Source organism: Acidovorax sp. SUPP3434 (genome assembly GCF_030159015.1).
Lineage (GTDB): Bacteria > Pseudomonadota > Gammaproteobacteria > Burkholderiales > Burkholderiaceae_C > Paracidovorax.
This window is the reverse complement of record NZ_BQXL01000014.1, coordinates 1-111,084: the sequence shown is the minus strand read 5'-3', so window position 1 is coordinate 111,084 and position 111,084 is coordinate 1. Positions and strand designations below refer to the sequence as shown.

General features: G+C 66.4%; 110 protein-coding genes and 1 pseudogene (1 of these 111 only partly in view). 54 read left to right on the top strand and 57 right to left on the bottom strand.

Going from position 1 to position 111,084, the window contains the following annotated elements; genetic code table 11:
* From AVKW3434_RS19140 to AVKW3434_RS19130, 3 genes are all read left to right on the top strand, one after another.
* Positions 1–1,265 carry the 3' portion of a sensor domain-containing diguanylate cyclase gene (locus tag AVKW3434_RS19140; RefSeq protein WP_284407085.1) on the top strand. The gene continues 841 nt to the left of window position 1, outside the view, so the window shows 1,265 of its 2,106 coding nt (coding positions 842–2,106); the start codon falls outside the window, past its left edge; its stop codon occupies positions 1,263–1,265.
* Between the two features lie 177 nt (positions 1,266–1,442).
* Positions 1,443–1,757, top strand: a complete 315-nt coding sequence (locus tag AVKW3434_RS19135) for a DUF2946 family protein (RefSeq protein ID WP_284407090.1) — start codon at positions 1,443–1,445, stop codon at positions 1,755–1,757.
* 110 nt (positions 1,758–1,867) lie between these two features.
* Complete coding sequence (locus AVKW3434_RS19130; protein WP_284407084.1) at positions 1,868–4,006, top strand: TonB-dependent siderophore receptor; 2,139 nt, start codon at positions 1,868–1,870, stop codon at positions 4,004–4,006.
* On the opposite strand, the gene xdhB is transcribed toward AVKW3434_RS19130, so the two are convergent.
* Both xdhB and xdhA read right to left on the bottom strand, forming a co-directional pair.
* Positions 3,994–6,438, bottom strand: a complete 2,445-nt coding sequence (xdhB, locus tag AVKW3434_RS19125) for a xanthine dehydrogenase molybdopterin binding subunit (RefSeq protein ID WP_284407083.1) — start codon at positions 6,436–6,438, stop codon at positions 3,994–3,996. The two genes, AVKW3434_RS19130 and xdhB, sit on opposite strands and share 13 nt — an antisense overlap.
* On the bottom strand, positions 6,435–7,970 hold the full coding sequence (gene xdhA, locus AVKW3434_RS19120) for a xanthine dehydrogenase small subunit (RefSeq protein ID WP_284407082.1): 1,536 nt from the start codon (positions 7,968–7,970) through the stop codon (positions 6,435–6,437). The genes xdhB and xdhA overlap by 4 nt, the downstream gene beginning before the upstream one ends.
* Positions 7,971–8,207: 237 nt before the next feature.
* Between xdhA and AVKW3434_RS19115 the strand changes: the two genes are divergently transcribed.
* The 9 genes from AVKW3434_RS19115 to AVKW3434_RS19075 all read left to right on the top strand — a co-directional run bounded on the left by AVKW3434_RS19115 (position 8,208) and on the right by AVKW3434_RS19075 (position 19,699).
* The gene (locus tag AVKW3434_RS19115; RefSeq protein WP_284407081.1) at positions 8,208–8,846 is read left to right on the top strand and encodes a flavin reductase family protein; all 639 of its coding nucleotides are present in this window, start codon (positions 8,208–8,210) and stop codon (positions 8,844–8,846) included.
* A 159-nt stretch (positions 8,847–9,005) separates the two neighbouring features.
* The gene (locus AVKW3434_RS19110; RefSeq protein ID WP_284407080.1) at positions 9,006–9,938 is read left to right on the top strand and encodes a LysR family transcriptional regulator; all 933 of its coding nucleotides are present in this window, start codon (positions 9,006–9,008) and stop codon (positions 9,936–9,938) included.
* Positions 9,939–10,017: 79 nt separating this feature from the next.
* Positions 10,018–11,619, top strand: a complete 1,602-nt coding sequence (locus AVKW3434_RS19105; protein WP_284407079.1) for an ABC transporter ATP-binding protein — start codon at positions 10,018–10,020, stop codon at positions 11,617–11,619.
* Positions 11,606–12,679: an ABC transporter permease gene (locus tag AVKW3434_RS19100; RefSeq protein WP_284407077.1), complete on the top strand. Its 1,074-nt coding sequence runs from the start codon at positions 11,606–11,608 to the stop codon at positions 12,677–12,679. The genes AVKW3434_RS19105 and AVKW3434_RS19100 overlap by 14 nt, the downstream gene beginning before the upstream one ends.
* Entirely contained in the window at positions 12,680–13,600 is a 921-nt protein-coding gene (locus tag AVKW3434_RS19095; RefSeq protein WP_284396176.1) for an ABC transporter permease, read from the top strand.
* 89 nt (positions 13,601–13,689) lie between these two features.
* The gene (locus AVKW3434_RS19090; protein ID WP_284407076.1) at positions 13,690–14,856 is read left to right on the top strand and encodes a BMP family ABC transporter substrate-binding protein; all 1,167 of its coding nucleotides are present in this window, start codon (positions 13,690–13,692) and stop codon (positions 14,854–14,856) included.
* Between the two features lie 155 nt (positions 14,857–15,011).
* Complete coding sequence (locus tag AVKW3434_RS19085; protein WP_284407075.1) at positions 15,012–16,067, top strand: adenosine deaminase; 1,056 nt, start codon at positions 15,012–15,014, stop codon at positions 16,065–16,067.
* Positions 16,068–16,174: 107 nt separating this feature from the next.
* Positions 16,175–18,637, top strand: coding sequence for a penicillin acylase family protein (locus AVKW3434_RS19080; RefSeq protein WP_284407074.1), 2,463 nt, complete (start codon positions 16,175–16,177; stop codon positions 18,635–18,637).
* Positions 18,638–18,697: 60 nt separating this feature from the next.
* Positions 18,698–19,699: a 2-hydroxyacid dehydrogenase gene (locus tag AVKW3434_RS19075; RefSeq protein WP_284396164.1), complete on the top strand. Its 1,002-nt coding sequence runs from the start codon at positions 18,698–18,700 to the stop codon at positions 19,697–19,699.
* A gap of 40 nt (positions 19,700–19,739) precedes the next feature.
* On the opposite strand, the gene kynA is transcribed toward AVKW3434_RS19075, so the two are convergent.
* Genes kynA through kynB form a run of 3 tightly spaced genes read right to left on the bottom strand, consistent with a single transcriptional unit; the run spans position 19,740 to position 22,626 of the window.
* Positions 19,740–20,627, bottom strand: a complete 888-nt coding sequence (kynA, locus tag AVKW3434_RS19070) for a tryptophan 2,3-dioxygenase (protein WP_284407073.1) — start codon at positions 20,625–20,627, stop codon at positions 19,740–19,742.
* 3 nt (positions 20,628–20,630) lie between these two features.
* A complete protein-coding gene (gene kynU, locus AVKW3434_RS19065; RefSeq protein WP_284407072.1) occupies positions 20,631–21,938 on the bottom strand; it encodes a kynureninase in 1,308 nt (435 codons plus the stop codon).
* Between the two features lie 46 nt (positions 21,939–21,984).
* Entirely contained in the window at positions 21,985–22,626 is a 642-nt protein-coding gene (kynB, locus tag AVKW3434_RS19060; RefSeq protein WP_284407071.1) for an arylformamidase, read from the bottom strand.
* A 104-nt stretch (positions 22,627–22,730) separates the two neighbouring features.
* Between kynB and AVKW3434_RS19055 the strand changes: the two genes are divergently transcribed.
* Positions 22,731–23,207, top strand: coding sequence for an Lrp/AsnC family transcriptional regulator (locus AVKW3434_RS19055; protein WP_272551503.1), 477 nt, complete (start codon positions 22,731–22,733; stop codon positions 23,205–23,207).
* Positions 23,208–23,248: 41 nt separating this feature from the next.
* Here the strand turns inward: AVKW3434_RS19055 and AVKW3434_RS19050 are convergent, their stop codons facing one another.
* Complete coding sequence (locus AVKW3434_RS19050) at positions 23,249–23,572, bottom strand: YkgJ family cysteine cluster protein (RefSeq protein WP_284407070.1); 324 nt, start codon at positions 23,570–23,572, stop codon at positions 23,249–23,251.
* A 152-nt stretch (positions 23,573–23,724) separates the two neighbouring features.
* Between AVKW3434_RS19050 and AVKW3434_RS19045 the strand changes: the two genes are divergently transcribed.
* The 3 genes from AVKW3434_RS19045 to AVKW3434_RS19035 are packed head-to-tail and all read left to right on the top strand — an operon-like array spanning position 23,725 to position 26,166.
* Positions 23,725–24,039 (top strand): FeoA family protein, encoded by a 315-nt coding sequence (locus AVKW3434_RS19045; RefSeq protein ID WP_284407069.1) that lies wholly within the window; start codon positions 23,725–23,727, stop codon positions 24,037–24,039.
* Complete coding sequence (gene feoB, locus AVKW3434_RS19040) at positions 24,036–25,922, top strand: ferrous iron transporter B (protein ID WP_284407068.1); 1,887 nt, start codon at positions 24,036–24,038, stop codon at positions 25,920–25,922. Before AVKW3434_RS19045 ends, feoB begins: the two co-directional genes overlap by 4 nt.
* A 4-nt stretch (positions 25,923–25,926) precedes the next feature.
* Positions 25,927–26,166: a hypothetical protein gene (locus tag AVKW3434_RS19035; RefSeq protein WP_284407067.1), complete on the top strand. Its 240-nt coding sequence runs from the start codon at positions 25,927–25,929 to the stop codon at positions 26,164–26,166.
* A 30-nt stretch (positions 26,167–26,196) separates the two neighbouring features.
* Here the strand turns inward: AVKW3434_RS19035 and AVKW3434_RS19030 are convergent, their stop codons facing one another.
* The 5 genes from AVKW3434_RS19030 to AVKW3434_RS19010 form a co-directional block, all read right to left on the bottom strand.
* The gene (locus AVKW3434_RS19030; protein ID WP_284407066.1) at positions 26,197–26,622 is read right to left on the bottom strand and encodes a DUF4087 domain-containing protein; all 426 of its coding nucleotides are present in this window, start codon (positions 26,620–26,622) and stop codon (positions 26,197–26,199) included.
* 90 nt (positions 26,623–26,712) lie between these two features.
* On the bottom strand, positions 26,713–27,174 hold the full coding sequence (locus AVKW3434_RS19025) for a hypothetical protein (protein ID WP_284407065.1): 462 nt from the start codon (positions 27,172–27,174) through the stop codon (positions 26,713–26,715).
* An 81-nt stretch (positions 27,175–27,255) separates the two neighbouring features.
* Complete coding sequence (locus tag AVKW3434_RS19020; RefSeq protein WP_284407064.1) at positions 27,256–27,927, bottom strand: HD domain-containing protein; 672 nt, start codon at positions 27,925–27,927, stop codon at positions 27,256–27,258.
* Positions 27,928–27,970: 43 nt separating this feature from the next.
* Entirely contained in the window at positions 27,971–28,894 is a 924-nt protein-coding gene (gene argF / locus AVKW3434_RS19015) for an ornithine carbamoyltransferase (protein WP_272567832.1), read from the bottom strand.
* A 10-nt stretch (positions 28,895–28,904) separates the two neighbouring features.
* On the bottom strand, positions 28,905–30,101 hold the full coding sequence (locus AVKW3434_RS19010; RefSeq protein ID WP_284407063.1) for an aspartate aminotransferase family protein: 1,197 nt from the start codon (positions 30,099–30,101) through the stop codon (positions 28,905–28,907).
* A 254-nt stretch (positions 30,102–30,355) separates the two neighbouring features.
* On the opposite strand from AVKW3434_RS19010, the gene AVKW3434_RS19005 reads away from it, so the two are divergent.
* On the top strand, positions 30,356–30,688 hold the full coding sequence (locus AVKW3434_RS19005) for a DUF3579 domain-containing protein (RefSeq protein ID WP_272567835.1): 333 nt from the start codon (positions 30,356–30,358) through the stop codon (positions 30,686–30,688).
* 252 nt (positions 30,689–30,940) lie between these two features.
* Here the strand turns inward: AVKW3434_RS19005 and mqo are convergent, their stop codons facing one another.
* Entirely contained in the window at positions 30,941–32,650 is a 1,710-nt protein-coding gene (gene mqo, locus AVKW3434_RS19000) for a malate dehydrogenase (quinone) (RefSeq protein ID WP_284407062.1), read from the bottom strand.
* 306 nt (positions 32,651–32,956) lie between these two features.
* On the bottom strand, positions 32,957–33,256 hold the full coding sequence (rpsT, locus tag AVKW3434_RS18995) for a 30S ribosomal protein S20 (protein WP_272551520.1): 300 nt from the start codon (positions 33,254–33,256) through the stop codon (positions 32,957–32,959).
* A gap of 180 nt (positions 33,257–33,436) precedes the next feature.
* On the opposite strand from rpsT, the gene murJ reads away from it, so the two are divergent.
* A complete protein-coding gene (gene murJ, locus AVKW3434_RS18990) occupies positions 33,437–35,002 on the top strand; it encodes a murein biosynthesis integral membrane protein MurJ (protein ID WP_284407061.1) in 1,566 nt (521 codons plus the stop codon).
* A gap of 73 nt (positions 35,003–35,075) precedes the next feature.
* Positions 35,076–35,930, top strand: coding sequence for a SirB1 family protein (locus AVKW3434_RS18985; protein WP_284396124.1), 855 nt, complete (start codon positions 35,076–35,078; stop codon positions 35,928–35,930).
* A gap of 46 nt (positions 35,931–35,976) precedes the next feature.
* Here AVKW3434_RS18985 and queF read toward each other — a convergent pair whose 3' ends face one another.
* The 4 genes from queF to AVKW3434_RS18965 form a co-directional block, all read right to left on the bottom strand.
* Complete coding sequence (queF, locus tag AVKW3434_RS18980) at positions 35,977–36,822, bottom strand: NADPH-dependent 7-cyano-7-deazaguanine reductase QueF (protein ID WP_284407060.1); 846 nt, start codon at positions 36,820–36,822, stop codon at positions 35,977–35,979.
* A 73-nt stretch (positions 36,823–36,895) separates the two neighbouring features.
* Positions 36,896–37,792, bottom strand: coding sequence for a 2OG-Fe(II) oxygenase (locus tag AVKW3434_RS18975; protein WP_284396119.1), 897 nt, complete (start codon positions 37,790–37,792; stop codon positions 36,896–36,898).
* An 86-nt stretch (positions 37,793–37,878) separates the two neighbouring features.
* Positions 37,879–38,655 (bottom strand): peroxide stress protein YaaA, encoded by a 777-nt coding sequence (gene yaaA, locus AVKW3434_RS18970; protein WP_284407059.1) that lies wholly within the window; start codon positions 38,653–38,655, stop codon positions 37,879–37,881.
* Positions 38,656–38,768: 113 nt separating this feature from the next.
* Positions 38,769–42,020, bottom strand: coding sequence for an Rne/Rng family ribonuclease (locus AVKW3434_RS18965; RefSeq protein ID WP_284407058.1), 3,252 nt, complete (start codon positions 42,018–42,020; stop codon positions 38,769–38,771).
* 579 nt (positions 42,021–42,599) lie between these two features.
* On the opposite strand from AVKW3434_RS18965, the gene AVKW3434_RS18960 reads away from it, so the two are divergent.
* Genes AVKW3434_RS18960 through AVKW3434_RS18945 form a run of 4 tightly spaced genes read left to right on the top strand, consistent with a single transcriptional unit; the run spans position 42,600 to position 45,744 of the window.
* Entirely contained in the window at positions 42,600–43,613 is a 1,014-nt protein-coding gene (locus AVKW3434_RS18960) for an RluA family pseudouridine synthase (protein WP_284396109.1), read from the top strand.
* 5 nt (positions 43,614–43,618) lie between these two features.
* Positions 43,619–44,287: an HAD family hydrolase gene (locus tag AVKW3434_RS18955; RefSeq protein ID WP_284407057.1), complete on the top strand. Its 669-nt coding sequence runs from the start codon at positions 43,619–43,621 to the stop codon at positions 44,285–44,287.
* 41 nt (positions 44,288–44,328) lie between these two features.
* Positions 44,329–44,703, top strand: a complete 375-nt coding sequence (locus AVKW3434_RS18950) for a Rieske (2Fe-2S) protein (RefSeq protein WP_284407056.1) — start codon at positions 44,329–44,331, stop codon at positions 44,701–44,703.
* A 3-nt stretch (positions 44,704–44,706) separates the two neighbouring features.
* The gene (locus AVKW3434_RS18945) at positions 44,707–45,744 is read left to right on the top strand and encodes a S49 family peptidase (protein ID WP_284407055.1); all 1,038 of its coding nucleotides are present in this window, start codon (positions 44,707–44,709) and stop codon (positions 45,742–45,744) included.
* Positions 45,745–45,840: 96 nt separating this feature from the next.
* Here AVKW3434_RS18945 and AVKW3434_RS18940 read toward each other — a convergent pair whose 3' ends face one another.
* On the bottom strand, positions 45,841–46,620 hold the full coding sequence (locus tag AVKW3434_RS18940) for an SAM-dependent methyltransferase (protein ID WP_284407054.1): 780 nt from the start codon (positions 46,618–46,620) through the stop codon (positions 45,841–45,843).
* The gene (locus AVKW3434_RS18935) at positions 46,617–47,216 is read right to left on the bottom strand and encodes a Maf family nucleotide pyrophosphatase (protein ID WP_272567857.1); all 600 of its coding nucleotides are present in this window, start codon (positions 47,214–47,216) and stop codon (positions 46,617–46,619) included. The genes AVKW3434_RS18940 and AVKW3434_RS18935 overlap by 4 nt, the downstream gene beginning before the upstream one ends.
* 25 nt (positions 47,217–47,241) lie before the next feature.
* Between AVKW3434_RS18935 and AVKW3434_RS18930 the strand changes: the two genes are divergently transcribed.
* The 23 genes from AVKW3434_RS18930 to AVKW3434_RS18820 all read left to right on the top strand — a co-directional run bounded on the left by AVKW3434_RS18930 (position 47,242) and on the right by AVKW3434_RS18820 (position 69,226).
* A complete protein-coding gene (locus AVKW3434_RS18930) occupies positions 47,242–47,793 on the top strand; it encodes a YceD family protein (RefSeq protein ID WP_284407053.1) in 552 nt (183 codons plus the stop codon).
* 98 nt (positions 47,794–47,891) lie between these two features.
* Positions 47,892–48,074: a 50S ribosomal protein L32 gene (rpmF, locus tag AVKW3434_RS18925; RefSeq protein WP_092744121.1), complete on the top strand. Its 183-nt coding sequence runs from the start codon at positions 47,892–47,894 to the stop codon at positions 48,072–48,074.
* A gap of 108 nt (positions 48,075–48,182) precedes the next feature.
* On the top strand, positions 48,183–49,235 hold the full coding sequence (gene plsX, locus AVKW3434_RS18920; RefSeq protein WP_272567862.1) for a phosphate acyltransferase PlsX: 1,053 nt from the start codon (positions 48,183–48,185) through the stop codon (positions 49,233–49,235).
* On the top strand, positions 49,235–50,212 hold the full coding sequence (locus AVKW3434_RS18915) for a beta-ketoacyl-ACP synthase III (protein ID WP_272567863.1): 978 nt from the start codon (positions 49,235–49,237) through the stop codon (positions 50,210–50,212). Before plsX ends, AVKW3434_RS18915 begins: the two co-directional genes overlap by 1 nt.
* Positions 50,213–50,262: 50 nt before the next feature.
* Entirely contained in the window at positions 50,263–51,222 is a 960-nt protein-coding gene (gene fabD / locus AVKW3434_RS18910; protein WP_284407052.1) for an ACP S-malonyltransferase, read from the top strand.
* Positions 51,219–51,971 (top strand): 3-oxoacyl-ACP reductase FabG, encoded by a 753-nt coding sequence (gene fabG, locus AVKW3434_RS18905; RefSeq protein ID WP_284407051.1) that lies wholly within the window; start codon positions 51,219–51,221, stop codon positions 51,969–51,971. Before fabD ends, fabG begins: the two co-directional genes overlap by 4 nt.
* 103 nt (positions 51,972–52,074) lie before the next feature.
* Positions 52,075–52,314, top strand: coding sequence for an acyl carrier protein (gene acpP, locus AVKW3434_RS18900; protein ID WP_003058049.1), 240 nt, complete (start codon positions 52,075–52,077; stop codon positions 52,312–52,314).
* A gap of 40 nt (positions 52,315–52,354) precedes the next feature.
* Positions 52,355–53,599 (top strand): beta-ketoacyl-ACP synthase II, encoded by a 1,245-nt coding sequence (gene fabF, locus AVKW3434_RS18895; protein WP_272567867.1) that lies wholly within the window; start codon positions 52,355–52,357, stop codon positions 53,597–53,599.
* A 60-nt stretch (positions 53,600–53,659) separates the two neighbouring features.
* Positions 53,660–54,151: a hypothetical protein gene (locus AVKW3434_RS18890; RefSeq protein ID WP_284407050.1), complete on the top strand. Its 492-nt coding sequence runs from the start codon at positions 53,660–53,662 to the stop codon at positions 54,149–54,151.
* Positions 54,152–54,161: 10 nt separating this feature from the next.
* On the top strand, positions 54,162–54,788 hold the full coding sequence (rpoE, locus tag AVKW3434_RS18885; protein ID WP_272567871.1) for an RNA polymerase sigma factor RpoE: 627 nt from the start codon (positions 54,162–54,164) through the stop codon (positions 54,786–54,788).
* Positions 54,789–54,841: 53 nt separating this feature from the next.
* Positions 54,842–55,468, top strand: coding sequence for a sigma-E factor negative regulatory protein (locus AVKW3434_RS18880; protein WP_284407049.1), 627 nt, complete (start codon positions 54,842–54,844; stop codon positions 55,466–55,468).
* A gap of 103 nt (positions 55,469–55,571) precedes the next feature.
* On the top strand, positions 55,572–56,588 hold the full coding sequence (locus AVKW3434_RS18875; RefSeq protein WP_284407048.1) for a MucB/RseB C-terminal domain-containing protein: 1,017 nt from the start codon (positions 55,572–55,574) through the stop codon (positions 56,586–56,588).
* Between the two features lie 141 nt (positions 56,589–56,729).
* Positions 56,730–58,214, top strand: coding sequence for a DegQ family serine endoprotease (locus tag AVKW3434_RS18870; RefSeq protein ID WP_502869126.1), 1,485 nt, complete (start codon positions 56,730–56,732; stop codon positions 58,212–58,214).
* A 451-nt stretch (positions 58,215–58,665) separates the two neighbouring features.
* Complete coding sequence (gene lepA, locus AVKW3434_RS18865; RefSeq protein WP_272567874.1) at positions 58,666–60,474, top strand: translation elongation factor 4; 1,809 nt, start codon at positions 58,666–58,668, stop codon at positions 60,472–60,474.
* 1 nt (position 60,475) lies between these two features.
* Positions 60,476–61,450, top strand: a complete 975-nt coding sequence (gene lepB, locus AVKW3434_RS18860; protein ID WP_284395954.1) for a signal peptidase I — start codon at positions 60,476–60,478, stop codon at positions 61,448–61,450.
* Positions 61,451–61,503: 53 nt separating this feature from the next.
* Positions 61,504–61,869, top strand: a complete 366-nt coding sequence (locus AVKW3434_RS18855; protein ID WP_284395952.1) for a DUF4845 domain-containing protein — start codon at positions 61,504–61,506, stop codon at positions 61,867–61,869.
* Between the two features lie 3 nt (positions 61,870–61,872).
* Entirely contained in the window at positions 61,873–62,556 is a 684-nt protein-coding gene (gene rnc, locus AVKW3434_RS18850) for a ribonuclease III (protein ID WP_284407047.1), read from the top strand.
* Positions 62,553–63,569, top strand: coding sequence for a GTPase Era (era, locus tag AVKW3434_RS18845; RefSeq protein ID WP_284407046.1), 1,017 nt, complete (start codon positions 62,553–62,555; stop codon positions 63,567–63,569). The genes rnc and era overlap by 4 nt, the downstream gene beginning before the upstream one ends.
* A gap of 146 nt (positions 63,570–63,715) precedes the next feature.
* A complete protein-coding gene (gene recO, locus AVKW3434_RS18840) occupies positions 63,716–64,495 on the top strand; it encodes a DNA repair protein RecO (RefSeq protein WP_272567883.1) in 780 nt (259 codons plus the stop codon).
* Positions 64,492–65,271: a pyridoxine 5'-phosphate synthase gene (locus AVKW3434_RS18835; RefSeq protein WP_284407045.1), complete on the top strand. Its 780-nt coding sequence runs from the start codon at positions 64,492–64,494 to the stop codon at positions 65,269–65,271. Before recO ends, AVKW3434_RS18835 begins: the two co-directional genes overlap by 4 nt.
* A gap of 57 nt (positions 65,272–65,328) precedes the next feature.
* The gene (gene acpS / locus AVKW3434_RS18830) at positions 65,329–65,721 is read left to right on the top strand and encodes a holo-ACP synthase (protein WP_284407044.1); all 393 of its coding nucleotides are present in this window, start codon (positions 65,329–65,331) and stop codon (positions 65,719–65,721) included.
* Between the two features lie 60 nt (positions 65,722–65,781).
* On the top strand, positions 65,782–66,945 hold the full coding sequence (nagZ, locus tag AVKW3434_RS18825) for a beta-N-acetylhexosaminidase (protein ID WP_284407043.1): 1,164 nt from the start codon (positions 65,782–65,784) through the stop codon (positions 66,943–66,945).
* 433 nt (positions 66,946–67,378) lie between these two features.
* Complete coding sequence (locus tag AVKW3434_RS18820) at positions 67,379–69,226, top strand: DUF3300 domain-containing protein (protein ID WP_284407042.1); 1,848 nt, start codon at positions 67,379–67,381, stop codon at positions 69,224–69,226.
* A 75-nt stretch (positions 69,227–69,301) separates the two neighbouring features.
* On the opposite strand, the gene AVKW3434_RS18815 is transcribed toward AVKW3434_RS18820, so the two are convergent.
* The 6 genes from AVKW3434_RS18815 to AVKW3434_RS18790 all read right to left on the bottom strand — a co-directional run bounded on the left by AVKW3434_RS18815 (position 69,302) and on the right by AVKW3434_RS18790 (position 75,828).
* The gene (locus AVKW3434_RS18815; RefSeq protein ID WP_284407041.1) at positions 69,302–69,931 is read right to left on the bottom strand and encodes a mechanosensitive ion channel family protein; all 630 of its coding nucleotides are present in this window, start codon (positions 69,929–69,931) and stop codon (positions 69,302–69,304) included.
* Positions 69,932–69,963: 32 nt separating this feature from the next.
* The gene (locus tag AVKW3434_RS18810) at positions 69,964–70,944 is read right to left on the bottom strand and encodes a GGDEF domain-containing response regulator (protein ID WP_272569624.1); all 981 of its coding nucleotides are present in this window, start codon (positions 70,942–70,944) and stop codon (positions 69,964–69,966) included.
* 121 nt (positions 70,945–71,065) lie between these two features.
* Complete coding sequence (gene lysS, locus AVKW3434_RS18805; protein WP_284407040.1) at positions 71,066–72,622, bottom strand: lysine--tRNA ligase; 1,557 nt, start codon at positions 72,620–72,622, stop codon at positions 71,066–71,068.
* Positions 72,623–72,671: 49 nt separating this feature from the next.
* Positions 72,672–73,874: a hypothetical protein gene (locus AVKW3434_RS18800; RefSeq protein ID WP_284407039.1), complete on the bottom strand. Its 1,203-nt coding sequence runs from the start codon at positions 73,872–73,874 to the stop codon at positions 72,672–72,674.
* Positions 73,871–74,791, bottom strand: coding sequence for a glycosyltransferase family protein (locus AVKW3434_RS18795; protein ID WP_284407038.1), 921 nt, complete (start codon positions 74,789–74,791; stop codon positions 73,871–73,873). Before AVKW3434_RS18795 ends, AVKW3434_RS18800 begins: the two co-directional genes overlap by 4 nt.
* The gene (locus AVKW3434_RS18790; RefSeq protein WP_284407037.1) at positions 74,785–75,828 is read right to left on the bottom strand and encodes a glycosyltransferase; all 1,044 of its coding nucleotides are present in this window, start codon (positions 75,826–75,828) and stop codon (positions 74,785–74,787) included. The genes AVKW3434_RS18795 and AVKW3434_RS18790 overlap by 7 nt, the downstream gene beginning before the upstream one ends.
* On the opposite strand from AVKW3434_RS18790, the gene AVKW3434_RS18785 reads away from it, so the two are divergent.
* The gene (locus tag AVKW3434_RS18785) at positions 75,827–76,543 is read left to right on the top strand and encodes a class I SAM-dependent methyltransferase (protein ID WP_284395929.1); all 717 of its coding nucleotides are present in this window, start codon (positions 75,827–75,829) and stop codon (positions 76,541–76,543) included. The two genes, AVKW3434_RS18790 and AVKW3434_RS18785, sit on opposite strands and share 2 nt — an antisense overlap.
* 13 nt (positions 76,544–76,556) lie before the next feature.
* Here AVKW3434_RS18785 and AVKW3434_RS18780 read toward each other — a convergent pair whose 3' ends face one another.
* The 3 genes from AVKW3434_RS18780 to AVKW3434_RS18770 are packed head-to-tail and all read right to left on the bottom strand — an operon-like array spanning position 76,557 to position 79,717.
* Positions 76,557–77,882, bottom strand: coding sequence for a sugar transferase (locus AVKW3434_RS18780; RefSeq protein ID WP_284407036.1), 1,326 nt, complete (start codon positions 77,880–77,882; stop codon positions 76,557–76,559).
* A 7-nt stretch (positions 77,883–77,889) separates the two neighbouring features.
* The gene (locus AVKW3434_RS18775) at positions 77,890–79,008 is read right to left on the bottom strand and encodes a glycosyltransferase family 4 protein (RefSeq protein WP_284407035.1); all 1,119 of its coding nucleotides are present in this window, start codon (positions 79,006–79,008) and stop codon (positions 77,890–77,892) included.
* 40 nt (positions 79,009–79,048) lie between these two features.
* Positions 79,049–79,717, bottom strand: a complete 669-nt coding sequence (locus tag AVKW3434_RS18770; RefSeq protein WP_284407034.1) for an LON peptidase substrate-binding domain-containing protein — start codon at positions 79,715–79,717, stop codon at positions 79,049–79,051.
* A gap of 81 nt (positions 79,718–79,798) precedes the next feature.
* On the opposite strand from AVKW3434_RS18770, the gene AVKW3434_RS18765 reads away from it, so the two are divergent.
* Positions 79,799–80,347, top strand: coding sequence for a YggT family protein (locus tag AVKW3434_RS18765; protein WP_284407033.1), 549 nt, complete (start codon positions 79,799–79,801; stop codon positions 80,345–80,347).
* Positions 80,348–80,449: 102 nt separating this feature from the next.
* Here AVKW3434_RS18765 and accD read toward each other — a convergent pair whose 3' ends face one another.
* The 8 genes from accD to AVKW3434_RS18725 form a co-directional block, all read right to left on the bottom strand.
* The gene (gene accD / locus AVKW3434_RS18760; protein WP_272567902.1) at positions 80,450–81,322 is read right to left on the bottom strand and encodes an acetyl-CoA carboxylase, carboxyltransferase subunit beta; all 873 of its coding nucleotides are present in this window, start codon (positions 81,320–81,322) and stop codon (positions 80,450–80,452) included.
* 64 nt (positions 81,323–81,386) lie between these two features.
* Entirely contained in the window at positions 81,387–82,208 is an 822-nt protein-coding gene (gene trpA / locus AVKW3434_RS18755; protein ID WP_284407032.1) for a tryptophan synthase subunit alpha, read from the bottom strand.
* On the bottom strand, positions 82,205–83,473 hold the full coding sequence (gene trpB / locus AVKW3434_RS18750) for a tryptophan synthase subunit beta (RefSeq protein WP_284395912.1): 1,269 nt from the start codon (positions 83,471–83,473) through the stop codon (positions 82,205–82,207). Before trpB ends, trpA begins: the two co-directional genes overlap by 4 nt.
* Positions 83,473–84,222, bottom strand: a complete 750-nt coding sequence (locus AVKW3434_RS18745) for a phosphoribosylanthranilate isomerase (protein WP_284407031.1) — start codon at positions 84,220–84,222, stop codon at positions 83,473–83,475. Before AVKW3434_RS18745 ends, trpB begins: the two co-directional genes overlap by 1 nt.
* Complete coding sequence (truA, locus tag AVKW3434_RS18740; protein WP_284395908.1) at positions 84,219–85,058, bottom strand: tRNA pseudouridine(38-40) synthase TruA; 840 nt, start codon at positions 85,056–85,058, stop codon at positions 84,219–84,221. Before truA ends, AVKW3434_RS18745 begins: the two co-directional genes overlap by 4 nt.
* 49 nt (positions 85,059–85,107) lie before the next feature.
* Complete coding sequence (locus AVKW3434_RS18735; protein WP_284407030.1) at positions 85,108–87,807, bottom strand: motility hub landmark protein FimV; 2,700 nt, start codon at positions 87,805–87,807, stop codon at positions 85,108–85,110.
* 263 nt (positions 87,808–88,070) lie between these two features.
* Complete coding sequence (gene asd, locus AVKW3434_RS18730) at positions 88,071–89,201, bottom strand: aspartate-semialdehyde dehydrogenase (protein ID WP_284395903.1); 1,131 nt, start codon at positions 89,199–89,201, stop codon at positions 88,071–88,073.
* 95 nt (positions 89,202–89,296) lie between these two features.
* Positions 89,297–89,497 carry a hypothetical protein gene (locus AVKW3434_RS18725; protein ID WP_284407029.1) on the bottom strand — a complete coding sequence of 67 codons (201 nt, stop codon included), beginning with the start codon at positions 89,495–89,497 and terminating at the stop codon, positions 89,297–89,299.
* A 19-nt stretch (positions 89,498–89,516) separates the two neighbouring features.
* Between AVKW3434_RS18725 and AVKW3434_RS18720 the strand changes: the two genes are divergently transcribed.
* The gene (locus AVKW3434_RS18720) at positions 89,517–90,302 is read left to right on the top strand and encodes a hypothetical protein (protein ID WP_284407028.1); all 786 of its coding nucleotides are present in this window, start codon (positions 89,517–89,519) and stop codon (positions 90,300–90,302) included.
* A 101-nt stretch (positions 90,303–90,403) separates the two neighbouring features.
* On the opposite strand, the gene leuB is transcribed toward AVKW3434_RS18720, so the two are convergent.
* The 9 genes from leuB to grpE all read right to left on the bottom strand — a co-directional run bounded on the left by leuB (position 90,404) and on the right by grpE (position 99,288).
* Entirely contained in the window at positions 90,404–91,474 is a 1,071-nt protein-coding gene (gene leuB / locus AVKW3434_RS18715) for a 3-isopropylmalate dehydrogenase (protein WP_284407027.1), read from the bottom strand.
* Between the two features lie 91 nt (positions 91,475–91,565).
* Complete coding sequence (gene leuD / locus AVKW3434_RS18710) at positions 91,566–92,231, bottom strand: 3-isopropylmalate dehydratase small subunit (RefSeq protein WP_284407026.1); 666 nt, start codon at positions 92,229–92,231, stop codon at positions 91,566–91,568.
* 38 nt (positions 92,232–92,269) lie between these two features.
* Positions 92,270–92,674: a hypothetical protein gene (locus AVKW3434_RS18705; protein WP_284407025.1), complete on the bottom strand. Its 405-nt coding sequence runs from the start codon at positions 92,672–92,674 to the stop codon at positions 92,270–92,272.
* Positions 92,675–92,715: 41 nt separating this feature from the next.
* A complete protein-coding gene (locus tag AVKW3434_RS18700) occupies positions 92,716–92,814 on the bottom strand; it encodes an entericidin A/B family lipoprotein (RefSeq protein WP_372588273.1) in 99 nt (32 codons plus the stop codon).
* A 67-nt stretch (positions 92,815–92,881) separates the two neighbouring features.
* Positions 92,882–94,303 (bottom strand): 3-isopropylmalate dehydratase large subunit, encoded by a 1,422-nt coding sequence (gene leuC / locus AVKW3434_RS18695; protein WP_284407024.1) that lies wholly within the window; start codon positions 94,301–94,303, stop codon positions 92,882–92,884.
* Between the two features lie 39 nt (positions 94,304–94,342).
* On the bottom strand, positions 94,343–95,278 hold the full coding sequence (locus AVKW3434_RS18690) for a LysR family transcriptional regulator (RefSeq protein ID WP_284407023.1): 936 nt from the start codon (positions 95,276–95,278) through the stop codon (positions 94,343–94,345).
* A 155-nt stretch (positions 95,279–95,433) separates the two neighbouring features.
* Positions 95,434–96,579, bottom strand: coding sequence for a molecular chaperone DnaJ (dnaJ, locus tag AVKW3434_RS18685; protein ID WP_272567922.1), 1,146 nt, complete (start codon positions 96,577–96,579; stop codon positions 95,434–95,436).
* A gap of 88 nt (positions 96,580–96,667) precedes the next feature.
* Complete coding sequence (dnaK, locus tag AVKW3434_RS18680) at positions 96,668–98,623, bottom strand: molecular chaperone DnaK (protein ID WP_284407022.1); 1,956 nt, start codon at positions 98,621–98,623, stop codon at positions 96,668–96,670.
* A gap of 104 nt (positions 98,624–98,727) precedes the next feature.
* Complete coding sequence (grpE, locus tag AVKW3434_RS18675; protein WP_272567926.1) at positions 98,728–99,288, bottom strand: nucleotide exchange factor GrpE; 561 nt, start codon at positions 99,286–99,288, stop codon at positions 98,728–98,730.
* Between the two features lie 218 nt (positions 99,289–99,506).
* Between grpE and rpsF the strand changes: the two genes are divergently transcribed.
* From rpsF to dnaB, 5 genes are all read left to right on the top strand, one after another.
* Positions 99,507–99,884: a 30S ribosomal protein S6 gene (rpsF, locus tag AVKW3434_RS18670; RefSeq protein ID WP_272551597.1), complete on the top strand. Its 378-nt coding sequence runs from the start codon at positions 99,507–99,509 to the stop codon at positions 99,882–99,884.
* Positions 99,885–99,900: 16 nt separating this feature from the next.
* The gene (gene priB, locus AVKW3434_RS18665; protein WP_272551598.1) at positions 99,901–100,191 is read left to right on the top strand and encodes a primosomal replication protein N; all 291 of its coding nucleotides are present in this window, start codon (positions 99,901–99,903) and stop codon (positions 100,189–100,191) included.
* 18 nt (positions 100,192–100,209) lie between these two features.
* Positions 100,210–100,491 carry a 30S ribosomal protein S18 gene (gene rpsR, locus AVKW3434_RS18660; RefSeq protein WP_011794373.1) on the top strand — a complete coding sequence of 94 codons (282 nt, stop codon included), beginning with the start codon at positions 100,210–100,212 and terminating at the stop codon, positions 100,489–100,491.
* 12 nt (positions 100,492–100,503) lie between these two features.
* Positions 100,504–100,956, top strand: a complete 453-nt coding sequence (gene rplI / locus AVKW3434_RS18655; protein WP_272551600.1) for a 50S ribosomal protein L9 — start codon at positions 100,504–100,506, stop codon at positions 100,954–100,956.
* A 185-nt stretch (positions 100,957–101,141) separates the two neighbouring features.
* Positions 101,142–102,554 carry a replicative DNA helicase gene (dnaB, locus tag AVKW3434_RS18650; RefSeq protein WP_284395760.1) on the top strand — a complete coding sequence of 471 codons (1,413 nt, stop codon included), beginning with the start codon at positions 101,142–101,144 and terminating at the stop codon, positions 102,552–102,554.
* A gap of 94 nt (positions 102,555–102,648) precedes the next feature.
* On the opposite strand, the gene AVKW3434_RS18645 is transcribed toward dnaB, so the two are convergent.
* The 12 genes and pseudogenes from AVKW3434_RS18645 to AVKW3434_RS18590 all read right to left on the bottom strand — a co-directional run.
* Positions 102,649–103,017 (bottom strand): hypothetical protein, encoded by a 369-nt coding sequence (locus AVKW3434_RS18645; protein ID WP_284407020.1) that lies wholly within the window; start codon positions 103,015–103,017, stop codon positions 102,649–102,651.
* 16 nt (positions 103,018–103,033) lie between these two features.
* Positions 103,034–104,845: a PhoH family protein gene (locus AVKW3434_RS18640; protein ID WP_284407019.1), complete on the bottom strand. Its 1,812-nt coding sequence runs from the start codon at positions 104,843–104,845 to the stop codon at positions 103,034–103,036.
* Positions 104,846–104,999: 154 nt separating this feature from the next.
* Positions 105,000–105,485 carry a peroxiredoxin gene (locus AVKW3434_RS18635; RefSeq protein WP_272551605.1) on the bottom strand — a complete coding sequence of 162 codons (486 nt, stop codon included), beginning with the start codon at positions 105,483–105,485 and terminating at the stop codon, positions 105,000–105,002.
* A gap of 161 nt (positions 105,486–105,646) precedes the next feature.
* Positions 105,647–106,018, bottom strand: coding sequence for an Mth938-like domain-containing protein (locus tag AVKW3434_RS18630; RefSeq protein WP_284395750.1), 372 nt, complete (start codon positions 106,016–106,018; stop codon positions 105,647–105,649).
* 89 nt (positions 106,019–106,107) lie between these two features.
* The gene (locus AVKW3434_RS18625) at positions 106,108–106,743 is read right to left on the bottom strand and encodes a recombinase family protein (protein ID WP_284407088.1); all 636 of its coding nucleotides are present in this window, start codon (positions 106,741–106,743) and stop codon (positions 106,108–106,110) included.
* Positions 106,744–106,998: 255 nt separating this feature from the next.
* Complete coding sequence (locus tag AVKW3434_RS18620; protein ID WP_502869122.1) at positions 106,999–107,964, bottom strand: zonular occludens toxin domain-containing protein; 966 nt, start codon at positions 107,962–107,964, stop codon at positions 106,999–107,001.
* A 56-nt stretch (positions 107,965–108,020) separates the two neighbouring features.
* Entirely contained in the window at positions 108,021–108,320 is a 300-nt protein-coding gene (locus AVKW3434_RS18615; protein ID WP_272564868.1) for a DUF2523 domain-containing protein, read from the bottom strand.
* A gap of 2 nt (positions 108,321–108,322) precedes the next feature.
* Positions 108,323–109,615: a virulence factor TspB C-terminal domain-related protein gene (locus AVKW3434_RS18610; RefSeq protein WP_284407017.1), complete on the bottom strand. Its 1,293-nt coding sequence runs from the start codon at positions 109,613–109,615 to the stop codon at positions 108,323–108,325.
* Positions 109,616–109,726: 111 nt separating this feature from the next.
* Positions 109,727–110,068: a hypothetical protein gene (locus AVKW3434_RS18605; protein WP_284407016.1), complete on the bottom strand. Its 342-nt coding sequence runs from the start codon at positions 110,066–110,068 to the stop codon at positions 109,727–109,729.
* On the bottom strand, positions 110,068–110,190 hold the full coding sequence (locus AVKW3434_RS18600; RefSeq protein ID WP_284407015.1) for a hypothetical protein: 123 nt from the start codon (positions 110,188–110,190) through the stop codon (positions 110,068–110,070). The genes AVKW3434_RS18605 and AVKW3434_RS18600 overlap by 1 nt, the downstream gene beginning before the upstream one ends.
* Positions 110,190–110,423 (bottom strand): major capsid protein, encoded by a 234-nt coding sequence (locus tag AVKW3434_RS18595; protein WP_284407014.1) that lies wholly within the window; start codon positions 110,421–110,423, stop codon positions 110,190–110,192. Before AVKW3434_RS18595 ends, AVKW3434_RS18600 begins: the two co-directional genes overlap by 1 nt.
* A gap of 479 nt (positions 110,424–110,902) precedes the next feature.
* Positions 110,903–111,084, bottom strand: a pseudogene (locus tag AVKW3434_RS18590) (hypothetical protein); the annotation flags it as partial.

Genomic DNA, 111,084 nt, shown 5'->3' with positions numbered 1-111,084 from the left:
TGGCCGGCATGCCCATGACGCAGTGGACCGTGGCGCGCGTGAACGATGCGCAGGCCCTGCTCGTGCCGCTGGAGGGCGCGCAGCGCCGGGCCGCCTGGCTGGCGGCCGCCCTGATCGGCGCGGCCGCATTGCTGGCCGTGGCCTGCATGGCCTGGCTGGCGCAACCCCTGGCCCGGCTGTGCCACCGCGCCGCGCACCTGGGCGCCCGCGCGCCCGGCGCCTATGAAGACATGCCCTGGCCGCAGGGCGCCGGCGAGGTGGACGGGCTGGTGGCGGCCTGCCGCGGCCTGCTCGACGAGCGCACCAGCACGCAGTCGCAGATGGGGCTGCTGCGGGGGCAGTTGCAGTCCATCCTGGACCACGCACCCACCGGCATCATCATCACGCGCGGTGAGAACCTGCAGGTCGTGAGCCTGCAGGCCGGCCGCATGCTGGGCTACGAGCCGGCGCAACTGCAGGGGCGGCTGGCCCGCGCGCTCTACGTGAGCGATGCCGAGTACGAGCACCTCAAGCGGCGTGTGCGGGCGGAGTTCTCGGCACACGGAACCTTCGATGGCGACGTGTGCTTCCTGCGCCAGGACGGCAGCGCGGTGTGGGCCCGCGTGCTGGGTCGCTCGGTGCGGGACGCCCTGGGCGATGCGGGCACGGTCTGGATGCTGGAGGACCTCACCGCCGCGCGCGAGGCCCGCCGCCGCGAGAACTGGGCGGGCGGGCTCGACGCCCTCACGCAGCTGGCCAACCGCGACGCATTCAGCCAGCGCCTGCATGCGCTGCTGGCCGACCGCGCGGCCCGCCCCGATACGGTGCAGGCGCACCCGGGCGGGGAGGCGGGCGAGGGCGTGGTGCTGTTCCTGGACCTGGACCATTTCACCGTGGTCAACGCCATCGCCGGGCACGACGCAGGCGACGACGTGCTGCGCCACGTGGGCCGCCTCATCGAGACCCAGGTGCGGTCGGTGGGCTGGGCGGCTCGGCTGGGTGGCGACGAGTTCGCCGTGGTGCTGCCCGGCTGCCCGCTGGGACGCGGGCTGGCCATCGCCGAGCAGCTGTGCGCCGCCGTGCGGGCGTGGGAGCCCTCATACCAGGGCCGCAGCTACACGCTGGGCGTGAGCATCGGCCTCGTGCCGCTGGACAGCGGCGTGTACGACGTGACCGCGGTGCTCCATGCGGCCGACATGGCGTGCTATGAGGCCAAGCGCGCGGGCCGCGACCGGGTCGAGGTGCGCTCGGTGCGGGGTGGGCGCGCGCAGGTGCGCGCGGCGTGAAGGCGGGATGTGCCGCAGCGGCCACCGCGCCCTGCCGCCGCCCCATCGCCGGATGCTTCGCTCTTGCCCCGTCGGTTTGCCGATAATCGCCCCGTGCCCCAACCCCATCGCCCGCTGCGCAACCCCCTTGCTGTCCACGGCGGGCTGGCGTGTTGGCAAGCCCGCGTGCGCTGGGTCATGGCGTGGTTCGTGCTGTCGCTGGGCGTGGCGGTGGCCTCGCCCATCGTGCACCCCCAGGTGGTCGAGTGGGTCTGCACCGGCGTCGGAACGGTGAAGGCCGTCGTGCATGCCGATGAGGGCGCGCAGCCTGCGGGCCTGGCGCACTGGGACTGCCCGCTGTGCCTGCTGGCCGCGCCCCCGGCGCAGCCGCCGGCGGTCGCCCTGCCGGTCGTGCTGCCGCTGTCGCGCGCGGTGCAATCCATTGCGGCCGCGCGCATCGCCGCGGCCACCGCGGCGCCGCTTCCGGCCCGCGGGCCGCCGCCGCTTTCCTGATCCGCCCTCCGATTTCGCAGCGCGGGCCGGCCACCACGGCAGGCCACGCGATGCGATGTTTTTCGCACCGATCAGCGGCGCCCGATGGGGCGCCACAGAGAGCTTTTTTTATGCACCCAACCATTGCACGGCCCGTCGCGCTGGGGATGGCCCTGGCCTGGCTGTCCCTGGCCGCCACCGCCCAGACGCCCACCCCTGCGGACCCGGCGGCCGAACGCAGCCCGGCGCTGCCTGCCGTCACCGTCACGGCGCCGGCCACACCGGCGGCGCAGCGCAGTTCCCGCCTCGCCACCGGCACGGCGGGATCGTCGCTGGACACGCCGTTTTCCGTCACCACCGTGCCTGGCGAGCTGGTCCGCCAGCAAGGCGGCACCACCTTGCAGGACGCGCTGCGCAACGTGCCCGGCGCGCAGGCCGACTCGGGCTTCAACGGGTCGCACACGCAGTTCTTCATCCTGCGCGGCGCGGTGACCGACAGCGGCACCGGCTCCAACCGCGTGCTGCGCGACGGCGTGCGGCTGTCCAACTACCCCTACACCCCGGCGTTCGTGGAAAGCGTCGACGTGCTGCGGGGACCCGGCGCGGCCCTCGGCGTGCGCAGCGAACCGGGCGGCACCGTCAACCTCGTGACGCGCCAGCCGCAGCTGGCGAACTTCGGCAGCGCCTCGCTCGGCGCGGGGGCGCACGGCGCGCTGGAGGCATCCATCGACCTGAACCGCGTGTTGTCGGCCGAGAACGAACTGGCCGCCCGCGTGACGGCCACGCGGTCCCAGGCCAGCCAATGGCGGCATGTGGAAGACCGCCTCGACGGCATCAAGCTGGGCCTGGCCCAAAGCGATGGCAACCGCTACCACCTGCGTGCCAACGTGGAGGCCACCAACCAGACCTACCAGCCGGACTACGGACTTCCCGCCCTGGGCGGCCGGCCGGTCGCCGTGCCACGGGACCGGCAGCTTGGCGAGCCCTTCGGCGACTCGACCACCAACAACCGCATCTACGACCTGCACGGCGATGTCGCGCTGTCGGCCCACACGCGCTGGTCGGCCGATTTCACGCACCTGGAGGCGCATTCGACCTCCATCAAGAACCTGCTGAACGGCTCGCCGCTGGCGGGCCAGCCCGCCGGCACCTATGCCCGGGTCTCGGCCTGGGAGCCGGGCACCGAGCGCCGCATCGACTCGTTCTCGACCGCGCTTTCCAGCACGCAGGGCACCGGCGCGGTGACGCACCAGCTGTACTTCGGGGCGGACTACTACAAGGAGGTGCTGAACCAGCCCGCGCTGTCGGTGCCGGCCTCGACCAGCCCGGCCATCAACGTGTTCGACCCGGTGTATGGCCGGGTGACCGCGCCCCCGGCCGGGACGGTGCTGGCGCAGAGCCTGACGACGCAGGATCTCGAATCCGTGTCGGCGTCCGCCCAGGACCAGATCGACTTCGGCGCCTGGTCGGTGGTGGCGGGCCTGCGCTTCACGCGCCAGCGCTTCCTGTACGGCACGGCCGGCGTGCTGCCCGTGGAGGAGTCGCGCTGGAACCCGAAGCTGGCGGTGCTGCGCCGGCTGTCGGAGACCGACACGGTCTATGCCAACGTGTCCACCGGCACCTCGCCCAACCAGGTGGCTTCGTCGTCGAACCAGTCCCTGCCCTCGCGCCGTTCGGCGCAGGTCGAAGCCGGCTGGAAATCGCTGTGGCGGGGCGGCGCGGTCGTCAGCGACCTGGCGGTGTACCGCCTCGATCAGAAGAACATGATCGCGTCCGACCTGAGCACGCCGCTGAACAACTTCGACTTCACCACGGCCGGCAGCGCGCGGTCGCAGGGCATCGAGGCGTCGCTGTCCGGCCAGGTGACGGACCGGGTGACCGTGGCCGCCACCTATGCCTTCACCCATGCGAAGTACCTGCAGAACCCCGTGTACGGCGGCATGTCCGTGCCCAACGTGGCCCGGCATGCGGCCACGCTTTGGGCGCAGTACGCCTGGAATGCGCAGTGGAAGACGGGCGCGGGCCTGTACCTGCAAAGCCGGCGCTTCGCCGACGAGGCCAACACCACGGTGCTGCCGGGCTACGCGCGCTTCGACCTGAGCCAGACCTGGACGGCGAAGCTGGCCAACGGCCAGAGCGTCGAGGTCCAGGCGACGGTGCGCAACCTGTTCGACCAGCACTACTTCGTGTCGAGCCACCTGCACGTGAGCCGCTGGATCACGCCGGGGCAGGGGCGCAACGCGTTCGTCTCGGCCACCTACCGCTTCTGAGCGCCCGCCGGCCCGTCCATCCCGCCCAGCGCCCGGAGCACGTTCTCGGCCGTGGCGGGCGCGGTCAGCGTGACCGGCTGCCGGGCCGCCTCAGCCGGGCGCGCTGCGGCAATCGCGTTGCGCAGGGCCTCGTACACGCTGATGGCCAGCATGAACGGCGGCTCGCCCACGGCCTTGCTGCCGCCCACGTTGTCCTCCCGGTTGGCCTCGTGCCACAGCGCCACGGTGAAGCGCTCGGGGATGTCGCCCGTGGCCGGGATCTTGTAGGTGCTGGGCGCGTGGGTGGTGAGCCGGCCCTGGTCGTTCCACACCAGCTGCTCGGTCGTGAGCCAGCCCATGCCCTGCACGAAGCCGCCCTCGATCTGGCCGATGTCGATGGCCGGGTTGATGCTGCGGCCCACGTCGTGCAGGATGTCCACGGCCAGCACGCGGCTCTCTCCGGTGAGCGTGTCGATGGCCACCTCGGTGCAGGCCGCGCCGTAGGCGAAGTAGTAGAACGGCCGGCCGGTGAGCGTGGCCTTGTCGTAGTGGATCTTGGGCGTGCGGTAAAAGCCGTCGCTCCACAGCTGGATGCGGTTGGCATAGGCCTCCTTCACCACGTCGCCCCAGTTGCGCACGGCGTGGGGCGTGATGACCTGCCCGCCGGCGAATTGCACCTCGCCGGCGCCGCAGTGGTCCAGGCCGCACACGAAGGCGGCGAGGTTGTCGCGCACGTGGCGCGCGGCGAACTGGGCAGCGCGGCCGTTCAGGTCGGTGCCGCTCGATGCGGCCGTGGCACTGGCGTTGGGCACCTTGCTGGTATCGCTGGCGGTCACCAGCACGCGCGCCAGCGGCACGCCCAGCTCGTCGGCCACGATCTGCGCCACCTTGGTGTGCAGGCCCTGACCCATCTCGGTGCCGCCGTGGTTCACCTGCACGCTGCCGTCGGTGTACACGTGCACCAGCGCGCCGGCCTGGTTGAACAGCGTGGCGGTGAAGCTGATGCCGAACTTCACCGGCGTGATCGCCAGCCCGCGCTTGAGCACGGGGCTCGCGGAATTCCAGGCCAAAATGGCCTCATGCCGGCGTTTATATTGGCTGGATTGCTCTAATTTTGGTAGCAGATCGTGGAGGATGTTGTCCTCCACCGGCATCTGGTAGTGGGTGACGTTGCGGTCGGTGGTGCCGTACAGATTGCGCATGCGCACCGCGAGCCCATCGCACCCCAGGGCCCGCGCGATGTCGCCCAGGATGGCCTCGATGGCGATCACGCCCTGCGGCCCGCCGAAGCCGCGAAAGGCCGTGTGGCTCTGCGTATTCGTCTTGCAGCGGTACGAGGCGATTTCGACGTTTTCCAGGAAGTACGCGTTGTCGCTGTGGAACACGGCGCGGTCGGCCACGGGGCCCGACAGGTCGGCCGAGAAGCCGCAGTTGGCCGCCATGCGCAGCCGCAGGCCCGTGATGCGGCCCGTGCCGTCGAAGCCCACGTCGTATTCATAGGCGAACGGGTGGCGCTTGCCCGTCACCATGAAGTCCTCGTCCCGGTCCAGCCGCAGCTTGACCGGGCGGCCGAATTGGTTTGCTGCCACCGCCGCCCACACGGCCAGGTGGCCGGCCTGTGTTTCCTTGCCGCCGAAGCCCCCGCCCAGGCGCCGGCATTCCACGCGCACCGCGTGGTTCTCCAGGCCCAGGGCGTGCGCCACCCAATGCTGCACCTCGCCCGGGTGCTGGGTGCTGGAGTGGATCCACCACTGCCGCTGCTCCAGCGGCAGCGCGTAGGCGATCTGGCCCTCCAGGTAGAAATGCTCCTGCCCGCCGACCTCGAAGCGGCCCTGCAGCCGGTGCGCCGCGCGGCCCAGGCCCGCGTCGGCGTCGCCGCGGCGCACGAAGACGGGCGGCAGCACGTAGCTTTCGGCGGCCAGCGCCTCGTGCACGGTCAGCACCGCGGGCAGGGGGGTGATGTCCGGCACCACGGCGCGCGCGGCGCGGCGGGCCTGCATGACCGAATCGGCCACCACCAGGCCGATCACCTGGCCCACGTGCTGCACGGTGTCGATGGCGAACACGGGCTCGTCGTGCGCGAAGGCGGCCAGCAGCTTGTCGCCCGGCACGTCGGCGCTGAGCATCACGCCGTGCACGCCGGGCAGGGCCAGCGCCGCGCGGGTGTCCACCCCGTTCAGGCGCCCGTGCGCCACGGGCGAGAGGATGGGCGCGGCATACAGCGTGCCCTTCACCTCGGGCAGGTCGTCGATGTAATGGGCGCTGCCCGCCACCTGGGCGCGCGCGCTTTCGTGTGGGTGCGATCGGCCCATGGCGCGGGCCGGCGCGGGCGCGCCCTCGGGCGGGCGGGCCTGAGGCGTTTGCGGGCCGGCGGCCCCAGCCGCGTTGGCGGCGATGGCCACGGGGTCGTCTTCGGCGTCGCGGCTCAAAGGGGCGTCGTCGTGCCGTTTCATGCGAGGGCCTCCGGGCGCAGTTGCTCCAGCAAGACGGGAATGGGCAGGGGAACGGCCTGCGGCCCCTGGCGCTCCAGCCAGAAGCGGCGGAGCAGCCCCGCGAGGACGGCACGGCGGTATTCGCCGCTCGCCCGCATGTCGGAAATGGGCTGGAACTCGGCCTGCAGGGCGGCCGCGGCGCGCTCCACTGTCTCCATTGTCCAGGGCTGGCCGGCAAGTGCGGCCTCGGTCTGCCGGGCCCGCGCGGGCGTGGCGGCGACCCCGCCCGCGCCGATGCGGGCGCGCCGCACCCGGCCGTCGGCGATGTCGAGGTTCAGCACCAGGCACACGGCGGAAATGTCGTCGTCGAAGCGCTTGGACACCTTGTAGGCCGCCAGCGATTCGCCCGGCGCGGGCAGCGGCACCTCGACGCGCACGAGCAGCTCGTCCGGCGCCATCACGTTCTGGCGATAGCCGGTGTACAGGTCTTCCAGCGCCAGCGTGCGTTCGCCGCGCAGGCTGGCCAGCACCACGCTGGCGCCCAGCGCGATCAGCAGGGGCATGGAGTCGCCGATCGGCGAGCCGTTGGCCACGTTGCCGCCCAGCGTGCCGGAGTTGCGCACGGGCAGTCCGGCGAAGCGCGCGGCGAAGCGGTGCAGCACGGGCCAGCGGGCCTGCAGCGCATCGAACGCGTCGGCCAGCGGCACGGCCGCGCCGATGGACAGCCGCCCGCCCTGCGTGCCGATGCGGCGCAGCTCCTGCGCCCGCGTGACGTCGAGCATCTGCGCGAACTGGCGGTGCTGCTTGGTGATCCACAGGCCCACGTCGGTGGCGCCGGCCACCACCTGAGCGGTGGGGTGCGCGGCGCGCGCGGCCAGCAGTTCGGCCAGCGTGTCCGGGGCCAGGTAGGCGTCGTTGGGCGCGGATGCCGGTTTGGCCAGGGTGGCCAGCTGCGGCAGCAGTTGCGCTTCGTCCACCTGCATGCGGGGCAGGGCGGCCATCCGCTCGGCCGCGTCCAGGATGGGGCGGTAGCCGGTGCAGCGGCACAGGTTGCCCGACAGGTCGTGCACGGCCTGTTCGCGCGTGACCGCGCGGCCCTGGCACACGCGGTTCTGGTACATGCCGAACAGGCTCATCACGAAGCCCGGCGTGCAGAAGCCGCACTGCGAACCGTGGCACTGCACCATGGCTTCCTGGGCGGGGTGCAGGCCCGGCGCGCTGGAGGGGGCGCCGCTGGAGGACGCGGCGGCGGGCGGCGCGGGCTGGACCAGCGGGTCCTGGTCCAGGTCTTCCACCGTCCACAGCGCCATGCCGTCGATGGAGTGGGCCAAGCGGATGCAGCTGTTCACGGCCCGGTAGCGCACGCGGCCGTCCACGGCCTCGCCCAGCACCACGGTGCAGGCGCCGCAGTCGCCCTCGCCGCAGCCTTCCTTGGTGCCGGTGTGGCCCAGGTCTTCGCGCAGCACCTCCAGCAGGGTGCGGTCGGGGGGGACATGGGCCAGCGTCACGGGCTGGCCCCGGCGGATGAATCGCAGCGGGCGGGAGGTGGTCATGCGTTGTGCGGTGCAGGGTTCGGTCGTTGGGGCCAGTGTGCGCGCCATGTCGGGACAGGGTAGGGGCCCGGGGGTGGCGGCGCATATGGGCGAGCGTATAACGGCCATGCGCCGGGCGCCATGCCCGGAACGCCGGCCGTTGCTTTGGCCCCGCTTGCTGCCTTCGCCTGGCACGGATGCTGCGTCCCTTCGTGGCGCCACGCCAAGGTGGCAGGCCGCAGACCCCAAGGACACCGGATGGACATCGATTTCTCGCAACTCGGCGCCTACGAGCGCTACAAGCTGATGGCCAGCCTGATCGTGCCGCGCCCGATCGCGCTCATCACCACCCTCGGGGAGGACGGCACGGTGAACGCCGCGCCGTTCAGCATGTTCAACATGCTGGGCGAGGACCCGCCGGTGCTGATGGTGAGCATCAACCGGCTGCAGGGTGGCCACCTCAAGGACACGGCCGCCAACATCCTGCGCACCGGCGAATTCGTGGTGCACATCGCCGACGAGGCCATGGCCCAGCGCATGCATGCCTGCGGCGACGCGCTGCCGCCGCACGAGAGCGAACTGGTGCATGCCGGCCTCACGCCGGTGCCGTCGCGCAGCGTGGCCCCGCCGCGCATCGCCGAGGCCCCCGTGGCGTTCGAATGCGTGCTGCACGAAACCATGGAAACGGCCAGCCGCTACGTCTTCATCGGCCGCGTGCAGTGGCTGGGCGCGCGCGAGGGCCTGGTGGACACCGAGCGCTGGCGCGTGCGGCTGCAGGACTACCAGCCGGTGGGGCGGTTCGGCGCGAGCTTCTATGTGACGACCGGCGACCGCTTCTCGCTCGACCCGGCGCCGCAGCCGGGCGCCGCGCGTTCGACGGCCATCGACGAGATCTGACCACCCGCGCCGCCGCCTCGGTAGTTGCCTGGCTCGCGGTCTCGCGGCCTCGGCGCTACAGTGCGATGTCCCCTTGCCTTCTTCACTGCGCCCTCGCTCGCCACCGGCAGGCCCGGCGTGCCATACGCGTTGGCGTATGGCTGGAATGCCCCCACCCTTATGAGAGACCAAGCCCTTTTCGACAAGATAGACCTCCATCTCATAAGGGTCTTGCACACCGTGTTGACTGAACGCAGCGTATCGCGGGCCGCCGTGCGGCTGGGCATGCACCAGCCGGCCGTGTCGGCGGCGCTGCGCCGCCTGCGCGACCTGGCGGGCGATCCGCTGCTGGTGCGCTCGGGCGCGGCCATGCTGCCCACCGATGCCGCGCTGCGCATGGTGGAGCCGGCGGGCGCCATCCTGCGGTCGGCCGAGGCGCTGTTCTCCGATGCGCGCGGGTTCGACGCGCGCACCGCCACACGCACCTTCCGCATCGCCGCGAGCGACTACCTGGACCCGCTCTTCCTGCCGCGCCTGGTGGCCCGCCTCAAGGCCGAGGCTCCGCTGTGCCCGGTCGAGGTGCTGCCGCTGTCGGCGGACGCGCACTACCACGCGCACCTGGCGCAGGGCGAGGTGGACGTGGTCATCGGCAACTGGCCCCAGCCACCCGACGACCTGCACATGGGGCGGCTTTTCGGCGACGAGGTGGTCTGCCTCGTGAGCCCCGCGCACCCCGCGGTGCGCCGCGGCTGGGACACGGACGAGTGGCTGGCCGCCGAGCACATCGCCCCCACTCCCACGCACCCCGGCGCGCGCGGCGTGATCGACGCGCACCTCGACTCCCTGGGCCTGCAGCGCCGCGTGACCGCGCGCTGCGCCCATTTCAGCCTGATCCCGGAGATGGTCGCCGCCAGCCTGCTGGTGCTCACCACGGGGCGGCAGTTCTGCGAACGCTTCACCGACCGCCTGCCGCTCACCGTGCTGCCGTGCCCGGTGCCCTTCCCGCGCCTGATGTACTACCAGCTGTGGCATGCCCGCACCCACCATTCGGCCGCCGCCATGTGGCTGCGCGACAGCGTGCGCACCGTGGCAGCATCGCTACGAAAAGCATAGCGGCCAACGCATGAAGGACGTGCGCAGCATTCCGGTTTCGTGCCCAACCCCCTTTGAAAATCAAGAGACAATCGCCCGCATGAATTCCTCCCACACCTCCCCCGCCGCCGCGGCGCCGGTGCCGCGCCTGCAGCTGGCGGGCATCACGAAGCGCTATCCGGCCGTGGTGGCCAACAGCGGCGTGTCCCTCACGGTGCAGCCCGGCGAGATCCACGCCGTGCTGGGCGAGAACGGCGCAGGCAAGTCCACGCTGATGAAGATCATCTACGGCGCGGTCAAGCCCGACGAGGGCACCCTGCACTTCAACGGCCAGCCGGTGGCGGTGCGCAATCCGCAGGAGGCGAGAGCGCTGGGCATCGCCATGGTGTTCCAGCATTTCAGCCTGTTCGACACCCTCACCGTGGCCGAGAACGTGTGGCTGGGCCTGGACAAGCGGCTGCAGCTGGTCGAGGTCACGCGCCGCATCGCCGCCACCGCGGCCGAGTACGGGCTGGACATCGACCCGCTGCGCCCCGTGCACACCCTGAGCGTGGGCGAGATGCAGCGTGTGGAGATCATCCGGGCGCTGCTCACCCAGCCGCAGCTGCTGATCCTGGACGAGCCCACGTCGGTGCTCACGCCCCAGGCGGTCGAAAAGCTCTTCGTGGTGCTGCGCCAGCTCGCCAGCCAGGGCTGCAGCATCCTCTACATCAGCCACAAGCTGCACGAGATCCGCGCGCTGTGCACCGCCTGCACGGTGCTGCGCGGCGGCAAGGTGACGGGCGTGTGCAACCCGGCCGAAGAGTCGAACGCCTCGCTGTCGCGCCTGATGATCGGTGCCGAGCCGCCGGCGCTCACCCACCGCCCCGCGCACCTGGGCGAGACGGTGCTGCGCGTGCAGGGCCTGTCGCTGCCGCGCATGGACCCGTTCGGCGTCGATCTCATCGACCTCGGCTTCGAGGTGCGGGCGGGCGAGGTGCTGGGCATCGCCGGCGTCTCCGGCAACGGCCAGAAGGAATTGCTCTATGCCTTGTCGGGCGAGGACACGCGCGCCCAGCCCGCGATGGTGCAGGTGGCCGGCCAGGCCGCCGGGCGCATGAACCCGCGCCGCCGCCGCGCGCTGGGCCTGCATTTCGTGCCCGAGGAGCGGCTGGGCCGCGGGGCCGTGCCCACCATGGGCCTGGCGCACAACCTGCTGCTCACGCGCAGCAACTGCGTGGGGCCGGGCGGCTGGATCCGCACCGGCGCGCTGCAGGCGCATGCCCGCGCCATCATCGAACGCTTCCACGTGAAGGCGGGCGGGCCCCATGCGGCCGCGCGGTCGCTGTCGGGCGGCAACCTGCAGAAGTTCATCGTGGGCCGCGAGATCGATGCCAACCCGCGCCTGCTCATCGTCTCGCAGCCGACCTGGGGCGTGGACGTGGGCGCGGCCGCGCAGATCCGCGGCGAGATCCTGGCGCTGCGCGATGCCGGCTGCGCCGTGCTGGTGCTCAGCGAGGAGCTGGACGAGCTGTTCGAAATCTGCGACCGCCTGCACGTGGTGGCCAAGGGGCGTCTGTCGCCCTCGGTGCCGCGCGCCGAGGCCACGGTGGAGCGCATCGGCGAATGGATGAGCGGGCTCTGGCATGCCGACGTGCAGTCGCACCTCGCCCGGGCCGAAGCGGCGCGCGCGCAAACGGAGGCGGCCCATGCTCAAGCTTGAAGCCCGACCCCAGGCCTCGCGCTGGTGGACCTACGGCTCGCCGGTGCTGGCGCTGGCCGTCACCGTGCTGATCGGGCTGGCGCTGTTCGCGGCGCTGGGCAAGGACCCGGTGCGCGGGCTGCAGGTGTTCTTCTGGGAGCCCGTCAAGAACCAGTACGCCATCGGCGAGCTGATGGTCAAGGCCACGCCGCTGCTGCTGATCGCGCTGGGCTTGGCGGTGTGCTTTCGCTCCAACGTGTGGAACATCGGCGCCGAGGGGCAGTTTGTGATCGGCGCCGTCGCGGCCGGCGGCATCGCGCTGCTGGCCGACCAGACCACGGGCCCGTGGATCGTGCCCGCCATCCTGCTGGCCGGCGTGCTGGGCGGCATGGCCTGGGCCGGCATCACGGCGCTGCTGCGCGACCGGTTCAACGCCAACGAGATCCTCGTGAGCCTGATGCTGGTCTACGTGGCCACGCTGGTGCTGGGCTACCTGGTCTACGGGCCGTGGAAGGACCCCATGGGCTACAACTTCCCGCAGACCAAGACCTTCGAGCGCGTGACGCAGATCCCGCGGCTCATGCAGGGCTCGCGCGTGTCCATCGGCCTGCTGCTGGCGCTGGCCGGCGCCGCGGCGCTGTGGGTGTTCCTGTTCCGCACGCGGGCGGGCTTTGCGCAGCAGGTGGGCGGCCTGGCCCCGGCGGCGGCGCGCTACGCGGGCTTTTCCTCGCGCCGCGCGCTGTGGACGGCGCTGCTCATCTCGGGCGGCGCGGCGGGCCTGGCGGGCGCGCTGGAGGTGGCGGGGCCCATCGGCCAGCTCACGCCCTACGTGCCGGCGGGCTACGGCTTCGCGGCCATCATCGTGGCGTTCGTGGGGCGGCTGCACCCGGTGGGCATGGTGTTCTCGGCGGTGCTGATGAGCATGTTCTACATCGGCGGCGAGCTGGCGCAGTCGCGCCTGGGCCTGCCCAAGTCGCTCACGGGCGTGTTCCAGGGCCTGCTGCTGTTCACGCTGCTGGCGTGCGACACGCTCATCGCCTACCGCGTGCGGTGGGTTGGGTCCCAGGGGAGGGCCGCTTAAATGGAATCGTACGCACTGCTTCTAGGCGCCACGCTGAGCGCGGGCACCGTGCTGGCCATCGCCGCCCTGGGCCTGCTCATCAACGAGAAGGCCGGCATCGTCAACCTGGGGGCCGAGGGCATGATGCTCTGCGCGGCCATCGCGGGCTTCGCCACTGTGGTGCACACGGGCAACACCTGGCTGGGCTTCGCGGCCGGCATGGCGGCGGGGGCGTTCCTGGCGGCCATCTTCGGCGTGCTGGTGATCTGGCTCAACACCAACCAGTACGCCACGGGCCTGGCGCTGAGCCTGTTCGGGGTGGGCTTTTCCGCCTTCGCGGGCATCCGCTACGTGCAGGCCAAGCTGCCGGAGCTGCCCAAGTACGCCGTGCCCGGGCTGGGCGACCTGCCCATCGTCGGGCCTGCGCTGTTCCGCCAGCACCCCCTCGTGTACCTCACCATGGCGCTGGTGGCAGGGCTGGTGTGGTTCCTGTACCGCTCGCGCGCCGGCCTGGTGCTGCGCTCGGTGGGCGAGTCGCCCGAGTCGGCCCATGCGCTGGGCTACCCGGTGCGGCGCATCCGCCTGGCGGCCGTGGTGGCCGGGGGGGCGCTTTGCGGGCTGTCGGGCGCGTACATCTCCACGGTCTATACGCCGCTGTGGGTGGAGGGCATGGTGGCCGGCCGCGGCTGGATCGCGCTGGCCCTCACCACCTTCGCCACCTGGCGGCCGGCACGGGTGTTGCTTGGTGCCTACCTGTTCGGCGGCGTGACCATGCTGCAGTTCCACCTGCAGGCCACGGGCGTGCAGGTGGCCAGCCAGCTGCTGAGCATGCTGCCCTACGTGGCCACCATCGTGGTGCTGGCGCTGATCTCGCGCAACCCGGCCTGGATCCGCGTGAACATGCCGGCCTCGCTCGGCAAGCCGTTCCATCCCGGGTCGTGACCCGCACGGCCCGCGCGGTGCTGCACGGGCCCCCGATAATTTATTTTTTCGTTGCCTTTCCCCTTACTTTTTTCCTCGAAGGAACCGACATGACCGATCTGCACAAACGCTCGCTGCTCAAGGTGGCCGCGCTTTCCGCCGTGGCCGCCGCCGCCCTGGCCGGCTGCGGCAAGAAAGACGAGCCCGCGCCAGCGCCGGCCGCCGCTCCGGCGCCCGCTGCGTCCGCGCCCGCCGCGAAGGCCGAGCCTTTGAAGATCGCGTTCGCCTACGTGGGCCCGGTGGGCGACGGCGGCTGGTCCTTCGCGCACGACAACGGCCGCAAGGCGATCGAGAAGGAGTTCGGCGACAAGGTGCAGACCAGCTTCGTGGAGAGCGTGCCCGAGTCGGCCGACGCCGAGCGCGTGCTGCGCGACATGGCCTCGCAGGGCAACAAGCTGATCTTCGGCACCACGTTCGGGTACATGGAGTCGATCCAGAAGATCGCCCCCGACTTCAAGGACGTGAAGTTCGAGCACGCCACCGGCTACAAGACGGCCGAGAACGTGCGCACCTATGACAGCCGCACCTATGAGGGCGCCTACATGGCCGGCGTGATCGCCGGCGCCATGACGCAGACCAACACGCTGGGCGTCGTGGGCTCGGTGCCGATCCCCGAGGTGATCCGCAACATCAACAGCTTCACGCTGGGCGCGCAGTCGGTCAATCCCAAGATCAAGACCAAGGTGGTGTGGGTGAACGAATGGTTCAGCCCCCCGAAGGAAACCGAGGCCGCCACGTCGCTCATCAACGGTGGCGCCGACGTGCTGTTCCAGAACACCGACTCGCCCGCCGTGCTCAAGACCGCGCAGGAAAAAGGCAAGCGCGCCTTTGGCTGGGATTCCGACATGACCGCATACGGTCCGAAGGCCCACCTGGCCTCGGCCGTGATCAACTGGGGCCCTTACTACATCAAGGCCACCAAGGATGCGCTGGGCGGCACCTGGACGACCGGCCAGAGCTGGTGGGGCGTGAAGGAAGGCGCGATCAATCTCGTCTCCATCGCCGAGGACGTGCCCGCCGACACCAAGGCCAAGGTCGAGCAGGTGAAGGCCGGCCTCAAGGATGGCAGCTTCTCGATCTGGAAGGGCCCGATCGCCGACAACACCGGCAAGGAAGTGCTGGCGAAGGACGCGGTGGCCGACGACAAGTTCCTGGGCGGCGTGAACTTCTACGTGAAGGGCGTCGAAGGCACCGTGCCCGGCGGCGACAAGAAGTAAGCGATCCCGCAGCGAATCCAGGCCGGCGCGCGTACCGGCCTGGCGCGGCCTGCCTGGCCCGGGGCAGGCGCCGATGGCGGCGGGCCGCGGACAAGGCATCATTGGCCTACCGCCGCCCCGATCGGGCGCGCGGCATCCCTTTTTGGAGTCCGCCGATGTTCAAGGTCCCCCCCATTCCCGCCCAGCGCCTGCCCGCGCTGCTGCGCAGCATGCCCAAGGCGGAGCTGCACATCCACATCGAAGGCTCGCTTGAACCCGAGCTGATCTTCGCCCTGGCGCAGCGCAACGGCGTGCCACTGCCGTACGCGAGCGTGCAGGCCCTGCGCGATGCCTACGCGTTCACCGACCTGCAGAGCTTTCTCGACATCTACTACGCCGGCGCCAGCGTGCTGCTGAAAGAGCAGGACTTCTACGACATGGCCTGGGCGTACCTGCAGCGCGCCGCGGCCGACAACGTGGTGCATGCCGAAATCTTCTTCGATCCGCAGACGCACACGGCGCGCGGCGTGCCGATGGAGACCGTGATCCACGGCCTGCACCGGGCCTGCACCGATGCGCGCCAGACGCTGGGAATTTCGTCCGCTCTCATCCTGTGTTTCCTGCGCCACCTGAGCGAGGAAGACGCCCTGGCCACGCTGGAGGCGGCGCTGCCGCTGCGCGCGCATTTCATCGGCGTGGGGCTGGACAGCAGCGAAGTCGGGCACCCGCCGGAGAAGTTCGCGCGCGTGTTCGCGCGCTGCGCCGAACTGGGTCTGCGGCGCGTGGCGCATGCAGGCGAGGAGGGACCGCCGGCGTACATCTGGAGCGCGCTCGACGTGCTGAAGGCCGAGCGCATCGACCACGGCGTGCAGGCCGTGCACGATCCGGCGCTGATGCAGCGGCTGGCGCAGGAGCGCATCGCGCTCACGGTGTGCCCGCTGTCCAACCAGAAGCTGTGCGTGTTCCCCGACCTGGCCGACCACAACCTGCGCCAATTGCTCGATGCCGGGCTGGCGGCCACGGTGAACTCGGACGACCCAGCGTACTTCGGCGGCTACATCAACGACAACTTCACGCAGCTGTTCGCGGCCGATCCGCAGCTCACGGCGCGCCACGCCTACCAGCTGGCCTTCAACAGCTTCGAGGCGAGCTTCGTGCCCGAGGCCGACAAGCACGACTGGGAGCACCGGCTGAAGGTGTGCTTTCAGCAAAGCGTCGAGCAGGACTACTGACGCCCCTGTCGCCGGCAGGGGATGCGTACAGCACTGTACGCACTGCGCTTATCCTTGGGGCCCGTTCGCCGCATCCAAAAGGCGGCTCATCCCAAGGAGACAAGGCCATGAGAGAGAGATTTTGGCGCGGCAGCCTGCCGCTTTCCGTGTTGGCGCTGTCGGCGCTGGCTGCCTGTGGCGGGGGCGGCGGCGAAGGCGGCGACAACGGCCGCTACAGCGCGGAGATCCGGCGCACGGCCATGGGCGTGCCGCATATCAAGGCCTCCAACTGGGGCAATGCGGGCTTCGGATACGGCTATGCGCAGGCGCAGGACAACCTGTGCACCATGGCCGATTCGTTCGTGACCTACCGCGGCGAGCGCTCGCGCTACTTCGGGGGCGATGCGCTGCTGGTGTACGAAAGCACCATCGACCGTCCGCGCAATCTCGACTCCGATTTCTTCCACCGCCACGTGATCTCCAGCGACGTGGTGGACGCCATGGTGGCGGCCCAGCCCGACAACCTGCGCAAGATGGTGGCCGGCTTTGCCGCCGGCTACAACCGCTACCTGCGCGAGGCCCAGTCCGGCGGCACCGCCCATGCGGCCTGCCGCACGGCGGCATGGGTGCAGCCCGTCACCGCGCGGGACATCTGGCGGCGAATGTATGCGGCCAATCTGGCCGGGGGCTATAGCAACTTCGTGGCGCCGCTGGCGAATGCCACGCTGCCCAGTGCGGCCGCCAGCACGACGGCCGGGACCGCCATGCCCGCGTCGCCATCCCCCCAGAAGGTGGCGCAGTTCGATCCCGCACGCACGCAGCCGCCCCGGCTGCAGGTGGGCGGAACCGCGGGCATCGGCAGCAACATGTACGGCTTCGGCACCGCCGCCACCGGCGGGTCGAGCGGCCTGCTCTTCGGCAACCCGCACTGGTACTGGAAGGGGCCGGACCGGTTCTACCAGGCCCACCTGACCATTCCCGGCGAGCTGAACGTGAGCGGCGCGTCGTTCCTGGGCGTGCCGGTGGTGCTGATCGGCTTCAACGACAACGTGGCCTGGAGCCACACCGTCTCCACCGCGCGGCGTTTCGGCGTCTTCCAGCTGCAGCTGGCCGATGGCGACCGCACGACCTACGTGCGCGATGGCAAGGCGGTGAAGATGGCGGCCACCCCCATCACCGTGCAGGTGCGCGGCGCCTCCGGCGCGCTCACCGATGTCACGCGCACCCTCTACAAGACCGAGTACGGGCCCGTGGTGAACCTGGGCGGCCTCAACCCGGCGCTGGCCTGGAGCCAGACCACGGCCTTCGCCATGCGCGACGTCAACGGCGAGAACTTCCGCACTTTCCGCAACTGGATGCGCTGGAACCAGGCGGCCTCGCTGGACGAGTTCATCGCCATCCAGAAGCAGGAATCGGCCATTCCCTGGGTCAACACCGTGGCCGTGGGGCGCGGCAACCCGCGCGCCTGGTATGCCGACATCGGCGCCGTGCCCAACGTGTCGACCGAGCAGGTGGCCACCTGCACCACCGGCTTCGGCAAGGCGATGGCGGCGGCCCTGCCCAACGTGCCGTTCTTCGACGGCTCGCGCAGCGCCTGCGACTGGCAGACCGACAGCGACTCGGCGCAAAAGGGCACCATCGGCGCCTCGCGCATGCCCAGCCTGCTGCGCGACGATTACGTGGGCAACATGAACGACAGCTACTGGCTGGCCAACGCCAAGGCGCCGCTCACGGGCTTTCCGGCGATCTTCGGCCCGGCCGGAACGCAGGCGCAGAGCCTGCGCACGCGCATGGGCCACACCATGGCGCTGGAGCGCCTGGCCGGAACCGATGCCTACGCCGGCCAGCAGGCCACCAGCGCCATCGTGCGGCAGATGGTGCTCGACAGCCGGGTGTTCAGCGCCGAGCGCTTCAAGGAGCAGGCCCTCTCCCTGGTCTGCGTGGCGCCCCAGATCACGGTCGCGGCCGAGGGCCGGACGGTGGACGTGGCCGCCGCCTGCGCCACGCTGCGCGCCTGGAACAACACCGGCAACGCCACGGCGCGGGGCTCGCATGTGTGGGACGAGTTCTGGAACCGCGTGAAGGTGCCGGCCGCTCAGCTCTATGCCGTGCCGTTCAGCGCCGCCGACCCGCTGAACACGCCGCGCGAGCTGCGCGCCAGCGCTGCCGATGCGCTGCGGCAGGCCTTCGGTGCCGCCGTGCTGAGCGTGCAGCGCAGCGGCTTCGCGCTGGATGCGCCGCGCGGCGACGTGCTGTTCGCCACGCGCGGCGGCAGCAAGATCGCGCTTTACGGCGGCTGCGGCGATCCGGGCTACTTCACCATCAACTGCTCGGAAAACCCGATCGAGCAGGGCGGCTACAGCATGGACGGGCAGCCGCACGGCAACAGCTACATGCAGGTGGTGGGTTTTCCGGCCGGCGGGGTGGAGGCGCACACGTTCCTCACCTATTCGCTGTCGGACGATCCGGCCTCCAGCCGCAACGGCGACTACACCCGGGCCTACGGGGCCAAGCAGTGGCTGCGCCTGCCGTTCTCGGAATCGGAGATCACGTCGAGCGCGGGCTACAGCACCGTCACCGTGAGGGAATGATCGGCCGCGCGCGCCGGGGGTGACGCAACCCGGTGGCGCGCCCCGGTCGATTGGCGCAAAATGGGGCGGCAGCGCTTGATCCGCCTGCCCGTTCAGCTATCAATATGGAAGCATCCTGTCGTGTCCAGTCCTCGCATTCCCCTGCTTGTTCTCAACCACCTGTCCCCGCAGAGCCAGGCCCAGATTGCGGCCCTTTACGACCTGCACTACGCCCCCACGGCGGCGGACCGCACCGCGGCCATCGTCACCCAGGGCGGGCGTTTCCGGGCGGTGCTCACCATCGGCTCGCTGGGCCTGAGCGCCCAGGAGATCGAGGCCATGCCGGCGCTGGAACTCATCTGCGTGCTGGGTGCCGGCTATGAGAACGTGGACCTGGCCGCTGCCCGCGCGCGCGGCATCGTGGTGGCCTCGGGCGCCGGAACCAACGACGACTGCGTAGCCGACCACGCCTTCGGCCTGCTGATCGGCGCGGTGCGCGGCCTGCGCCCGCTCGACCGCCTGTGCCGCGAAGGCGTGTGGCGCGACGCCATCGGCCTGCCGCCCAACGTGTCGGGCAAGCGCCTGGGCATCTTCGGCCTGGGCACCATCGGCCAGAAGATCGCGCGCCGCGCCTCGGGCTTCGACATGGCCGTGGGTTACCACAACCGCAAGCCGCGCGACGGCGTGGCCTACGAGTACTTCGGCAGCCTGCTGGAACTGGCGAAATGGTGCGACGTGCTGGTGTGCGCCACGCCGGGCGGCGCGGCCACGCGCCATGCCGTCAATGCCGAGGTGCTGCAGGCGCTGGGCCCGCTGGGCTACCTGGTGAACATCGCCCGGGGCAGCGTGGTGGACACCGAGGCGCTGGCCTCGGCCCTGCGCGTGGGCGGCATCGCCGGCGCGGGGCTCGATGTCTACGAAAGCGAGCCGCACCCGCCCGAGGCGCTGATCGGGCTGGACAACGTGCTGCTCACGCCGCACGTGGCAGGCTGGTCGCCCGAGGCCGTGCAGGCCAGTGTGAACCAGTTCCTGGCCAACGCCGGCGGGCACTTCGCGGGCACCGGGGTCGTGGCGCCGGTGTGAGCCGCGGGGGCGGCCCTTCGGGGCCTGCCACCGCTTGGTTTCAAAGGTCGGTGCGCAGCTTCCAGATCTCGGGGAACAGCACCACGTCCAGCATCTTGCGCAGGTAGCTCACGCCGCCCGTGCCGCCGGTGCCGCGCTTGAAGCCGATCACGCGCTCCACCGTGGTCACGTGGCGAAAGCGCCAGAGCCGGAAGGCGTCTTCCAGGTCGGTCAGTTCTTCGCCCAGCTGGTACAGGTCCCAATGCTGCCGCGGGTTGCGGTACACCACCAGCCAGGCCTGCTCCACGGCATCGCTTTCCTCGTAGGGCTGGGTCCAGTCGCGGGCCGTGTGGCTGTCCGGCACCGGAATGCCGCGGCGCGCCAGCAGGCGCAGGGCCTCGTCGTAGAGCGAGGGCGCCTCGTAGGCGGCCTGCACCTGGGCCAGCAGGTCGGCCCGGTGCTCGTGCGGGCGGAGCATGGCGCGGTTCTTGTTGCCCAGCGCGAATTCGATGCTGCGGTACTGGTAGCTCTGGAACCCGCTGGAGCTGCCCAGGTAGGGCCGCATGGCGCTGTACTCGGGCGGCGTCATGGTGGCCAGCACGTCCCATGCGTGCACCAGCTGCTCCATGATCTTGGACACGCGCGCCAGCATCTTGAAGGCCGGCTGCAGCTCGTCCTGCGCCACCAGCGCGATGGCCGCGCGCAGCTCGTGCAGCATGAGCTTCATCCACAGCTCGCTGGTCTGGTGCTGCACGATGAACAGCATTTCATCGTGCGCCGGCGAGCGGGGGTTCTGCGCGGTGAGGATGGCATCGAGCGATAAATAGTCGCCGTAGCTCATGCTCTGGCTGAAGTCGAGCTGGGCCCGCTCTTCGTGCACGATGGATTCGGGCTTGCCGGTGGTCGCTTCGCTGCCGGCGGGCGCGGGGGATTGGGAATGGGGGCACATGGCTCAGGTCACCGCGTTGATCTGGTTGAACTCGGCGCGCTGCCACTCGGCGCCGTCGAGCACCTGGCGCAGGTGCTCCACCGCATTCCACACGTCTTCGAAGCCGATGTACAGCGGCGTGAAGCCGAAGCGCAGGATGTCCTTGTGCGGGCCCTGGCCGCCGTCGCCCTTGCGGAAGTCGCCGATCACCCCGCGCGCGATGAGCGCCTGCACGATCGCATAAGCCCCGCTGCCCTGGCCGTGAAGGCCCTGGCCTTCGTCCCGCGTGAGGCACACCTGCGAGCCGCGCCGGGCGTGTTCGCGCGGGGTCGCCAGGCCCAGGCCGTGGCCGCCGCAACGCGCTTGCACCAGCTGGATGAACAGGTCCGTCAGCGCCAGCGATTTGGCGCGCAGCGCGGCCATGCCGCCCAGCGGCTGCGCGGCATCGAACACGTCCAGGCCGCATTGCAGGGCCGACAGGCTGATGATGGGCTGGGTGCCGCACAGGTAGCGCGTGATGCCGGGCGCGGGCTGGTAGCCGGGCGTGAACTGGAACGGCGCCGCATGGCCCCACCAGCCGGACAGGGGCTGCCAGAAACGGTCGGCATGGCGCGGGTGCACCCACACGAAGGCCGGGGCACCGGGGCCGCCGTTCAGATACTTGTAGCCGCAGCCGATGGAAAAGTCGGCATCGGCGCCCTGCAGGTCGACCGGCACCGCGCCGGCGCTGTGCGCCAGGTCCCACACCGTGAGGATGCCGGCCGCATGCGCCGCCGCCGTCAGGGCCGCCATGTCGTGCATGGCGCCGGTGCGGTAGTTCACGTGGGTGAGCATCAGCACCGCCACCTCGCCGGTGAGCGAGGCGGTGATCTCCTCGGGCTCCACCAGCACCAGTTCCAGGCCGCGCTCCTTGCACAGCCCCTCGGCGATGTAGAGGTCGGTGGGGAAGTTGCTGCGCTCGCTCACCACGCGCCGGCGGCCCGGGCTCTCTTCACGGGCGATGTTGAGTGCCGCGCTCAGCACCTTGTAAAGGTTGATGGACGTGCTGTCGGTGCACACCACCTCATCGGCACCGGCGCCGATGAACGGCGCGAGCTGGTTGCCCAGGCGCTGGGGCAGGTCGAACCAGCTGGCCGTGTTCCACGAACGGATCAGGTCCGTGCCCCACTCGCGCGTCACCACGTCGGCCACACGGGCCGCCGTGGCTTGGGGCAGCACGCCGAGCGAATTGCCGTCCAGATAGATGACGCCGGGGGGAAGGTCGAAGTGCGCGCGCAGCGGGGCCAGGGGGTCCTGCGCATCGAGTGCGCGGCAGTCTTGCAAGGTCGTCATGAGAAGCTCGGGTTAATCAAAAATAATAGCAATCAGGGCAATGAAATCAACGGCATGGGCGCAATATGGCCCTGACCGGCGAGGCGTCGGCCGTGGTCAGCTTCAAGGGCAGGGCGATGAGTTCGTAGTCGCCCTCCGGCACCTCGTCGAGCACCAGGTTCTCCAGCACCCGCAGGCCGCGGCGGCGGATCACCTGGTGGCTGTCCAGCGTCTTGCTGTCGGCCGGGTCGATGCTGGCGGTGTCGATGCCCACCATCACCACGCCCAGATCCGCCAGCCGCTCGATGGTGCCGGGCGCGTAGGCGGCCAGGGCCCCGTCCCAGCGATCGACCGGCATGCGCTCGTAGGTGCGCACCAGCACCCGCGGCGGAAGGTCCTGCATGGCGTGGGCCAAGTGCGCCCATTCGATGAGCGGCCCCGCGCCGATGGCATGGATCACGCGGCAGGGGCCGATGAAGGCGTCCAGCGGCACCTCGCCGATGGAGGCACCGTCCGGGTCGTAGTGCAGCGGGGCATCGGCATGCGAGCCGACATGGGGCGACAGCGTGATGGCGCTCACGTTCACCGGGCAGCCGGGCCCGATGGTTGCGCACCACTGCTGCGTGTAGGCCGTGTCGCCGGGGAAGACTGGCGTGGCGGCATGCACCGGCGCCGAAATGTCCCACAGCCGGGGTGAATTCGTGTTCATGGCGCGCATGCTATGCGCATCGGGGGTGATTTCCCAAGGGGTTATCCTTTGCATCGGTAAAAATTGAATAATCCATTCTTTTAAATCCGAAAACAGAACAAATCATGCAGGCCGCCTCCCTCGATCGCACCGACAAGCAATTGCTCGAAGCCCTGCAGGGCAACGCCCGGCTCACCTCGGGCGAACTGGCGCAGATGGCGCACCTGTCCCAGTCGCCTTGCTGGCGCCGGGTGAAGCGGTTGGAGGACGACGGCGTCATCAGCGGCTACCACGCGGGCCTCAACCGGCGCGCGCTGGGTTTCGGGGTGATGGCGTTCGTGATGGTGGGCATCGACCACCAGACCGAGATCTCGTCCCAGGCCTTCGAGGAGGCGGTGTGCGCCATCCCCGAGGTGGTCATGTTCCACGGCATCTCGGGCCCCGAGGACTTCATGCTCGTCGTGGTCGCGAAGGACCTGGACGCCTATTCCGAGCTGCTGCAGCGCCGCCTGCACCGCCTGCCGGGCGTGCGGCACATGCACTCGTATTTTTCGCTGCAGGAGTTCAAGGGCCAGGTCGGCGGCCTGCCCGTGCCGGCGTAGCACCGGCGGCCTGCGCCGCGGCCGCTGCGATCCATCCCCAGTCAGTAGATCGCGCTGTCCGGCAACGCCGCCAAGCCATGGCGCTGGCGTGCGCGGCGGCAGACATCGCTGCCCGCCTCGAACTCTCGGCAGGGCGAGGGCCGCCATTCGTAGATGCCGCAGGCGGCGCGCACGCCGACGGTGCCGGTGAGCGCGGCGCAGCGCGGCGACGCATGGTCGGTGCCTCGCATGCGGCGCAACTGGTCGGTCACTTCCACCACCAGGCCCTGCGGCACGCTGCCGCCCGTCTCCTGCGATTCATGCACCGAGAAATCGACACGGAAACTCGCGCAGCACGCGCCGCAACTCAGGCAGGGATGGGTCATGGCAAGGCGGTGCACGTCGGGGCAAAACCGGCATTGTGCGGGCTCTCGTGCACGGGCTGGCCCGGCAGCGCATCGCATCCGGGCTGATGCGCCTCAAGCCGGCCGAAAGGATGCGGCCTAAAATGAGAACTAAACTCATTCATAACAATCCGATGAAGATGACTGAAGAATCTTCGGGCCCCGCGCTGGCCCCTGGCATCGCCCTGCCTGCTGCCACGGGCCTGGACCGGCTGCCCCGCCGCGTCGACGCCCATGTGACCGCGCTGCAGCCGGCCCGTAACGAACAGGAGCGCGCGGTGATCCAGCGCCTCATGGAAATCGGTTTCCTGCCCGGCGAGCCCGTGCGCGTGGTGGCCAGCGGCTTCCCCGGCGGCGACCCCCTGGCCGTGCGCGTGGGCCAGGCCACCTTCGCTCTGCGCCGCCACGAGGCCGCGCTGGTGCAGGTGCAGGCCGGAGCGCCCGCATGAGCGGGGCCGTTGCGTCGCCCCTGCGCATCGCGCTGCTGGGCAATCCCAACTGCGGCAAGACCGCGCTGTTCAACCTGCTCACGGGCGCCCGCCAGAAGGTCGCCAACTACGCCGGCGTGACCGTCGAGCGCAAGGAAGGCCTGCTGCACACCGCCAGCGGCCGCCGCGTGCGCGTGCTGGACCTGCCCGGCGCCTACAGCCTGAACGCCCACAGCGCCGACGAAGCCGTCACCCGCGACATCGTCACGGGCGAGCGGCCCGGCGAGGCCGTGCCCGACCTGCTGGTCTGCGTGACCGATGCCACCCACCTGCGCCTGAACCTGCGCCTGGTGCTGGAGGCCCGCGCGCTGGGGCTGCCGATGGTGCTGGTGCTCAACATGAGCGACATGGCGGCGCGCCAGCGCATCGAGATCGACCGCGCGGCCCTCTCGCGCGAACTCGGCATGCCGGTGCTGTCCACCGTGGGCGTGCGCAGCGACGGCGCGCAGGAGTTGCTGCAGTGGCTCGACACCCAGGCGCCGCAGGCACTGGCGGGCACGGCGTCCGTGCACCGGGCGGCGGGCGTGGACCTGCGCGCCCAGGTGCTGCAGCTGCACCAGGAGGTGCGCCGCATCATGGCCGCCGCCGTGCGCGAGCCCGCGGTCAGCCTGCGCAACGACGACCGCATCGATGCCGTGGTGCTCCACCCGGTGTGGGGCCTGCTGCTGCTGGCCGTGACGCTGTTCCTCATGTTCCAGGCCGTTTTCAGCTGGGCCGCGATGCCCATGGACGCCATCAAGGCCGGCGTGGACGGGCTGTCGGGCTGGATCAATGCGCACATGGCCGATGGCGTGCTGCGCAGCCTGCTCACCGACGGCATCCTGGCGGGCGCGGGCGGGGTGCTGGTGTTCCTGCCGCAAATTTTGATCCTGTTCTTCTTCATCCTGGCACTGGAAGACTCCGGCTACCTGCCGCGCGCGGCCTTCCTGCTCGACCGCGTCATGGGCACGGTGGGACTGTCGGGGCGGTCGTTCATTCCGCTGCTGTCGAGCTTTGCCTGCGCCGTGCCGGGCGTGATGGCCACGCGCTCGATCACCCACTGGCGCGACCGCCTGGTCACCATCATGATCGCGCCCCTCATGACCTGCTCCGCGCGCCTGCCGGTGTATGCGCTGCTCATCGGCGCGTTCATCCCCGAGCAGACCGTGGGCGGCGTGTTCAACCTGCAGGGGCTGGTGCTGTTCGCGCTGTACTTCGGCGGCATCGTGAGCGCCATGGCCGTGGCGGCGGTCGCCCGCCTCGCGCGCCGGGGCGCCGGCCACGCGCCGCTGCTGATGGAACTGCCCGCCTACCGCTGGCCCAGCGTGCGCAGCCTGGCACAGGGCCTGTACGAGCGCGCGCTGATCTTCATCCGCCGCGTGGGCGGCATCATCCTGGCCGTCACCATCCTGCTGTGGTTCCTCTCCACCTACCCCGCGCCGCCCGAGGGTGCCACGGGCGCGGCCATCCAGTACAGCTTCGCCGGCCGCATCGGCAGCGTGCTGGAGGTGCTGGTGGCGCCGATCGGCTTCAACTGGCAGATCGCCATCGCCCTGGTGCCCGGGATGGCCGCGCGCGAAGTGGCGGTGGGGGCGCTGGGCACCGTGTATGCCCTCTCGGCCACCGGCGAGGAAGTGGCCACCCAACTGGGCCCGCTGATCGCCCAGAGCTGGTCGCTGGCCACGGCGCTGTCGCTGCTGGCGTGGTTTGTCTTCGCGCCGCAGTGCATCTCGACCATCGCCGCCGTGCGCCGCGAGACCAACAGCTGGCGCTATCCGCTGCTGATGACCGGCTACCTGTTCGCGCTGGCGTACGCCGCCAGCTTCATCACGTATCGCCTGGCCCTGGCGCTGGGAGGAGGCTGAGCCCATGGCCCAGGAAATCATCGTCGGCGTGATCGTCGCCCTCGCCGTGGCCTACATGGTGTGGAAGTGGATGCCCGCCCGCTGGCGCGCCCGCCTGGACCGCGTGCACCCGGCGTTGGCGCAGTCAAGCAGTTGCGGGGGCTGCAGCAGCTGCGATTCGGGCGGCTGCGGAACGGGCGGCGGTGCGGTGGGCCAGGAGCAGGTCGTGCAGATGCCGGGCAGCCGTTCTTCGGTGCCGAAGTAGGGCGGGCATCGGCGGAACGCCCCCCATGTTTCATGGCTGGCGCAGAGGGTTTTCCGGCTCCTTTCCCATCAGCGCCTTGTCGCGTCGGCAGGTCTTCAGGGGCAACGCACGCCACGAGACGATTCGGGTCACTTCCTTCGTATCGGCGCGCGTGCTGCTTTCGAGGCACGCGCAACCGTATCCTGCGCTGCCCGATCCGGTTGCCACCCACCTGTTTTTGGGAAACACGGGCCAGTCACCTTCGGCTTGGTGGCCTCCCTGCATTCCCACCGTCCATTCCCCCGCTTTGTCCACGAGCGTTGCATTTCCGGGTGTCGGCTGATCGAACCAGCCACAGCGGGTGGTCGTGGCCTGTGGCGCTGCCGTTGCAACGTTGCAGGCAATCGCCAATGCAGGCATCGAAATGAAGGCTGCGATTTTTGCGTGATGCAAGCGTTGCGGCAGGCAAATGGTCATGGCGTGATGGTGATGGCAGCCCCGGTCCGGTGCGCTTTTCTGGCAAGCCATTCGAAGGAATGCTCTGGTGCGTTCGATCTCCGGACCGGCTCAGGGCCGGGCCGGCTTTCGGGCATCGAATGGAAAGCTGCTTTCCAGGATGTCGGTGCAGGCTTCGCACCGCATAAAGTAGGTCGCTCCCCGGGCCGTGATCGCGCCCCACCCCGTCCAGTTGTCGATGGAGACTTTGGCGATTCGGCCATCCTGGAATATCACCCTGGCCTGTGCGTTGCAATCGCCGGTCTGCAGTTCCTGGCTGTATGGATACTCGCTGCGGAACCGGGCATTCGCCAAAAAGAAACGCACCCTTTTCTCGTCGATCGCCAGGTGCCCGCAGTCGGCCTCCGCGCCGAAACCCTTGGCAGTGCGGTCCTGCACCACGACTGACTTGATCGGGCCGAGGCGGTATTTCTTGGGCTGGAGCGTCTTGTCGAAATCGCTCGTCGGGGAGGCGAACGAAGCGATGCCTGCGCCTGCAAAAAGGGCCGAAGCCAGGAAGTGCTTGATGGTCATTGCCGTATGGCCCTGGATGTTTCGGCTCTCATTCGGCGGTTCTCCTGTCGGGTTCGGTGGCGCCAGACGCTGTTCGAAAAATCATTCGCCGAACAGCACACCCCGCCCCAGCGCCGCAACGGCCTGCTGGAGATTGGCACGTGCCTGCGCTTCGCGTTGCGCCCTGAACCAGGGGGTCGCGTAGACGTGTGGCCGATCCATGAACGACCGCAGCACCGCGGTGCGCCCCGCCACGTAGCGCGGCCAGCGCACGAACCGGTATTCGCGCCGCACGTTGCGCTCGAATTCGCCATACACCTCGGGCGGGGCGCCCAGCACGGCGAGATCGATGTCCACCACCCAGCACGCGTCGCCCTCCAGTGGCGCATCGGGGTTGTGGCGCGTGTCCATGATGTGGCGCTCCACCGTCTGCACCAGGCCCTCGGGCAACCGCTGGGCCAGCAGGAACCGACGCGCCCATTGCGCGCTGCGTTCTTCGTTGTGTCCGCTCCAGGGCCAGTAGATCGCGTCGTGGAACCACAGGGCCAGCTCGACCGCGTGCGGCTGCTGGAGCGCCGTCGGCTGGGCAGCCTGCACGGCCTCCAGGTGCAGGAGGCAGGCGTGCAGGTGGCGGGTGTCGTGGTAGGCGCGGGGCCAGCGGCTCCAGTGGCGCAGCAGGCGTCGGCCCTCGGCGGCCCATGCGGGGCCGGCACGCTCCAGCGCGGCGCCCAGGGCCTGCCAGCGCACCAGCAGTTCACCTTGGCTGGGCTTCATGCGGCGGCGGCTGGGGCGGAGGAGGACGTGGCGATTTCGGCGATCAGCTGGTGATGCGGCCGAGCAGCAGGTATTCCATGAGTGCCTTCTGCGCATGCATGCGGTTTTCGGCCTCGTCCCACACCACGGACTGCGGGCCGTCGATGACGTCGGCCTCGACTTCCTCGCCGCGGTGGGCGGGCAGGCAGTGCATGAACAGGGCGTCCGGCTTGGCCGCCGCCATCATTTCGGCATCGACGCACCAGTCGGCAAAGGCCTTCTTGCGCTCTTCGTTCTCGGCCTCGTAGCCCATGCTGGTCCACACGTCGGTGGTCACCAGGTCGGCGCCGGCACAGGCTTCGAGTGGATTGCTATAAAACTTATAGCTATCTGCCCTAGAACCATTTGCGCCGAGGGCCAATTTCTCATTGATCTCGTAGCCGCGCGGCGTGCTCACGTGGACGGTGAAGCCCAGCAGCTCGGCCGCCTGTAGCCAGGTGTTGGCCATGTTGTTGCCATCGCCCACCCAGGCCACGGTCTTGCCCCGGATGGTGCCGCGGTGCTCGATGTACGTGAAGATGTCCGCGAGGATCTGGCAAGGGTGGAACTCGTTCGTCAGCCCGTTGATGACCGGCACGCGGGAGTGGGCGGCGAAGGCCTCGATCTTGGTCTGCTCATAGGTGCGGATCATCACCAGGTCCACCATGCGGCTGATGACCTTCGCGCTGTCCTCGATGGGCTCGGCGCGGCCCAGTTGGCTGTCGCCCGTGGTCAGGTGCACCACGCTGCCGCCCAATTGGTACATGCCGGCCTCGAAGCTCACGCGGGTGCGCGTGCTGGCCTTCTCGAAGATCATGGCCAGCGTGCGGTCGGTCAGCGGGTGGTGCTTCTCGTAGCTCTTGAATTTGCCCTTGATGACGGCCGCGCGGCTGAACAGGTAGGCGTACTCGTCGGCGGTGAGATCGTTGAATTGCAGGTAATGCTTCATAACGGAACGTTCATTCGGCGAGCAGCGCCTTGACCAGGGGAACCAGCAGGGCCACGATTTCGTCGGCCTCGGCCTGGGTGAGGATGAGCGACGGCACCATGCGGATCACGGTGTCGGCCGTCACGGACAGCAGCAGGCCGGCTTCGGCCGCGCGGCCGACCAGCGCGCCGCAGGGCTTGGTCAGTTCCACGCCGAGCATCAGGCCCTGGCCGCGGATTTCCTTCACGCCGGGCAGGCCGCCCAGCTCGCGCTCCAGCGCGGCCTTCAGGTGCGCGCCCACGACGGCGGCGTTCTGCAGCAGGCCGTCCTCTTCCATGATGCGGATGGTTTCCACGCCGGCGCGCATGGCCAGCGGGTTGCCGCCGAAGGTGGTGCCGTGGTTGCCGGGTGCGAAGATATTCGCGGCCTTGGGGCCGGCCACGACGGCGCCGATCGGCACGCCCGAGCCCAGGCCTTTGGCCAGGGGCATCACGTCCGGCACGATGCCGGCCCACTGGTGAGCGAACCACTTGCCGGTGCGGCCCATGCCGCACTGCACCTCGTCGATCATCATGAGCCAGTCGCGCTCGTCGCAGAGCTTGCGCAACTGCTGCAGGTAGTCGATGCGCATGGGGTTCACGCCGCCTTCGCCCTGGATGGTCTCGAAGAACACGGCCACCACGTTCGGGTTGCCTTCGGTGGCCTGCCGGATGGCGTCGATGTCGTTCATCGGCACGCGGATGAAGCCCTCCACCAACGGGCCGAACCCGGCCTGCACCTTGGGGTTGCCGGTGGCCGACAGCGTGGCGATCGAGCGGCCGTGGAAGGCTTTTTCATAGACCACGACCACGGGCTTGTCGATGCCCTTGTCGTGGCCGAACTTGCGGGCCAGCTTCAGCGCGGCTTCGTTGGCTTCGAGGCCCGAGTTGCAGAAGAAGACGTTGGTCATGCCCGAGCGCTCCACCAGCTGGGCGGCCAGTTGCTCCTGCAGGGGCACGTGGTAGTAGTTGGAGCTGTGGATCAGCTTGGCGATCTGCTCCTGCAGCGCGGGCACCAGCTTGGGGTGGTTGTGGCCCACCGTGTTGACCGCGATGCCGCCGAGCGCGTCGATATATTGCTTGCCGTCCACGTCCCATACGCGCACGCCCTGGCCACGTTCCAGCGCGATCGGCAGGCGGCCGTAGGTGTTCATCACGTGGGGCGAGGCGGCCGGGGCGGAAGCGGTCATGCGGAAATCTCCAGAGAAGGGCAGTGCGAAAGGGGGAGGGGGCTGAGCCGGCTCGTGGCCGGCAAAACGAAGCACGATTCTAGGGGCAGGGCTTTGCATGGCTGTTGACGATTGCGCATCACAGCCATGCGCCGTCCAGCGCCGATCCAGGGGTCTTTGGATGGGTTAGCTCTTATATAAGAGTTAGAATGCCGGCCTGTGGCGCGCCATGCGGCGATCCTGCGGCGACTTCCCCCCAACGACCCCCGATCCTGATGGTTTCCCCCACCTCCAAAGAAGTTTTCATCCAGGGCATCACCCTCGACGGGAAAACCTTCCGCCCCAGCGATTGGGCGGAGCGCCTGGCGGGGGTGATGAGCCAGTTCCGCCCCGGTGGCGCCCGTCCCGGCAGCCACCTGAGCTATTCGCCCTGGTGCGTGCCCACCACGCTCAATGGCATCAAGTGCGTGATCGTGCACCGTGACCTGCAGGGCCACGAACCCATGGCCTGGGATTTCGTCATGAATTTCGCGCGCGACAACCAGTTGCAGGTGGCCGAGGCCTGCCTTCTGCCCGACCAGGCGCCTGACACCGCCCGAAAAGGCTGACGGCGCCATGTCGCAGCGCCCCGGCGTCAGGGGCGGCCGAAAAAAATTTCAAAGGCCCCTTCGGGGTCTTTTTTCATGGGCGTCGGAAGGCGGGCTGGGGAGCGCCTTGCGATCCGCGCTTTCGACGCCCGACCCAATCCGAGCCGACCCACCGCAGATGGCCTGCGCCGCCATGGAAAAAGCCCCGCACTGCAGCGTCGCAGTAACGGGGCGATCAGGCGCGGCCGCAGCCGCGCAAGTGGGGCGCCGGCGTCAGAGCGCCTGCATTTCCTTGTTCGTCCTGGGGCCTGCGGCCTCCGGCGCCTTGGGCTGCGCGGGCGCCGCGCCGGCCGGCGTCGCCGCCGTCTTGCCCAGGGTGGCCGGCACGTCCAGGTAGGGCAGGTGCAGGGCGCTGCTGGTCATGCGGCGGATCTCGTTGGTCAGGGCAGGGTCTTCATTGAGCTTGCGGCCGTAGGAAGGAATGATCTCCTTCAGGCGCGCCTTCCAGCCGGTGTCCGTCATCTGCTGGGGGAAGGCCTTGGCCATCAGGTTCAGCATGATGTGCGGGGCGGTGGAGGCACCGGGCGATGCGCCCATCAGGGCGGCGATGGTGCCGTCCTTGTCGGACACGATCTCAGTGCCGAACTGCAGCACCGCGCCCTCCTTGGGGTCGCGCTTGATGACCTGAACGCGCTGGCCCGCGGTGATGAGCTTCCAGTCTTCGCGCTTGGCGTTCGGGAAGTAATCCTGCAGCGCGCGCTGGCGGTCGTCATCGGTCAGCTCGGCCTGTTGCAGCAGGTACTTGACCAGGTCCAGGTTGTGGATGCCCACGCGCAGCATGCCCACCAGGTTGTCGTGCGTGACGGACGAAAACAGGTCGAACCAGGAGCCCTGCTTGAGGAACTTGCTGGTGGCCAGCGCGAACGGTCCGAACAGCACGACGGGCTGGCCGTCCATGTTGCGGGCGTCCAGGTGGGGCACCGACATCGGGGGCGAGCCCGTGGCGGCCTTGCCGTAAGCCTTCACCGTGTGGCGGGCGGTCAGGGCGGCGTTCTCGATGGACAGGAACTGGCCACCGACTGGAAAGCCCGCATAGTCCTTCGATTCGGGAATGCCCGAGGCCTGCAGCAGCTGCAGCGCGGCGCCACCGGCGCCCACGAAGACGAACTTGGCCTTGACGGTCCGTTCCTTGCCGCCGTCGCCCAGGTGGGCCACGGTCACGTTCCAGGTCTTGTCGTCGTTCTGGCGCAGCGCGCGCACTTCGTTTTGCAGGTGCAGCTGGAAGTTGGGGCTCTTGCGCAGGCCCTGGACCAACTGGCTGGTCACGGCGCCGTAGTTGACGTCGGTGCCCAGGGGCATGAAGGTGGCGGCCACCTTCTGCTTGGGGTCGCGTCCTTCGATCATCAGGGGCGCCCACTTCTGGATCTGCGCCTGGTCTTCCGAGTACTCCATGCCGTAGAACAGGGGGTTCTTGATCAGGGCCTCGCGGCGCTTGCGCAGGTATTCGATGTTTTCGTCACCCCAGACGAAGCTCATGTGCGGCGTGGGGTTCACGAAGGTTTCGGGCGACTGCATGTTGCCGCGGCCGATCTGGTGCGCCCAGAACTGGCGCGACACCTCGAACTGCTCGGCGATGCCGACGGCGCGCTTGGTCTCGATCGTGCCATCGGGCAGCTCGGGCGTGTAGTTCAGTTCCGCGAAGCCCGAGTGGCCCGTGCCCGCGTTGTTCCAGCCATTGGAGCTTTCCAGCGCCACGCCGTCCAGGCGCTCGAACACCTCGATCTTCCAGTCCGGCTGCAGCTCCTGCAGGTAGGTGGCGAGCGTGGCGCTCATCACGCCCGCGCCCACCATCACGACGTCGACGGGCTGGTCGTTCTCGGCAGGAGGAACGGAGCGGGGAAAGAGCGGCCAGTACAGGAACAGGACGGCCGCAAGGATCAGCACCACAACGGCGCCGAACAACGCTTTGATCGACTTTTTCATAGATTTGGTTGGACTGATTGCAATTGAAAAAGCCTGCGCGGACTCGGCAGGCTTTCACGCTTATCAAAAATTGAAGCTCCCTGACATCGGGAATTGTCCCATTAGGTAAATACCCTGACAAACATCAAAGTTTCACGAAATCGGCCGGTGAAAATCGGGCTCACCGGCCGCAAACCCGCATGGATATTGGGTTGGCCCTGTTTCGGGCACAAAAAAACCGCCCGAAGGCGGTTCTTTCGTTTTGCTGACAGCGCACCCGTTACAAACGGCGGACGGCAGGGCCGTCCGGGCTGTTTGCCTGAAAGGTCAGGCGGCCAGGGCCAGGGTTTTCACCTTGGCGGACAGGCGGCTCTTGTCGCGAGCGGCCTTGTTCTTGTGGAAGATGCCCTTGTCGGCGATGGTGTCGACAACGGCTTGCATCTTCGCAAACAGTTCGGTGGCCTTGGTCTTGTCGCCGGCCAGGACGGCCTTCTCGACATTCTTGACCGCGGTACGGTACTTGGAGCGCAGCGAGGTGTTCGCGGCGTTCAGCTTGACGTCCTGGCGGACGCGCTTGCGGCCGGAGGCGAGACGGGGGTTCTTTTTCTTGGGCTTGGCAGATGCCATGGTAAATTTTCCTTAAGTGTCTGAGGATGATGTCAGCAAAGCCCGCGATTATAGCCCAGCGATTTGGGCGGGGCCGCAGGGCCGCTTCGGCGCAGGCGGGCGGTCCCCTTCGGCGAGGTCCGAGGGGCAGGCATTCCGCGGACCTGCGCCGGCCGCAGCGCAGCGCATACACTCGCGGCCGTGTCCCTGTTCAAAGCCGCCTCCACCGTTTCCCTGCTGACCCTGGCCTCCCGCGTGACGGGCCTGGTGCGCGATCTGCTGATGGCCTCGCTGTTCGGGGCCAACGCGCTCACCGACGCCTTCAACGTCGCTTTCCGCATTCCCAACCTGTTTCGCCGGCTGTTCGCCGAAGGGGCCTTCAGCCAGGCCTTCGTGCCCGTGCTCGCGGCGCACAAGGCCCAGCACGGCGACGAGGCCACGCGCCGGCTCATCGCCAGCGTGGCGACGGTGCTGTTCTGGGTGCTGCTGCTGACCTGCGTGCTGGGCGTGCTGGGGGCGCCGCTGCTGGTGTGGCTGCTTGCCAGCGGCCTGCGCCAGAGCGCCGGCGGGTTCGATGCTGCCGTGGTCATGACGCGCTGGATGTTCCCCTACATCGGCTTCATGTCGTTGGTGGCGCTTTCGGCCGGCGTGCTCAACACCTGGAAGCGCTTTGCCGTGCCGGCGGCCACGCCGGTGCTGCTCAACGTCTGCATGATCGCCGCCGCCTGGCTGGGCGCGCCGCAGCTGGCTGCGCGCGGCATCGAGCCCATCTATGCCATGGCCGGCGGCGTGATGCTGGGCGGCATCACGCAACTGGCGGTGCAACTGCCGGCGCTGTTCCGGTTGGGCCTGCTGCCGCGCATCGGCCTCACTCCCGGGGCCATTCGCACGGCGTGGCGCGATCCGGGCGTTCGCCGCATCCTCGCCTTGATGGGCCCGGCGTTGCTGGGGGTGGGCGTGGCGCAGATCTCGCTCATGATCAACACGCAGATCGCCTCGTACCTCGCGCCGGGCAGCGTGACCTGGCTGTTCTATGCCGACCGGCTCATGGAGTTTCCCACCTCGCTGCTGGGCGTGGCGCTGGGCGTGGTGCTGACGCCGCAGCTGGCGGCCGCCAAGGCGGCCGGCGATGCCGCCCGCTACTCGTCCATGCTCGACTGGGGGCTGCGCATCGTCGTGGTGCTGTCCGTGCCGTGCGCGGTGGGCCTGCTCACCTTTGCCGAGCCCCTGGTGGCCACGCTGTTCCACCACGGCGCGCTGCAGGACAGCGACGTCGGCCAGATCGCGCTGGCCCTGGCCGGGTACGGCGCGGGGCTGCTGGGCCTGGTGGCCATCAAGGTGCTGGCGCCCGGCTACTACGCCAGCCAGGACATCCGCACGCCGGTGCGCATCGCCATTGTGGTGCTGGTGGTCACGCAGCTCCTGAACGCCGCGCTGGTGCCGCTGATCGACCATGCGGGCCTTGCGCTGTCCATCGGCCTCGGAGCCCTGATCAATGCGCTGTGGCTGCTGATCGGCCTGCTGCGGCGTGGCACCTACCAGCCCCAGCCCGGATGGGCCCGGCTGGCGCTGCAGGTGGTGGCCGCCAGCGCCCTGCTGGCGGTGCTGCTGATGTGGGGATCGCGCCATTTCGACTGGCTGGCCCTGCGGGCGCACGAGGGGCAGCGCGCCGGGCTCCTGGCCCTGCTGATGGGCGGCGCGGCGCTGCTGTATTTCGGGGCGCTCTGGGCAGCGGGCCTCAAGCTGCGCGAACTGCTGCGCCGCTGACCGCCTTCGCGCCGGGTTTTGTCCCTTCGGAACCCCGCTTGACGCGGCCCGGCACGCCCCTTACAACTCTCCAATGGCCCTGAGCTATTCCCTTCCCACTCCGCTGGAGTACTTCGCCACGCTGGTGCGCAGCGACGACCAGTTTCCCCTGCTGGAGGCGGCGGCGTCCATCGCGCAGGACGAGTACCCCGAGCTGGACGTGCAGCAGCTGCTCGGCGACGTGGACCAGTTGCTCGCGCGGCTGCGCCGTCGGTTGCCCGCCGATGCGTCGTCGCTGCAGCGCCTGCGCTCGCTCAACCAGTTCTTCTTCGGCGACCTGGGCTTCGCGGGCAACGTCAACGATTACTACGACCCCGAGAACAGCTACCTCAATGCCGTGCTGCGCACGCGGCGGGGCATTCCGATTTCGCTGGCGCTGGTGTGGATGGAACTGGCCCAGGGGCTGGACCTGCATGCGCGCGGCGTCTCGTTTCCCGGGCACTTCATGATCAAGGTGCTGTTGCCCAAAGGGCAGGTGGTGATGGACCCGACCACGGGCCAGTCGCTGTCGCGAGAAGAGCTGTCCGAGCGGCTCGAACCCTACCGGCACCGCAGCAGCGGCCTGGTGGACGACTACGATATTCCGCTGGGCCTGTACCTGCAGGCGGCGCCGCCGCGCGACGTGATCGCGCGCATGCTGCGCAACCTCAAGGAGATCCACCGCTCGCAAAAGGACTGGGCGCGGCTGGTGGCCGTGCAGGACAGGCTCATCGTGCTGCTGCCCGACGCCTGGGGCGAGTGGCGGGACCGGGGCCTGGCCCATGCGGAGCGGGGCGACACGGCATTGGCCGTGGCCGACCTGGAGACGTACCTGGCGCGCGTGGAAGACGGGCTCGACATCGACGCCATCGCCGAGCGCGTGAGCCTGCTGCGCCGCGCCAGCAACTGAGGCGCAGCGCTGCGGCAACGGCGCCACCAGGATTCTGTTGGCCCTCTTACTGGCGCGCCGTGCGCACGTTGGGCGGCAGGGCTTGCGGGTGGCTGGTGCGCAGCGGGTTGATGTCCAGCCCGCCGCGGCGCGTGTAGCGCGCATACACCGACAGCTTGATCGGCTTGCAGCGCGTCCACACGTCCATGAAGATGCGCTCCACGCATTGCTCGTGGAATTCGTTGTGGTTGCGAAAGCTCACTAGGTACTGCAGCAGCCCGGCCTGGTCGATCTGCGGGCCGCTGTAGTGGATGCGCACGCTGCCCCAGTCCGGTTGGCCGGTCACCAGGCAGTTGCTTTTCAGAAGGTGGCTCGTGAGCGCCTCGGTCACCGGCGTCTCGGCATGGTTGGCCGACAGCAGCTCGGGGGCCGGCGTGTACTGCATGCATTCCACGTCCAGGCGGTCGAGCAGCAGGCCGTCCAGTTCCTGCACGGGCTCGCGGTCGAACAGCTCGGGCTGCAGCAGCTTCACGCCCACCGTGCCTGCGTGGGGCGCCCCGCGCCAGACGGCTTCGCTCACGTCGGCGCGAATGCGGGCCTGCACCTCGGCGGCATCCGCGAAGCGCGTGTTGTTGAAGCTGTTCAGGTAGAGCTTGAACGACTTGCTCTCGACGATGTTCGGCGTCTCGCACGGCACCGTCACATGGGCGATCGCCACCTGCGGCTTGCCGCGTGGGTTGAGCCAGGACAGCTCGAACGCCGTCCACAGGTCGGCGCCGAAGAAGGGCGGCGTGTCGCCGATGCCGATCTCCGCCCGCTTGCCGGCCCGGGGGATCGGAAAGAGCAGGGCGGCGTCGTACTGGTCCGCATAGGCGGATGCGCGACCCAGCTGCGATTGTTCGGGGGTGTTCATGGAACTCCGTGTTTCTGTTTGCTATTGATTTAATAGCTATGGAGGCAATGAGAACTAGGGCATCAAGCCGATTTCATTCGAATTTTCGTTCGCGCAGCCATTTGGTGGCGATCCACTTCTCGCCGGCGATCACCGGCGCGCCGCCGTGCAGTGTGCGCGTGGACGGGTGGGGGCGTTCGTAGCTGAAGAACACCGCGTTGCCCTGGCGCGGCGCGATCTCCAGGTGCACGTCGGGGAAGGTGGTGCCGCCGCCCTTGTCCGGGTTGTTCAGGTAGATCACCAGCGTGGCCACCCGCTGCCCGCCGCGGCGCAGGATGGTCGGCGTGCCGGGCTCGGCAGGGTCGAAGTAGTCGTAGTGGGGCTTGTATTCCGCGCCCGGGCGGTAGTGCAGCACCTGCAGGCCTTCGCCGTTTTCCAGCGGCCAGTTCACCAGCTTGGCGATGCGCTCTTCCAGGAGGCGCACCACCGCGTTCTCGCCGATCTGGAAGAACATGCCGTCGCTCGTGCGGTCGTCGTTTACCTCTTCGCCGCCCGTGCGCGTGGCCACGGTGAGCGAGCGCGCCATGCGCGGCTCGGCTTCGGCCACCAGCGCTTCGCACTCCTCGGGCGAGAGCAGGTTGCCGAACAGCACCACGCGGGGCTGGGCCATGGACATGAGCACTTCGACCTGGCGGTCGCCCACGTCGATGAAGAGCGGCGATTCGCCCACGGCCGGTTCGGGCACGCGCGAGGCAGGAGGCTGCCCCTGCTGCACCGCCAGCGCTTCCAGGTGGTCGCGAAGCACATGCTCCATGGCGTGCGCGGCCACGTCTTCCCGCCAGCCCGCGTCGAGCATGGACTGGAGCACCACCGGCGCCTGAAAACCGGCCTGGGCCTGCGCGATGATCCATTCGCGCAGCTCCGGCGTCACGGACTGGGAGGGGGCATCGGCCGGGGCGGAGGAGGTGGTCTGGCGGGAACGTGCGGGCATGGCGTGGTGGGCGTCAGTGGCGTTGGCGTTTCGGGAAGAGGAATCCAGTCGATCGTCGGGGCCGGGAGGCGCGGGGCCATCCGCCCTCAGGCGGCCTTGCGGCGGAACACGAGCCGCTCCGGCGTGGAGGCGGCACTGGCGAAAGCATAGCCTTCCAGGTCAAAACCCTCGAGCTGGCGCGGTGTGGCCACCTGGTGCCGGATGGCATGGCGCGCCATGAGCCCGCGCGCCCGCTTGGCGTGGAAGCTGATGATCTTGTAAGCCCCGCCTTTCCAGTCCTCGAACACGCACTCGATGACGCGCGCCTTCAGCACCTTGCGGTCCACCGACTTGAAGTATTCCTGCGACGCCAGGTTGACGACCACCGGCGTGGCGTCGGCCGCCAGTTGCCGGTTGAGGTGCTCCGCAATCGACGCCCCCCAGAACTGGTACAGGTTGGCGCCCGCATCGGTGGCGAGCCGGGTGCCCATTTCCAGGCGGTAGGGCTGCATGCGGTCCAGCGGGCGCAGCACGCCGTACAGGCCGCTCAGAATGGCGACATGGCGCTGGGCCCAGTCCAGCTCGGCCAGCGTGAGCGAGCGGGCCTGCAGGCCTTCGTACACATCGCCGTTGAAGGCCAGCACGGCCTGGCGCGCATTTGCCGCGGTGAACTTCGGCCGCCATGCGGCATACCGCGCCACGTTCAGCGCGGCCAGCGGATCGCTGATGCCCATCAGGGCGGCAACGTCCTGCGGCGACTTCTGCCGCAGCACTTCGATGAGCCGGGTGGACTGAGAGACGAACTGCGGCAGCGTGTGCCCAACGCCATCGGGCAGGGGCGTGTCGTAGTCCAGGGATTTGGCGGGAGACAGCAGGAACAGCATGGGAGTCGCGATGGTCCGGTGACCTCGGAGGGGAAGCGGAAAGCCCGGCAGCGGGCTTTCCGGCAAAGACGACAACCGGCCCGGGCATTGCACCGCGCGCCGGCGGCGCCGCATCAGGCGGCGGGCGGCTGCTCGAACGGCAGCGTCAGGTCGCGCAGGTCGCGGCGCGTTTCCACCAGCACCAGCGGGCCTTCATCGATCGCCACCACCGGGGGGCGTTCGCGCGGCACGTGGACCGGGCGCGGTTCGGCCGCGATGGCGGCCTGCGCGGCGGCGATCTTCTCCGCATCGGAGTTGACCCACTGCAGGCCCGATGTCTGGGCGACCTGGTTCAGCTCGTCCACCGGCAGGGTGAATGCCTGGACCCGCGGCATGGCGCCATTGGGCTGGGCAGGGGCTGCGGCTTGGGCTGGAGCGGCGGCAGCAGGCTGCACCACGGGGGCCGGCACGGGCGTTGGCGCCACCGGAGCCACTGGGGCCGCCGTGGACGCCATCGGCGCGACCGGGGCCGCGACCGGAGCGGGTGCCGACACGGGACGCGGGGCGACCGGCGCAGGGGCCACCGGCTCCAAGGCAGGCGCGCTGGGTACCGCCGATTCCACGGGCGCATCGGTGGCTGGTGCGGCGACGGGCTCGTGGGCCTGTGGCGCGGCGGCAGCGGACGCGTTGAAGTAGCTGCGGCGTGCGGGTTCCTGCGAGGCTTCGGCGGGCGCGCTGTCGGCAGGGGCCGTCGCGCTGACATCGAAGTCCATCAGGTTGCCGGCAGGCTGCTCCTGCTCCGCACCGTTTTCACGCGGAGCCCGCTCGCCGCGCTCGCGGCGATCACGGCCGTAACGGTCGCGCGACCGGCGTTCACGGCGCTCATCGCCTCCGGCGGCGGGGGCGGCCGGGGCGGCGTCGTTGCCGGTCAGGTCCAGGTCGGGCAGGGACGCCATGGGGGACGTGTCCACGAAGTCCGCCACGGGGCCCTGGCCTGCGCCGGCGGCCTCGTCGACGCGGGGAGCGCGTTCACCACGCCCGCCACGCTCGCCGCGGCCACCGCGCTCGCCACGTTCGCGGCGGGGGCCACGCTCGCTGCGTGCGGCTTCCACGGGTTCGCCGGCACCGTCCAGGGTGACCGAAGCGGTCGCAGGCAGCGCTGCGCCGGTTTCGGCGTTCAGCGGGGTTTGGCGGGGCTCGCCGTCCCGGCCGCGTCCGCGGCCTTCGCGTGGCTCGCGGGGTTCGCGGCCTTCACGGGGCTCGCGCCCGCCATTGCGGGGTTCGCCTTCCGGACGGCCCTCGCGGCCTTCCCGGCCGCCACGTGCTTCGCCGTCGCGGGGTCCGCGGCCATTGCCGTTCCCGTTGCGTGGGGCTTCGCCCTCCGGGCGCTCCGCACGACCGTCACGGCCATCGCGGCGGCCACGGCCTTCGCCATTGCCTTCCCGTTGGCCGTCGCGCGAGCCATTGCGGTCGCTGCCGTTGCGCTCACCGCGGCGGCCGCGTTCGCCGCCACGGCCTTCACGCCGGCCTTCCCGTGCGGGTTCGGCCACCGGGGCCGGTGCCGGCGCGGCCACGGGGGCCGGGGCACGTGGGGGCTCGCCGAAACCGAACAGGCTCTTGAGCCATGCGAAGAACCCTTGCTCCTGGGGCGCGGGCGCCACGGCCGGCGCGGGTGCCGGAGCCGGGGTGGCCGCCGCAGCCGCAGCGGCTGCCGCTGCCGCGGGCCGGCTGTGCGACGGATTGCGGGCCGCGCCTTCCGGGCGGGGCTCGGCGATCGGCGCCGGCGCGTCGGGCAGCACGCCCTTGATCACCGGGGTCTGCTTGTTGGTGGGCTCCTGCGAGCGGCGCGTGACGGCGGTGGGGTCTTCCACTTCTTCGACGAGCTTGTAGCTGGCGTCGATGTGGTCCAGGCGCGGGTCGTCGTGCTTGAGGCGCTCGAGCTTGTAGTTCGGCGTCTCCAGGGTCTTGTTGGGCACCATCAGCACGGTCACGCGCTGCTTGAGTTCGATCTTGGCGATCTCGGGGCGCTTTTCGTTGAGCAGGAACGAGGCCACTTCCACCGGCACCTGGCAGTGCACGGCGGCCGTGTTGTCCTTCATGGACTCTTCCTGGATGATCCGCAGGATCTGCAGCGCCGACGATTCGGTGTCGCGGATGTGGCCCGAGCCGCCGCAACGGGGGCAGGGGATGGAGGAGCCTTCGCTCAGCGCGGGCTTGAGGCGCTGGCGGCTCATCTCCATCAGGCCGAACTTGCTGATCGTGCCGAACTGCACGCGGGCGCGGTCCTGGCGCAGGGCGTCGCGCAGCCGGTTTTCCACTTCGCGGCGGTTCTTCGACTCTTCCATGTCGATGAAGTCGATCACGATCAGGCCGCCCAGGTCGCGCAGGCGCATCTGGCGGGCCACTTCGTCGGCGGCCTCTAGGTTGGTGCGGGTGGCGGTTTCCTCGATGTCGCCGCCCTTGATGGCGCGGGCGGAATTCACGTCCACGCTCACCAGCGCTTCGGTGTGGTCGATCACGATGGCGCCGCCGGAGGGCAGGGTCACGGTGCGCGCGTAGGCCGACTCGATCTGGTGCTCGATCTGGAAGCGGCTGAACAGCGCGGCGTCGTCGCGGTAGCGCTTGACCTTGCCGGCATGCTCGGGCATCACGTGCGCCATGAACTGGTGCGCCTGCTCGTAGATGTCGTCCGTGTCGATGAGGATGTCGCCGATATCGCCGTTGAAATAGTCACGGATCGCGCGGATCACCAGGCTCGACTCTTGGTAGATCAGGAAGGCGCCCTTGCCCCCCTTGGCCGCGCCGTCGATGGCGGTCCAGAGCTTGAGCAGGTAGTTCAGGTCCCACTGCAGTTCGGGCGCCGTGCGGCCGATGCCGGCGGTGCGCGCGATGATGCTCATGCCCTTGGGGTATTCGAGCTGGTCCATCGCCTCCTTGAGCTCGGCCCGGTCTTCGCCCTCGATGCGGCGCGACACGCCGCCACCGCGCGGGTTGTTGGGCATCAGCACCACATAGCGGCCGGCCAGCGACACGAAGGTGGTCAGGGCTGCGCCCTTGTTGCCGCGCTCTTCCTTCTCGACCTGCACCAGCAGTTCCTGGCCTTCGCGGATCACGTCGTTGATGCGCGCCTGGCTGACCGAGACGCCTTCGGCGAAGTACTGGCGGGAGATTTCCTTGAAGGGCAGGAAGCCGTGGCGGTCTTCGCCGTAGTCGACGAAGCAGGCTTCCAGCGAGGGCTCGACGCGGGTGACGACGGCCTTGTAGATGTTGCCCTTGCGCTGCTCGCGCCCTTCGATCTCGATTTCGTAGTCGAGCAGCTTCTGGCCGTCGACGATGGCCAGGCGGCGTTCTTCGGGCTGCGTGGCGTTGATGAGCATCCGCTTCATGATGGGATTCCTTTTCGTTGTCGGCCGGGCGGCGCGCAGCGAAAAAGCTGCATCGGCGCGCGTCCCGACCATTCAAACCAATGACACAGGCTCTTCAGGAGCCATGGATGCCAGGGCCGACGCGTTGAAACGAAGGGAATTGCCGCAATGCCACGCGGCTGCGAAGCACTAGCTTCGCAGTCGTGGCGGGGGCGCGTGGATGGGGGCGAGGGGAAATGTGTGCAGCGTTGCCATGAAAGACTTGGCTGATGGCGCGGGCTGCACGGGCGATGCCGGCGATTGCGGAGCCCATGCCGAAGGCAGGCGCCTTCGCCAAAGGGTCACAATCCATGCCAACAATGCCCACATGTTTTCGCTTTGATCCGCCCGCAGAACCTGCCTGTTGGGCGGCCTGCGGACTGGGGATTCCGGTTTCGGTGTTTCAATTTGTCAGCCGGCCGCGCGGCGTGGGAGCCACCACAGGCATCTGGCCTGCAATCTGCGCACACGACACCCGTTGGCATCGACCTGCCTGCGCGGCTTGCAAGGTTGCGTGGACTAAACTCCAGACAAATCAACCACTTACAGAACATCGCGCAGGTGAAACACATTATAGGGGGCAAACCGGCGACGGACCGTGCCCCAAACCCCGCCCCCGCTGCAGCCCGCATCGTCGAAGTCGACGAGGACTCTGCCGGCCAAAGGCTCGATAACTTTCTGATACGCCATCTGAAGGGCGTCCCCAAAACGCACGTGTACCGCATCATCCGCAGCGGAGAAGTGCGCATCAACAAGGGCCGCGCCAGCGCGGACACCCGGGTCGCCACGGGCGATCAGGTGCGCCTGCCGCCCGTGCGCATCTCGGACAAGGTGGCCGAGAAGGCCGAGCGCCCGGCGCCGGCCCGCGAATTCCCCATCCTGCTGGAGGACGACCACCTGATCGCCATCGACAAGCCCGCGGGCGTGGCGGTGCACGGCGGCAGCGGCGTGAGCTTCGGCGTCATCGAGCAGTTGCGGCAGGCCCGTCCCCAGGCGAAGTTCCTGGAACTCGTGCACCGGCTGGACCGGGAAACCTCGGGCATCCTCCTCGTGGCCAAGAAGCGTTCCGCGCTCACGCACCTGCAGGACCAGTTCCGGGAGCGGGAGACCGGCAAGACCTACCTGGCCCTGGTGCCCGGCACCTGGGCGGCCAACAAGAAAGTGATCGACACGCCCTTGCACAAGTATCTGCAGGCCGATGGTGAGCGGCGGGTGCGGGTGACCACGCCGGAAGACCCGGACGGCATGCGCTCCATCACCCTCGTGAAAGTGCGCAGTCACCTGCCGGCGCGCGCGGCCGAGGGACTGCCGGCCATGAGCCTGCTGGAAGTCACCATCAAGACCGGTCGCACCCACCAGATCCGCGTGCACCTGGCCAGCCAGGGCCATGCGATCGCGGGCGACGACAAATACGGCGACTTCGAACTCAACAAGCGGCTGCACAAGCATGGCCTCAAGCGCATGTTCCTGCATGCGTGGCGGTTACAGTTCTCCCATCCCTCCCACGGCGAGCGCATCGAACTGCGCGCAGAGTTGCCGCCTGACCTGGCGCAATTCACCGCCGCCACTGCCTGAAGACCATGCCCACGACCCCACGCCGCCGCTTCGACCTCATCGCTTTCGATTGGGACGGCACCCTCTACGACTCCACCGCCATCATCGTGCGCTGCATTCAGGACTCCGTGCGCGACGTCGGCGGCACGGTGCCGACCGATCAGGCCGCGGCCTGGGTGATCGGCATGGGCCTCATGCAGGCGCTGACCCACGCTGCACCCGATGTGCCACCGGAAAAACACGCCGAACTGGGCAACCGCTACCGCTACCACTACCTCAAGCACCAGGACGATCTGAGCCTGTTTTCCGGCGTATTGCCCATGCTGGAAGACCTGCGCGCCCGGGGCCACCTGCTGGCGGTGGCGACCGGCAAGAGCCGGCGCGGCTTGGACGAGGTGCTGCACACGGTGGCGCTGCGGGGCATGTTCGATGGTTCCCGCACGGCCGACGAAACCGCCGGCAAGCCACACCCGCTCATGCTCCAGGAGTTGATGGCCGAGTTCGATGTGGCGCCGGAGCGCGTGTTGATGATTGGCGACACCACCCACGACCTGCAGATGGCCCTGTCGGCCGGGTGCTCCAGTGTGGGGGTGAGCTACGGAGCGCACGAGCCCGGTGAGTTCGAAAGTCTCCAACCCCTGGCCGTGATGCATTCCGTGCCGGAACTGCACGCCTGGCTTTTGCGGCACGCCTGACGCTGGCCGCTGCATGCTACAGCCCATCGCCGGTAATTGCCATGGCCTCTTCCTCGCAACCCATCGACCTTTGCCCCAGCGCCGATCTGGTGGACGGGGGACAGGCCGTTGCCTTCGACGTCCTGTATGCCGGCCAAGCCTGCCGCGCCTTTGCCGTGCGCTTCGAAGGCCGGCCGCATGCCTATCTGAACCGGTGCACGCACGTGCCGATGGAGATGGATTACCAGCCGGACCGCTTCTTCGACGACACCGGCCAGTGGCTGCTGTGCGCCACGCACGGCGCCGCCTATCGGCCCGATACGGGCGCTTGCGCGGGTGGCCCGTGCCGCGGGGGCCTGGTGAAGATCCAACTCTCCGAAGGCCAGGGCGTAGTGCGCTGGCATACTGAACCCCACTTGCAACCTGTCGAATTCTGACAAATGACCGAACCGACCCGGCCCGAACCTTTTGGTTCTGGGCAGACTCCCCCGCCAGCGCCCGATCTGTGGGCACAGACTGCTACTGAAAAAGAAGCAAAAGACCCTGCGAAGATGCCAGGCTGGGAGCGTGACGTGTTGGAAAAGCTGGTGTTCGCGACCTTGTCCGAGCAGCGCTCCGCACGCCGCTGGCGCATTTTTACCCGGTTGGCGTGGCTGGTCTTCCTGATTGCCGTGGCCTGGGTGTTGCTGGCGCGCGACGCTACCAGCACGAGCAAGAGCACGCCCCACACGGCGGTGGTGGACATCAAGGGTGAGATCGCCGCGGGGGCCGAAGCCAGCGCCGAGTTCGTGGTGGCGGCCATGCGCAGTGCCTTCGAAGACTCCGGATCGCAGGCCGTGGTGCTGCTCATCAACTCGCCGGGCGGCAGCCCGGTGCAGGCCGGCATCATCAATGACGAGATCATTCGCCTGAAGGCCAAGTACAACAAGCCCGTCTATGCCGTGGTGGAGGAAACCTGCGCATCGGCCGCCTATTACATCGCCGCCGCCGCCGACGAGATCTACGTGGACAAGGCCAGCATCGTCGGCAGCATCGGCGTGCTGATGGATGGCTTCGGCTTCACCGGCACGATGGAAAAGCTGGGCGTGGAGCGTCGCCTGCTGACGGCGGGCGAGAACAAGGGCTTCCTCGACCCGTTCAGCCCGCAGACCGAAAAGCAGCGTGCCTATGCGCAGGCCATGCTGGACCAGATCCACCAGCAGTTCATTCATGTGGTCAAGGAAGGGCGCGGCGATCGGCTCAAGCCCACGGCGGACACCTTCAGCGGTCTGTTCTGGACCGGCCAGCAGGCGGTGGAGATGGGGTTGGCCGACCACCTGGGCAACCTCGACTATGTGGCACGCGAGGTCGTCAAGGCGGAAGACATCATCGACTACACCCGCCGCGACAACGTTGCCGAGCGGCTGGTCAAGAAATTCGGCGCTGCCATGGGCCAGACGGCCGTGCAGGCCATCAAGGGCGCACCGGCCATCCGCTGAGGGCTCGCCATCCGGGGGGGGGGCTGCCGCCGGCCCGGGCTCGGTGCCCGGTGGTCCGGATCAGCGGTTGGAATCCCTGAGATCTGTTGATCGGGCCTAACGCCCGATGGCAAAGACGGCCGGTATCCGGTTATCGGGCACTTCAATTTGCTGTCGCCATTGGCGCACGAGCCGGCTTGCCGTGCGCGCCTGCGGCAGTGTGAGCCCGCTGGCAATCGCCAGCCGGGTATTGGGCTGCAAGGTTTGCACCAGGGCCTGCCACAGCGCGGTGTTGCGGTACGGGGTCTCGATGAACAGTTGCGTTTGCCCTTGCTTGAGCGCCAGGGCTTCCAGTTCGCGGATGCGCTGGGTGCGCTGGGCCGAATCCTGCGGCAGATAGCCTGCAAAAGAAAAACCCTGTCCATTGAGACCGCTCGACGCCAGCGCCAACAAGAGCGACACGGGGCCCACCAGTGGCACCACCCTCAGCCCGCAATCGTGTGCGGCACGCACCACCGAGCTGCCAGGGTCCGCCACCGCAGGCATGCCCGCCTCGCTCACCAGGCCCATGTCGTTGCCTGCCAAAGCGGGCGCCAGCAACGTGCGGGCATCAAAGGTCACATGGCCGTCTGCACCATGGTCGCCTTTCTTGTGCACTTCGCGCGGCAACTCGTCGATCTGCTGCGACTGCAGCGGCAGCTTCAGGGGGAACAGCGCATCGACGCGCTTGAGGTAGGCGCGGGTGCTCTTGGCGTTCTCGCAGATCCAGTGGGTGATTTGCGACGCCGCCTGCAATGTCGCGGCAGGCAGGGATTGGTCCAGGGGGGTTTGGGTGTCGCAGCCGAAGTCGAGCGGCGCGGGCACCAGGTAGAGCGTGCCGGTCGATGCGGCTGTCATGGCAGTTCCATTCCAGCGGCGCGCAACATGCGGCAGGTTCGGATCAGCGGCAGGCCGATCAGCGCTGTCGGGTCATCGCTTTGGATGCTGTCGAGCAGGCTGATGCCCAATCCTTCGCTTTTGGCACTGCCGGCGCAGTCGTACGGTTGCTCGGCGCGCAGGTAGCGCTCGATCTCCGCATCGGACAGGTCGCGGAAGCGAACTTCCACCGGTGCCAACTCCACCTTTTCAAACCCCGCGGCGGCGCAGACAACCGCCACCGCGGTCTGGAACACGACGCTGTGGCCACGCATCTGTTGCAGTTGGGCAACCGCTTTCTCGTGCGTGCCGGGCTTGCCCAGCGGTTGTCCCAAGAGATCCGCTACTTGATCGGAGCCTATCACCACGGCGTCAGGGTGGGCTGCAGAGACGGCGCGGGCCTTGGCCATGGCCAACCGCAAGGCGAGGGTGCTGGGCGCCTCGCCGGCGTGGGGCGTTTCGTCGACATCGGGCGCTGCGACATCGAAAGGCAGGCGCAGGCGGGAGAGCAGTTCGGCCCGATAACGGGAGGTCGAGCCCAGCACCAGACGGCGGGGCAGGGAAGGGGATTGAGGCATGCGCTGATTCTCTTACACTGCCGCCATGACCAAGGAATTCTCCCCTCATCGCCTCGATGTCAAAGCCTTCGCGCAGGGGGGCGGTCACCTGTCCGGCCATGACTCCCTTTTGAAGTACGAACGCTTGGCCCAGGAAGCCAAAGGCCTGCACCCCGATCTCATGGTGGATTGGCAGGTCGACGGCGAAGTGCGCAGCACGCATGGCATCGGCGGACAGATCTGGCTGCGGCTCACGGTGAACGCAGCGCTTCCCATGACGTGCCAGCGCTGCCTCGGGTCGGTGGATGTGCCGCTTCAGGTGCAGCGTGAGTTCCGCTTCGTGGCGGATGAAGCCACGGCGGAAGCGCTGGACGACGAGAGCGATGAAGATCTGCTGGCTTTGAGCCGCGAGTTCAATCTGCGGGAGTTGATCGAAGACGAGTTGCTCATGGCATTGCCCCTTGTACCGCGGCACGACGAATGCCCGGCCCCGGTGCCGATGGAATCCAGCGACGAGGATTTCGAAGAGGCCAGCGCGCAAAAGCCCAACCCTTTCGCGGCACTGGCAGCCTTGCGAAAAGACAAAGCGGAAGACTGAAAACCGTTTGGGCTATAATCGAGGGCTTCGCGCGAATCCCCTCGTGTCTTTATGGGCTGATCGCGTTTTTACCAACCCTTCAAGACTCAGGAGCCACCATGGCTGTTCAGCAAAACAAAAAATCCCCTTCCAAGCGCGGCATGCACCGTTCGCACAATGCTCTCAACGTGCCTGGCACGGCTGTCGAGCCCACCACCGGCGAAGCCCATCTGCGCCACCACATCAGCCCCAACGGTTTCTACCGTGGCCGCCAAGTGCTGAAGAACAAGTCTGAAGCCTGATTTAACTCGCGCGCCAAGGCCCGCTGCTACGAAATTGGTAGCGCGGGCCTTTGTTTTGTTCGCTGTATTTTCATTTCCGGTCGTTTTCTGCGGTCGGACAAGTCGCCCATGATCACACTGGCTGTTGACTGCATGGGGGGCGATCACGGCCCCCGCGTCACGCTAGCGGCGTGCCGCCAGTTCCTAGAAAACCATCCCGAAGCCCGTTTGCTCCTTGTCGGCCAACCTGAAAGCCTCAAGGACTTCAAGCACGATCGGGCCGCTGTCACGCCTGCCAGCGAAGTCGTCACCATGGATGATCCGGTGGAGATTGCCTTGCGCCGTAAAAAGGATTCTTCCATGCGCGTTGCAATTCAGCAGGTCAAGGATGGGGCCGCGCAAGCCGCCATTTCTGCGGGCAACACGGGCGCTTTGATGGCCATCGCTCGCTATCTCCTCAAAACCCTGGACGGAATCGACCGCCCCGCGATTGCGACCCAGATACCCAATGCCAAGGGTGGTGCCACGACCGTGCTGGACTTGGGCGCCAACGTGGATTGCAGTGCCGAGCATCTGCTGCAATTTGCAGTGATGGGGTCGGCGCTGGTGTCTGCGCTTCAAGAGGGCTCGGAGCCCACCGTCGGCCTGCTGAACATTGGCGAGGAAGCCATCAAGGGCAGTGAAGTGATCAAAAAAGCAGGTGAACTGTTGCGTACGGTGGGTAATTCTGGTGATCTTCGCTTTTTTGGCAATGTAGAAGGCAACGACATTTTCAAGGGCACGGTCGATATCGTGGTTTGTGACGGTTTTGTGGGGAATGTGGCGCTCAAGGCCAGCGAAGGTGTGGCCTCCATGATCGTCGGCGGACTCAAGCAGGAGTTCAAGCGCAATATCTTTACCAAACTGGCGGCAGTTGTGGCCTATCCGGTGCTATCTGCACTTATGAAGCGAATGGATCACCGTCGCTACAACGGAGCGGCATTGCTCGGGCTGCGCGGATTGGTGTTCAAGAGTCATGGATCGGCGGACGCCATGGCTTTCGAGCAGGCTTTGAACCGGGCGTATGATGCAGCCCGCAACAACCTGCTCGACCGCGTCCGGACGCGGGTGGCGCATGCTGCGCCCTTGCTGGCGCCATCGGATGCCCAGCCTGTCAATACCGCCGTCGGGTCCCCATATTGATGAGACGCTACTCCCGCATCACAGGCACTGGCAGCAGCCTTCCTCCTCGTCGTCTGACCAATGCCGACCTCGTGGCTGAGTTGGCTCAGCGCGGTGTGGAAACATCGGACGAGTGGATCGTCGAGCGCACCGGCATCCGGGCCCGCCACTTCGCGGAGCGCGATGTCTGCAGCAGCGATCTGGGGCTGGAGGCTTCTCGCAATGCGCTGGAGGCGGCAGGGGTTCAGCCGCAGGACATCGATCTGATCATCGTCGCCACGTCCACGCCGGACATGGTTTTCCCTTCGACCGCCTGCATTTTGCAAAACAAGCTGGGGGCCAATGGATGCCCGGCTTTCGATGTGCAGGCCGTCTGCAGTGGTTTCGTGTATGCGCTGACCGTGGCAGATGCCATGATCCAGTCCGGCAGCGCCCGCCGCGCCCTCGTCGTGGGTGCGGAGGTGTTCAGTCGCATCCTCGATTTTGATGACCGCACCACCTGCGTGCTGTTTGGTGACGGCGCAGGCGCCGTGGTACTGGAAGCGTCGGAAACTCCTGGCATCCTGTCGAGCGATCTGCATGCCGATGGCCGGCATGTGGGCATTCTGTGTGTGCCGGGCAACGTCTATGGCGGGCAGATTCTGGGTGACCCATTGCTCAAGATGGATGGCCAGGCCGTTTTCAAGCTGGCTGTGGGTGTGCTGGAAAAAGCAGCCCGTGCTGCCCTGGAGAAGGCCGGCCTGACCGATGCGGACGTGGACTGGCTGATCCCTCACCAGGCCAACATCCGCATCATGCAAAGTACGGCGAAGAAGCTGGGCCTGTCGATGGACAAGGTGGTCGTCACCGTAGACCAACATGGCAACACTTCGGCGGCGTCGATTCCCCTGGCACTCGATCATGCGGTTCGCACCGGCCAGGCCAAGCCCGGACAGACGTTGCTTCTGGAGGGCGTGGGAGGCGGTTTTACATGGGGTGCGGTGCTCCTGAAGCTGTAGCTTGAAACGCTGAAAAATTAAGCGGTGAAGGCGGTTTTGACCATTCGTTTATGACGACCAAAAAATCTTTTGCATTTGTTTTTCCTGGCCAGGGCTCCCAGTCGGTCGGCATGCTGGATGCATGGGGTGACCACCCTGTGGTGGCGCAAACCCTCCAGGAGGCTTCCGACGCCCTGGGCGAAGACATCGCACGCTTGATTCATGAGGGCCCGAAAGAAGCGCTTTCGCTGACGACCAACACCCAGCCGGTCATGCTCGTCGCTGGCGTGGCCGCGTGGCGTGCGTGGATCTCGGAGGGCGGCGACGTCCCGGCTGCGGTGGCCGGCCACTCGCTCGGCGAATATTCGGCGTTGGTGGCTGCAGGGGTGCTGACGCTGGCGCAGGCCGCGCCGCTCGTGCGTCTGCGTGCTGCCGCCATGCAGGAAGCGGTTCCCGTCGGCGTGGGTGCGATGGCTGCCATTCTGGGCATGGATGCGCACAAAGTGATCGAAGGTTGCGCTGCGGCGGCGGCATCCTTCGGTGCGGATGGCGGCGAAGTGGTGGAGGCCGTGAATTTCAATGACCCCATCCAGACCGTGATTGCGGGCACGAAAGCCGGCGTCGACAAGGCGTGCGAACTGTTGAAGGCATCTGGCGCCAAGCGTGCGTTGCCCTTGCCGGTATCCGCTCCTTTTCACTCCAGCCTGATGAAGCCGGCGGCCGAGAAATTGCGGGAGGCCCTGTCGGCCCTGTCCTTGGCGGCCCCGCAGATTCCAGTCGTCAACAATGTGGATGTCGCGGTCCGGGAGGAGGCGGATGGCATCCGTGATGCGCTGTACCGTCAGGCCTTCGGTCCGGTGCGCTGGGTGGAGTGCGTGCAGGCGCTCAAAGCCCGCGGCGTGACGCATCTGGTGGAGTGCGGCCCTGGCAAGGTGCTGGCGGGCTTGGCGAAGCGCATCGACCCCGAACTGGTTGCTGCTTCTATTTATGACCCGGCCTCGCTGGCCGAAACACGAGCATTGTTGGCATGAGCGATACCCCTTCGTTGAATGAAAAGCCCCAGGTAGCGCTGGTCACTGGCGCATCGCGCGGTATCGGCGCTGCCATCGCGACCGTGTTGGCGGCCCGTGGTTATTTGGTGATCGGTACCGCGACGACGGATGAGGGCGCTCAGCGTATCTCTCAGGCCTTATCGTCCGGCGGCGGTCAGGGTGTGAATCTGAACGTCACGGATGTGGCGGCTGTCGATGCGTTGATCGACACCATCGTGAAGCAGCACGGCGGTTTGCATGTGCTGGTGAACAATGCTGGCATCACCCGCGACACGTTGTCCATGCGCATGAAGGACGACGATTGGGATGCGGTCATCGACACCAATCTGAAGGCCGTGTTCCAGGTGAGCCGCGCCGTCATTCGACCCATGATGAAACAGCGCTTCGGCCGCATCATCAACATCACCAGCGTGGTGGGTTCGGCAGGCAATCCAGGCCAAGCCAACTATGTGGCGGCGAAGGCGGGCGTGGCAGGCATGGCGCGTGCCCTTGCCCGTGAACTGGCCAGTCGGGGCATCACGGTGAACTGCGTGGCTCCTGGTTTCATCGCGACCGACATGACCGCGCAACTCCCGGCCGAGCAGCAGCAATCGCTGCAATCGCAGATTCCAGTGGGCCACATGGGCCGCCCGGAAGACATTGCCCATGCGGTCGCCTATCTGGCATCGGCAGAGGCAGGTTATGTCACGGGCCAGGAGTTGCATGTCAATGGCGGCATGTACATGTAATTGAGCAAAGTTAGCGCCGATTCATCGCGACGGCGGGCTGGTAGGGGACTGATCCCGAAGCAGCTAGAATCGCGGATTCATTCACAACCCTCAAAGGGAAACCATGAGCGATATCGAAGCACGTGTCAAAAAGATCATTGCCGAACAACTCGGCGTTGAAGAATCGCAAGTCACCAACGAAAAGGCTTTCGTGGCCGACCTCGGCGCTGACTCGCTGGACACGGTGGAGCTGGTGATGGCGCTGGAAGACGAGTTCGGCATCGAGATTCCTGACGAAGACGCAGAGAAGATCACCACGGTGCAAAACGCCATCGACTACGCCAATACCCATCAGAAGGCCTGAGCGCCTTCAGTTCAGACAGATCCGTAGAAAGTCTTAGCGCATGAGCCGTCGTCGCGTCGTCGTGACCGGCCTGGGTTGCATCACCCCCGTCGGAAACACGGTGGCAGATGCCTGGGCCAACATCCTGGCCGGTCAATCCGGCATTGACCTCATCACCAAGTTCGACGCTTCGAACTTTGCCTGCAAGATCGCGGGCGAGGTCAAGGGATTCGATCTTGGCGCCTACATGAGCGCCAAGGATGCACGCACGATGGATACCTTCATCCATTACGGCATCGCTGCGGCGGATGAGGCGGTGCGGGATGCCGGCCTTCCAACCGGCGAGGCGCTGGACGAAGAACTGGCGACGCGCATCGGTTGCATCATCGGATCCGGGATCGGTGGTTTGCCGCTGATCGAAAACACCCATGCAGAACTGGAAAGCCGGGGTCCCCGCCGGATCACGCCTTTTTTCGTTCCCGCATCCATCATCAATATGGTGGCAGGGCATGTATCGATGCGCTTTGGCTTCAAGGGCCCGAACCTTTCCGTGGTGACGGCGTGTACAACGGGCCTGCATTGCATCGGCGAGGCGGCGCGCAAGATCGAGTATGGCGACGCCGATGTGGTGGTCGCCGGCGGCACGGAAGCCACGGTTTCGCCCCTGGGTGTGGGTGGTTTTGCGGCCATGCGCGCCTTGTCCACTCGCAACGATGATCCAAAGACTGCCTCCCGCCCATGGGACAAAGGCCGCGATGGCTTCGTATTGGGCGAGGGGGCCGGGGTGCTGGTGCTGGAAGAGTACGAGCATGCCAAAGCCCGCGGCGCCAAGATCTACGCGGAACTGTCCGGCTATGGCATGAGCGCCGATGCAGGGCACATGACGGCGCCCAACATGGACGGCCCTCGCCGTGCCATGCAGGCCGCGCTGCGCAATGCCGGCGTCAACGCCGAGGATGTGGATTACCTCAATGCCCACGGCACTTCCACGCCATTGGGCGATTTGAACGAAACCCATGCGATCAAGGCCGCTTTGGGCGAGCATGCCAAAAAGACGGTGATCAGCTCGACGAAGTCGATGACCGGCCATTTGCTGGGCGGTGCAGGTGGGATCGAAAGCGTGTTCACCGTGATGGCGTTGCGTGACCAGAAGGCGCCCCCGACCATCAACCTCTTCGAGCAAGACCCGGAATGCGACCTGGACTACTGCGCCAATGTCGCCCGCGATATGAAGATGAACATCGCGGTGAAGAACAATTTTGGTTTTGGCGGCACCAACGGCACGCTGGTTTTCAAGCGCGTTTGACGGGGTGGTCAGACCGCTGCGCGGCGCCAGTTGGTCACCTGTGATGGCATGGGCGTGTTGATGACCCGCTCGGCCAAGTCCTTTCATGCCCCAGCGACCCGCTATGAGGTGGCGAGGAGCCGCCGGTTGGGCTGGTTCATTGCGGGTGTGCTGTTTGCAGGTCTTGGTGCCTTTGCGGTGTGGATCACGCATTCTGCTGGGAGGGGCCTGTTTCGAAGCGCTGTGTTTTTCGTCCTTTGGATCACGTCTGCCGGGCTGGCATGGCGCTTTTGGTTCCGTCTACCTGAAGGTGTCCTGTACTGGGATGGCTTGCATTGGTCGTTGAATCAAGGTGCAGGAGTACCGGTTGCAGGTGAATTGGTCGTCCATGCGGATTTCCAGTCCTTTCTCTTGCTGCAACTGCATGGCGTTGATGGCCGAACTCGCTGGCTGTGCCTCGAGCGTGTGGGGCCACGGGAGGCCTGGGCAGCGCTACGCCGTGCGGTATATTCGCGCCCCAAGCCAGAGCCCCGTGCCGACGGCATGTTCTCTGTCCGGCGCGGCGACGCGTGAGCCCTTTTTCATGACTGCTTCCATGCCCCCGCCTTCTGCCGACAGTGACCTTCAGCTTGTGGAGCGCACGGTTGCGGGTGATCAGAAGGCATATGAACTGCTGGTGATCAAGTACCAGCGGCGCATCGAACGGCTCATTGGCCGCATGGTCCGCGACTCGGATCTCGTGCAGGACATTGCCCAAGAAACTTTCATCCGGGCTTATCGTGCACTGCACCAATTCCGGGGAGAGGCGCAGTTCTATACCTGGCTCTATCGGATCGCGGTCAACACCGCCAAGAAGGCGCTGGTCGACATGAAGCGCAATCCCGTCATCTCGGAAAATGCCTTGCGAGGAAGTGATGACGACGATGAAACTTCCCGACTGGGTCATGAACTAACCACCGACGAAACGCCCGAGACGGTGCTTGCCGCTCAGGAAATCGCGGTGGCGGTGAATGCTGCAATGGATGCGCTGCCTGAAGACTTGCGCCAGGCGGTGACATTGCGTGAGATCGAAGGGTTGACCTATGAGGAGATTGCGGCTGCCATGGATTGCCCCATCGGCACCGTACGTTCCCGTATCTTTCGAGCGCGGGAAGCCATATCGGCCCGTGTCCGCCCTTTGTTGGAGAAGCAGTCGGGCAAGCGCTGGTAACGCGGTGTGAATGGCAGAGCAGTGAAGCAAAACGTGATGGCTGGGGAACGACCATGAATGACGATCTGAAAATGCGTGAACATTTGTCTGCCCTCGCGGATGGACAGTTGCGAGGCCAGGAGTTTGGTCAAGCGGTGGACTACGCCAGCAGCCATGCGGACGGCTCCGAAACGTGGCAGATGTATCACCTGATCGGCGACGTGCTTCGCTCTTCCGAGTTGGCGCGTCCGGTGAATTCCTCACTGGTGGATCGGCTTCGCAGCCAGATCGAAGCGGAAGGCATTCAGCGCCCTCCGTTGGTGGCCAGTGCCGTCGTTCAAGGAGCTGTCGCGGAGGTCGTGACGCCTGCCGTGGCAGCCAATGCCTCCGTGTTTCGCTGGAAAATGGCTGCGGGTTTTGCTTCGCTCGCCGCCGTTGGGGCGATTGGATGGACGGCCATGACAGGTATTCAGTCCGGCGCCGAAAGTGCGCAGATGGCTTCCGCTGTGCCCGTGACCGCCGCTCCTGCAGCCGTGGCGGTGGCAGACGCAACGGAAGGGGGCGGTGCACCGCAGGTCATGATCCGCGATCCGCGGCTGGACGAGTTGCTGGCTGCGCACAAACAGTTTGGCAATACGTCGGCGCTGCAAATGCCGGCAGGTTTCCTGCGCAATGCCACCTTCGAGGCTCCGGCGCGCTGAGATCGTGAAGACAGGCCAAGAAGGCCCCTTGTACGCCGCTCACCAGCCTCGAGTCAGAGGTGTTCGTGCTTCCTTGGCGGGCTACCTGAGCAAGATGGCTTCGATGCGCCACGCTCTGGCGTGGATGCTGCTCATGGCCGCTTCGGGCTATGCGCTGGCCGGGTCGTCGCCTGTCGTTGCTGCATCCAATGCCGCGGTGCCTGGCGACACACGCTCCATTTCCGGATGGCTGGAGCGTATCCATCGCGCCTCCCGCGAGCACAGTTACAGCGGTACTTTCGTGGTGTTGTCCGCATCGGGCGCCATGGTCAGCTCTCGCATCTGGCATGCGGCTGACGGAAACGATCAGATCGAGCGCATCGAGGCATTGAACGGGTCTCCCCGCGTGGTCTATCGTCGAGAGGGGCTCGTCCGTACCTTCTTGCCCCAGGCACGCATGGTGCGCGAGGATCGCCGCGACATGCCCAGCTTGTTCCCGCGGTTGCCTGAAACGGCTGATCGCGGACTGGATGCGCACTACACGGTGCTGACATTGGGACGTGAACGCGTTGCGGGCCACGAAAGCGAAGTAGCCTGGCTGCGACCCAAGGATGGGCTGCGATTCGGTTACCGCATGTGGGTGGCCGAAGCCTCGGGCTTGATATTGAAGCTGCAGACCCTCGACCTGCGGGGACGTGTGCTGGAGCAGGCGGCGTTTTCTCAGCTGGAGCTGGATAACACGGTGCCATTTGCGCGCCTCGTCGGCATGATGGATGACGTGCGCGATTTCCGTGTGGTCACGGTTGCCATGCGCAAGACCACGGCACAAGCCGAAGGTTGGCGCCTGCGTGCGCCGGTGGGTGGGTTCACCCCTGGGGATTGCTACAAGCAAGAGGATGCGTCTGCTGCGCAGTCGGGCCTTCCCTTGCATTGCCTGCTCTCGGATGGACTGGCGACGGTCTCGCTCTTCCTGGAGCGTTACGACGCCTCCCGCCATGCTGCCGGCCCGAGCGCGGGCAGCATGGGGGCTACCCAGACCCTGGCGCAACGCGTTTCAGGCAACATGTGGCTCACGGCGGTGGGCGAGGTGCCGCAGGAAACCTTGCGGCTGGTGGCCGAGCAACTGGAATACGCCCGTTGAGTGGTGACTCCGCTGCCCAAGCCGCCCCACGGGGGCGGATGCATGAACTGCTGACGGTGGTGTTGCGGGAACCAAATGTGAAGCTTGCAATACGAAGTTCTTTTGCTGCTCCCGATGTCTCCTCTGAATTTTGAAAGAACGATGATGCCGATGACGACGAACTGGAAAAATCTGCAATCGTGCGCGGTGGCCGTCGCGATGGCATTGACCGCTGCCTCCGCGGCTGTGCCCGTCAGTGTGTTGGCGCAAACGCCGCCGCCCACGGTCCGGGGTTTGCCGGATTTCACGGACCTGGTGGATCAGGTCGGGCCGTCGGTGGTCAACATCCGCATGCTGGAAAAGGCCGCGGAGCGTGCCGGCCCGAACGCCATGGACGAGGAGATGCTCGAGTTCTTCCGCCGCTTCGGCGTGCCCGTGCCGCCCAATGCGCAGCGCCAGCAGCGCCCCCGGGCACAGCCCGAGGAAGAGCAGCCACGCGGCGTGGGCTCTGGCTTCATCCTCACGCAAGACGGCTATGTGATGACCAACGCGCACGTGGTGGAGGGCGCGGACGAGGTCATCGTCACCCTGACCGACAAGCGCGAGTTCAAAGCCAAGATCGTGGGCGCCGATAAGCGCACGGACGTGGCTGTGGTCAAGATCGATGCCACCGGATTGCCGGCCGTCAAGGTGGGCGATCTCAACCGGCTGCGGGTCGGTGAATGGGTCATGGCGATCGGCTCGCCCTTCGGACTTGAAAACTCTGTGACTGCGGGCATCGTCAGCGCCAAGCAGCGCGACACGGGCGATTACCTGCCCTTCATCCAGACGGACGTCGCGATCAACCCGGGCAACTCCGGCGGACCGCTGATCAACATGCGTGGCGAGGTCGTTGGCATCAACAGCCAGATCTACTCTCGCTCGGGCGGCTTCATGGGGATCTCCTTCGCCATTCCGATGGATGAGGCCATTCGGGTCAGCGACCAGTTGCGCGCCACGGGTCGCGTGACGCGCGGGCGCATCGGCGTGCAGATCGGCCAGGTCACCAAGGATGTGGCCGAGTCGATCGGTCTGGGCAAGCCCCAGGGGGCGCTCGTGAGTGGGGTGGAGGCGGGGTCTCCTGCCGACAAGGCGGGCGTGGAGGCGGGTGACATCATCACGAAGTTCGACGGCAAGACCATCGAAAAAACCGCCGATCTGCCGCGCCTGGTGGGCAATACCAAGCCGGGCAACAAGAGCACGGTGACGGTGTTTCGCCGCGGTGCCAGCAAGGATCTCTCCATCACCGTGGCCGAGATCGAGCCGGACGACAAGCCGGTGGCGAGCAAAGGCAGCGAGCGTGAAAGCGCAAAACCCAAGCCGTCTCCAGCCGCCCAGCAACTGGGCCTGGCGGTTGCCGAGCTGACCGACGCCCAGAAAAAGGAGCTGAAGCTCAAGGGTGGGCTGCGTGTCAACGCGGCCACAGATTCGGCCGCGCGTGCCGGCCTGCGCGAAGGCGACGTGATTCTTTCCATCGCCAATATTGAAGTGGCCAACCTGAAGGACTTCGAGGCGGCCCTGGCCAAGGCGGACAAGAGCAAGCCCATCAACGTGCTGTTCCGCCGCGGCGAATGGGCCCAATACGCCTTGATCCGTCCGGCACGTTGACCGGTGGCTGCACAAAGCCCCATCCCAAAGTGGGGTTTGGGGCCTTTGCGCAGAAATCCGGTTCGGTCCCTCAACGTTTGCGCGGCATTTCCATTGATCGTTTTCGATAGAATGGCGACTGCTTTTCCTGGCTTAATTGCATATCGATTCAATTCTGCGCCACCATGTGGGATGGTCTCGAACCATGCACAGGTGATCCACAGCGTGCCCACAAGTTATTCCGGAAGTCGAAAGCGTTTTGTGAATAAGCTGTGTATAAAATACGCGTTGCAAGGCGGCAACGCCCTCTGAACCTTGTCGGGCGGACTTTCCCTCTCGGCCTTTTTGCCTACAATGAAGTTCCAACCATCGCAGTTGCCAAATGATTGTTGGTTCAGGGCGCGTCACCATTTGACGCGCCCTTTTTTCTTGTGCGCTCCGTTTTAATTCAATCACTTGTCGCTTTCCCTTGATGAACCACATCAGAAATTTTTCCATCATTGCGCACATCGACCACGGCAAATCGACCTTGGCGGATCGCTTGATTCAGCGCTGTGGCGGGCTTGCCGAGCGTGATATGGAAGCCCAGGTGCTCGACTCGATGGACATCGAAAAAGAGCGTGGGATAACCATCAAGGCGCAGACTGCGGCGCTGCAATACAAGGCCAAAGACGGCCAGATCTACAACCTCAATCTGATCGACACGCCGGGCCACGTGGACTTCTCGTATGAAGTCTCGCGCTCGCTCTCGGCCTGCGAAGGTGCGCTGCTGGTCGTCGATGCGTCGCAGGGCGTGGAAGCCCAGACCGTGGCCAACTGCTACACCGCGCTGGACCTCGGCGTGGAAGTGGTGCCCGTGCTGAACAAGATGGATCTGCCGAACGCCGATCCCGACAACGCGAAGGCCGAAGTCGAGGACGTGATCGGCATCGATGCGACCGATGCGATTCCCTGCTCTGCCAAGACGGGCATGGGCATCGACGAGATTCTCGAAGCCATTGTGGCCAAGGTGCCGGCGCCGCGCGGCCAGGCCGATGGCCCGCTGCGCGCGATGATCATCGACAGTTGGTTCGATCCGTACGTCGGCGTCGTGATGCTGGTGCGCGTGGTCGATGGCCGCCTGCTGAAGGGCGAGCGCTTCAAGATGATGGCCAGCGGCGCGGTGTACAACGCCGACAACCTGGGTGTGTTCACGCCCGCGAACGAATCGCGCAACTCGCTCGACGCCGGCCAGGTGGGCTACATCATTGCCGGCATCAAGGAACTGCAGGCCGCCAAGGTGGGCGACACCATCACGCTGGAAAAGAAGCTGCCCAACAATGCCGGTCCGGCGACCGAAGCGCTGCCGGGGTTCAAGGAAATCCAGCCCCAGGTGTTTGCCGGCCTGTACCCGACTGAAGCGAGCGAGTACGACTCGCTGCGCGACGCGCTGGAAAAGCTCAAGCTCAACGACGCCTCCTTGCACTACGAGCCCGAAGTCAGCCAGGCGCTGGGCTTCGGCTTTCGCTGCGGCTTCCTGGGCCTGTTGCACATGGAAATCGTGCAGGAACGCCTGGAGCGCGAGTTCGACCAGGACCTGATCACGACCGCGCCCAGCGTGGTCTACCAGGTGGTGAAGGCCGACGGCGAAGTGGTGATGGTCGAGAATCCCTCCAAGATGCCCGACCAGGGCCGCCTGGAGGAGGTGCGCGAGCCCATCGTGACTGTGCACCTCTACATGCCGCAAGATTACGTCGGCCCGGTGATGACGCTGGCCAACCAGAAGCGCGGCGTGCAGATGAACATGGCCTACCACGGCCGCCAGGTCATGCTGACCTACGAGATGCCGCTGGGCGAGATCGTGCTGGACTTCTTCGACAAGCTCAAGTCGGTGTCGCGCGGCTATGCGTCGATGGACTACGAGTTCAAGGAGTACCGCGCGTCCGACGTGGTGAAGGTGGACATCCTGCTCAACGGCGAGAAGGTCGATGCGCTGTCCATCATCGTGCACCGCTCGCAGTCGCAGTACCGCGGCCGGGCCGTGGTGGCCAAGATGCGCGAGATCATCAGCCGCCAGATGTACGACGTGGCCATCCAGGCGGCCATCGGCGCGAACATCATCGCGCGCGAAACCATCAAGGCGCTGCGCAAAAACGTGCTGGCAAAATGCTACGGCGGCGACATCAGCCGCAAGCGCAAGCTTCTCGAGAAACAAAAAGCAGGCAAGAAACGCATGAAGCAGATCGGTTCGGTGGAAGTGCCCCAGGAAGCGTTCCTGGCCATTTTGCAGGTGGAAGACTGAGATGCAGGCCATGCAATACGTGACCTCCGTCATCCTCGCCGCCTTCGTGGCCTATGTCGGGGCCTGGTACATGGGGGCCATCGAAGGCAACTTCGCCCTGCTGCTGTTCCTGGCCACCGTGGTGACGGGCGCCTATTGGTTGGCCGAGCGGCTGGTCTTCCTGCCACGCCGCCGCAGGGCGGCCCAGGCGATCGAAGATGCGGCGGCGCAGCGGCGCGCCGAACTGGACCGCATGGGCATCCAGAAGGTGGACGGCGACGTGCAGGAGGCCAAGGACCGCATCCTGATGCAACCCTGGTGGCTGGACTGGACCGCCGGACTGTTCCCGGTGATCGCCGTGGTATTCCTGCTGCGCTCGTTCCTGTTCGAGCCGTTCAAGATTCCCTCGGGCTCGATGATTCCCACGCTGCTGGTGGGCGACCTGATCCTGGTGAACAAGTTCACCTACGGCATCCGCCTGCCCGTCATCAACACCAAGCTCACGCAGGGCAACGCGCCCCAGCGCGGCGATGTAATGGTGTTCCGCTACCCGCCCCAGCCCAGCATGGACTACATCAAGCGCGTGGTGGGCGTGCCCGGCGACGAAGTGGCCTACCTGAACAAGCGCCTCACGGTGAATGGGCAGGTTGTGGAAACCTCCGCCGTGCCGGACTTCTTCGACGAAGACACGATGCGCTACTTCAAGCAGTTCGAAGAGCAGTTGGGCGACCACCGCCACCGCATGATCAACAACCCCGACGTGCCGGCCTTCGTCCAGGGCGCCAGCGATTTCGCGAACCGCCAGAACTGCCGCTACAGCGTCGAAGGGGTGGTGTGCAAGGTGCCCGAGGGCCAGTATTTCATGATGGGCGACAACCGGGACAACTCCCTGGATTCGCGCTACTGGGGCTTCGTGCCGGACGCCAACATCGTGGGCAAGGCCTTCTTCGTCTGGATGAATTTCGGCAACCTCAAGCGCATCGGCCCGTTCCGCTGAGCACCGGCTTCGCACGTTTCACCACCGCCAATACCAAAGAGGGGTAGATCACCATGGCACTGCACCGTACCGCCAGCCGCGCGCGCCAACGCGGCCTGTCGTTCATCGGACTGATTTTCATCGGCTTGCTGGCCGTGGCCGCCTTTGCCATCGGCGGGCAGTCGGTGCCGATCTTCCTGGAGTACCAGGCCATCAGCAAGGCCGCCAACAAGGCCGCGCGGGAAGGCAGTTCGGTGCCGGACGTGCGAGCCATCTTCGACCGTGCCGCGTCGATCGACAACATCAGCTCGGTCCAGGGCAAGGACCTCGAGGTGACCAAGCGCAACGAGAAGATCGTCGTGTCTTTCAGCTACTCGCGCGAGATCGCTCTGGCCGGCCCGGCCTATCTCGTGTATCGATTCCAAGAACAGACCAAGTAGTCGGTGCAACCCAGCCTTTCCGCATTGCAGGACCGCCTGCAGCATGCTTTCTCCGATCCTTCGCTGCTGCAGCGCGCCATCACGCACCGCAGCTTTTCCGCCGACCATAACGAGCGCCTGGAATTTCTGGGCGATTCCGTCCTCAGCCTGGCGGTGTCCAGCCTGCTGTACCAGCGCCTGCGCGATCTGCCCGAAGGCGATCTGTCCCGTGTGCGCGCCAACCTGGTCCGGCAGGAGACCCTCCATGAACTGGCATTGCGCCTGAAGCTGCCCGACGTGCTGCGCCTGGGCGAGGGCGAGGCCAAATCGGGCGGCAAGCTGCGGCCATCCATCCTGGCCGACGCGCTGGAGGCGCTCATCGGCGCGGTGTACCTCGATGCCGGGTACCTGCAGGCCGAGGCCCTGGTGCACCGGCTCTTCCAGGGGGTGGAGATCAACCCGCAGATGGAGGCGGCCGCCAAGGACCCCAAAACCGCGTTGCAGGAGTGGCTGCAGGGTCGCAAAATGAAGTTGCCGCAGTACCGGGTGGTGGGTACGGTGGGGGCTGCACACCGCCAGACCTTCGATGTGGAGTGCGAAATCTCCGAACTGGGCCTGACCGAGCGCGGCATCGGCGGCTCACGCCGGGCAGGCGAGCAGGCCGCGGCAGCGGCCATGCTGGTCCTATTGAAAGCGAAGAATCCATGAATGAAGATGCTACAAAAAATGTAGCTGGTGGCGCAGATGAATCTAGCGCTGGCGGCCAAGATGACCTGGAAGCGATGCTGGCAGCCGCCAAGCCGGCCAGCGCCCCGGCGGATGCCACCGGCCAGCGTTGCGGTCTGATCGCCATCGTGGGCAAGCCCAATGTGGGCAAGTCCACGCTGCTCAATGCGCTGGTGGGGCAGAAGATCAGCATCACCTCGCGCAAGGCGCAGACCACGCGCCACCGGATCACCGGCATCCGCACGATGGAGCAGACGCAGTTCGTGTTCGTCGACACGCCGGGCTTCCAGACCAAGCACAGCACGGCGCTCAACAAGTCGCTCAACAAGACGGTGATGGGCGCCATCGGCGATGTGGACCTGATTCTTTTCGTGGTCGAGGCCGGCAGCTTCACGCTGGCCGATGCCAAAGTGCTGTCGCTGTTCAAGCCCGGCATCCCCACGCTGCTGATCGCCAACAAGCTCGATACGGTGCACCGCCGCGCGGAAATCGCGCCGTGGCTCAAGGGCATGCAGGAGCGCCATCCGTTCGCCGAGTTCGTGCCCATGTCGGCCAAGAACAAGGGCGATATCAAGCGCCTGTTCGGCATCTGCGCCAAGTACCTGCCCGAGCAGGCCTGGTGGTATGCCGAGGACGAGCTGACCGACCGCAGCGAGAAGTTCCTGGCCTCGGAGACGGTGCGCGAGAAGCTGTTCCGCTTCACGGGGGACGAGTTGCCCTACACCTCGACCGTCGTCATCGACAAGTTCGAGGAAGAAAAGGGCAAGACCAAGAGCCGCATGATCCGCATCGCCGCCACCATCGTGGTGGAGCGCGACGGCCACAAAGCCATGGTGATCGGGGAGAAGGGCGAGCGCCTCAAGCGCATTGGCACCGAAGCGCGGCAGGAGCTGGAAAAGCTCATGGACGCCAAGGTGTTCATCGAGATCTGGGTCAAGGTGCGTTCCGGCTGGGCCGACGACGAAGCGCGCGTGCGCTCGTTCGGCTACGAGTGAATCGACCCTGCGCTGCTTCGGCGGCCTCGGCGCCGTGGGCCACCCCGGGGCTCGGCGCACCCGTGTGCCGGGTGCCCGACCCAAAGAAAACCCTCATCCAGCGCTTGTCCATCAAGCACTGGTCGCTATTGAAAGAATAGCAAACCATGGCTGTGCGCCGTATTGCCGACGAACCCGCCTATGTGCTGCACCGCTACGACTGGAGCGAGTCCAGCCTGATCCTGGACGTGTTCACCCGGCACCATGGCCGGGTCGCGCTGGTCGCCAAGGGCGCCAAGAAGCCCACCTCCAACTTTCGCCCCGTGCTGCTGCCGCTGCAACCACTGCGGGTCAACTACACCCTGTCGGGCGATGGACAGGGCGAGATCCATGCGCTCAAGGGCGCGGAGTGGGTGGGCGGGCACGTCATGCCCACGGGCGATGCGTTGCTGTCGGGTCTGTACCTCAACGAACTGCTGATGCGCCTGATGGCCCGCGAGGATGCCCATGCGCCCCTGTTCGACGCCTATGCCGGCGTGGTGCGGGTGCTCGGCAGCGAGCACGGCGATGCGCTCGAACCCGTGCTGCGCAGCTTCGAACTGCTGCTGCTGCGCGAGATCGGACTGCTGCCCAGCCTGGGGGCCGAAACGGTCACGCTGTCGCCCTTGCAGCCACCCACCCGGTACACGCTGGTGCCCGAGGCTGGGCTGCGCGCCGCGACGGCCACCGACCGGGCCACGCTGGCCGGCGCGCAGTGGCTGGCGCTGCAGCGCGCGCTGGAGGCGGGCGAGGGTGCGAGCTACACCGCCACGCTGCGCGTGATCGCCCAGGCCGGCACGCCGATGGCGGCCGAACTCAAACCCCAGTTGCGCACGCTGCTGCAATACCATTGCGGCAGCCCGGTGCTGCGCACGCGCCAGCTCATGATGGACCTGCAATCGCTATGACTCTTTCCTCCGCCGCTCCCGCCCGCACCGCCCTGTCGGTCAACGTCAACAAGGTGGCCCTGGTGCGCAACACGCGCCACCTGGGCATTCCCAGCGTCACGCGCGCTTCGCTGCTGTGCCTGCAGGCGGGCGCCCAGGGCATCACGGTGCATCCGCGGCCGGACGAGCGCCACATCCGCGCGGGCGACGTGCACGACCTGGCCGCGCTGATGAAGGACTGGCCCGACCGCGAATTCAACATCGAGGGCAACCCGTCGCAGAACCTCATGGATTTCATCCGCGAGGTGCGGCCGCAGCAGGCCACCTTCGTGCCCGACAGCGAAGACCAGTTCACCAGCGACCACGGCTGGAGCTTTCCGCAGGATGCCGAGCGTCTGGCGCCGCTGATCGCCGAATGCCGCCGACTGGGCGTGCGCGTGAGCCTGTTCATGGACCCGCTGCCCGCCCAGATGGCCGCCGCCCGCGCCGTGGGCGCCGACCGCGTGGAGCTGTACACCGAGCCCTATGCCGCCGCCTGGGGCACCGGGCGCCAGGTGGCCGAACTGGAGCGGTACCGCGCGGCCGCCCAGGCCGCCCTGGATGCCGGCCTGGGCGTGAACGCCGGGCACGACCTGAACCGCGACAACCTGGCCGCCTTCGTGCAGGGCGTGCCCGGATTGCTGGAGGTGTCCATCGGCCACGCGCTCATCGCCGATGCGCTGGAATTGGGCTATGCCGCCACGGTGCAGGCCTACCAGCGCTGCATCGACGAAGGCATGGCGGCAAATCGCTCCTGATTTAATAGCAATATGCCGGCGATTTTCATGCCTTGGAGGCAGATTGGACCCTGAAACATGATCTACGGCATCGGCACCGACATCTGCGACATCCGCCGCATCCGCGCCAGCCTGGAGCGCCACGGCGACCGCTTCGCCGAGAAGGTGCTGGCCGAGGGTGAGCTGTCCACCTGGCGCGAGCGCGGCGCGCGCTGGCCCGAACGCGGCGTGCGCTACCTCGCCACCCGGTTCTCGGCCAAGGAGGCTTTCAGCAAGGCCATCGGCATGGGGATGCGCATGCCCATGACCTGGCGGCACTGCGAGGTGGCCAAGCTGCCCAGCGGGCAGCCGGTGATCGTGCTGCACGGCGCGCTCAAGGAATGGTTCGAGGCCCAGGGCCTGCAGTGCCACCTGAGCGTGACCGACGAATCCGACTACGCGGCGAGCTTTTGCGTGGTCGAAAAGAAATAAGGCCCCACCGCAATGCGGTATTGCCTGGATTGCTATTAAAAAGTGAGTGAACCCCTGGCCATGACTTTCGAACACGCCCCCCTCATCCTCGACGTTGCCGGCACCGAACTCACCGCGGCGGACCGCCGCCGCCTGGCCCACCCGCTCACCGGCGGCGTGATCCTGTTCACGCGCAACTGGCAGGATCGCGCGCAGTTGCTGGCGCTCACCAGCGCCATCAAGGCCGTGCGGGACGATCTGCTGATCTGCGTGGACCACGAAGGCGGCCGCGTGCAGCGCTTTCGCAGCGATGGTTTCACCCAGCTGCCGCCCATGCGGGCGTTCGGCGAGCTGTGGATGCAGGGCGACGGCCGGGGCGCCAAGGCCGTGCCGGGCAGCGGCGCGCTGCGCGCCACCAATGCGGCGACCGCCGCCGGCTACGTGCTGGGCAGCGAGCTGCGGTCGTGCGGCGTGGACTTCAGCTTCACGCCGGTACTGGACCTCGACTGGTCCGATGAGGCGCCCCGAGGCAGCGCGGAACGCGTGCAGCGGCTTGGTGTTTCCCGCAGCAGCGTGATCGGCGACCGGGCCTTCCACCGCGATCCACGCGTGGTGGCCCTGCTGGCCAAGAGCCTCATGCACGGCCTTCTGCAGGCGGGCATGGCCAATTGCGGCAAGCATTTTCCGGGGCATGGCTTTGTGCGCGCCGATTCGCACACGGACATTCCCGTGGACCCGCGCAGCCTGAAAGCCCTGCTGGCGGACGACGCGGCGCCGTACCCCTGGCTGTCGAGCACGCTTACCAGCGTGATGCCCGCCCACGTGATCTACCCCAAGGTGGACAGCCGGCCGGCGGGTTTTTCGCGGCGCTGGCTGCAGGACATCCTGCGCCAGCAACTGCGTTTCGACGGGGCGGTCTTCAGCGACGACCTGAGCATGGAAGGCGCACGCCGCATCGATGGCCAGACGGTGAGCTACACCGATGCGGCCGTGGCGGCACTCGATGCGGGCTGCGACCTGGTGCTGCTGTGCAACCAGAGCCTCGTGGGCGAGGGCGACCGCCAAGGCGAAGCGCTGGACGAACTGCTGGCGGGATTGCAGCAGGCCCGTGATGATGGCCGCTGGCATGCCAGCCCCGACAGCGAATCCCGCCGCGTGGCGCTGCTGCCGGAAACGCTGCCCCAGCCGTGGGACGAACTGATGCTGCAGCCCGCCTATCTGCAGGCGCTCGAACTGTTGCCATGAGCGGGGCGGCTTTCTCGGCGCATTGGTAACCAATCGTTGTTCGGCCCACCGCTGCGTTCGGTGGCTGGCTGGGTGCTTTCAAAGTGAAAAGTCGCCTCCCGCACTGCCGTTAACTGCGAAAAATGCTGTTTCCAGCCTTCGCAGTGACTGGGACCAGGGCGAGGGCCGACAGCGCGTGACGAACATTGGCCTACAACTGGCGGTCAACGCGAGGCATAACGTGCCGTTCTGAAGAGACCATCTGCCGACGAGGTGCCGACGCACGCCGGACCGGGTTTTCGCACCGGCCCACGGTGGATGGTTCAGGAGAAAAACCATGGCGCCCCTTGCAGACCCCCGTGCTTCCCAAACCCACGCCGCCTCGCCGCTCCAACCGGCAGCGACCGCACCCAGACCCCTCCGCGCTGCGGGCCTGCGGCGCGCATCGCGCGGCATGGCGCTGTCGCTCATCGCCGTTTGCGCCCTGACCGCCTGCAATCGCCAGAACTCTTCTCCGCGGGTGCCGCCGCCCGCACCATCCGCCGCTGCAGTGCCCGTGGCTGCACCGGCGCCGGAGGCCGCGCCCGTTGCCGTCCGCTACACGCCGCCCAGCGCGGATGCGCTCTACCAGATGGTCGCACCCATCGCGCTGTATCCGGACAAGCTGGTGGCGCAGGTGCTGGCCGGTGCGACCTACCCCGAGCAGGTCACGGCCGCGGAAACCTGGCTGGGGCAAAACCCGTCGCTGAAGGCCGCCGCGCTGACGGATGCGGTGGACCAGCAACCGTGGGACCCGAGCATCAAATCGCTGACGGCCTTCCCGAACGTGCTGGAGCAGATGGCCTCCAACCTGCCCTGGACGGTGGCGCTGGGCAAGGCGTACTACAACGACCCGACGGATGTGATGAACGCCATCCAGGTCATGCGCTCGCGCGCCAGCAAGGCGGGCACGCTCAAAAGCTCGTCGCACCTGCGCGTGGCGACCGTCACAGCCGCGCCGCCGAGCCCGCCGCCGCCGGCGGACCTGCAGCAACCCGTGCCCTTGTATAGCGGGCCCACGGTGGTGGTTCCGCCACCCACCTACATCTCCATTGAACCGGCCGACGTCCAGGCGGTGTACGTGCCGCGCTATGACCCGCAGGTGGTCTATGGCACGCCCGTGCCGCTGTACTCGAGCTATCGCTGGGCCGCGGCCGCACCGGTCTATTCGTCGGGGGTGGCCGTGGGGCCCGACCCCGTGACTGTGGGCGCGCTGGCCTTCGGCGCCGGCGTGCTGGTGGGCGCGGTCGCATCGCACCACCACCACTGGGGCTGGGATGCCTGGGGCGTCAACTGGGGTCGGCCACCGGAGCGCGCGGCCTGGGTCCAGGGCGCGCCCTTGCCGCCGCCGCCGGTGGTGCGTCCCGCCGTGGTGTACCGGGGCAACACCTACATCTCGCAATCCCGCACGGTGGTGGAAAACATCCACAACCGCGTCACCGTGAACAACATCTACGAGCGTGCACCGGATGGCGGCCGTCCTGCGGCCGTGGCGGCCGCGATGCCCGCAGCGCCGGCCGCTCCGATGCCGGCCATGAATCCGATGGCATCGCGTGTCCCGCCAGACCGCGACCACCATGCCATGGCGCAGGCGGCCATGCTGCCGCACGCTCCGGGCCAGGACCGGCATCTTGTGCCGCCAGGCCAGTCTGCCGTGGTGCCATCGCCGCAGGCCCAGGCCATGGTGCCTCCGCAGCGACCCCAGGGGGCGCGTGAATTCCAGAACGCCGGGCGCGCGGAGGAGCGTGTGCACGCCCCGCAGGCAGTGCTGCCCAGCGTTCCTGGCCAACCCCCAATGCAGGCCCATGCTGCAGACTCGCGGGCAGTGCCCGGGGCAGCACAGCCGCACCGCGAGGTGGCGTTGCCGTCCAACAGGCCGGAAGGGATGGCGCTGCACGCGATGACCGCACCAGGGGCGATGCCGGGCGCTTCGAGCCGGGAGCCCCACCGGGAGAATCCGCGCTTGCAGATGGGTGCCGGCCCCGGTGCACAGGCACAGGCACAGCGGGCCGTGCCGAGGCCCGAGCATGTTCAGCATATGGCGCCGCAAGGGCCGGCTCAGGGCGCGGCGGAACGTGCCACTCACAGCATGCCGCCACCCGCCATGCAGCGGCCCACGCCTGCGATGCCGCACGAGCCGGCCGCACCCCGACCCGTCGCCGTGCAGCCGCCCCATGCCTCGGCGGCGCCAGCGCCAGCGCAGCATGGACACGGGCCGGAACCGGCCCATCGGCCTGAGGGGCGCAGGCACGGCGAAACCTGAATAGACAGTGGGTGGCGCGTGCCGGGCTAAAAAAAGGCTGCGGCCGTGCGTGCGCCATCAGCCTGCCTCGCAGGGTCAGGCCGTTTCCAGGCTGGAAGAGGCCTCGGCTGAGGCAGCATCTTCCGGCGCGGCATCCGCCCTGCGCGGAGGCCCGCCCTTCCAACGCCGCACCACGCGCTGGAAGATCAGGGTATTGGGAATCTGCAGCAGTGCGCCGTCCGGCCCCGTGTCGAAGTCTTCCAGGGTGGTGTAGAGCAGGTTGATGTCGATCACGCGCCCCTTGGCGCCGGGCTTTTCCGCCGTGTCCAGCACCTCGATGTAGTCGCCCAGGCGGAACGGGCCCACGGTGAAGATGAGCAGCGCGCAGAACAGGTTGGACAGCACGCTCCACGCGGCGAAGAAGGCCACGGCACCCACGGTGGCGAATCCGGTGAAGGCGGTCCACAGCACGGTGGCGGAGACACCCAGGCGCTCCAGCACGAGCAGCAGCGCGCTGCCCATGATGATCCAGCGCAGCAGGCCGTTGATCGGCACCATCATCTCGATGGGCCACTGGTAATGGTGGCCGGCACGCCCCACCAGCCTTCGCAGCGTGCGCTGCAGCACCACGGCGACGATCAGGATCAAGAGGATCTGCAGGCCCGGCACGATGATGTCGAGCCAGTCCTGGATCCAGTCGGGCAGGTAAGGTTGCAGGCGCAGCATGAAGGTCCAGTCGTTCGGCAAAAGGTCTCCTGTCAGCCGCGCAGCTGCTCGACGGTGTCCATCTGCATCTCGAAGCTGAAAAAACGGGCGCGTCCCTGGGCCTTGGCGGCATAAAGCGCCTGGTCCGCGCGCATCAGCATGGCCTCCGCGCTGGTGCCTTCGTCAGGAATGCAGGTGGTGATGCCGCCGGACAGCGTGAGCGTCGGTCCGAGCGGCGAATTGGGGTGGGGCAGGGCGCGCACGGACAGCAGCTTGCCCAGCGCCCGTGCAAAGGTCATCGCGCCGGAGCGGGGCGTGCCGGGCAGGATGAGGGCGAACTCCTCGCCGCCATAGCGCGCAGCCACATCCCGCGGGCGCGTGCACACGTCGCGCAGCAGGCGGCTCACGTCCTTCAGGCAGGCATCGCCCTGCAGGTGGCCGGCGGAATCGTTGTAGCGCTTGAAATGGTCCAGGTCGCACAGCATCAGGGTGAGCGGCTCGCCCTCCCGCCGCGCCGCGGCGATCTCGTTGTGCAGGATGCGGTCCAGGCCGCGGCGGTTCACCAGCCCGGTCAGGGCATCCACCTCGACCATCTCATTGAGCCGCTGGTTGGCCAGGTGCAGCTCCTGCGACAGCGACACCAGCCGGCGGCGCATGTCCAGCAGCCGCCGCATGGCGCGAAGCTTGGCAACGAGGACGATCGGCTTGACCGGTTTGACCAGGTAGTCGTCGCCTCCCGACTCGATGCCGCGCCACACGTCCAGGTCGCCGTCCAGGCCGGAGAGAAAGATGATGGGCGTCCAGCCCCCGGGTTCGGCCTCGCGCATCTGCTGCGCGACCCAATAGCCGTCGTTGTGGTCCGACAGGCGGATGTCCAGCAGCACCAGGTCCGGCCGGTGCAGCTGGAACAGGTCGAGCGCCTTGTCGCCCGACGCGGCCTCCAGCACATCGACCACGCCGGCATGGCGCAGTTCCGCCACGAGCACCGCGCGCAGGGAGGCCTGATCCTCCACGACCAGCACGGTGAAGGGCATGGTGTCCTCGATGCGGCTCCCACTGGGGGGCAGCGGGGTGGGATGGGTGGTGGTCATCACGGTCCCTTTCCTGGAGGCAGGTGCAGGCCTTTCGGCCCCGAAGGCCGCAGTCCTCAGCCGATCAATGTTCGCGGCGCAGGGCGGGGAACAGGATCACGTCGCGGATGCTGGGGCTGTCGGTAAGCAACATCATCAACCGATCGATGCCGATACCGCAACCACCCGTGGGAGGCATGCCGTACTCAAGCGCCCGGACGAAGTCGTGGTCGAAGAACATGGCCTCGTCGTCGCCACCATCTTTGGCCGCGACCTGCGCCTGAAAACGCGCGGCCTGGTCCTCGGCGTCGTTCAGCTCGGAAAAACCGTTGCCGAACTCGCGGCCGGTGATGTAGAGCTCGAAACGCTCGGTCACTTCCGGGCGCGTGTCGTTGGCCCGGGCCAGGGGGCTGATCTCGGTCGGGTGCTCCATGATGAAGGTGGGCTGCCAGAGCTTGTCTTCCACCGTTTCTTCGAAGTACAGCACCTGCAGGCTGGCCAGCGTGCGCTTGGACAGCTGGTTCTTCTCTTCGTTCAGGCCCAGCTTCTTGAGGGCGCTGACGAGCCAGGCGGCATCATCCACATGGGCGCCGGCTTCGGTGTACTGGAAGATCGCCTCGCGGATGGTCAGCCGCTGGAACGGCTGGGAAAGGTCCACCTCGCGGCCGCCGTAGGTCAGCTGCAGCGTGCCGGCCGCCTTCATGGCCGCATCGCGCACCAGCTGCTCGGTGAAGTCCATAAGGTCGCGGTAGTTCCAGTAAGCCGCGTAGAACTCCATCATGGTGAACTCGGGGTTGTGGCGCACCGAGATGCCTTCGTTGCGGAAGTTGCGGTTGATCTCGAACACCCGCTCGAAGCCGCCCACCACCAGACGCTTCAGATATAGCTCGGGCGCGATGCGCAGGTACATCTCCTGCTCCAGCGCGTTGTGGTGGGTGACGAACGGCTTGGCATTCGCGCCGCCGGGAATCGGGTGCAGCATGGGCGTTTCCACTTCCAGGAAGCCGTGCTGCACCATGAATTCGCGCAGACCGCTCACGGCCTTGCTGCGGGCGATGAAACGGCTGCGCGCGGTCTCATCGGTCATCAGGTCCACGTAGCGCTGGCGGTACTTCACCTCCTGGTCGGCCACGCCGTGGAACTTGTCAGGCATGGGCCGAAGGCTCTTGGTGAGCAGGCGCAGCGTGGTGACCTTGATCGACAGCTCGCCGGTCTTGGTCTTCATGAGCGTGCCTTCCGCACCCACGATGTCGCCCAGGTCCCAGTGCTTGAAGGCGGCGTACAGCTCTTCACCCAGCGCATCGCGCGTGACATACAGCTGCAGGCGGCCTCCCGTCGTGCCCAGCGAGCCGTCCTGCACGGTGGCGAAACTGGCCTTGCCCATCACGCGCTTGAGCATCATTCGGCCAGCGACGCTCACGGTGACAGGGCTCGCCTCGAGTGCATCCGCCGCGCTTTCGGCGTACTGCGCCTGCAGGTCCGCCACATGGTGGGCAGGCTTGAAATCGTTGGGAAACGCCACGCCCTTGCCTGCTGCCTGGGCCTCCCGCAGGGCCTTGAGTTTTTCGCGGCGCTCGGCGATGAGCTGGTTGTCGTCGGAAGGAGGCGTAGGGGTTGCCGGAGCGTTATTTGGGGGAAGCATAGGAGTGCGTAGGCATTGGCGGAATGCGCCATGGGCAAGCTGAAACAGCCTATTTTAGTTTTTTGCCCGCGATCCAAACCGTCAAGGCCAGCAATCCGAGCGCCGAGGTCCCTGCAAGCCACCAGACATGCGTCGTCGGGCCGACGGAGTGCAGCGCCAAAGGCAGCATCAGCACGCCCAGTTGCAGCGCGTTGAAGCCGATGGTCGCCCACGAAAACGGCCGCGCCAAGCCGCGCTGAAAGGGCATATGACCGTGCGCTGCAAACAGGCAGGCAGTGCATTGCCAGATGACCAGCGGCGCTATGTAATCCTCCAATCCTTGCCATGAGGAAGCGAACCAGCCGGACCGCAGAGCTCCGATGGCCATCAATCCGGCCAATGCGGCGCATCCAGCGCCTCCGAGGCCCATCCACAGGGACAGTTTCCTTTTTTGCTGCCCGCGTGAGAGAAGCACCTGGGGCCACGCCGCATAGACCACGGCCGGAAAAAGCCCAAGCAGCCGCAGCAGCACGGCAAGATAGCTGGCCTCCGCCAGCCCGTACGCGCGTTGCCACACCAAGAGAACGGCAGTGCCAGCGATGGCATCCGCCACCGTGTGAGCCAGACGCAAACCTGCACTGCGATCGTCGAGTTGCGTGGTGGCTGCCTTGGCCGCCACGCCGGTGGGTGGCGACTCCAAAGTGGGACGGCTGTCTGCACGGTGCGTGAGCCAAAGGGCGCCGATGCCGTAACTGCAAGTAGCGGCAATCAGCAAGCCGGCCGAGCCATTGCCCGCCCAGAAAATCCCCATGGCGGTCGCGATCAGGACGGCGATGACCGGTGGTACCGCGCGGGCCAGCGCAGCAGTGCGCGCGGAAGCCATTCGCAAGGCCCAGGGTTGCGCCATGTACCAGCCCATTTGCAGCAGTGCCATGGCTGTTGCCCAGGCCATGAATGGAACGAAGGAAGGCAGCTTTGCCACCCAGACTGCCATTGCAGCCACAGGCAACAGCAGGAGCCAGCGCCACAGGCTCGACCTCAATGCTTGACGCAGCGCCTGCGCTGGCGGAATGTGAATGTTGGCGAGAAAGCTCAGCGGGCTTTGGGCCAGGGCCAGGGTCATCCAGAAGAAGCTGATTTGGCTCACCACGGTGAACGCGCCCACGTCCGAAGGGGAAAACAGGCGCAGCATGAGAAGCCCGAACAGCGCCTGCGCTGCCAGTGAGGCAGCGCTGGCAACGGCGATGCGGGACGTGACGACCATGGAACTCATCGCTGCAAGCCCAGGTACTTCCAGATATGCATGCCTTCCAGAAGGTCTTGCCAAGTGAGTTGTCGCACAGCGGGTGCAGTGTGGGACCGACCGTCCAGCTCGGGGCCCAGTAGTCGTGCGTACTGACCTACCGTTGCGTCCCTGGGCAAGTAGATGAAGCGGGCGCCCGCGCTTTTTTCGAACTCGCGTACCCAGGGGTAATCGGTGGAGATGATTGGCAGCCCAACGGCGCAGTACTCCAACAGCTTCGTGGAGGTTTGCTGGTGGTACGGTGCGCGGCCCGGAACGAGATTGAGCCCGTAGCGGGCCTGGATCAGCAGTGCCGGTACCTTGGCGTGCGCAACGCGCCCTGCCATCGTGGCGAAAGAGCGGTCATGCAGCCACTCCCGCAACCCTTCGGGAACATCGCCAATCAGTAAAAGGCTGCGCCCTGCCTCCTCCAGCCCCTGTAGCAGAGGGCGAAAGCCTGCCAGGCGTTGCATGTCGCCCAGATAGACGAAGTCGAAACTTGGTGCGCGAGGCAAAGCGCTTGCGTCCAGAAATTCCGGAGAAACCCCCATGTCCCGGTATTCATAAGGCACGGCGTCGGAAAACCCCATGCGGTCCTTCACCCAGGCATTCTGAAAGATCCGGTAGTGCGGCCGCGGTTGTCGCCATGACTTGACCTTGTCTTTCACCCAGGCGGCTGGCGGCACCGAAGCCGAAGCGTATTCATGCACATGCCAGGCACTCGCATGCCTGCCTGTGGCGTTGCCAGGTACGGCACCGCACATCCACCACAGCACGGCGGCTTGCATGGGCACCTCTTCGGCGCTGGTGTGGATGAGCGCACCATGGCCCCTGGATTGCAAGAAGCTCTGGTAGGCCGCCAATTCCGGCAGATAGGCCCTTCCGGGATGGATGAAATGGATCAGCATGCAGCTACCGTGCTTTTCAACAAGGTGTGCCAGCGCTGCAAAAAATCGGAGTACTGGTAGTGGCCCATTACCTTCTGGAGGTCTTGCACCAACTCAGCAGCCGGGTGCTGCAATGTGGCTTCCACGGCATGGGCCAGCGCTGCCGCCGTGCTGGTTTCCGCCAAAAGATAGGGCGCGTGTTCCTGCAGCATTTCCTGCAGGCTGGGAATCGGCACCGCAACACAAGGCACACCGGCCTGCAGCGATTCCAGCACTGCCATGGCACAGCCTTCGTAGAGCGAGGTCAGCACCGTGAGATCCTGCGTTCCGTAGAAGGCTGCGATGTCGGATCGGTGACCCAAGAAACGGATGCGGTTGGCCTGCGCAAGATCAGCGGAGGCGGCCTCCAGATCACTGCGCAAGGGCCCATCCCCCACCACGGTGAGCTGAAATCGTGACGGCAGGGCGCGCAGCATGCCGATCAGCAGGTGTGGATTCTTTTCTGGCGACAGGCGGCCGACATAGCCGATGCGAACGATCCCATCCAGCTTGGGTGGCAGGGGGGCTTTCGGGTGTGCTATGGGCGGAAGTGCGTTAGGTATCACCGTGAGGCCCTTGGATCTGAACGCAGTCCCTTGCATGAACTGCGCAAAGGATTGACTGGACGACGCAGATACGAACACGAAGTAGGCCGCACACCGGTAGAACCAGCGCAGCCAGAGGCGCTTGGCGAACCCTGCCCGCGCTTGTGCCAGCACTTCGCTCAATGGGCCATGAAACCAAACTACGACCGGTTTGCGAAGCAAAGCGCCGATTGCGCATGCCACGTAGGCCTCGCGAAAATTGTGCGTGGCCAACAGCACGTCGCTGCGCCTGGCCACAGACAGCAGCAATCGCCATTCGGATGGTGAGCTTGCGCATTGCCCGACATGGCAACCTTGTTGCATCAATCCGTTTGCCAAGCTTTTGACGACCGTGGCCACGCCGCCGGCACCTGTGGCGCCCTGGATCATGCAGACCTGCAGTTCGCTACGGTCGGGTGGGGATAATGCGGCCATGGAGATTTCCAAATACCTGTCCGGCGATGAGTTTGATGATGATTACAGCTATCGGCCCGATATCGCCTTCGACGTGCGTTCCCGTGGAGATCTTCTGGAGCGATGGTGCATTGATCGGTCGGTATTGCACGTCGGTTTTGCCGATCATCAGCCTTTGATTGCCTCGCGTGTTGCCGCAGGGCATTGGCTGCATGCGCGTCTGAGCCGGTCCGCACGCGAATGCTATGGCATCGACATCAATGCAGCCGCGGTGGAGGCGGCGAGGCAGTTGGGATTCGAAAAGCTGTATGCCCTGGACATCCACGATCCCGAAGCTGCCGGCATTTTGCAATCGCTGCCCATCGACTTGGTGATGGTGCCTGACGTCATTGAACATCTGGCGGACCCTTCGGCATTTCTGGCTCGGCTGTCGGCATTGTTTCCTGCGGCGGAATTCATCGTCTCGGCGCCGAACGGGCTGTCCTTGCGCAACATCGTGCACACGGCCAGAGGCATTGAGCGCATCAATACCGACCACCGTGCGTGGCTGTCTCCCTACACCCTTCAAAAGGTATTGGCGGATGCTGGATTGCAAGTGATTGAACTGCGGGGCTGCTCGGTCAGCGCACCTGGCAGCATCAAGGGGCGGATATTGCACCGCTTGATGCAATGGCGACCTTTGGGCGCCGATGTGCTGGTGGCGCGTGCGCGCCGCTCTGCTCGCGCCCTTCCGTGACACGCTGCGGCCCCTAACGCGAGCCAAATCCGCCCGCCACGATGCGCAGCGTCTTGTACGCAATCAGCAAGTCCAGGGCCACGGAGTAGTGCGCCACGTAATAGAGGTCATAGCTGAGCTTGATGGCGGTCTGCTCCTCGCTGTCGGCGTAGCCCTGCTGGACCTGGGCCCAGCCCGTCAGTCCGGGGCGCACGAGGTGGCGGTAGGGGTATGCGGGAATCCGGTCGGCGAACACGCGCACGAACTCCGTTTGCTCTGGTCTCGGACCGATCAGGCTCATCTCGCCCTTCAGCACATTCCATAGCTGGGGCAGTTCGTCCAAACGGGTGCGGCGGATGAATCGGCCCACGGAGGTCACCCGGTCGTCGTTGGGCTGGGCAAAGCGCGCTGTGCGGTCGTCGCCGGCATGGCGCATGCTGCGCAGCTTCCAGATGCGGAACGCACGGCCATTGCGGCCGACGCGGATTTGGGAAAAAAGCATGGGCCCTGGCGAGTCCAGTTTCACCGCCAGGCCGGCGGCCAGGCACAGCGGCAGCCACACCGGCAGCCCTGCCAGCGTGAGGAGCAGGTCGGTCAGCCGCTTGAAGGTGTCGTAGGCCGGGTTGCCGTCCAGGGTCCACAGGTCCTGGGTCTGTTGGTTGGGCAGTATTTTGCGGCCGCTCAGCAGTTCGGCCACGGCCTCCACGCTGTAGAGCCGCACATGCTGCAGGCGCAAATCGCTGATCCATCGCTCGCGTGCGGCGCTCGAGGGGGCATGGCGATCCAGCACCACGCCGGCCCATTGGGGAGTGGCGTGGGTTGTGCCGGTGTCCGTGCCGGATTCTTCCAGGGGCGTCCAGGGTAGCAGCGCGATGTGTTGCTGGCTGGCTTGGGCCATATCGCCCAGCAGCTCCCGAAGGCGCAGGGGCACGGTATCGTCCAGATAGGCCAGGGACAGCACCTGGTGCCGCCGGTTGCGCCAATGGCCGACCAGGAACCATGCCGACGAGAGCAGGTACACGAGAAGAACGGCGCCGCGGGAATAGGGCTGCTGCAGCAAGGCGAAACCCAGCGGGGCGGCAAGGTAGGGGGCTGCGGTCGCCACGAAGAGAAAGCGGCGTCCCTCGAACTGGGGCAGATAGGCGCCGTTGTAGAGCCAGTGGGCGGTCATGGCATACGGAATGGCGCACCACAGCACCGTCTGCGGAAACTGGTAGGTCACCCAGTCGTACCGCTCCAGGCCGAGCCCCGCCAGATAGCTCACCATCAGAATCAAGGTGCCACCCAGCGCCCAGCGCAGCACGGCACCCTGTCGGTGCGCCGTGGAGGAGCCGAGTTCGCGGCGTGGAATGCTGTTCATGGAATCGTCAGTGGGTGCGCGAAGTCGCCGCGGCGTAGACCGAGCGCACGGCCAGAGCCATGCGCTTTGCGGTGTAGTGCTGCTCGTAGCGTTGCCGTGCTGCCGCGCCCATGCGGGCGCGCAGTGCTGGCGACTCTATCAGTTGCCGCAACGCCGTGGCCCATGCTGCGGGATCGGGCGCCACCAGGCGCGCATGAGCCGACTCCGGCAGCAATTCGCGAATGCCCGGCAAATCGCTGGCCACGATGGCCATGCCCGCACGCATCGCCTCGATCAGCGAAATGGGCAGGCCTTCGTGATCCGATGCCAGCACGAAGATGGCGTGCTGGGCCAGTTGGGCCGCAACATCATCCACATCGCCGGTGAAGCGCACCGCTTGCAGGCCCAATCGATGGGCCAGTGCGCGGTGGGCTGCCAGCTCGGGGCCGCCGCCGAAAAAGGTGGCGGGGACTTCGTGCCCCAGGGCGCCACGCAACTGGGCAAGTGCGTGCAGCAGGATGTCCGGGCGCTTGGGCGGGGCCATGCGGGCAACCATCGCGATCGTCGGCGCCGCTTCGGCGGTCGATGCTGCGCTGTTGCCTGGGACTGCCACATCCTCGACGCCGTTGTGGATGACGGACACCCGCCGCGAAGGCAGCGGTAACACGAGCGCCAGCCGGCGCTCATGGTCCGAGACACAAATCATGCGCCGGGTCAGCGGGGCCAGCAGCCACTCCATGGCAAGGGCCACTGTGCGGCGCTTCCAGGGATGTCCCGCCTTGAAGGCGAAGCCGTGCACGGTGTAGATCACGGGGGTGCGGGTCAGTGCACCGGCCAACCGGGCTACGACGCCGGCCATCGCACTGTGGGCATGGAGCAGATCCGGAGATTGTTCGAGCACGATGCCCCGCAGGGCCCAGGCGGCGCGCACCACGTGCACCGGGTTGAGCGCATTGCCCAGCGCGGGGACGCGATGCACCGCGAGGTGCGAAGCCTCCAGGGCATTGGCCAGTGGCGGATGCGGCTCGGCGCCGCCGATGGCCACCTGGACCGCAACGCCCTGGCAGGCAAGTTCCCGGCAGAGGGTGAGCACATGGCTCTGCGCGCCCCCGACCTCGCCCTTGGTGATGATCTGCAGGACCTTCACGGCAGGGGCGCGCCAGGCCGGGCCTCTGCGCCCTTCGTGTTCACGGCGCGATGCCCGTGCGCTCCAGCACGTCTCCCACGAGTTCCAGGCGCAGCAGCGGGCTGTCGAGTTGCATGAGCTGCTGCTTCAGGTCCAGCGGCACGGGGAGCAGTTCGCACCAGCGATTGGCGACCCAACCGCAGTCGTCCAGTTGCTCGGGGGTGGGGTCGGGGAGGCTGGAGGGGTCGTCCGCACCCCGGTGGCGCAGGCGTGCGAGCACCTGCTCGAGCGCGGCGGCCGTGTTGCGCAGGTCCTCCGGGACGGGGAGCGGCACATCCGGGGGCATCTGCTCGATGTCGGCCAGCCACAGCCCGTGCGGCAGCAGGTGGCGGCGCACGATGCGAAAGCGGGCCGAGCCCTCGGCTCGCAGAACGATGAGGCCAGGGTGCGACGTGTCGATCTCCGCAATGTTCGCGAGCGTTCCGGCATCGTGGAACTGCTCGGGCGCTGCACCTGCCTGGCGCACTTCCTGGCCGCTCGTCAGCGCAACGACACCGAACGGTGCGCCCGCCTGCTGGCATTTGCGCACCATGTCGAGATAGCGCACCTCGAAGACGCGAAGCGAGAGCATCCCGCCCGGGTACAGCACGGTCCCCAGCGGAAAGAGCGGCAGGGAGGTCAGCGTGAGCGGCGGCAATGGCGGCTCGGAAGGTGGGGGCACGAAGGTCATGGGCAGGCGGGTTGGCCCGCTATCATCCCACGGCGGAACCCTTCGCACCATCGCCCCAGATTCTCCACATTACGAGGTTTCATGCTTTACCAGATCGCTTCTTTCCTGCTGGACGTGGTGGGCGGCCTGCTTGCCGGGGCTTGCCTGCTGCGGCTTTACATGCAGCTGCAGCGCGTGCCTTTTGGCAACCCTATCGGGCAACTGGTTTTCGCGCTGAGCGACTGGCTGGTCCTGCCCCTGCGCAGGATCGTGCCTGCCACGGGGCGCTGGGATTGGGCCAGCTTGGTAGCAGCGATTTTGATCCAGCTGGTGCAGTACCTGTTGCTGTGGCTGCTGCTGGGCGCCGGCCCGGGCCTGATGCTGCTGCTCTGGTTGGCCGTGTTCGGTCTGGTGCGCGCGGCGATCTACGGGCTGATCGGCCTGTTGATCGTCTATGCCGTGCTCTCATGGGTGCAGACGCGCTCACCCCTTGCCGACGTGATTGCCCGCTTGTGCGAGCCGTTGCTGCGCCCCGTGCGGCGTGTGGTGCCGCTCCTCGGCGGGGTGGATCTGTCGCCGCTGGTGGTGCTGGTGTTGCTGCAGGTGTGCCTGATCGTGGTGGGCAACGTACAGGGATGGGTGCTGCGGTAGGGGCCGGCAGCGGAATTGGCCCGCCATAAAAAATAGCCGCCACCGCTGATCCAGTCAGCGGTGGCGGCTATTGTTTTGGTAGCGGCCGAAGCGTATGGACGATCAGGCCACCGAATCTGCCGGCAGGCGCTGCAGCATCGCCAGGCTCTTGGCCACGGTGCCCCGCAGTTCGCGGCGGTCGCAGATGAAGTCCACCGCGCCCTTGGTCTGCAGGAATTCAGCGCGCTGGAAGCCTTCCGGCAGCGTCACGCGCACGGTCGATTCGATCACACGCGGTCCGGCAAAGCCGATCAGTGCCTTGGGCTCTGCGATCACGATGTCGCCCACGAAGGCAAAGCCGGCCGAGACGCCGCCCATCGTCGGGTCGGTCAGCACGCTGATGTAGGGCAGGCCCTTCTTGGCCAGCCGGGTGAGGGCCGCATTGGTCTTGGCCATCTGCATCAGCGAGAGCAGGCCTTCCTGCATGCGCGCGCCGCCCGTGGCGGTGAAGCACAGGAAGGGTACCTTCTGCTCGATGGCGGTTTCCACGCCACGCACGAAGCGCTCGCCCACCACGCTGCCCATGCTGCCGCCCATGAAGTCGAACTCGAAGCACGCCACCACGATGTTGATGCTGCGCACCGAGCCGCCCATCACGATGAGCGCATCGGTTTCCCCGGTGTTTTCCAGGGCTTCCTTCAGGCGGTCGGGGTACTTGCGGCTGTCCTTGAACTTCAGCGCATCGACCGGCAGCACTTCCTGGCCGATTTCATAGCGGCCTTCGGCGTCCAGGAACGCATTCAGCCGGGGGCGGGCATTGATGCGATGGTGGTGGCTGCAGTGCGGGCAGACGTTCTGGTTCTGCTCCAGATCGGTCTTGTACAGCACCGTCTCGCAGCTCGGGCACTTGATCCACAGGCCTTCCGGCACCTGGCGGCGCTCGGTCGGGTCGGTCTGCTGGATTTTGGAGGGCAGAAGTTTTTCGAGCCAGGACATATCGGTTTCCTCTTCGCTTCAAGTCTCAGCCGGCGCGCCACGGACCGGGCGCGCGGGGCTGCAATTATGCGTCCAGCGCCTTGCGCACTCCCCGCAGGAAGTCGATGGTGACCGGCACCACCTTTTCATGCGGCTGGTCTTCCAGCAACTGGATGATGCGGCTGCCGATGACCACGGCATCGGCCACGCGCCCGATGGCCTGGGCCGTGGCCGCATCGCGGATGCCGAAGCCCACGCCCACGGGAATGTGCACATGGCGGCGGATGACGGGCAGCATGGCCTCGACGGCGGTGGTGTCGAGAGCGCCCGAGCCGGTCACGCCCTTGAGGGACACGTAGTACACGTAGCCGCTGGCCACGCGCGCGACCTGCTGCATACGCTCTTCGGTGCTGGTGGGTGCCAGCAGGAAGATCAGGTCCATGCCGCGCTCGCGCAGGCTGGCGGCGAACGCTTCGCTTTCCTCGGGCGGGTAGTCGACGATGAGCACGCCGTCCACGCCCGCATCGGCGGCATCGCGCACGAAGGCCCCTGTGCCGTGGATCTGGTCGTAGCGCTCCACCGGGTTGGCGTAGCCCATCAGCACGACGGGCGTCTTGTCGTTGCGCTGGCGGAAATCGCGCACATGGCCCAGGACCTGCAGCATGCCCACGCCCAGCGAGAGCGCCTTTTCCCCGGCCTTCTGGATCACCGGGCCGTCGGCCATGGGGTCGGAGAAGGGCACGCCCAGTTCGATCACGTCGGCCCCGGCCTCGACCATGCCGTGCATGAGCGCCGGCGTGATGTCGGCGAACGGAAAGCCGGCGGTCACATAGGGAATGAGCGCCTTGCGCCCCTTGGCCTGCAGTTCTGCGAAGGTATTCGCGATGCGGTTGCGCGGCGAGCTCATGCGGCAGGCCCTCCCTTGACCCCGAGGCCGCGCATGGAGGGCCGGTCGTACACATCGGCCCCCGATAGGTCGGCGACGGTGCCGATGTCCTTGTCCCCACGGCCCGAAAGGTTCACCAGGATGGACTGATCCGTTGGCATGGTCTTGGCCAGTTTCATGGCATAGGCCACGGCATGACTGGATTCCAGCGCTGGAATGATGCCTTCGGTGCGGCACAGGTAATGGAAGGCGGCCAGCGCCTCGGCATCGGTGATGCCGACGTATTCGGCACGACCGATTTCCTGCAGCCACGCGTGCTCGGGCCCGACGCCGGGGTAGTCCAGGCCTGCGCTGATGCTGTGCGTTTCGGTGATCTGGCCGTTCTCGTCCTGCAGGATGAACGTGCGGTTGCCGTGCAGCACGCCCGAGCTCCCGCGCTGCAGCGAGGCCGAGTGCTTGCCGCTGTCCAGCCCCTCGCCGGCGGCTTCCACGCCGATCAGGCGTGTCTTTTCATGGGGAATGTAGGGGTGGAAGATGCCCATGGCATTGCTGCCGCCGCCCACGCAGGCGATCACCGCGTCGGGCTGCTGGGTGCTGGCCTTCTGCTCGGCCAGCATGGCCGGCATCTGTTCCAGGCACTCGGTGCCGATCACGCTCTGGAAATCGCGGACCATCATGGGGTAGGGGTGCGGGCCCGCCACCGTGCCGATGATGTAGAAGGTGTCGTCCACATGGGCCACCCAGTCGCGCATGGCTTCGTTCAGCGCGTCCTTGAGCGTCCTGCTGCCCGAATCGACGGGCACGACGGTCGCGCCCAGCAGCTTCATGCGGTACACATTGGGGCTCTGGCGCTTGACGTCCTCCGAGCCCATGTACACCACGCATTCGAGGCCGTAGCGCGCGCAGATGGTGGCCGTGGCGACGCCGTGCTGGCCTGCGCCCGTCTCGGCGATGATGCGCGGCTTGCCCATGCGCCGGGCGAGCATCGCCTGGCCGATTACGTTGTTGATCTTGTGGGCGCCGGTGTGGTTGAGGTCTTCGCGCTTGAGGTAGATCTGCGCGCCGCCCATCTCGCGGCTCATGCGCGCCGCGTGGTAGACCGGGGAGGGGCGACCCACGAAGTGCTTCAGTTCCGAATGGAATTCGGCCAGGAACTCCGGATCGTTCTGGTAGCGGGCATAGGCCTCGCGCAGTTCGGTCAGGGCATGGGTGAGCGTTTCGCTCGCGAAACTACCGCCATAGGGGCCGAAATGGCCGGCGGCGTCGGGTTGCTGGTAGGAAAGCATCAATGAATCTTTGCAAATTGCGCATCGGCCGCCTGCACGGCGGCGATGAAGCGTTGGATCTTGCCGGCGTCCTTGATGCCCCTCAACGGCTTGCCGTCGGGGCCATCGGCTTCCACGCCGGAACTGACGTCAACCGCGAGCGACAGGCCGCGCGGCCGCACCTGCAAGATGCCATCGGTCACGTTTGCAGGCGTGAGTCCACCAGACAAAACGAGGTGAGAGCCGACGCTTGGAGGTAGAAGTGACCAATTGAATGCCTTGCCGCCACCGCCATAACCTTCGACATGGGCGTCGAGCAGGATGGCCTGGGCGCGGGAGTGGGTTGCCGCGAATTGTACGAGGTCGAACCGCGCCGCACCGTCGCCAAGGGGAATGCGTGCCGCCCGCAGGAACGGCCTGGCTCCATCCGCCGTGGCCGCCCAGCAGTCTTGGGGTGATTCATCCCCATGGAATTGGACCGTTGCCGACGGAATCATTGTGCAGGCTGCTATCACTTCTGTAGCGGGTGCATTCACGAACAACAGCACCGGCGTTACGAACGGAGGCAGTCTGCGGGCCAGGGCTGCGGCCCGTTGCGGCGTGATTCCCCTTGGACTGGCGGCGTAGAGCACGAACCCCACCGCATCGGCGCCAGCCGCCACGGCCGCATCCACATCGTCCTCGCGGGTGAGGCCGCAGATCTTGACGCGGGTGCGGTGGTGGGGAGGGATAGGGACAGGCGGAGGGCTGGCGGGCTGGGAGCGGCTCATGGAAGCCAATCATACGCAGCGGTGCGCAGGGGCAGACCCCATGAGGCATCGTAGAGCGGTCCCTGAAAGTACAGCCCGTCTGGCGAAAACGTGGGCGCGGCCGCATCGCGCGAGCGGGCCAGCAACACCTCCTGCATCCAGCCGGCGGGCTGATTTCCCTGCCCGATCGCGACCAGGCAGCCCATGATGTTGCGGATCATGTGGTGCAGGAACGCGTTTCCCTCGAACTCGAATCGCCAGTAGCAGGGCTGCCAGTCGTGCGGCGGTGCGTTGGCCGGCGGGCCGGCATCGCTTTCGGCGGGGCCCCGCCGCGTGATCGTGATGCGCTGCAAGGTCTTGATGGGCGATTTGGCCTGGCAGGCCGATGCCCGGAACGAGGTGAAGTCGTGCTCTCCGAGCAGGTGGGCGGCAGCCTCGCGCATGGCGTTGCCGTCCAGTGGATGGAACACCCAGCCCACGCGCGCGCTGTCCACGCTGGGGCGCACGGGCGACTGCAGCAGCACATAGGCGTAGCGGCGGGACGTGGCGCAAAAACGCGCATGGAACGTCTCCGGCACCGGGTGCGCCCATTGCACGGCGATGTCGGCAGGCAGGAAGGTGTTGGTGCCGCGCACCCAGGAAAACGGCGTGCGGTCGAGCGGCGTATCGAAATGGACCACCTGCATGAGCCCGTGCACGCCCGCATCGGTGCGGCCAGCGCAGATGGTGGACACGGGTTGCGTGGCAAAGCGGCCGAGGGCCGCTTCCAGGTGGTCTTGGATGGTTCTGCCGGAAGACTGGCTTTGCCAGCCGTTATAGCCCTGCCCGTTGTAGCTGACGCCGAGCGCCATCCTCATGGATGGCGTCCCGGTGCGGCAGGGAGCGTGGCTGCGCTGGTGCCGTGCATCAGCCCAGTTCGGACAGCAGGCGTTGCGCCCGTGTCTTGAGCGCGCCGGACGATTCGGCAATGACTTCTTCGATCAGGGTGCGTGCGCCTTCGCTGTCGCCGATGGCGTTGAATTCTTCCGCCAGGGCGAGCTTGGTCGCCAGCGGATCGTCGGGCAGGGGCGGGGTCGCTTGCGGCAGATCCTGCACGGCCGGGCTGGCGGATGGACTGGTATTGCCGGCAGGTGTGTCCAGGTCCAGCGACAGCGCTCCGAGGTCGAATTCGAGCGGCGCCGGGCCCGACGGAGCGGCCTCGGCGGACGACAGCGGTGCCGGAGCGGAATCCATCAGCCGCAGGTCGGTCGGGAATTCCAGATCGGCGGTGTCCGGAGGCGGCGACAGCGGGGCGGCCGCGGTGGCCACCGGCTTGTCCCACGACGGTTCGGGCAGGTCCAGGGCCCCCGTGTCCAGTGCGGGAGGCTCCGAAACAGCGGGAGCGGGCGTCGGTGCGGGAGCCCAGGCCGGCGCGGCGGCCATAGCACCGGCAGCGGCGGCCGCAGCGGCGAAGGCACCCGGTGCGGCAGGTGGCGCGGGCGGCGCTTCGGTCAGGGCGTCGTCCGCCAGATCGAGGTCGAGGTCCAGATCGGGTGGCAAGGCCGCGCTGGTGGCGCCGGCCATCTGCGGACGGCCGTCCGTGAAGGTGCTGGCAAAGCCATTGCCGGTGTTGGGGCCGTCGTCGTCCAGGACCACGCCAGGGCGGCCGCCGGGTTGGTACAGCGGGTTCTCGGGATCGAGTTCGCGGCCCAGTTCGGACACGCGGGCCCAGTCGGGGCCTTGGCCATCGGTCAGCCGGAAGACGTCCTGCGCCACGGCTTCCAGCGCCTTGCGGTCCTGGCGCTTGGCATAGATCTCGCCCAGCTTGACGTGGACCGAGGTGCGGTCCGGGTTGTGGCGCACTGCCTCCTTGAGGATCTCTTCGGCCTGCAGGTCGCGGCCATAGGCCAGATACACGTCGGCTTCGGCCACGGGATCGACATCGCCGCCGGCATCGAGCTGGCTGGGCGAATAGGCCATCGAAGAGCCGGTGCTCAACTGGCTGCTGGCCGTGTCCACGCGCTGGCCGCCGCTGGCGCCGAAGAACGAATCCGGCTGCAGCTTGCTTTCCATGAAAGAACTGTCCACCGCATGCTGGTTGCGGCGGTTCTGGACCGTGCGGTAGACGCCATAGCCCAGCAGCAATGCCAGCAAGGCACCGCCGGCCAGCGGCAGCATGGGGTCGTCGAACAGGTTGGAGAAGAAGCCTGGCTCCTCCGTGTCGGGGGCTGGGGCGGGCACGGCAACGGGCGCTGGCGCCGGTGCGGGCGCTGGGGCTGCCACCACGGGCGGGGCTGGCTCGGCACTCGCCACGCTGGATGCCGGGGTTGCCGCCGTGCTGGCGGGCGTCACGGCAGCAGCGGGGGCCGCAGGGGCGCTGGCCACGCTGGCGGGGGCTTGTGGCGCGGGCGCCGCAGCGGGCGGTACCACGGCGCCCGTGGCCACGGCTGCGCCCGTGGCGGCGCTGGCGGCGGCTGACGGCGCGCTGCCGGAGCCCGTGGACACCGGCGCGGAGGCGGTTCCGAGCTTGTTCAGATCGGAGATGTTCTTCGACAGCTCGGCCATGCGCGCCGATGCGGCGCTGGCCTGCTTGTCCTTGGCCACCTGGTCTTCAGCAGCCTTCTGGCCTTGTACGGCGCCCTTGGACAGGGTGAGCTTGTCTGGCGCGGCCGTGGCGGGCTTGCGGTCCTCGACCTGGGTCTGGACCTTGCCGCTGGCCGAACGCTCGGCGGCGGCCACCTCGGCGGAGGGTGCGGCACCGGCCAGGCGGCGGCGGAATTCGTTGAAGTCGCGGCTTTGCGCGGCAATGATCTGACGTGCCTCGCCGGGGGGAGTGGCCCGTGCCTGGGTTTCATCGGGCAGTTGCAGCACCGCGCCCGATTTCAGCCGGTTCACGTTGCCACGGATGAAGGCGTCGGGGTTGGAACGCATCATCGCCACGAGCATCTGGTCGAGCGACACGCCAGCGGGGCGGTTGGCGGCGGCCAGGCGGCCCGCGGTATCGCCGGCCTGCACGGTGACCGAGCCGGCGGCACCCGCCGGGGCCGGCGCTGCGGCAGGGCGGGGCGTAGGGGCTGGCGCCGGGCGTGGTGTGGCGGTGGCTGCCGCTTGGGACGGCGCCGACTCGGCAGTCCGGGGCGTGCGCGGGGCCGGTGCAGCGGCCGGGGCGGACGGCGCCGTCACCTGAGGCGATGCGGTCACGGTGGCCGGCGCACGGCGCAGGGCCGGCGGGTCGAACAGCATGGTGTAGCTGCGCACGATCTGGCCGGAGTTCCAGGTGGCATCCAGCACCAGATCGACGAAGGGGTCGTTGATGGGGCGGTCACTGGTGAGTTGCAGCACCATCGAGCCATCGCTGCGGCGCTGCAGTTGCACGCGCAGGCTGTTCAGCGCGGGAGACACTTCCATCCCCTGGGCGCGGAACACCTGAGGGGACGCGGGGGCTGCCCGCAGCGAATCCGCTTCGGCGGCAGTGATCTGCGGCAGCTCGATCTCAGCGCGCAGGGGCTCGCCAAGGGCGGACTGCACGGTAAGGCGGCCCAGGGCGAGAGCATTCGCATCGGTGGCATACAGGCCGGCCGACATGACGGCCGCGGCGGCCAGGATTGAGAGTTTCCAACGATGCATGTGTGCCATCAACAAAAGAGGATTGTGCGGTCTGGCAAGGTGCCAGATTCAGGCAGTTTTGGTTCCGCGCGTAAGCGTGAAAATGTGTAAAAAGCACAATAGCATCAATGTTTTGCACTGACAAGCTGAGCCAAGGCGCAACCTTTGGGCGCCTTTCAGAAGGGCAATGTGCACCGCAGCAATGTTGTCAAAGGACAACGAGCAGTAACAAAACGTTGGTGCTTAAACGCGCTGACACCGGTTCGGTGTCAGCGCCCGCCGCGTCATTCGGCCAGCAGGATGCGCAACATGCGGCGCAGCGGTTCGGCGGCACCCCACAGCAGTTGGTCGCCGATGGTGAACGCGCCGATGTATTCCGGCCCCATCGCCATCTGGCGGATGCGGCCCACGGGAATCGTCATGGTGCCGGTCACGGCCACGGGGGTCAGGTCCTTCAAGGTGGCTTCGCGCGTGTTGGGCACGACCTTCACCCACTCGTTGTCGGCGGCGATCATGGCCTCGATGTCGGCCACGGGCACGTGCTTCTTCAGCTTGAAGGTCAGGGCCTGGCTGTGGCAGCGCATGGCGCCCACCCGCACACAAAAACCGTCCACAGGCACCGCGGGCGTGTCGAAGCCTTCGCCCTGGCCCATGATCTTGTTCGTCTCGGCCATGCCCTTCCACTCTTCCTTGGACATGCCGTTGCCCAGGTCCTTGTCGATCCAGGGGATCAGGCTGCCGCCCAGGGGCACGCCAAAGTTGGCGGTTTCCGCGTCCGACAGGCTGCGCTGCTTGGCGATGACCTTGCGGTCGATTTCCAGGATGGCGCTCTTGGGATCGTCCAGGAGCGAGCGCACTTCCGCGTTCAGCGTGCCGTATTGCGTCAGCAGTTCGCGCATGTGCTGGGCGCCGCCGCCGCTGGCTGCCTGGTAGGTCTGCGTGCTCATCCACTCGACCAGGCCGGCCTTGTACAGCGCACCCACGCCCATCAGCATGCAACTCACGGTGCAGTTGCCGCCGATCCAGTTCTTGCCGCCTTTGGCCAGGGCATCCTGAATCACGGGCAGGTTGACCGGGTCCAGCACGATGACCGCGTCTTCCTTCATGCGCAGCGTGGAAGCGGCGTCGATCCAGTGGCCGTTCCAGCCGGCGTCGCGCAGCTTGGGAAATACTTCGGTGGTGTAGTCGCCGCCCTGGGCGGTCAGGATGATGTCGCAGCGCTTGAGGGCGTTGATGTCGAAGGCGTCCTGGAGCGTGGTTTCGTTCTTGGCCTGCGCCGGGGCCTTGCCGCCTGCGTTCGACGTGGAGAAGAACACGGGCTCGATGAGACCGAAATCGCCTTCGGCCTGCATGCGGTCCATCAATACGGAGCCGACCATGCCGCGCCAGCCGACCAAACCTACCAACTTGCTCATTTCAACGCCCCTATTCAGTTTAAGAAACAGTACCCGACCGGGACTTTTCGCCTGGCTCGTCTGGCCAGGAAGGGCGCACGACGAACCAGGCTGGATCAGCCCTTAATGGTCGTGGTTTTGGTGGTGGTTGCGCGCGCGGCCCCACCGGCCAGGGCGGCGGGTGCAGTGTTCAGCAGGGTGAACGGGCGGGCGGCAAACATAGGCGGCGATTGTAGCGGAAGGCCTTTTGCCGACGGTGCTGTTTTTTTTGAGGGGCGGCGGGAGGTGTTGTTTAACATCCGGCCTTTTTTTTCCACGTCAAAGGTCCCTCACCGCATGCGCATCGTCGCCACCGCCTTTCTTGCCCTGGCCGCTCTGTTGAGCGGCTGCAATGCCTCACAGGACAGCCCGGCATCGATCGCGCCGCAGGAGACGCAGAGGGTTCGCGATGCCGTCGATGAACTGGCCCGCCAGGATTTTCCGGCCATCGAGGCCCAGCTGGCGCCCCGGTTGCGCACCGCCGATCTGCGGCAGAACCTGGGCCGGATGGCGGCATTGATCCCCCCGGGACCGCCCCAATCCGCCGAGGCGGTGGGCGTTCAGGTTCTGAAGACCGATTCCGCCACCTTCCACCACCTCACGCTCGAGTACGAGTATCCGCAGTCCTTGCTGGTCGTCTCTGCCATGCTGGAGCAGCGCGACGGCGCGGTCGTCTTCAATGCACTGCAGGTGACGCCGGCGTCGCAGTCCCTGGCCGCCACCCACCGCTTTTCGCTGGAAGGCAAAACGCCGGGCCACTACCTGTTCCTCGCGCTCGCGATCGGCATTCCGCTCGGGATCGTCTATACGCTGTGGGTCTGCGTCCGCACGCCGATCCCGAAGCGCAAGTGGCTCTGGTGTGCCGGGGTGGCGGTGGGCGTGGTGCAGTGCCATCTGGACTGGACCACGGGCGCATGGTCCGCGCAGTGGTTGAGCCTGCAGCTGCTGGGGGCGGGCTTTGTGAAGGTGGGGCCCCAGGCTCCGCTCATCCTCACCATCTCCGCGCCGGTGGGGGCGCTGGCCTTCTGGGTGCGTCGCCGGTCCTTCGTTCGCGCGGCATCGGCCGCGCCCGACGCGCGCTGATACCAGCGATCGCCAACGCATGGGCCCATAAAAAAGGGTGGCTGGCGGGCCACCCCTTTTGGCAGGAGCGGCCCGCTTCAGCGCGTGCCGGGCTGCAGCGGTCAGCCCAGGGCCTTCACCACGGCGTCGCCCATCTGCGCCGTGCCCACCTTCGTGGTGCCTTCGCTCCAGATGTCCGGCGTGCGCAGGCCTTGGGCCAGCACGTTCTGCACGGCCGCTTCGATGCGCTGGGCGGCCGCTTCCTGGTTCAGGCTGAAGCGCAGCATCATCGCGGCGCTCAGGATGGTGGCCAGCGGATTGGCCACGCCCTTGCCGGCGATGTCGGGCGCGCTGCCATGGCTGGGCTCGTACAGGCCCTGGTTCTTGCTGTTGAGGCTGGCCGAGGGCAGCATGCCAATGGAGCCGGTGAGCATGGAAGCCTCGTCCGACAGAATGTCGCCGAACATGTTGCCGGTGACCACCACGTCGAAGGCCTTGGGCGCCTTCACCAGCTGCATGGCCGCGTTGTCCACGTACATGTGCTGCAGTTCCACGTCGGGGTACTGCTGGCCCACTTCGGTGACCACGTCCTTCCAGAACTGGAAGGTTTCCAGCACGTTGGCCTTGTCCACGCTGGTGACCTTCTTGCTGCGCTTGCGCGCGGCCTGGAACGCCACGTGGGCGATGCGCTCGATCTCCGGCTTGGAGTAGCGCATGGTGTCGAAGGCCTCTTCGGCGCCGGGGAAATGGCCGTCCACGGCCGTGCGCCGGCCGCGCGGCTGGCCGAAGTAGATGTCGCCCGTCAGCTCGCGGATGATGAGGATGTCGAGACCCGAGATCAGCTCGGGCTTGAGGCTCGAAGCGCCCACCAGCTGCTCGTAGCAGATGGCCGGGCGGAAGTTGGCGAACAGCCCCAGGTGCTTGCGCAGGCCCAGGATGGCCTGCTCGGGGCGCAGGGGGCGGTCGAGCTTGTCGTACTTCCAGTCGCCGACGGCGCCGAACAGCACGGCGTCGGCGTCCTGCGCCAGCTTCAGCGTGGCTTCGGGCAGCGGGTGGCCATGGGCCTCGTACGCGGCGCCGCCGACCAGGGCGGACTCCATCTCGAACGGAAGGCCCAGCACGTCCAGCACCTTGACGGCCTCTGCCACGATTTCCGTGCCGATGCCGTCACCCGGCAAAACTGCGATTTTCATGTAATTGCTTCTCTTTTGATAGCGATATGCCCTAGTACTTATTGCACTGCGGGCCGATTGGATGCTTGATGTTTGGCTGCCGGCAGGCAGATCAACCCGCCATGGTGTGGGCCAGCCAGGGCTTGGTGGCCAGGCGCTGGGCCTCGAACACCTTGATCTTGTCGGACTGCCGCAGGGTCAGGCCGATGTCGTCGAACCCGTTGAGCAGGCAGTACTTGCGAAAGGCGTTCACTTCGAACGGAATCTCTTCGCCCACGACCTCGCCGCGGTTCTGGCGCACGATCACCTGGCGCTCCAGATCGATGGTGAGCTGGTAGCCGGGAAAGGCGTGCACCTCATCGAACAGCTGCGCCACGGTGGCCTCGGGCAGCACGATGGGCAGCAGGCCGTTCTTGAAGCAGTTGTTGAAGAAGATGTCCGCGAAGCTCGGCGCGATCACGGCGCGAAAGCCGTATTGGTCCAGCGCCCAGGGCGCGTGCTCTCGGCTCGATCCGCAGCCGAAATTCTTGCGCGCCAGCAGGATGGACGCGCCGGCGTAGCGGGGCTGGTTGAGCACGAAGTCCGGGTTGGGCTTGCGGCTCGCCGGGTCCTGGCCCGGCTCGCCGTGGTCCAGGTAGCGCCATTCGTCGAACAGGTTCACGCCGAAGCCGGTCTTCTTGATCGACTTGAGGAACTGCTTCGGAATGATGGCGTCGGTATCGACGTTCTCGCGGTCCATGGGGGCCACGAGGCCTTGGTGGAGAGTGAATTTCTGCATGGTGTGTGTCCGGAAGAGGGCTCGAAGGCAGCGGTGCGTTACTGCCCGTTGCTCCAGGTGCCGCCCTTGATGGCGGCGGTGGATGTTTCGCAGGCCTTGCGTTTTTCCTGCACGGCTTCGGGCGACAGGTTGTAGTAGTAGGCGTCCAGCGGCTGGCCCATCAGCCCCTTGCACGCGCCACTGGCGGGCCGGGGGCACTGCGCGAGGAAGGTCACCTTGCCTGCCTTGCCCCCGAGCTGGGCCGAGGTCTGCGCCAGGCCGTTGCAGCTCGCCTTGAGCTGCTCGGCCGGAATGCCGGCGGTGAACTCCATGCAGTCCTTCACCGCCACGGTTTTGCCGGCGACGGGCACGTTGCCTTCGATCACGCAGGCGCGGTCGGCCGCCAGGGCCGTGGCACAACCGCCCAGGAGCCAGGCGGCGAAGAGGGGCCATACGGCTTTCATGCGGCGGTCCTTTCTGGAGGTCTGGGGTGTGGCGCGGCCGGTCATTTGGCGGCCCGTTCGATGGCGCTGCCCGCGCGTTGCACGTCCTGGCCCATGCCCTTGACGGTGTTGCAGCCGGCCAGCAGGCAAGCCAGGGCCAGGGTGAGAAGGGTGGCGGTCTTGTTCACGGCAAGTGTCCTTGGGGTGAATGGAATGCAGCCGTGGCGCTCAGGCGAACTGGCGCACGTCCACGAAGTGGCCGTGCACGGCGGCCGCGGCGGCCATGGCCGGCGAGACCAGGTGGGTGCGTCCGCCCGCGCCCTGGCGGCCTTCGAAGTTGCGGTTGCTGGTGGAGGCGCAGCGCTCGCCGGGCTCCAGGCGGTCGGCGTTCATGGCCAGGCACATCGAGCAGCCGGGCTCGCGCCATTCGAAGCCCGCGGCCTTGAAGATCTCGTGCAGGCCTTCGCGCTCGGCCTGCTCCTTCACCAGGCCGGAGCCGGGCACCACCATGGCCAGCTTGATGTTCTTGGCGACCTTCTGGCCCAGCTTCTTGACCACGGCAGCGGCTTCGCGCATGTCCTCGATACGGCTGTTGGTGCACGAGCCGATGAACACCTTGTCCACGAAGATGTCGTTCAGCGCCTTGCCGGGCTCCAGGTTCATGTAGGTGAGCGCGCGCTCCATGGCGCCGCGCTTGTTGGCGTCCTTTTCCTTGTCGGGATCGGGCACGCGGGCATCCACGCCCAGCACCATCTCGGGCGAGGTGCCCCAGGTGATCTGCGGCACGATGTCCGCGGCGTTCAGCGTGACCACCGTGTCGAAGTGCGCGTCGGCATCCGACTGCAGTGTCTTCCAGTAGGCCACCGCCTGGTCCCATTCCACGCCCGAGGGCGACAGCGGCCGGCCCTTCACGTAGTCGATGGTCTTGTCGTCCACCGCCACCAGGCCAGCGCGCGCGCCCGCCTCGATGGCCATGTTGCAGACCGTCATGCGGCCTTCGATGCTGAGGGCGCGGATCGCCGGGCCGCCGAACTCGATGGTGTAGCCCGTGCCGCCCGCCGTGCCGATCTTGCCGATGATGGCCAGCACGATGTCCTTGGCCGTCACGCCGGGCGCGACCTGGCCGTCCACGCGGATGAGCATGTTCTTGGCCTTCTTGGCCAGCAGGGTCTGCGTGGCCATGACGTGCTCCACCTCGCTGGTGCCGATGCCGTGCGCCAGCGCGCCGAATGCGCCGTGCGTGCTGGTGTGGCTGTCGCCGCACACCACCGTCATGCCGGGCAGCGTGGCGCCGTTCTCGGGGCCGATCACGTGGACGATGCCCTGGCGCTTGCTCATGAACGGGAAGAACGCCGCCGCGCCGACCTCGGCGATGTTCTTGTCGAGCGTGGTGATCTGCTCCTTGCTGATCGGGTCGGTGATGCCGTCGTAGCCCCGGTCCCAGCCGGTGGTGGGCGTGTTGTGGTCCGCCGTGGCGACGATGGAGCTGACGCGCCAGACCTTGCGGCCGGCCTGGCGCAGGCCCTCGAACGCCTGCGGGCTGGTCACTTCGTGCACCAGATGGCGGTCGATGTAGAGGATGGCCGTGCCGTCTTCTTCGGCGTGGACGATGTGCTCGTCCCAGATCTTGTCGTACAGGGTGCGTCCCATGGCGGTCTCTTTGGTGGGTTTCAGGTGGGGTGGATGATTTTAGGAAGGCTCGGGCGGGGTAGGTGGCACCAAGTGTTCGACCAGGAGCCGGGCCGTGACTGGCAGGGTGTCGAAGTCGCGCGCCACCAGGCGCAATTCGCGCTGGCTCCAGGGTTCGTCGAGCGCGACGGATTGCAGCCGGCCTACGCCCCGCATGAGCGCGAAGGCCCGGTCCGGCAGCAGGCCCACGCCCAGGCCGTTGTCGATCATGCGGCACATGGCGTCCAAGCCGGTGACCTGGATGCGCTGGCGCAGCGGTCGCCCGGCCTGCGCGGCTGCCTGGTGCATGGCCAGGCTGATGCTGCTGTTGGCCTGCAGGCCGACGATGTCGCAGTCGAGCAATGCTTCAAATTTGATAGCAGAATGCCGTGACAAGACATGCCCTTGCGGCACAACGAGCACCAGGCGGTCGCTGCGGTACGGACGGCTTTGCAGGCCCTCGGGCTCGGCGGTGGCCCCGGTGTGGCACAGCCCCAGGTCGGCCGCGCCTTCGCGCACCGCCTGCAGCACGTCGGGGCTGAGGTGTTCCTGCAGGTCGATCTTGACCTGGCTGTGCGCGCGGGCGAAAGCCCCCAGGTCCTCCGGCAGGAACTGCACGATGGCCGAGATGTTGGCGTGCATGCGCACATGGCCGCGCACACCGTCGGCATATTCGCTCAGTTCGCCCTGCATGCGCTCCAGCCCGAACAGCACGGTGCGGGCGTGGTGCAGCAGGCTTTCGCCAGCGGGCGTGAGGGTGACGCCGCGGCTGTGCCGGTACAGGAGCGCGGTGTCCACTGCCGTTTCGAGATCGGACAGCCGCTTGCTGACGGCCGATGCGGCGATGAACTCCCGCTCCGCCGCGCGGCCGATGCTTCCCAGCTCGCAAACAGCCACGAAGAGCTGCAGCGAGGTGAGATCGATTCGGCGCGCAAAACTGCGCTCGGAGCTTTTCATCGGGGTTGGAGAATTCTCGTAATCAGAGAGTTGGCGTATTTTCTCCCATGAAAACACCTCCAGCCATCGTGGTATGCGATGGCTTTGCTGCCGATTCGCGCAAAAAAACGGCGCCCTGGGGCGCCGTTGGCATTGAAAGCACCAGCCTGCCGCGATCAGCTGAACAGGTTCTTCAATCGGTCGGTCCAGCTTTCGCCGCTGGGCGAGTGCTTGGCGCCGCCTTTCTTGAGCGACTCCTCCAGCTCGCGCAGCAGCTTGCGCTGGTGCTCGGTCAGCTTGACGGGCGTTTCCACCGCGATGTGGCAGTAAAGGTCGCCGGGGTAGCTGGCCCGCACGCCCTTGATGCCCTTGCCGCGCAGGCGGAACTGCTTGCCGGCCTGGGTGCCTTCGGGAATGTCGATGGCCGCCTTGCCCTGCAGCGTGGGCACTTCGATCTCGCCGCCCAGCGCGGCCGTGATGAAGCTCACCGGCACCTGGCAATGCAGGTCGTCGCCGTCGCGCTCGAAGATGTCGTGCTTCTTCAGGCGGATCTCGATGTACAGGTCCCCCGGCGGGCCGCCGTTGGTGCCCGGCTCGCCGTTGCCGGTGCTGCGGATGCGCATGCCGTCGTCGATGCCGGCGGGGATCTTCACTTCCAGCGTCTTCTGCTTCTTGACCTTGCCCTGGCCGTGGCACGTGGTGCAGGGCTCGGGAATGATCTTGCCCGTGCCGCGGCAGTGCGGGCAGGTCTGCTGCACGCTGAAGAAGCCCTGGCGCATCTGCACCGTGCCGGCACCGGCACAGGTGGTGCAGGTCTTGGCGCTGGTGCCCGGCTTGGCGCCGCTGCCGTGGCAGGTCTCGCACGATTCCCACGAGGGAATGCGGATCTGCGCGTCCTTGCCCTTGGCCGCCTCTTCGAGGGTGACCTCCATCGCGTAGCTCAGGTCGTTGCCGCGATAGACCTGGCGCCCGCCCTGGCCGCGCCCGCGCGCGCCGCCCTGGCCGAACATGTCGCCGAAGATGTCGCCGAAGGCCTCGGCAAAACCACCGAAACCTTCCGCACCCGCGCCGCCGGGGCCGCGCATGTTCGGGTCCACGCCCGCGTGGCCGTACTGGTCGTAGGCGGCCCGCTTCTGCGGATCGGAGAGCATTTCATAAGCCTCTTTGGCTTCCTTGAACCGCTCTTCGGCAGGCTTGGCCGCGTCACCCTGGTTGCGGTCAGGGTGGTGCTTCATCGCGAGCTTGCGATAAGCCTTCTTGATCTCTTCGTCCGAGGCGTTCTTTGGAACGCCCAGAACTTCGTAAAAGTCTCTCTTGGACATGGTCTTTCCGAGCTCGGTTGGAACAGGAACGCCGCGCTGGCCCCTGTGCAGGGCCCGGCGCGGCGGCTAGTCGGGCACGCGAGCGCGCTCAGCCTTTCTTCACTTCCTTCACTTCAGCGTCCACCACGTTGTCGTCGTGCGGTGCTGCGCCGGCGGAGGACGAGGCACCGCCCTGGGGCGCTGCACCTTCCGTGCCACCTGCTGCCGCGGCCTGGGCGGCCTGCGCTTCGGCGTACATCTTCTCGCCCAGCTTCTGGCTGGCGGTCATCAGCGCGGTCGTCTTCTCGTCGATGGCGGCCTTGTCCTCGCCCTTGAGCGCGTCTTCCAGGGCCTTCACGGCCGACTCGATCTGCTCCTTCTCGGCCGCATCGAGCTTGTCGCCGTGCTCGCCCAGGCTCTTGGTCACGCTGTGCACGGCGGCTTCGCCCTGGTTGCGCGCCTGGACCAGTTCCAGCTTCTTCTTGTCGTCGGCCGCGTTCAGTTCGGCGTCCTTCACCATCTTCTGGATCTCTTCCTCGGACAGGCCCGAGTTCGCCTTGATGGTGATCTTGTTTTCCTTGCCCGTGCCCTTGTCCTTGGCGCCCACGTGCAGGATGCCGTTGGCATCGATGTCGAAGCTCACCTCGATCTGCGGCACGCCGCGGCCTGCCGGCGGAATGCCTTCCAGGTTGAACTCGCCCAGCAGCTTGTTGGCGCTGGCCAGTTCGCGTTCGCCCTGGAACACCTTGATCGTCACGGCCGGCTGGTTGTCGTCGGCGGTCGAGAAGGTCTGCGCGAACTTCGTCGGGATCGTGGTGTTCTTGCTGATCATCTTGGTCATCACGCCGCCCAGCGTCTCGATGCCCAGCGACAGCGGCGTCACGTCCAGCAGCAGCACGTCCTTGCGGTCGCCCGACAGCACCTGGCCCTGGATGGCGGCGCCCACGGCCACGGCCTCGTCCGGGTTCACGTCCTTGCGCGGGTCCTTGCCGAAGAACTCCTTGACCTTGTCCTGCACCTTGGGCATGCGGGTCATGCCGCCGACCAGGATCACGTCATGGATGTCCGACACGCTGATGCCGGCGTCCTTGATGGCCGTGCGGCAGGGGGCGATCGTGCGTTCGATCAGCTCTTCCACCAGCGCTTCGAGCTTGGCACGCGTGAGCTTGATGTTCAGGTGCTTCGGGCCCGAGGCGTCCGCCGTGATGTAGGGCAGGTTGATGTCGGTCTGCGCGCTGTTGGACAGCTCGATCTTGGCCTTCTCGGCGGCTTCCTTCAGGCGCTGCAGGGCCAGCACGTCCTTGGACAGATCGACGCCCTGGTCCTTCTTGAACTCGGAAATGATGTAGTCGATGATGCGCTGGTCGAAGTCTTCGCCGCCCAGGAACGTGTCGCCGTTGGTGGACAGCACTTCGAACTGCTTTTCGCCATCGACGTCGGCGATCTCGATGATGGACACGTCGAACGTGCCGCCGCCCAGGTCATACACGGCGATCTTGCGGTCGCCCTTTTCCTGCTTGTCCAGGCCGAAGGCCAGGGCCGCAGCCGTGGGCTCGTTGATGATGCGCTTGACGTCCAGGCCCGCGATGCGGCCGGCGTCCTTGGTGGCCTGGCGCTGGGCGTCGTTGAAGTACGCGGGCACCGTGATGACGGCTTCCGTCACCGCTTCGCCCAGGTAGTCCTCGGCAGTCTTCTTCATCTTGCGCAGGATGTCGGCGCTGACCTGCTGGGCCGAGATCTTGTTGCCGCGCACTTCGACCCAGGCGTCGCCGTTGTCGGCCGCCGTGATCTTGTAGGGCATCAGGTCGATGTCCTTTTGCACTTCCTTTTCGGTGAACTTGCGGCCGATCAGCCGCTTGATCGCATACAGCGTGTTCTGCGGGTTGGTGACGGCCTGGCGCTTGGCCGAGGCGCCGACCAGCACTTCGCCGTCTTCCTGGTACGCCACGATGGAGGGCGTGGTGCGCGCGCCTTCCGAGTTCTCAATCACCCGCGTGGTGTTGCCTTCCATGATGGACACGCAGCTGTTGGTGGTGCCCAGGTCGATACCGATGATTTTTCCCATGTTGTTCTCCGAGATTTTGAAAAAGATTTGGATGCCGATAACTTGTGGATAACTTGGCCGGCTTCAAGCCGTCGCCGTCAGTTTTTCTTTGGGTCGGCGGGTGCTTACTTGGGCGCGGACACCGTGACCAGGGCCGGGCGCAGCACGCGCTCGGCGATCACGTAGCCTTTTTGCAACACGGACACCACCGTGTTGGGCTCCTGGTCGGCCGGCACCATGCTGATGGCCTGGTGCTGGTGCGGGTCGAACTTGTCGCCCGCATTGGGGTTGATGGCCAGCACCTTGTTGCGCTCCAGTGCGGAGGTGAGCTGGCGCAGCGTGGCGTCCGAGCCTTCGCGCAGCTGTTCGATCGTGGCGTCCTTGATGGCCAGGGCCGCGGCCAGGCTGTCGGCCACGGGGAGCATGCTTTCCGCGAAGCTCTCGATGCCGAACTTGCGGGCCTTGGAGATTTCCTCCTCGGCGCGGCGGCGGGCGTTCTCGGCCTCGGCCTTGGCGCGCAGGAATTGGTCGGCGAGATCGGCGCTCTTGGCCTTCAGCTCGGCCAGTTCGCCCTGCAGGCGGCCCAGTTCATCGGAGGCATGTGCCGCCATCGCGGCTTCGACTTCTTCAGGAGAGGGGGAGGCGTCCCCATGAGAGGCGGTGGCTGGATTGTTTTGATCGGACATGTCGATTTCTTCTGAAAGTGAACGGTACGCGCGGCAAATGGGTGCCACGCGGCGGATTTCAAGCGAAAAGGCGACGTTTGCACGCAGATGCGTCGGGCTGGCGTCGGTCTCGGCCGGCGTGAGTGTACAAGCGACCGGCCTTGAGGCTATAATCGCCGGCTTTGCCTTGCCACACCGCTTCTAGACGCAGCGGGTGGTTTCATCCACAAGGAGTTTGCATGCGTCACTACGAAATCATTTTGTTGATCCATCCGGATCAAAGCGAACAAGTTCCAGCCATGCTGGAGCGCTACAAGGGCATGATCGTCGCCGGCGGCGGCAAGGTGCACCGCGTGGAAGACTGGGGCCGCCGTCAACTGGCGTACCTGATCAACAAGCTGGCCAAGGCCCACTACCTGTGCGTGAACATCGAAGCCGACCAGGCCGTGATGGCTGAACTGGAGCATGCCTTCAAGTTCAACGACGCCGTGCTGCGCCACCTGACGGTTCAAAAGAAGAAGGCCGACACGGGTCCTTCCTCGATGATGAAGACCGTCGAGCGCGAAGAAGCCCGCAAGGCCAGCCAGGCCGAGTTCGCCGCTTCGGGCGAGCGCTGATCCATCGACTGGAGGAGTGGAAAACCACGTTGTCCTCACCGCCTGTATCGCCGAGGCTCAGGCCCTGCGCTACACGCCCGCTGGCCTGCCGGCCCTGGATCTGAAGCTCGAACACGGGTCTCAGCAGCAGGAAGCCGGTGCACAGCGCGAGGTCAAGGCGGTCGTGAAGGCCATTGCCTTCGGCACGCTCGCAGAGCGGCTGGCAAGACAGGCGCTCGGCAGCCTCTGGATCTTCCGGGGGTTTCTGGCGACGTCGCGCAACGGCAAGGGGCTGGTGTTCCACATCCAGGATATTCAACAAGATTAATTTTCAAGAGGTCCGAAAATGGCCACGTTCAAGAAGTTCAACAAAGACAAGCGCCCGAAGCGCAACACCCAGTCGCTGCTGTTCAAGCGCAAGCGCTTTTGCCGCTTCACCGTCGCCGGTGTGGAAGAGATCGACTACAAGGATGTCGACACGCTGCGTGACTTCATCGCCGAAAACGGCAAGATCATCCCCGCACGCCTGACCGGCACGCGCGCCATCTACCAGCGTCAGCTGAACACCGCCATCAAGCGCGCGCGCTTCCTGGCCCTGGTGCCTTACAGCGACCAGCACAAGATCTAAGGAGCAACAGTCATGCAAATCATCCTGCTCGACAAGGTTGTGAACCTCGGCAACCTCGGCGAAATCGTCAAGGTCAAAGACGGCTACGCCCGCAACTTCCTGATTCCTTCGGGCCGCGCACGCCGCGCCACCGAATCCGCCAAGGCCGAGTTCGAAGCCAAGCGCGCCGAACTCGAAAAGGCCGCCGCTGCGAAGCTGGCCGAGTCCCAGGCCCAAGGCGAAAAGCTCGGTGGCACGACCATCAAGCTGACGCAAAAGGCCGGCGTGGACGGCCGCCTGTTCGGTTCCGTGACCAACCACGACATCGCTGAAGAGCTGAACAAGCAAGGCTACAAGGTCGTGAAGTCGCAGATCCGCCTGCCCAACGGCCCGATCAAGGTCGTCGGCGACAACACGGTGAGCGTGGCCCTGCACACCGACGTGGTGGTGGACGTGACCGTGTCGGTCTACGGCGAAACCGCTTAACGAAAAAGCGCTGCCTCTGGCATCGATCGCGAAGCCGCCCTCGGGCGGCTTTCGCGTTTCTGGCCTGCTGTTCCATGCACCGGTCACCCACCGCCTGTGAACAGCTTGTCCACAGACTTGTCATCCCAGTCTTCCCATCTGCCTGACGGTAACCCACCGCGCCCGCCGCGAGAGGACCTTTTGCCATGACCCTCGAGTCCCTTTCCATCGACGAGGATTTCGCTCCGGCGCCGGACCGCGAAGTCGCCCAGCTGCGCGTGCCGCCGCATTCCCTGGAGGCCGAGTCCAGCGTGCTGGGCGGCCTGCTGCTCGACAACATGGCCTGGGACCGGGTGGGCGACCTGCTGGTGGACGGCGATTTCTACCGGCACGAGCACCAGCTCATCTATTCGGCCATCGGCGCCATGGTGAACGCCAGCAAGCCCGCCGACGTGATCACGGTGTACGAGCGGCTGCAGGGGCTGGGCAAGGCGGAGGAGATCGGCGGGCTGGCCTACCTCAACAGCTTGGCGCAGTACGTGCCGAGCGCGAGCAACATCCGGCGCTATGCGGAGATCGTGCGGGAGCGGTCGATCCTGCGCAAGCTGGTCACGGCCAGCGACGAGATCGCCACCAACGCCTTCAACCCCAAGGGCAAGCCGGTCGAGCGCATCCTGGACGAGGCCGAGCAGAAGATCTTCGCCATCGGCGAAGAGGGCTCGCGCATGAAGCAGGGCTTCCAGTCGCTGGACACGCTGGTGGTGGACCTGCTGGACCGCGTCCAGGAAATGGCCGACAACCCCGTGGACGTCACGGGCGTACCCACGGGTTTCGCCGACCTGGACCGCATGACGTCGGGCTTGCAGGCAGGCGACATGGTGGTGCTGGCGGCGCGGCCGTCCATGGGCAAGACCTCGTTCGCCGTGAACATCGCCGAGCACGTGGCGCTCAACGAAGGCCTGCCCGTGGCCATCTTCTCGATGGAAATGGGCGCGGCGCAGCTGGCGGTGCGGATCGTGGGCTCCATCGGTCGCGTGAACCAGGGCAACCTGCGCACCGGCAAGCTGACCGACGAAGAATGGCCGCGGCTGACCGAGGCCATCGAGCGCCTGCGCACGGTGTCGCTGCACATCGACGAGACGCCGGGCCTCACGCCCAGCGAGCTGCGCGCCAACGCGCGCCGGCTGGCGCGCCAGTGCGGCAAGCTGGGGCTGATCGTGGTCGACTACCTTCAGCTCATGAGCGGCTCGGGCTCGTCCAGTTCGGACAACCGTGCTACCGAACTGGGCGAGATCTCCCGGGGCCTGAAGATGCTGGCCAAGGAACTGCAGTGCCCGGTGATCGCGCTGTCGCAGCTCAACCGCTCGGTGGAGCAGCGCACCGACAAGCGGCCGATGATGTCCGACCTGCGCGAATCCGGCGCCATCGAGCAGGATGCCGACATCATCATGTTCATCTACCGCGACGACTACTACAACAAGGACAGCAAGGAGCCGAACGTGGCCGAGGTCATCATCGGCAAGCAACGGAACGGCCCCACCGGCACGGTGAAGCTGTTCTTCCAGAAGAACCAGACGCGCTTCGAAAACCTCGCCATGGGCTCCGGCGACGATTTCTAGGCGCCTGGGGTCAAAAAGGCCTCCAGCACATATCTTTCTAGGGCGTATTGCTATCAATTAAATAGCAAGCGACCGGAATGCGGTGCAGTCCCGGTCAGCTGCCGCCCAGTGCCCAGGCCAGCAGCCCCACGGTGGCGACGCCGGTCAGTGCCACGGCGATCGTCAGGCGCTGGCTGCGCACCCGCAGCGCATCCACCGCGCGCACGAGCTGGGCGTTCTGCTCGGCGAGCGAGCCGATCAGCACGGCCGACGCCTGCTGCTCGGCCTCCAGCGCCTGCACCCGCTGGCGCAGCGCGGCCAGGCCGTCCTCCGTGCCGTTGGGCAGGGGCGCGGCGGCGGTGGCTGCCGGCCCTTTCTGCGTCTGGCCCAGCAGCCGCCGGGCGGCCTGCAGGATCTGGGGCGTCGCCTCGATCACGTCGCCCCAGGGCACCAGCTTCAGCGCGGTCATCCATCCCACGGCCATTACCGGGTGCTCCCGCTCACAGCACTTCGCTGGCGAAGTCCGCCAGGCGTGAGCGCTCGCCGCGCGCCAGGGTGATGTGGCCGCTGTGCGGCCAGCCCTTGAAGCGGTCCACCGCGTAGGTCAGGCCGGAGGAGCCTTCGGTCAGGTACGGCGTGTCGATCTGCGCCAGGTTGCCCATGCAGATGATCTTGGTGCCCGGGCCCGCCCGCGTGATGAGCGTCTTCATCTGCTTGGGCGTCAGGTTCTGCGCCTCGTCGATGATCACGTACTTGTTGAGGAACGTGCGCCCGCGCATGAAGTTCATGCTCTTGATCTTGATGCGGCTGCGGATCAGCTCGTTGGTGGCCGCGCGGCCCCATTCGCCGGCGTTGCCGCCGTCGCCCTTGGCCAAAAATTCCAGGTTGTCGTCCAGCGCGCCCATCCACGGGCCCATCTTTTCCTCTTCGGTGCCGGGCAGGAAACCGATGTCCTCGCCCACGCTCACCGTGGCGCGGGTCATGATGATCTCTGTGTAGCGGCGCTCGTCCAGCACCTGCGTGAGGCCGGCGGCCAGCGCCATCAGCGTCTTGCCGGTGCCGGCCGTGCCGGTGAGGGTGACGAAGTCCACCTCGGGGTCCATGAGCAGGTTCATGGCGAAGTTCTGCTCGCGGTTGCGGGTGTTCACGCCCCAGATGGCGTTCTTGGCCGAGCCGTAGTCCTTGAGCGTCTGCAGCACCGCCGTGCGGTCGCGGATCTCGGTCACGCGGGCGAACAGGCTGGGCTCGCCGGGCGCCTCGAAGTACACGAACTGGTTGATCATGAGCTGCGGCACGATCGGTCCGCCGATGCGGTAGTACGTGTGCACGCCGCTCTGCCAGCTTTCCACGTTCTTGCCGGTCTTGATCCAGAAGTCGGCCGGCAGCGCGAGCAGGCCGGAATACAGCAGGTCGCCGTCTTCGAGCGTCTTGTCGTTCTGGTAGTCCTCGGCGTTCAGGCCGAGCGCGCGCGCCTTGACGCGCATGTTGATGTCCTTGGACACCAGCACCACTTCGCGCGGGGCATGCAGCTTGCGCAGCGCTTCGACGACGCCGAGGATCTGGTTGTCGGCCTTGCCCTGGGGCAGGCTGGTGGGCAGGCTGTAGTCGAGCGGCGCCGTCTGAAAATACAGGCAGCCGCCGGCCGCGCGCTGGCCGGTGGAGTCGAGCTTGAGCCCGCGCGCGATGTCGGCGCCCTGCGCGGCGGCCAGGGCGTCGAGCGTGCGGCTGGCCTGGCGTCCGTTGCGGGCGACCTCGGTCATGCCTTTCTTGTGGCCGTCCAGTTCTTCGAGCACGATCATCGGCAGGAAGATGTCGTGTTCCTCGAATCGGAAGAGGCTGGTCGGGTCGTGCAGCAGCACGTTGGTGTCCAGCACGAACATCTTCTTGGGGCCGTTGCTGCGCACCTTGCGGCTGCGCGCGCTGGGTGCCGCAGTGGAGGCTGGTGCGGGCTCGGGCGCGGCGGTGCGTGCCTGCACCGGCTCAGCCAGGGCGGGCTCACGGGCCTGCACCGGCGCAGGGGCCGGTGCGGCGCGGCGGCGCGACGGCGCGCGCTGCTCGGGTTGCAGCGGTGCCTCGCTGGCCACTGGCGCGGGTGCACGCGCGGCAGTGCTTTCAGTGCGGGGTGCCGCATCGCGGGCGGACGGGGCCGTACGCGCGGGCTTGCGGGTGGAACGGGTGGCGGGAGGGTTGGCGGATTCGAAGGCTTCGACCGGTTCGTCAACGGCGGTCAGGTCCGCACGGGCCGCGGTCTGGTGGTAAGCATCCGGAGAAAGCAGCGCGGCGCGCCGGGTGGGGGCGGGGGGCAGGGGCATGGTGCAATGGCCTCGATGGGATGTTCAGAAAGCAAAAAGCCGCCTGGAGGCCAAGGCGGCTTTTGGGTGAGGGGAGGGCGTTGCGTTTCTCAGCAGCATCGACCCATTATGCATGCTCCCCATGACGGGCCGCGGCAGCCTGCCGCAGCCGGCTTCAGGCAGCTTTCTTGAGGGCCTTGATGGACTTCACGGCCTTGAGCACTTCGTCCACATGGCCCGGCACCTTGAGGCCCCGCCATTCGTGGGCGAGGATGCCGTCGGGGCCGACCAGGAAGGTGCTGCGTTCGATGCCCTTGACCTTCTTGCCGTACATGATCTTGTTCTTGACCACGCCGAACATGTGGCACATTTTTTCTTCGGTGTCGGCAATCAGTTCGAACGGGAGTTCGAGCTTTTCCTTGAAGTCGTCGTGCGACTTCATGTTGTCGCGCGACACGCCGAAGACGGCTGCGCCGGCCTTGACGAAATCTTTGTACTTGTCGCGGAACTGCATGGCTTCGGTGGTGCAGCCAGGGGTGTTGTCCTTGGGATAGAAGTACAGAATCAGAACCTGGCCAAGATGCGAGGTATTGGAGACCTTGATCCCCCCGGTCGCGTTGGCTTCAAATTCAGGTAGGGGTTTGTTGACAACGATCGCCATGGCACTCAATCTCTCAGGATGAAAGTCGTTGAAAAGCCGGGGGAGCGGTGTGTTATTGCTCTTGGAGGGCCCCCGACCGCAACCGGAGATTTTACCTTGAAACGGACTCTTTCGCACTCTTTCAGGCCCTGCAGTCTGTAACCAAAGTACACAACTGGCGGTCAAGGCTCCAGCAGCAGGGCGGCGACCACGTTGCGCCCCTCGCCCGCCAGGATGTTGTAGGTGCGGCAGGCCGCCGGGGTGTCCATGGTCTCCAGCCCCATGCGCTTGGCCATCAGCGGCTGCAGCCAGGCGGGCGGCGGAAAGCGGTTGCGCGTGCCGCTGCCGAAGAGGATGAGTTCCGCATCGAGCCCGGCCAGTTGCGCGAAGTGCGCCGGCGTCAGGTCTTCGAAGCGCGTGCAGTCCCACGCCTGGCGGAGCCCGCGCGAGCCGAGGATCACGCTCGTCGTGAGCTTTTCGCCGTCCACGCCGATCCAGCCGGGGCCGTAGGCGCTGATGGTCTGCGTTTCGGAGCGGTCGGGCTGGAATTTCATTCGCTTTGGATGGATATCCGTTTGTGGGAAAAGGTGCGCTACGAGGGGCCAAAGGGTGCCAGGGCGCTGCGGGAACTGTGGTCAAATTATTACTTTACCGCAGCCTGAAGCAAAGGCCCCAGCACAGGCCTGCGAGGGCCATACCGCGAATCCGAAGGGTTTTCATGTAACCGAACAACACGATCAACGACATGCCGCCCGACCCCAAAAGCCCGCGCAATGCGGGCTTTGTTACTTTCACCGGCAACCCACATGGCAACAACGCGGACTTCATCCTCAGCAGAAAGAGTAGCCGGGCGCCCATGCCTACCACCGCGCGATATGTGAGCAACCTGCCCAGCTACAACGCGCTCCCTTATGGTGGACCGTTCCAACTGCGCAAACGCACCCAAAGTCTGAAAAGCACACACCCCCCACGGGGTGGTGGTATCAAAAGGCTCAGTTAACGACCGAAGAGCCACGCCACGGGAACGCAAATCATCATGGATCGCCAACAAATCGATCAGCGAGCGCGCCACACGATCCAACCGCCAAAACACAAATACATCACCCTCACGCATGGACGCCAAACACTCACGCAGCACTGGGCGATGACTAACACCACTGGCCTTCTCCTGAAAAACATGTTGCACGCCAGCCCTAGACAAAGCATCCAACTGCAACCGAGTTTCCTGATCTCGCGTGGAGACACGAGCGTACCCAACCAACCTACCCCGCTGCTGCATCAAACCTCCTATATGTTCGTAACCGGGAACGAAACGTCGAATCTTTACGGCAATAACACCGGTGCGATCCAAAGAAAAACGCCCTAAAAAGGGCGCTGGCGACAAAGCGACAAAAGCCTTTGAACGCGGACAATGAGCAAGATAAACTCAGCTGCATGCAGACCACGACATGGCTAATAGGAGCAGCGGTAGCAGGTGCACTGCTAGGCTATGCGTGGACCAAATACAAAAGCAGGCGCAAACCGCTACTACGACTCAGGACGAGCCAGGAACAGGCTGCTTTTGATCCGGTTCAGACGACGTATTCCGCGAAGCAATATCGACGGGAACGGACTGGACGTAAGGATTGAACGGCCTGTCTATACGCCACTGGTTGCAAGCCTCACTACTCACATCGAGCAATCGAGCAGCGCCCGCATAACACTTGCAGACGCCATCAATACACATAGCGCCAGTGATGACAGGCATCACGACGACCTTTCGCAGGTGGTCATATGCAGGAGCAGTCCAAGGGCGATCAGACAGGCGAGGAATGAAATCCACGCGCTCATCAGGCAACGGCTGCACCATCGCCACAGCGGCACCCACTGACTGCGCCTGAGGCACCACTGCAGCCGGACCAGCAGCGGCGACCACAGGAGCAGGGGCAGGCGCAGGCGGATTTACCTTGGCCGAAATGGAGCCATAAACGCGCCAGGTCATAACGACTACGCCGACGAGCGCAAGCACCGCCACAGCCAGCATCCAAGGCACAGAGCGAATCGGCTTGATGTGCACGGAAGCGCTTTTGTACTGCCCGAAAACATGCTTAGGCAATCGGTAGCGCTTTTTGATTGGGGCGTTTTTCCACGCCGTCCGGCAGTTGTCCGCACACTCAGGCCATTCGTACCACCAGCGGCCCAGGATGCCCAACTCACGGAGGTGTACATGCCGGCCCACCAGGGCCCGCACGTTCGAATCAATGAGATTCGGGCCTTGCGTGATGATGTAGAAATCGAGCCCACGATGCCGATGCGTTTCCAGCTTGGCGACGTGGTCAGGCACCTTGACCCCAGGACCTCGAGGACGCCACACCCGCTGGACCTCATCAATGACGATGACCGCACCGTCAGGCACGAGCTCATGCCATCGCTCAGGCTCAGCAAGCTCCTCATGCTCAATCTTGAGGTCAGGGATGCCGTTGACAAACAGCTGGCGCCCCTTGGCGACGTCGGCGAGCATGGAAACGAGGGCAGCGGACTTTCCAGTCCCAGGCGCGCCAGTGATAAGGGTAAGCATCAGCCACCCCCGGCGTTGCCGCCAGTCGTTTGGAGCGCGAAGCGCTTCATGGCCATCCAGGCCAAGCCGGACACAATGCCGCCACTGGTGATCGCCATGGCATCGAAGAAGCCACACATGGCAATGAGCTGCAGCACCTCGCCGCCGAATCCAGCCATGGCCGCTTTGGCGGCATTCATGGCAGTGGAAACAGCCGTACTCGCACCCTCATAGGTTGTGTAGCCAAAACCGAGGGCGACCATGACGCGCGAAACGATGGGCCACGAAATTTTCGCGAGCCACTCAGCAATGCCTTCCATGGTCAATCCTTCCGGGACAAGCCCATGAACGACAGCACTGCCGCCAAGTAGGCAAAGCCGACAACGAGCGGGCGCACCCCGCTAGCGAAATCGCAGAACAAGTCCCATCGGAATTCCAGGTCCATCCCCATGGCGGACAGATGCCGAGGCGCTGGACACGATCCATTGGAAGGACCGAAGCCCTCCTCACGTTCAAGCTTCACAGGCACCGTTCGATTGGGCAACTCCTTCGCCTCTATCTCCCCGAGCTTCTGACACGCGACGATGTCCGGATGCTTCTCACAGAGGCTCTGCTGCTCTTCAGGCTTTGGCTTGTCCTCAGGCGCAGGGTCAGAATCCGGATCAGCATCAGGATTAGGGATAGCACGGTCCACAGGCTGCATATCCACACGGGTAGGCGCCCCGGGCGTAGGCGCTGGCACGATACGCACACCAGGCTGCAACCAAGGCCAGTTATTAGGCCCAAGCTCAGCAGACGGGTCATACTTTGGATTAGGTACGGGGTTACCAGTGGGCACAAACAACGGCCGGTGAGCAGGTGATGGTCCAGGCTCAGGGTTAATGAATGGCTGCTCAACAGGCAAAGGCGTACCAGGAGGAAGTTCCAGAGGCACCGAATCGGGCATGGTCCACCCAGGCTCAGAATTAGGATTAATGATCCTCTGCGCAAAGTCCTCAGGAGACTCAATAGTGTCAGTACGAGAGCCCTTGACGACACATCCAGCATCTGTAGGCACGGAGCCAGCGGGGCACGGCTTCTGCACACGCTCAATGCCGTTGAACTCAACACCAAACACATAGCCAGCGGGTTGGCCGATGAATTCATACGGGAACGAAAAGCCGCCAGTGCACTTAGTGCCACTGACCGAATAAGCCGCAACATGCGCGCCCTGAGGAGTCTGACGGGCGACAATAACTCGACAGGCTTCAGTAGCCGTTGGGAAGTTTTGGCCAGCACCGGGAAAGGTGTACTCCCACCGCACAATTACCTCATCCTCATCGACGCGATGCTTCCATTTTTTGTCGTACTCATCCCAAAAGACCTTGGCAGCCATCAGCAGAGATGCAATGCCCACACCGGCGCGAACATAAGGATTGAGAAAAATAGCAGCGGCAGCAAATCGGGGAGCATTAGCAGCCAATCGATAGGCCGCAGCCATGCGGGTAGTCTGCCCACCTACATTAGCAGTGAGCCCGCCGGCCTGATAGACCACGCGGCCATATGTAGCGTCATTGGCTGCAGCAGCATAAGTAAAGCCCGCAGGGCTGGCCGCAAAGCCAGGAGGGCTGGCCAACTGCGCATATGCAGCATTAGCAGCGCCGCAGCAGCACAACAGGACAGCGGCTACCAGCGCACGCATACGATCCAAGCCATGCCGAGCACTGCGGCAAATGCGGCCCAAAAATCAGGCGTTGTCATTTGTTTCTTCCCCTCTGAAAACGCGCGCCAGGAACATGACGGAATAGGTTGCGATCCAGGCTCCAGCGACCATCCAGCCCATGTACAAGCCGTCCTGCATCTGCAGCAGGCCACACGGCTGAGCGGTATACGTTGAGACAATCTGCAGCGGCGCACCGCCCGCAACGGGCTGCAGCCGATAAGTGATCGACGCATCAGCAACACCACCTATGTCCATGACATAGGCAGTGCCACCGTGCGAGACCACAGCGCCAACCTGCGCAGACGCAGACGCTTCAGCCGCCTGTTTGGCGGTCGGATAGCAGGCCGTGCCGACTTGGAAAGCCATCACAACCCCCTGCGCATGAACCGATGGCAAAAGAGCCACACGCGCGCCGACAACACCAGCGCTGACACGGCCACCGCGTTGTAGCCCATGCCCGCCAGCACTGGCGTAATCAGCGCGAGCATCAGAGGCCCTTGCGGAGGAACTTGATGGCGAAGACGGCGATGATTGCAACCAGCACAATGCCGGCCATCTCCATGCCGTCAGCCTTCATGCCGCCGAGGGCGGTCTTGCTTTCAGCAGGGATTTCCGCCAGGGCGGAACCAGCAGACAGGGCCAGGGCCGCACCAGCAGCAGCAGCCTTCGCGCCCACCTTGGCGCCGAACTTGCGGGCAACGCCCAGAGTGTTTTCGTACATGTGATTTCCTTGATTTACAACGCTGCGAAATTGCAGCCGGATACGCAGCGCGCTACGTATCGAGCTATCAATTTCCGCCCCTTGTGTTTAGTTTTACTAAACAGTCAGGGCAAAAAAAGAGACCGGGACCAAATGGAAAGCTACATTCGCTCGACCTCACGAATGCGCCGCAATATCAAGCAGAGAAAAAACACTATCACCCCTGCAAGAGCGGACAGAAAAGCCCACAAGAAGACAAATTCATCCATGGCTATGCCCGGTCCACCTCATAGGTCCGAAACACCACCGCCTCTCCTGCACAGTGGTCCTGAACCGCATCGACCGCAGCCTCAGGGGTCGAAAACGGCGTGGCGTTGACAATGAGCGGGGTGCTATCGACACCACCCTCTCCGTCAGCGCGTAGAAAGGTGTAGTCATCCGTTGACTGCACGTAGTACCTTGGGACTATTTGCATACGTCACCGGGAACGAAATGGGGCTTTACTGGCCCTTGCCGGTGGCAACAGCCTTCGGCGTGAGCTTGTGCATGACGGTTTTCATGGTCTTGCCATTGGTGACCATTTCCATGTCGGCTTCGGCCGAAAAAGGAAACGGCAGATGCTTGAACGCATCGAATTCAGCCGCCGTGCCGAGGGTGAATTCAGCAGCGCTCATGCCCTTGG

Excerpts from the sequence above, each read along its gene's own strand:
- AVKW3434_RS19135 (WP_284407090.1), top strand. The coding sequence starts at position 1,443 with ATGGCGTGGTTCGTGCTGTCGCTGGGCGTGGCGGTGGCCTCGCCCATC.
- AVKW3434_RS19130 (WP_284407084.1), top strand. The coding sequence starts at position 1,868 with ATGCACCCAACCATTGCACGGCCCGTCGCGCTGGGGATGGCCCTGGCC.
- xdhB (WP_284407083.1), bottom strand. The coding sequence starts at position 6,438 with ATGAAACGGCACGACGACGCCCCTTTGAGCCGCGACGCCGAAGACGAC.
- xdhA (WP_284407082.1), bottom strand. The coding sequence starts at position 7,970 with ATGACCACCTCCCGCCCGCTGCGATTCATCCGCCGGGGCCAGCCCGTG.
- AVKW3434_RS19115 (WP_284407081.1), top strand. The coding sequence starts at position 8,208 with ATGGACATCGATTTCTCGCAACTCGGCGCCTACGAGCGCTACAAGCTG.
- AVKW3434_RS19110 (WP_284407080.1), top strand. The coding sequence starts at position 9,006 with ATGAGAGACCAAGCCCTTTTCGACAAGATAGACCTCCATCTCATAAGG.
- AVKW3434_RS19105 (WP_284407079.1), top strand. The coding sequence starts at position 10,018 with ATGAATTCCTCCCACACCTCCCCCGCCGCCGCGGCGCCGGTGCCGCGC.
- AVKW3434_RS19100 (WP_284407077.1), top strand. The coding sequence starts at position 11,606 with ATGCTCAAGCTTGAAGCCCGACCCCAGGCCTCGCGCTGGTGGACCTAC.
- AVKW3434_RS19095 (WP_284396176.1), top strand. The coding sequence starts at position 12,680 with ATGGAATCGTACGCACTGCTTCTAGGCGCCACGCTGAGCGCGGGCACC.
- AVKW3434_RS19090 (WP_284407076.1), top strand. The coding sequence starts at position 13,690 with ATGACCGATCTGCACAAACGCTCGCTGCTCAAGGTGGCCGCGCTTTCC.
- AVKW3434_RS19085 (WP_284407075.1), top strand. The coding sequence starts at position 15,012 with ATGTTCAAGGTCCCCCCCATTCCCGCCCAGCGCCTGCCCGCGCTGCTG.
- AVKW3434_RS19080 (WP_284407074.1), top strand. The coding sequence starts at position 16,175 with ATGAGAGAGAGATTTTGGCGCGGCAGCCTGCCGCTTTCCGTGTTGGCG.
- AVKW3434_RS19075 (WP_284396164.1), top strand. The coding sequence starts at position 18,698 with ATGGGGCGGCAGCGCTTGATCCGCCTGCCCGTTCAGCTATCAATATGG.
- kynA (WP_284407073.1), bottom strand. The coding sequence starts at position 20,627 with ATGTGCCCCCATTCCCAATCCCCCGCGCCCGCCGGCAGCGAAGCGACC.
- kynU (WP_284407072.1), bottom strand. The coding sequence starts at position 21,938 with ATGACGACCTTGCAAGACTGCCGCGCACTCGATGCGCAGGACCCCCTG.
- kynB (WP_284407071.1), bottom strand. The coding sequence starts at position 22,626 with ATGAACACGAATTCACCCCGGCTGTGGGACATTTCGGCGCCGGTGCAT.
- AVKW3434_RS19055 (WP_272551503.1), top strand. The coding sequence starts at position 22,731 with ATGCAGGCCGCCTCCCTCGATCGCACCGACAAGCAATTGCTCGAAGCC.
- AVKW3434_RS19050 (WP_284407070.1), bottom strand. The coding sequence starts at position 23,572 with ATGACCCATCCCTGCCTGAGTTGCGGCGCGTGCTGCGCGAGTTTCCGT.
- AVKW3434_RS19045 (WP_284407069.1), top strand. The coding sequence starts at position 23,725 with ATGAAGATGACTGAAGAATCTTCGGGCCCCGCGCTGGCCCCTGGCATC.
- feoB (WP_284407068.1), top strand. The coding sequence starts at position 24,036 with ATGAGCGGGGCCGTTGCGTCGCCCCTGCGCATCGCGCTGCTGGGCAAT.
- AVKW3434_RS19035 (WP_284407067.1), top strand. The coding sequence starts at position 25,927 with ATGGCCCAGGAAATCATCGTCGGCGTGATCGTCGCCCTCGCCGTGGCC.
- AVKW3434_RS19030 (WP_284407066.1), bottom strand. The coding sequence starts at position 26,622 with ATGACCATTTGCCTGCCGCAACGCTTGCATCACGCAAAAATCGCAGCC.
- AVKW3434_RS19025 (WP_284407065.1), bottom strand. The coding sequence starts at position 27,174 with ATGACCATCAAGCACTTCCTGGCTTCGGCCCTTTTTGCAGGCGCAGGC.
- AVKW3434_RS19020 (WP_284407064.1), bottom strand. The coding sequence starts at position 27,927 with ATGAAGCCCAGCCAAGGTGAACTGCTGGTGCGCTGGCAGGCCCTGGGC.
- argF (WP_272567832.1), bottom strand. The coding sequence starts at position 28,894 with ATGAAGCATTACCTGCAATTCAACGATCTCACCGCCGACGAGTACGCC.
- AVKW3434_RS19010 (WP_284407063.1), bottom strand. The coding sequence starts at position 30,101 with ATGACCGCTTCCGCCCCGGCCGCCTCGCCCCACGTGATGAACACCTAC.
- AVKW3434_RS19005 (WP_272567835.1), top strand. The coding sequence starts at position 30,356 with ATGGTTTCCCCCACCTCCAAAGAAGTTTTCATCCAGGGCATCACCCTC.
- mqo (WP_284407062.1), bottom strand. The coding sequence starts at position 32,650 with ATGAAAAAGTCGATCAAAGCGTTGTTCGGCGCCGTTGTGGTGCTGATC.
- rpsT (WP_272551520.1), bottom strand. The coding sequence starts at position 33,256 with ATGGCATCTGCCAAGCCCAAGAAAAAGAACCCCCGTCTCGCCTCCGGC.
- AVKW3434_RS18985 (WP_284396124.1), top strand. The coding sequence starts at position 35,076 with ATGGCCCTGAGCTATTCCCTTCCCACTCCGCTGGAGTACTTCGCCACG.
- queF (WP_284407060.1), bottom strand. The coding sequence starts at position 36,822 with ATGAACACCCCCGAACAATCGCAGCTGGGTCGCGCATCCGCCTATGCG.
- AVKW3434_RS18975 (WP_284396119.1), bottom strand. The coding sequence starts at position 37,792 with ATGCCCGCACGTTCCCGCCAGACCACCTCCTCCGCCCCGGCCGATGCC.
- yaaA (WP_284407059.1), bottom strand. The coding sequence starts at position 38,655 with ATGCTGTTCCTGCTGTCTCCCGCCAAATCCCTGGACTACGACACGCCC.
- AVKW3434_RS18965 (WP_284407058.1), bottom strand. The coding sequence starts at position 42,020 with ATGAAGCGGATGCTCATCAACGCCACGCAGCCCGAAGAACGCCGCCTG.
- AVKW3434_RS18955 (WP_284407057.1), top strand. The coding sequence starts at position 43,619 with ATGCCCACGACCCCACGCCGCCGCTTCGACCTCATCGCTTTCGATTGG.
- AVKW3434_RS18950 (WP_284407056.1), top strand. The coding sequence starts at position 44,329 with ATGGCCTCTTCCTCGCAACCCATCGACCTTTGCCCCAGCGCCGATCTG.
- AVKW3434_RS18945 (WP_284407055.1), top strand. The coding sequence starts at position 44,707 with ATGACCGAACCGACCCGGCCCGAACCTTTTGGTTCTGGGCAGACTCCC.
- AVKW3434_RS18940 (WP_284407054.1), bottom strand. The coding sequence starts at position 46,620 with ATGACAGCCGCATCGACCGGCACGCTCTACCTGGTGCCCGCGCCGCTC.
- AVKW3434_RS18935 (WP_272567857.1), bottom strand. The coding sequence starts at position 47,216 with ATGCCTCAATCCCCTTCCCTGCCCCGCCGTCTGGTGCTGGGCTCGACC.
- AVKW3434_RS18930 (WP_284407053.1), top strand. The coding sequence starts at position 47,242 with ATGACCAAGGAATTCTCCCCTCATCGCCTCGATGTCAAAGCCTTCGCG.
- rpmF (WP_092744121.1), top strand. The coding sequence starts at position 47,892 with ATGGCTGTTCAGCAAAACAAAAAATCCCCTTCCAAGCGCGGCATGCAC.
- plsX (WP_272567862.1), top strand. The coding sequence starts at position 48,183 with ATGATCACACTGGCTGTTGACTGCATGGGGGGCGATCACGGCCCCCGC.
- AVKW3434_RS18915 (WP_272567863.1), top strand. The coding sequence starts at position 49,235 with ATGAGACGCTACTCCCGCATCACAGGCACTGGCAGCAGCCTTCCTCCT.
- fabD (WP_284407052.1), top strand. The coding sequence starts at position 50,263 with ATGACGACCAAAAAATCTTTTGCATTTGTTTTTCCTGGCCAGGGCTCC.
- fabG (WP_284407051.1), top strand. The coding sequence starts at position 51,219 with ATGAGCGATACCCCTTCGTTGAATGAAAAGCCCCAGGTAGCGCTGGTC.
- acpP (WP_003058049.1), top strand. The coding sequence starts at position 52,075 with ATGAGCGATATCGAAGCACGTGTCAAAAAGATCATTGCCGAACAACTC.
- fabF (WP_272567867.1), top strand. The coding sequence starts at position 52,355 with ATGAGCCGTCGTCGCGTCGTCGTGACCGGCCTGGGTTGCATCACCCCC.
- AVKW3434_RS18890 (WP_284407050.1), top strand. The coding sequence starts at position 53,660 with ATGACCCGCTCGGCCAAGTCCTTTCATGCCCCAGCGACCCGCTATGAG.
- rpoE (WP_272567871.1), top strand. The coding sequence starts at position 54,162 with ATGACTGCTTCCATGCCCCCGCCTTCTGCCGACAGTGACCTTCAGCTT.
- AVKW3434_RS18880 (WP_284407049.1), top strand. The coding sequence starts at position 54,842 with ATGAATGACGATCTGAAAATGCGTGAACATTTGTCTGCCCTCGCGGAT.
- AVKW3434_RS18875 (WP_284407048.1), top strand. The coding sequence starts at position 55,572 with ATGCGCCACGCTCTGGCGTGGATGCTGCTCATGGCCGCTTCGGGCTAT.
- AVKW3434_RS18870 (WP_502869126.1), top strand. The coding sequence starts at position 56,730 with ATGATGCCGATGACGACGAACTGGAAAAATCTGCAATCGTGCGCGGTG.
- lepA (WP_272567874.1), top strand. The coding sequence starts at position 58,666 with ATGAACCACATCAGAAATTTTTCCATCATTGCGCACATCGACCACGGC.
- lepB (WP_284395954.1), top strand. The coding sequence starts at position 60,476 with ATGCAGGCCATGCAATACGTGACCTCCGTCATCCTCGCCGCCTTCGTG.
- AVKW3434_RS18855 (WP_284395952.1), top strand. The coding sequence starts at position 61,504 with ATGGCACTGCACCGTACCGCCAGCCGCGCGCGCCAACGCGGCCTGTCG.
- era (WP_284407046.1), top strand. The coding sequence starts at position 62,553 with ATGAATGAAGATGCTACAAAAAATGTAGCTGGTGGCGCAGATGAATCT.
- recO (WP_272567883.1), top strand. The coding sequence starts at position 63,716 with ATGGCTGTGCGCCGTATTGCCGACGAACCCGCCTATGTGCTGCACCGC.
- AVKW3434_RS18835 (WP_284407045.1), top strand. The coding sequence starts at position 64,492 with ATGACTCTTTCCTCCGCCGCTCCCGCCCGCACCGCCCTGTCGGTCAAC.
- acpS (WP_284407044.1), top strand. The coding sequence starts at position 65,329 with ATGATCTACGGCATCGGCACCGACATCTGCGACATCCGCCGCATCCGC.
- nagZ (WP_284407043.1), top strand. The coding sequence starts at position 65,782 with ATGACTTTCGAACACGCCCCCCTCATCCTCGACGTTGCCGGCACCGAA.
- AVKW3434_RS18820 (WP_284407042.1), top strand. The coding sequence starts at position 67,379 with ATGGCGCTGTCGCTCATCGCCGTTTGCGCCCTGACCGCCTGCAATCGC.
- AVKW3434_RS18815 (WP_284407041.1), bottom strand. The coding sequence starts at position 69,931 with ATGCTGCGCCTGCAACCTTACCTGCCCGACTGGATCCAGGACTGGCTC.
- AVKW3434_RS18810 (WP_272569624.1), bottom strand. The coding sequence starts at position 70,944 with ATGCCCTTCACCGTGCTGGTCGTGGAGGATCAGGCCTCCCTGCGCGCG.
- lysS (WP_284407040.1), bottom strand. The coding sequence starts at position 72,622 with ATGCTTCCCCCAAATAACGCTCCGGCAACCCCTACGCCTCCTTCCGAC.
- AVKW3434_RS18800 (WP_284407039.1), bottom strand. The coding sequence starts at position 73,874 with ATGAGTTCCATGGTCGTCACGTCCCGCATCGCCGTTGCCAGCGCTGCC.
- AVKW3434_RS18795 (WP_284407038.1), bottom strand. The coding sequence starts at position 74,791 with ATGCTGATCCATTTCATCCATCCCGGAAGGGCCTATCTGCCGGAATTG.
- AVKW3434_RS18785 (WP_284395929.1), top strand. The coding sequence starts at position 75,827 with ATGGAGATTTCCAAATACCTGTCCGGCGATGAGTTTGATGATGATTAC.
- AVKW3434_RS18790 (WP_284407037.1), bottom strand. The coding sequence starts at position 75,828 with ATGGCCGCATTATCCCCACCCGACCGTAGCGAACTGCAGGTCTGCATG.
- AVKW3434_RS18780 (WP_284407036.1), bottom strand. The coding sequence starts at position 77,882 with ATGAACAGCATTCCACGCCGCGAACTCGGCTCCTCCACGGCGCACCGA.
- AVKW3434_RS18770 (WP_284407034.1), bottom strand. The coding sequence starts at position 79,717 with ATGACCTTCGTGCCCCCACCTTCCGAGCCGCCATTGCCGCCGCTCACG.
- AVKW3434_RS18765 (WP_284407033.1), top strand. The coding sequence starts at position 79,799 with ATGCTTTACCAGATCGCTTCTTTCCTGCTGGACGTGGTGGGCGGCCTG.
- accD (WP_272567902.1), bottom strand. The coding sequence starts at position 81,322 with ATGTCCTGGCTCGAAAAACTTCTGCCCTCCAAAATCCAGCAGACCGAC.
- trpA (WP_284407032.1), bottom strand. The coding sequence starts at position 82,208 with ATGAGCTCGCCGCGCAACCGCATCGCGAATACCTTCGCAGAACTGCAG.
- trpB (WP_284395912.1), bottom strand. The coding sequence starts at position 83,473 with ATGCTTTCCTACCAGCAACCCGACGCCGCCGGCCATTTCGGCCCCTAT.
- AVKW3434_RS18745 (WP_284407031.1), bottom strand. The coding sequence starts at position 84,222 with ATGAGCCGCTCCCAGCCCGCCAGCCCTCCGCCTGTCCCTATCCCTCCC.
- truA (WP_284395908.1), bottom strand. The coding sequence starts at position 85,058 with ATGAGGATGGCGCTCGGCGTCAGCTACAACGGGCAGGGCTATAACGGC.
- AVKW3434_RS18735 (WP_284407030.1), bottom strand. The coding sequence starts at position 87,807 with ATGCATCGTTGGAAACTCTCAATCCTGGCCGCCGCGGCCGTCATGTCG.
- asd (WP_284395903.1), bottom strand. The coding sequence starts at position 89,201 with ATGAGCAAGTTGGTAGGTTTGGTCGGCTGGCGCGGCATGGTCGGCTCC.
- AVKW3434_RS18720 (WP_284407028.1), top strand. The coding sequence starts at position 89,517 with ATGCGCATCGTCGCCACCGCCTTTCTTGCCCTGGCCGCTCTGTTGAGC.
- leuB (WP_284407027.1), bottom strand. The coding sequence starts at position 91,474 with ATGAAAATCGCAGTTTTGCCGGGTGACGGCATCGGCACGGAAATCGTG.
- leuD (WP_284407026.1), bottom strand. The coding sequence starts at position 92,231 with ATGCAGAAATTCACTCTCCACCAAGGCCTCGTGGCCCCCATGGACCGC.
- AVKW3434_RS18705 (WP_284407025.1), bottom strand. The coding sequence starts at position 92,674 with ATGAAAGCCGTATGGCCCCTCTTCGCCGCCTGGCTCCTGGGCGGTTGT.
- leuC (WP_284407024.1), bottom strand. The coding sequence starts at position 94,303 with ATGGGACGCACCCTGTACGACAAGATCTGGGACGAGCACATCGTCCAC.
- AVKW3434_RS18690 (WP_284407023.1), bottom strand. The coding sequence starts at position 95,278 with ATGAAAAGCTCCGAGCGCAGTTTTGCGCGCCGAATCGATCTCACCTCG.
- dnaJ (WP_272567922.1), bottom strand. The coding sequence starts at position 96,579 with ATGTCCAAGAGAGACTTTTACGAAGTTCTGGGCGTTCCAAAGAACGCC.
- dnaK (WP_284407022.1), bottom strand. The coding sequence starts at position 98,623 with ATGGGAAAAATCATCGGTATCGACCTGGGCACCACCAACAGCTGCGTG.
- grpE (WP_272567926.1), bottom strand. The coding sequence starts at position 99,288 with ATGTCCGATCAAAACAATCCAGCCACCGCCTCTCATGGGGACGCCTCC.
- rpsF (WP_272551597.1), top strand. The coding sequence starts at position 99,507 with ATGCGTCACTACGAAATCATTTTGTTGATCCATCCGGATCAAAGCGAA.
- rpsR (WP_011794373.1), top strand. The coding sequence starts at position 100,210 with ATGGCCACGTTCAAGAAGTTCAACAAAGACAAGCGCCCGAAGCGCAAC.
- rplI (WP_272551600.1), top strand. The coding sequence starts at position 100,504 with ATGCAAATCATCCTGCTCGACAAGGTTGTGAACCTCGGCAACCTCGGC.
- dnaB (WP_284395760.1), top strand. The coding sequence starts at position 101,142 with ATGACCCTCGAGTCCCTTTCCATCGACGAGGATTTCGCTCCGGCGCCG.
- AVKW3434_RS18645 (WP_284407020.1), bottom strand. The coding sequence starts at position 103,017 with ATGGCCGTGGGATGGATGACCGCGCTGAAGCTGGTGCCCTGGGGCGAC.
- AVKW3434_RS18640 (WP_284407019.1), bottom strand. The coding sequence starts at position 104,845 with ATGCCCCTGCCCCCCGCCCCCACCCGGCGCGCCGCGCTGCTTTCTCCG.
- AVKW3434_RS18635 (WP_272551605.1), bottom strand. The coding sequence starts at position 105,485 with ATGGCGATCGTTGTCAACAAACCCCTACCTGAATTTGAAGCCAACGCG.
- AVKW3434_RS18630 (WP_284395750.1), bottom strand. The coding sequence starts at position 106,018 with ATGAAATTCCAGCCCGACCGCTCCGAAACGCAGACCATCAGCGCCTAC.
- AVKW3434_RS18625 (WP_284407088.1), bottom strand. The coding sequence starts at position 106,743 with ATGCAGCAGCGGGGTAGGTTGGTTGGGTACGCTCGTGTCTCCACGCGA.
- AVKW3434_RS18620 (WP_502869122.1), bottom strand. The coding sequence starts at position 107,964 with ATGCTCGCCGACGTCGCCAAGGGGCGCCAGCTGTTTGTCAACGGCATC.
- AVKW3434_RS18615 (WP_272564868.1), bottom strand. The coding sequence starts at position 108,320 with ATGGAAGGCATTGCTGAGTGGCTCGCGAAAATTTCGTGGCCCATCGTT.
- AVKW3434_RS18605 (WP_284407016.1), bottom strand. The coding sequence starts at position 110,068 with ATGGCTTTCCAAGTCGGCACGGCCTGCTATCCGACCGCCAAACAGGCG.
- AVKW3434_RS18600 (WP_284407015.1), bottom strand. The coding sequence starts at position 110,190 with ATGCTCGCGCTGATTACGCCAGTGCTGGCGGGCATGGGCTACAACGCG.
- AVKW3434_RS18595 (WP_284407014.1), bottom strand. The coding sequence starts at position 110,423 with ATGTACGAAAACACTCTGGGCGTTGCCCGCAAGTTCGGCGCCAAGGTG.